This is a genomic window from Kitasatospora sp. NPDC093550 (assembly GCF_044764985.1).
Classification (GTDB): Bacteria; Actinomycetota; Actinomycetes; order Streptomycetales; family Streptomycetaceae; genus Kitasatospora.
Map to the genome: position 1 here is coordinate 229,283 of NZ_JBIWJF010000001.1, position 114,688 is coordinate 343,970.

Here is a 114,688-nt window from a genome sequence, read left to right on the forward strand (position 1 = left end):
CGCCAGCCTGGACGCCTCCGGAGCCCTCCAGCTCCACCCGGCCGTCCACTTCGCCTACCACGGCGCCGCCGCCGGCAGCCCGCGCACCGCGTCGATCGGCTTCGACCTGGGCGCCCACGCCGAGTGGAAGGTCACCGGCGACGTCGCCCGCAACACCGGCGCCGCGCCGATCCGGGTGCCCTTCGCCAAGCTGCAGGCCAGCCCGGTGCTGACCGTCGCCGGCCTGCCCGTGGTCGTCAACCTCGGCCTGACCTGCTACCTGGAGATCAGCGCCGACGGCCAGGTCCACCTGGAGGCGGAGCAGGACGCCACCGGCACCTGGGCCGTGCGCGCCGACTACACCGGCGGCAAGGGCTGGACCCCGGTCACCAACGCCGAGACCAAGGTCAGCCCCGTCCACGTGAAGCTCAACGGCAAGGCCGGCGTGCGGGCCGCGCTCGGCGCCGAGATCAGCGTCGGCCTGTACGACACCGTCGGCGTGGAGACCACCGTCGCCCCCTACCTGAAGGCCCAGGTCGAGGGCTCGCTGACCGCCGACTCCTCCGGCACCCCGCCGCAGGCGCAGGGCAGTTGGTCCCTGCTCGGCGGCGTCGACCTGAACGGCGCGCTCACCGCGCACCTCAAGGTCTTCGGCACCCCGATCATCGAGGGCAAGCTCCCGCTGCCGCCCTTCCACAAGGAGTGGCCGCTGCTCACCGGCTCGGCCACCCTCCCGGCGCCGAAGCCCAGCAAGAGCTGACGCAAGGTCACAACGAGTCCCCTTGACCGTACTTCCGGTCAAGGGGCCTCGTCATGGGTAGGCTCGACCCCGGGTGGAAGGCGGGAAGGGGTGGTGCGATGGGCAGGAGGCAGATCGCCCGCGTCCTGGTCACCGCGATCCTGCTCGTGGGCGGTGCGCTGTCACTGGTCGCGGTGGCCGGGTGGTGGGCGGCCCTGGCGTTCCTCGGACTCTCGGCGGTCGCCGTGCTGTCGCTCTTCGGCGGCCGCGGGTGGAGCTGGAGTGACACCCGGGCCAGGTCCGCGGCGCCCTTGCTCACGCCCTCCGGCGCGCAGGCCGTCGGCATCGGGTCGATCACCGGCGGTGCCGTGGCCGCCGGTGCCGGTGTCGAGCCCGTGCGCAACCGGCAGCGGCACCTGCACGAGTACGCCGAGGACCCGCTCACCCCGGCGGCCGCCGAGACCGTCGCCGACGGGCTGGAACGGCTCTTCCTCCGCCTGGGCCCGCCCTCGCCCACCGCGTCCGGCGGCCCGGACGACCCCGACGGCCCCGACCCCACGCCCCGAGGTGACCACCGGTGAGCACCCCCGAGGAGAGCCGCACCCGACGCCCAACGGCGTTGGAGATCGCCACCCAGTGGGCCCAACTCCCGCCCGAGCACCTGCGGGTGGCCCTGGAGCACCTCGAACTGGAGCTGCAGCGCGAGCACGCCCGCGAGACGGCCCGCGAGCGCCACCAGGCGGGCCTGGACGCGGACCGGATGCGGCAGGAGCAGATGACCGAACGGGCCCGCATCGCGGCGCAGGAGCGCCGGGAGGAGCGCGCGCACCAGCTCTACCTCGGCGGCCTGGTCGCGGGCTTCGTGCTGGCCGCCGGGATGCTCGTCGGCTCGGTGATCGTCGGCCTGGACGGCCGCCAGTGGCTGGCCGGCCTCCTCGCCGGGCCGAGCCTGATCGCCCTCCCGGTCGTCTTCGTCCTGCGCCGCAGCGACCGCCTCGGCACCCGGGGGCGCGCAGCCGCGCCGCCGCCCCCGGAGCGACTGCCGGCCGATCAGGCGGGGTAGCGGCGCACGCTCGCCGATCGGGACGAGCCCGGCGCCGCCGTGCGGGGTCAGGAGCCTCGCTGCTGGGCGCGTCGGGTGAACAGCAGCACGCTGCCGTCCGCAAGGCCGACGGCCCGGAAGGAACCGTTCGGCGAGAAGGCCATGGCGGGGCCCGGTCCGTCATGGCCGGGGAGCTCTCCGACCTGGCGGGTGGCCGGGTCCCACAGCCGGATGACTCCGACGCTTCCACCCGGAACCAGCAGGCCGACGCGTCCGGGGTCAGTGTTTGGTCGGGGCCGCCTTCAGGACGTCCTGGACGCGCTTCTGCAGGCCGGCGGGCAGCCGGCCGTAGTGCCACCGTTCGGCCGTCTGCTGGCCGGACTCGCTCACCACGTGGGTGAGGAATCCGGTGAGGGCGCGCCCGGTCCCGTCGCCGGCCGCGCCGCCGTCGCAGTACACCGCGTAGCCGATCTGGATGAGCGGGTACCCGTCGGTCGTCCCGTAGTTCGGGCTGACCGTCAGGTTGTCGCCGGACCCGGCCACCTGGGCGGAGGCGGCCGCCTTGGTGGCGGCCTGGGGCTCGGGCGTCACGGGGCCGGTGCCGCCGGGCCCGGTGGTGAGCACCGCGGACTTCACCAGGGCGGCGGAGGTCAGCGGGAGGAAGGAGATCGAGAACGGGGTCTTGAGGGTCTGGCCGGCGAGGTCGGTGGTCGGCCGGGTCGGGCCGTGGGTCCCGGTGGGCCAGGTCGCGCTCGGCGGGTACGGCCAGTCCGCGGGCGCGGTCGTGGACAGGTACTGGGTGAGGCCGAGGGTGGTCGACAGGTTCTCGGACGGGGTGAACACGGCGATGTCCTTGTCCGGGAGCGGCCGGCCGGGGTTGAGGTCCGCGATCGCCGGGTCGTTCCAGGTGGTGATCCGCCGGTCGAAGATCCGCGCGATGATCGAGGGGGAGAGGACCAGCCGCTCGACCCCCGGGACGTTGTAGGCCACGGATATCGGTGCGACGTCCACCGGGAGCTTGACCGGGTGGCCGTTGGCGCAGCGCACGCCGAAGGCCTGGTCCGCGGGCGGGAGGCCGAGGACGGAGGCGGCGGCCCGGCCGGTGGTGAAGTCGGTGCCCGCCGTGCCGTAGGAGCTGTCGGGCAGGGCGGAGAGGCTCGCGGAGGCGCAGGACCGGCGGTAGTCGTCGGTCCAGTGCCCGACGAGGGCGGTCTGCTGGTCGTCCGCGCCGATCGCCGCGCTCCCCGCGGGCCCGCAGGCGACGGCGCCGGACCCCGCGTCGGGGCCGTTCGGTCCCAGGGGGTTCGGGTTCTCGTACGTACCCGACGGCCAGGCGTAGACGACCAGGGCCGTCACCGCCGCGACCGTGGCCAGCGTCGCGCCGAGGACGCGCGCGGGCCGAAGGGGCCGCGGGGCATCGGCGGGGGCGTCGCCCGGGGCGTCCGCGACCGTGGGCGGGTGGGTCGGCGTGGAGGCGGGCGGGTCCAGGACGGTGTCCGGCCCCTGCGGCCGCTTCTCCTCCCGGACGGTGTCCGTCCGCTCCGTGCCCGCGAGCCGCCGCAGCAGCTGGTCGACGGTGGGCCGGGCGGCCGGGTCCTTGGCGAGGCAGGCGGTGATCAGGGGCAGCAGCTCGGCCGGCACGCCGGTCAGGTCCGGTTCCTCGTGGACGACCCGGTAGCCGACCGCGTGGGAGGAGTCGCCGCCGAAGGGCCCCCGGCCGGTGGCGGCGAAGACCAGCACCGAGCCGAGCGCGAACATGTCGGTGGCCGGGCCGGCGGTGCCGTCCCGGAACTGCTCGGGCGCCATGAACGGCGGTGTGCCGACGGCGACTCCGGTGCTGGTGAGCTGGGTGCCGTCGAGGGCCCGGGCGATGCCGAAGTCGATCACGCGCGGGCCGTCCTCGGCCAGTAGTACGTTGCCGGGCTTGAGGTCGCGGTGCACCAGTCCGACGCGGTGGATGTCCTGCAGCGCCTCGGCCAGCCCGGCCGCCAGCCGCCGCACCTCGGCGGGGCTGAACGGCCCCTGGGTGGCAACGCGTTGGGCGAGTGAGGGCCCCGGGATGTAGAGGGTGGCGAGCCAGGGGGTCGTCGCGTCGGCGTCGGCGTCGATGACCGGCGCGGTGAACGCGCCGCTGACCAGGCGGGCGGCGGTGACCTCGTGCCGGAAGCGGGCGCGGAACTCGGCGTCCGTGGCCAGTTCCGCGCGGATCACCTTGACCGCCACCTGCCGGCCGGAGAGCGACCGCGCGCGGTACACCACGCCCATCCCGCCCGCGCCGAGCCGGTCCTCCAGCCGGTAGCCGCCGATCTCGCGCGGATCGTTCTCCAGCAGCGCCATGCGCCCGTTCCCCCGTCCTCAGGCGTGCCCCGCTTCGGCGGGTGCTCGCGGGTCAGCCTAGTGCGGTGACCGCAGAGGTTCGCCGGGTTGCCGTCGTCGCGGCGATCGGAGCTAGTCCCCCTTGTCTCCGCATGCCTTCAGAACCTCCGACCTCGACCGTTTTGCCTGACTGTCCCCAGCGTCTTGGGCGGACCAATTCCTCAAGAGGCTGTCCAGGTAGTCCTCAAGGGGAGATTTTATGTCATGGTCAAGCCCTGGGAGAACCAGAGCATCTCTCGCCTGATTGATGACCTGCTGTCGATTTTGATAGGTGGTATAGCCGTTCGGTTCGTACTTGGTAAGTGCACTCTTCATCCATCCGCAGGCCATGTCGTCTGTCACTTGCGATAAGGACCAGAATGCCACCCCCGTCAGAACCGCCATTCCCCCTACCATGGCTATGAACTTGCGGGCCTCCTTTGCCGGAAGGCCGCCCGATCGCCCGGTCGCATCGCTCGCACCGTCCTGGCCTTCGGATGGCCCCCGCTCCTGCTCCGGCGTTCCGCGCGGTTCGGAAGCAGCCACCGGAGCGGCAGGTGCCGGTCTATTGAGCAGCAATTTTTCCACCTGCCGTTGCCGCTCAAGCTCTATGGCTGCTCTCAAGAAGGCTTGGTTATCCTTCTTCGGCAGCAAATCCGGGTGCTCGGCCTGGGGCCCGCCGGGGCTCTGCGAGCCAGGAGCTTCGGCAAGCAGTACCGAAGCTGTTGAAATGCCGAGCCGCCGTTCGGGCTTCTTCTCGAGTAGCAGACGGATGACCGTTCTCAGCGGGTCACGGGCCTTCACCAGCGGTGGAGGCTCATCCATCAACACTGCGGACATGGAGGCCATCGACGTCTCCCTTCGGAACGGGGAGATTCCTTCAACGGCTTGGAAGAGCGTGACTCCGAGGGAGAAGAGGTCGCTGACCGGCAGGTCGGCCCGTCCTCGGATTCGCTCGGGCGCCATGTACTCCGGGGATCCGATGACCGTCCCCGACGCAGTCAGCACCGTATCGCTCTCGTGACGGGCGATCCCGAAGTCGGTCAGAAGGATCCTTCCGTCGGAAGCCATCATGACGTTGGCGGGCTTGACGTCGCGGTGGAGGATACCGGCCCGGTGAGCGGCGTCGAGGGCTTCCAGGAGTGCCCTGGCAACCTTGAGCGCACGGTCACGAGCCAACGGGCCATGCTGCCTCACGTATTCGTCCAACGAACAGCCGTTGACCAGTTGCATCACGATCCACGGCCTGCCGGCATCCACGACGACTTCGTGAACGGTCACGATGTTGGGGTGATCGCGGAGCTTGGCGGCGCTTCGGGCCTCACGCGCGGCGCGTTTGAGGCGCTCGTCGTACTCCTCCTCGAACTGCGCGGGCGGGAGCCAGATCTCCTTGATCGCTACGTCCACGCCCAGACCCTCGTCATGGGCCTTCCAGACGCGCCCGAAGCCGCCTGACCCAAGGCTGGAGACCAGCCGGTACTTCCCCCCGATGAGCTGGCCAGGGCTTGCCTGTTGAGCCATCGTCTCCCCCGGGCTCTCGTGCCGACGAGCAATCGGGTCCGAGCGTACGCAGTGCGTACATGACCGGACCAGATGTCGACCGAACCCGATGAAGATCGAAATGCACCCGCCGACACGATGACCGATGGTCGATCACGGCAGGGGTCATCGTCCTCTTCGAACGGGACCAGGCCCAGGCAGAGCGCCCCCGATCGCCGCTGCACCGCTGCGGTGGGCGTGTGGGCGGAGTGGGAAGTCGGGTGGGCCGACTTCCCACTCCGTTTGTTCACGGTGTGGTGCTGGGACTCGAAGCGGGTTGCGGGGGCTGGTGGTTGTGGTGGGCGTCGCCCGAGGTGAGGGGGAGGAGCCAGGCCAGGAGAGCCAGGAGGAGGGCGAACGGGAGGACGGTGCAGAGGGTGGCGTGGCCCTCGCTATGGCGGGGTTCAGAGGGCATCGGCGGTGTCGGGGGTCGCGAGGGTGTCGGGGGATCCGGGGGCGGCGAGGTCGAGTTCGGCCCAGACGGTCTTGGCGTTGGGGTGCCGGGGGACGGTGCCCCAGCGGTCGCACAGGGCGTCGATGAGGGTCAGGCCACGCCCGGACTGGGCGTTGGGGGTGTGGACGACGGGCAGGACGGGGAGCCGGTCGCCCCTGGGGTCGCTGATCTCGATGCGGAGGGTGGTGCCCCGGCGCACCGTGGTGGTGAGCGCGAGGTGCAGCTCGAACCCGCGCCCCGGAACGCGTCCGTGCGTGATCGCGTTCGCGGCGAGCTCCGCGACGATCAGGAGAGCGGAGTAGTACGGCTCGGTGTGCGTCGAGTTCAGCCCCCAGGTGGTGAGTTGACGTCTGGTGATGCGTCGGCAGATCGCCGCGCCCTTGGGGGTGGCGGCGAGCGTGGTGGTGTGGCTGCGGGGAGCGTCGAGTGGGATTTCGGTCGTCATGGGAGAAAAGCGTGACGGCGCGGACGTACCCTGACCATGCGTCTGGCGAGTACGGAGAGTACTTGTGCGGGCGCGGACAGCTTTAGTCTCGTGGCTCAATCACAGGTGGGGTGGTCGCGATGGGTGCGGCGCGTAACAGCGAGTCGGGCGAGGGCCGGACGGAACTGCCGGAGGACCTGACGGAGGTCTCGGACTTCTTCCGCGCGATCGGGAAGCAGATCAAGCTCCTGCGGGAGCAGGCCGGTCTGTCGCGGAAGGAGCTCGGCGAGTACGTCGGCTACGGGGAGCACCTGATCAGCGCGGTGGAGCGCGGAGTGCGTACCCCGCAGCCGGAGCTGCTGGTGGCCGTGGACAAGGTGCTCAAGGCTGGTGGGCTGCTGGCGGTCGCGAAGGATGACGTGATGAGCGCTCGAAACAAGGCGCGGGTGCGTCATCCAGCCTGGTTTCAGGGCTACGTGGGCGTGGAAGCCATCTGCATCGAACTCCACGACTTCGCGACGCTCGACTTCCATGGGCTTCTTCAGACGGAGGCGCACGCGCGGGCCGTGTATGAGATGCGGCAGCCGATGCTCTCGGAAGAGATGATCGAGATGCGAGTCGCGGCGCGAATGGCTCGTCAAGAGATTCTCACGCAGTGGCCGAGAGCGATCTTCAGTTGGGTGATTGACGAGAGCGTTCTGCGCCGCCCGCTGGGAGGATGGGATGTTCACTCCGAGCAACTGCGACACCTGCTGAAGATCGGAAGCACGCGCGGGATGGTGATTCAGATCCTGCCGTTGGACCGAACCGAGCACGCCGGTATGGCTGGGCCTTTCACTCTCATCACGCCCAAGGGCAAACCTCAGCATGCCTACATTGAGGTGCAGACGAGCAGTAGGCTGATCACCGATCCGGATGAAGTCCGGATCCTGAACGTCAGGTACGGCACCCTCAGGGCGCAGGCTCACACTCCGCAGGAGTCCCTCGCCTTGATCGAGAAGATGCTGGGAGAACGATGAGCGCCGAACTCGTATGGTTCAAGAGCAGCTACAGCGGCAACGAAGGCGGAAACTGCGTCGAGGTCGCCGAGGGCTCCGGTGTCGTCCACGTGCGTGACTCCAAGGACAAGAGCGGCCCTCAGCTGGCCTTCGAGCCGACTGCCTGGCAGGCGTTTGTCGAGTTCGCCGCCACTGCCGAGGTCTGACCGGACCTCCCCTCAACGGCCCACCGTCTATCCGGCGGCGGGCCGTTGGCGTACCGTCAAGAGACATGAATCTCGTCTGGTTCAAGAGCAGCCACAGCACCAATGAAGACGTCGCCTGCGTCGAGGTTGCCTGGCGCAAGAGCAGCTACAGCAGCAACGAAGGCGGCGAGTGCGTCGAGGTCGCCGAGACCACCGCCGCCGTCCTCGTCCGTGACTCCAAGGACGCCTCCGGCCCCCACCTCACCTTCGACCCCGCCGCCTGGCGGGCGTTCGTGTCGTTCGCCGCGAGCGCCGAGGTCTGACCCCGCCTTCCCCTACTCTTCCTCCATGCTCTCTGTGGTGGTGGCCCCTTGGGCGGGCGAGGCGGAGCCGGTGTTCGTCCACAACCCCGACGAACTGCACGACGCCGCGAGCACGATGAAGGTCGCGGTGCTCGCCGCGCTGACCCGTAGCGGTATGAACCTGGACGCCGAGGTCCCCGTCGTCAACCGCTTCGAGTCCGTCGTGGGCGGGGACTTCGGCAACGACCCGGACTACGACAGCGATCCGCTCCCGTGGGAGCTGCTGGGCACCCATGTGCCCCTGCGGCTCCTCGTGGAGCGGATGATCACCCATTCCTCCAACCTGGCCACCAACATCTGTCTGGCCCGCACCACCCCGCAGGCCATCGCCGAGGTCTGGCGACGCGCGGGCGCCACCGACAGCGCGACCCCGCGCGGGATCGAGGACTACGCCGCCCGCGCCGCCGGCGTCCACAACCTGGTCAGCGCCCGCGATCTCGTCCGCCTGCTCCACTCGCTGCGCGACGAGCCGGAGTTGCTGGACCTCCTGGAGTGCAACGAGTTCCGGGTGGACCTCGCCGCCGGTATCCCGCCCGGCGTCCCGATCGCCTTCAAGAACGGCTGGATCCCGGGGGCCCGGCACTGCGTGGGCCTCGTCGCGCCGATGGACTGCCCGCCGTACCTGCTCGCCGTCTGCTACACCGGCCCGCTGGCCACCGGCGCCGACCACGGCGACCCGGCGGGCCGCCTGCTCGCCCGGGTCTCGGCGGCGGTGTGGAAGCGGCGCAAGGAGATCGGCAGGACCGGCACGGCGGCCGTCGAGGGCGCCGCACGTCAAGCGGGTTGACCGCGGTAAACCTCCTCCGTCCTTCCGGTTTCCGGTTCCTCCGTACGGACACGGTTTCGTCTCCATGTGCATGACGATCAATCAAGTGCGGTACACGACTCAGGCATTCTTCTCACGCTTTCGGGGGACGGCTTGGGGGTGAGTCGACGTGTCGTCACGCTTGCGGTTCCTCGCCCGCGCTCTCACGGGGCTCACGGCCGCCCTGGCCTACGTCGCGGCGCACCTGCTGGTCAGCGCCGCCGCAGGCGAGCAGGTGCGCCGGAACCTCACCCTGGCGCTGTGGTTCGGCGGCCCGGCCCTCGTCCTGCTCTGGCCCACCCTGCGGCTGCGCGCCCGCCGCCGGGCGGAGGTCGCGGAACTGGTGCGGACCGTCAGCCAGTTCGTGCCGCCCCGGCTGCCGTGGCAGCGGGCGCTGCGGTTGCTCAACGTCCTCGGTCTGGTGCTGTTCGGGGGCGGGACGGTCGCCGTCGACGCGTCGGAGCGGAACGGCCACAAGATGCCCCTGGAGGCCCAGGCCCTGCTGCTCCTCGCCGGCCTGGCCGCCCTGGTGGCGGGCGTCCTGATCCTTCGCCGCACCCGCCGCTACGCGGCCCGCCCGGCGGCGCGCGCCCTGCTCGACGGCCGCCGACCGGTGCTCTACCTGCGCAGCTTCGGCGACGACGCGAGCGCCGCCGAGGTCGAGGACGGGGCGGACGTCAACCTCCACACCCGGGAGGAGCAGTTCGCCGGCGCCCTGGGGGCCGTCGGCCCCGTGATCGCGGTGGGCCGCCCCGGGGAGCCCATGCCGCAGCTCGGCGCCGCGCGGTTCTACCTGCCGGCCGACGACTGGAAGCCCACCGTGCGGCGGCTGATGGACCTGTCCCAGCTGATCGTCCTGCGCCTCGGGCAGGGGGACGGCCTGTGGTGGGAGGCCGAGCAGGTGCAGACCACCCAACCCCCGGCGAAGCTGGTGCTGTTGCTCCCGCCCGACCCGTCCGAGCTGACCGCCCGGCTGAACGCCCACATCCCGCAGCCGGTACCGCCGGTCGCGCCGGGCGGCGACGGGCACTGGATATCCGCGGCCGTCGTCTTCGACGAGTACTGGCGGCCCCAGGTGTTCCCGGTGGGGCTGCGGCGGGCCGGATGGCGCGGCTGGAGCCAGCGCGCGGCCCTCGGCTCCGTGGACACCCCCACCGCCGAGGTGGCCCGGGCCGTCGGTGCCGCGCTGGCGTCCTCGGGCGGACGCCGCCGGCGGATGGTGCGGCGCATGGTCTGGAGGGCGCGGCTGGCGACCCAGGCCGCCGCCCTGGCGGGCCTCGGGCTGGCCGTCACGCTGGTGCTGGCGGGCTGGCTCGGCTACCGCGTCCTGCAGCTGATCGGAACCTGGTGAACCACCGACCCCTGGGGGAAACGTGAACCATCCGCAGCACGGCACCACGTTCGGGGACGAAGGCGCGGGCGGGAGCGGGGGCGGGAGCGCGGGCGACGCCGGGTACGCGGCGCGGCACCGGGCGCTCACCGGCTGGGGCGCCGCCGCCACGGCGCTCATCCTCCTCACGCTGCTCTACGACGTCCTGCTCACGGTGGGCGACTGGCGCGTCTACCTCGCCGTCGAGCACTACCTCGCGGGGACGGTGACGGAGGAGGAGATCCAGTCCGCCGACGACTTCTCCGCGTTCTTCACGGCCTGGAAGGGCGCGGCGCTGATCGTCGCGGCCGGCCTGGTGTTCCTGGCCTGGCTGTGGCGGGCGCGGCTCAACGCGGAGGCGCTGGGCGGAGCGCGCAGCCAGCGTCGGGCGAGGGGGTGGACGGTCGGCGCCTGGATGGTGCCGGTGGCGAACCTGTGGATCCCGTACCAGGTGGTGACCGACGTCTGGAAGGCCAGCGCACCCCGCCGGGCGAACCCCGGTCCGGTGCTGGCGCTCTGGTGGGGCTGCTGGCTGATCGGCGGCATGGTGGGCCGGGCCTACACGTACCAGGTGATGCAGGAGACGCTCTCCGAGGACGGCCTGCGGCGGGCCGTGTACCTGGGCACCGTCTCCACCGCGCTGGACGTGCTGGCCGGGGTGCTGGTCATCCACGTCGTGCACCGGATCGGCGGCTGGCAGACCCGGCGGGCCGCCGCGGCACCGCGCTGAGCCCGGCCCGTTGAGCCCGGCTCAACTGAGCCAGGCCCGCTGAGCCCGGCCCGCCGCTCCGGCGACGGGCCGACCGGGGAGCGGGAGGTCGGCGGGGCCGGCGTCCCGCTCCCCGACGGGTTCAGAACTGACGCGAGGGCTTCCAGCTGACCACGCCGTTGTACTGCGCGGCGAGCAGGTAGACCGTGGTCGCGTAGGCGACGAGGGAGATGGCGCTGACCACCCGCCCGGTGTTCTCGGCGTCCCAGTAGCCCTGCCAGCCACCGGTCGAGAAGATCGACGTCAGCGAGATCTGGTGGCTCCCCAGCCGACGGGTGGCGAGCTGGCCGTTCGCGCCGTCCGCCATCGCCACGGCGGGCTGCCCGTCCGCCGCGACGCCGGGCAGGACGTCGTGGCCCCACCACCAGTTCTCGCCCCAGGACTGGCGGATGAGGTTCATCTGGCTGTCCGTGCCGCGCCAGGCGAGGACGGTGATGTTGGTCGCCCGGCTGAAGGAGAGCGCGGGGGCGGAGTCACTGCGCGCGTCGGTGACCCGGGTGGGATTGCTCCACTGGCTGCTCGTGCCGTTGAAGAACTGGCTCCAGATCTCGTTGCTGCTGGAGCCGCGGAAGGCCAGGAAGATGCTGTTGTTGGGCAGCGCGGCGACGGTCACCGGGAAGTTGTTGGGCGTGGCCGTTCCGTTGGGGACCTGGTTCCACCACGGCTGGATGTTCGCCAGGTGGTTGGGGCCGGTGGTCGAGACGTCCGTGTAGAAGACGAACCCGTTGGTGCCGGTGTGGAACACCCGGAAGGTCGCGTTGTCGCCGTTCGACCAGCGCCACACCACCGCCGGGTTGGCGTACGTGGTCGCCCGCGGCATCGCGATCACCCGGCCGTGGTTGACGGACAGGTAGATCGCGTTGTCGTAGCCGCGCCAGGTCTGCAGCAGCACCCCGTTGTCGGGGTCGCGCGCCTCGACCATGCCGCCGGCCGTCTGGACGGCGACGTTGTTCTCGATCTCCTCGTTCCAGACGGGCCCCTCGCCGACCTGCGTGGCGAAGGCCGAGGAGTTCGAGAGGAAGAGCACGGACAGGGCCGTCAGCATCGCGACGGCGGCTATCCGCCATCGCTTCAGGGAGAGGTTCACGGGGGCTCCTTGCCGGTCGGTTCTCACGAAGGGACACGCGCGGGTCGCCACGGCAACCCGCTGTGCGTCCCACCGTGCCGCCCGGCCGCACCTCGGCACATCGGCCATCTGACTGCGGGGTCTGCGCGGGGGCGAGGTGCGGTCATATGACTGGCCGGTGCGACGGAGCGGGAAGGAGGAGCGGACGGAAGGAGCGGGGAGGAGCGGGGAGGAGCGGGGAGGAGCTCGGACGAACGAACGCCGGGGCCCCGCGCGGACGACGTCCACGCGGGGCCCCGACGGCCCGTCCTCAGTACGGCTGGACCAGCACGTGCGCCGCGCCCGGGATGCCGACCTTGAGGAGCTCGTCCTCCTCCGGGGTGGTCGGGGTGCCGGTCTCCTGCTTGAGGATCGCGCGGGACAGGCCCTGGACCCACATGGCGCGCGGGCGCCGGCGCTCCTCCCAGGCGGTGAGGGCGGCCGGCACGTCCTCGGCCGCGTCCAGGCTCCGGGCGAGCACCAGCGCGTCCTCGACGGCCATCGCGGCGCCCTGGGCCAGGTGCGGGGTGGAGGCGTGGGCCGCGTCGCCCGCCAGCACGATCCGGCCGACGTGCCAGGGCTCCTCGACGGTGACCTGGGAGATCCGCGAGTGCACCACGGCGGCCGGGTCGGTGACCCGCGCCAGCGCCTCGGCGACCGGACCGCCGAAGCCCGCCAGCCGCTCGTGCAGCTGCTCGTGGGCACGCTCCGGATCCGGGCGGAAGTCCTCGGCCTCGGCGAACACCGCGCCCAGGTACATCAGCTCCTCGCTGATCGGGGTGAGCAGCGCCTTCGCCTCCAGGTTGCCGGTGGACATCACCACGCCCCGGACCTCGGGCGAACGCGGCAGCGTCACGCGCCAGTTGGCGAAGCCGGTGTACTCGGGGGCGTACCGGTCCCCGTACAGGTGCTTGCGCAGCGGGGAGCCGATGCCGTCGAAGCCGACGACCAGGTCGTAGCGGCCGGTGTGCCCGTCGGTGAGGGTGACGTCGACGCCCGCGCCGTCCTCGGTGAGGGAGGCGATGCTGGTGCCGAAGCGGACGGTGGCGCCCGCCTCGACGGCCGCGTCGGCGAGGACGCGGGCCAGCGCGGGGCGCGGGATGCCGTTGTTGGCGGGGGCGTCGCCCATCCGGGGCTGCGGGATCGAGGCGAGGGTGGCGCCGGCCGGATCGCAGATGGTCAGCACCTCCCACGCGAAGCCGGCGGCCAGGCAGTCGTCCAGGACGCCGATCTCCCGCATCACGTGCAGGGCGTTGGACGGCTGGATGATGCCGACGCCGAGGGCCTCCAGCTGCTCGCGCAGCTCGGCGACGTCGACGTGGTGGCCCCGCTTCGCGAGGGCGGTGGCGAGGGTGAGGCCGCCGATGCCGCCGCCGTGGACGAGGACGCGCAGGGGTGTGGTCATGGTGGTGCTCCCAGAGAAGTGCGGTTCAGCCGGGGACGGGTGAGGGCGGGGGACAGGTGAGGGCGGGGGACGGGTGAGGCCGGCCCGAGGGCGGGACGGGGGTGGGGATCCGTCAGCCGGCGGGTGGGGATCCGCCGGCCGGCGGGCGTCAGCCGACGGGGGAGACGGCGGCCAGGTCCATCAGGTGGTCGACCAGGGCGACCAGCAGGTCCCGCCCGAAGGCGCGCTCGCGCACGTCGCCGAGCAGCATCGGGATGTGCGGGTCGAGGTCGAGCGCGGCCCGGATCTCCTCCGGGGTGCGGGTGTTGGTGTTGTGGAAGCAGTTGATCGCGACCACGAACGGGATGCCCCGGCTCTCGAAGAAGTCGATCGAGGCGAAGCTGGTCTCCAGCCGGCGGGTGTCGGCGATGACGATGCCGCCGAGCGCGCCGTTGACCAGGTCGTTCCACATGAACCAGAAACGTTCCTGCCCGGGCGTGCCGAACAGGTAGACGACCAGCTCCGGGTTGACGGTGATCCGGCCGAAGTCCAGCGCGACGGTGGTGGTGTCCTTCTGGTCGACCCCGGACAGGTCGTCCACGCCGACGCTGGCCTGGGTCAGGTACTCCTCGGTGCGCAGCGGGGTGACCTCGCTGACCGAGCCGACCAGGGTGGTCTTGCCGACGCCGAAGCCGCCCGCGATGAGGATCTTGACGGCGGCCGGGGCGGCGGGGGCGGCGGTGAGGCCGTCGCCGTCCGCGGGGTGGGGGGAGTGGGTGGCGGGGTGGGGGGTTGCCATGTTCAGAGTCTCCGGAGTCCTTCGCGTACGGCCGTGAGCAGGCCGAGGTCCACGCCCCCGGCGGCCCGGGCCACCGAGAGCGGCGCCCGGGCCTTCAGCAGGCCCTGGGCGACCAGGTCGCCCAGCAGGATCTTGGTGACCGAGACCGGGAGGTCCAGGCCGGCCGCGACCTCGGCGACGGCCGCCGGGCGGCGGCAGCGGTCGAGGATCATGCGGTGCTCGGGCTGGAGGCCGCGCGCACCGGCGCGGCTGCCCCGCGCCAGGGCCGCGGCGGCGTCCTCCCCGACGGTGGTGAGCACGGTGATGAGGGTGAGGTCGTCCCGCTCGGGGGCGGTCCGGCCGCGGGTGATCGTGTACGGGCGGACCATGCTGCCCGTCCCGTCCTCCGCGTCCTCGTCCTCCAGCTCGCTCCAGTGCGGCACCGCGCCGCGCCGCCAGGGGTCGTCCGGGGTGCCACCCGGGATGCCGGTCGGGGTCCCGGTCGGGGTCCCGGCGGGGGTGCCGGCGTGCCGGGAGTCGTTCCCGTACGGGCCCACCCGGGTCAGCCCCGGTTCCGGGCGGCGAAGACGTCGAAGGACGCCGGGGCGTCGTCCTGGCGGGCCGGGGTGGTGAGCTTCTGGCCGACCTGCTGCACCAGGGTGTGCATCGCGACGGACATCACCTCGGCGTCCACCTCCTGGGAGGCGACCACGGCCAGGTGGGTGCCCTGCGCGGCGGCGATGACGAACAGCCAGCACTCGGCGAGCTCGACGATCACCTGGTGCACCGGGCCGCCGTCGAAGAGCTGCCCGACACCGCGGGCGAGGCTCTGCTGGCCGGTGGCGACGGCGGCCAGGCGCTCGGCGTCGGCCCGCTCGATGCTCCGGGAGTGGCTGACCACGAGACCGTCGTCGGAGAGCAGGACGGCGTTCCTGGTCCCGGGCACCGAGTCGACGAGTCCGTCCAGCAGCCAGTCCAGGTCCTGGTGGGTGGCGATCGTGCGGTTCATGACTGGTCATCCGTTCGTGTGTTTCGGGGATCCGCGGTCGGGAGGGCCCAGGGGGAAGGGCCCGGCGCGGAAGCGGGGGGACCGGAGGATGCGGGAGGAGCCGGGGGAGCGGGGGCGGCCGGGTGGGCGGCGGGCGGGGCCGCGAGGTCGGTGGGGAGATCGGTGGGCGGGGCGGTGGGGAGCTCGGCGGGGGCCCGGTGCTCGCCGCCGCCCTGCGCCGCCCGGGCGGCGCGGGACTGGCGCTGGAACGCGCCGATCGCCGCACCGGCCCGCCGCACCGGCCGGTCGGGGCGCTGGAACGGGCCGGCCGGGGCCGGGGCGCCGCCCTCCTCGGCGGGACGCTCGACCCACTGGGGGCGGGCCGGCGGCGGCACCCGCAGCTCGGCGGCCAGGCTGCGCTGCCGCACCCGCTGCGGCAGCGGCGGCTGCCCGCCCTCGGCCGGGCTGTACGGCACCGAGGTGGGGTACTCCCGGCTGCGGCGCCGCTCGGCCAGCCGGTAGTGGTCGGCGGGGCGGTACTGCTCGTCGGCGTACGGGGCCTCGGCCTCGGTGACCCGGGCGTAGGCGATGTCCGGGTAGGCCGGGGTCTCCTGCGCGGGCGCCGGATCGACGGGGGAGCTGTGCTCGATCGCCTGCTCGGGGCGGTGCGGGTGCTGCGGGTACTGCTCGTTCTGCGGGTACTGCTGGTGCTGCTGGTGCTGCTGGTTCTCGGGGGGCTGCGGGTGCTCGGGGTGCTGCTGGGCGGGGTGCCGGGGCTGGAAGGGCGGCCGGACCGACGCCTCCTGGACGGGCGCCACCGGGTACCCGGCGGCCGGGGCCGGGGCCGGTGTGGGGTACGTGTGCGGGGCCGGTAGGGGCAGCGGTGTCGGCGCGGGCAGCGGGTGCGGGGCCGGTACGGGCTGCGGCGCGGGGTGCGGGGTGGCGTGCGGCGTGGCCTGCGGGGCGAAGTCGCCCTGGGCGAAGGCCTCCACCGGCGCGACCGGCGGCCCGGCCGGCGCCGGGGCGGGCACGTCGTCGGAGGCCGAGCGCACCGCCCGGCGCGAGCGCCGCACCAGCGGGATCGGCTCGGCGGCGGCGGTGCCGGGGACGGCGCCGTCCGGCAGTCCGGTGTCGCCCTCGATGACCAGCTCGTCCGGGACGAGCACGACCACCCGGGTGCCGCCGAAGGCGGACGGGCGGAACTCGATCCGCAGGCCGTGCAGCGAGGCGAGGCGGGCGACCACGTGGAAGCCGAGGCGGATGTCGTCGGCCCGGGCCAGCACGTCGGTGCGCGGCGGGCGGCTCATCAGCTCGTTCGCCGCGTCGTACTGCTCCGGGTCCATGCCGAGGCCGCGGTCCTCGATCTCGATCGCGAGCCCGCGGCCGACCATGGCGGCCCGGACCTCGACCGGCGTGGGCGGCTTGGAGAAGGTGGTGGCGTTCTCCATCAGCTCGGCGAGCACGTGCGCGACCGGGCCGACCGCCCGCTCGGACAGCCACGGGTGACCCTCGACGTCGAGCACGATCCGGCGGTAGTCCTGCACCTCGCCCTGCGCGGCGCGCAGCACGTCCAGCAGCGGGACGGGCTTGCGGAAGCGCCGTTGCGGCTGGCCCCCGGCCATGATCACGAGGTTCTCCTCGTAGCGGCGCAGACGGGCGGTGAGGTGGTCCAGGTCGAACAGGCCCTCCAGGACCTCCGGGTCCTCGTGCTTGCGCTCCAGCTCGTCCAGCTTGCGCAGCTGGCGGCCGATCAGCAGCTGGGTGCGGCGGGCGATGCGCTGCAGCAGCCGCTCGAAGCCGCGGTGCTGCTCGGCCTGGCGGACGGCGGCCGCCAGGGCGGAGGAGCGGGCCAGGTTGAGCGCCTGGCCGAGGCGGTCCAGCTCGTCGTTGCCGGTGCTTCCGCTGTTGCCGCTGTTGCCGGTGCTGCCGTTCGCGTTCCCGTTCGCGTTCCCGTTCTCGCTGCCGTTCTCGTTGCCGTGCGGGCCGGCGGCGATGCCGCGGCTCTCGGCCTCGACGTCCACCTGCTCGCCGCGGCCGAGGCGCTCGACCACCTCGGGCAGGGTGCGCCGCATCTCCTCGGCCTGGGTGTGCAGTTCGTCGATGCGGCGGCGCAGCGCGCGGCTGATCCGCCAGGAGGCGACGACCACCGCGATCACCGTGATCAGACCGATGACGGTGGTCAGCACGACCCGCGTCAGCAGGCTGAGGATCGAGCCCTTGCCGACGTCGACGACACCGCTGGTGCGGGTCTCGATCGCCTTGACCAGCTGCGGGTTGAGCTGGTCCAGGGCCTGGCGCCACTGCTCCTGGGCGGCCGGGAGCCGGACGGTGCCGTTGGCGTCGGCGCCGGTGGGCTTGGTCAGCTGCTGCTCGACGGCGGCCTTGGCCTGCCAGGCCGGGCTGTTCAGCAGGTCGTGCCAGGCGGCCGCCTCGCCGTCCGGGACGTACGGGACGACCTGGACGGTGAGCAGGTGGTCCTGCGCGCCGATCGCCTGCTGGACGGCCTGGTAGTCGGCGCTGCTCAGCCGGCCGGTGGGCCAGCCGCGAGCCAGGACGGCGTCCTCGCGGGCCAGCATCTCCTTCGCCCAGAAGGCGTTGACCAGGGTCTTGGAGATCCAGGTGACCTCGCCGGTGTCCACGTGGCTGAGCGCGGTGAACAGCCGGAGGTCCACCGCGATCAGGTCGGTGTAGTAGGCGAAGACGGTCTGCTGGTCGATCGAGCCGCGGTCCACGGCGGCGCGCTGCTCGGCCAGTTTGCCCATCGACTGGCGGGCCTCGGCGACGGCGGTGCGCACCTCCTCGGGCGCGCTGTCGGCGGTCTCGCCGGACAGGGTCTGGAACTGGCGCACCGCCTCGTCCGTCAACTGACGCTGGCGGCGCAGCTGGTCGGTGTTGCTCCCCGGCCGGGCGAGCGCCTCGGCGCTGAGCCGGCGCTCCTCCTGGAGGTTGTAGTAGACGATGTTCGACGGCTGTCCGGCCTTCTGGGCCAGCAGGCCCTGGTCGGCCAGGCGTTGGAAGTCGAAGACCGTCTCGCCGCTGGTGACGGCCCAGAGGAGGACGAGGGCGAGGCTGGGGACGACGGCCAGGACGAGCAGCGCCGTCCGCAGGGACAGGCGTGGACGCCTGCGGGGGCCCTTCGGCGTCGGGGGCCGCCGATTCGCACGCGCGCGCAGAGCAGTCTCCTTGGGGCTGGCGGCCGGCCGGTGAGGGGCGGGCCGTCCGGGCACGGGCTTTTCTGACGAGGTGATACTAGTCATACCGTGTGATTGGCGTGAAAGCCCGTTCGCTGGCTGAGCGGTGCTTGCGCACATGTCCGACACAATGTCATTCAGCCGTTGACTGTCTGTGTACGGAGCAGGCCCTTCCGGTCTCGCCCGACACAGTGTCAACCGCCCGCACGGCGGGTGGATGGCCACCGTGTGAAAACTGTGTGACGTCGCGCCAGGGGCCTTCCGGTGGGGTGGGTGGGGTGCTTCACCGGACTACACGGGCCGGAGGGCCTGGGGCGTTCAACTCGCCAGAAGACGCGAGCGGGTGGCCTCCAGCTCCGCCGCGAGGACCCGGCCGGCCGCCTCCTCGTCGCCGTCGTGGACGGCGCGGACGAGGGCGGCGTGGGAGTCGTAGCCCTGGTTCGGGTCCTCCGCCCGGATGTCGAACAGGCCGACCAGCGTCACGAGCCGCTCCCGCAGGACGGGGGCGAACTGGGCGAACAGGTCGTTCAGGACGGGGTTGTGGGCGGCGGCCACGACGGCGGTGTGCAGCGCGATGTCGGCGTCCACGAAGGCGGTGTCGTCCGCGTCGCCCGCCGCGCGTCGGGCCGCGAGGGCGGCGTCCAGCGCGGCGAGGTCCGCCTCCGTACGGCGGGTGGCGGCGAGCCGGGCGGCCTGCACCTCGACCATCGTCCGCACCTCGTAGACGTGCGCCAGCTCGGCGCGGTGCAGCCGGGCGGACCAGTCCCCGGCGGGGCGGTCGGCGGTGACGAACACCCCCGACCCCTGACGGCTCTGCACCATCCCCGCCGCGGCGAGGGTGCGCAGCGCCTCCCGGACGGTCGAGCGGCCGACCCCCAGCTCCTTGGCCAGCGCCACCTCGCCCGGCAGCCTGCCGCCCACCGGCCACTGGCCGGCCCGGATCTGCTCCTCGATCAGCGCGGCGGCCTGGGCGGCGAGGGGGGAGGGGCGGAGCGGGGTCATTGGGCTCACCTGTCAGGTTGTCTGAGGACTTGTGTCGTGGTTACCCTACCCGGCATGCAGCCGTGGATCCTCCCCGTGGGGGGCCTTCTTCTTGGTGGCCGCAGCGGGGCGTGACCGGACCGGCACCCCGCTGCGGGGCGCCGTCCTGCCGGTCACCGGTACGCGTCATGAGGAACTCGCATGATCTCCCCGAACTCGTCCATCGAGTCCATCTCGCCGGTCCCGCCGGTCCCGCCGGCCTCACTGGTCTCGTCTGCCTCGCCGGTCTCGCCGGTCTCGTCGGCCGGCCTGGCCTTTCCGACCCTGCGCGCGCCCGGCGGGCCCGTCCCGGCCGGTGCCCCCGCCTGGAACCCGCAGCGCGGTGGCGCCATGCCGTCCCACCGCTACCGCCCGGCCCACGAACGGGTCCACGTCCCCGCGCTGATGCGGCGCTGGCCCGGGCGGCGCATCGAACGGGCGCCGCTGTGGGTACCCGTCGACCTGCGCGACGGCAACCAGGCGCTCGCCGAACCCATGGACCCGGCGCGCAAGCAACGGATGTTCGACCTCTTCCTGGCCATGGGCTTCAAGGAGGTCGAAGTCGGCTACCCCTCCGCCAGCCGCACCGACTTCGACTTCGTCCGCCGACTGGCCACCACCCCCGACGCCGTTCCCGAGGACGTCACCGTCGTCGTCTTCACCGCCGCCCGGGCCGATCTGATCGAGCGCACCTTCGAAGCCGTCGCCGGTCTGCCGAGGGTCGTCGTCCACCTCTACACCGCGACCGCGCCGCTGTGGCGCCGGGTCGTCCTCGGCAAGGAACGGGCCGAACTGCGGGCACTGATCACCGACGCCGCCACCCACATGGCCCGACGGGGGGAGGGCCGGGACGGCCTGCGGTTCCAGTTCTCGCCCGAGGTGTTCAACCTGACCGAACCCGACTACGCCCTGGAGGTGTGCAACGGGCTCACCCGGCTGTGGGACGCGAGCCCCGACCGGCCGGTGATCCACAACCTGCCGGCGACAGTCGAGATCGCCACCCCCAACGTCTACGCCGACCAGATCGAGTACATGGACCGCCACCTGGAACGGCGCGACGCGGTCATCCTCTCCGTCCACCCGCACAACGACCGGGGCACCGGCGTCGCCTGCGCCGAACTCGCCGTCCTGGCCGGCGCCCAGCGCGTGGAGGGCTGCCTGTTCGGCAACGGCGAACGCACCGGCAACGTCGACCTGGTGACCCTCGCGCTCAACCTGCACACCCAGGGCGTCGACCCGATGCTCGACCTCTCCGACATCGACGAGATCCGGCGCACCGTCGAACACTGCAACCGGCTGCCCGTCCACGAACGCCACCCCTACGTCGGCGACCTCGTGCACACCGCCTTCTCCGGCACCCACCAGGACGCCATCAAGAAGGGCTTCGCCCGGCACGCCGCCACTGCCGCCGAACTCGGCCTCCCCGAACGGGAAGCGCCCTGGGCGGTCCCGTACCTGCCGATCGACCCGGCCGACCTCGGACGGGACTACGAGGCGGTCATCCGCGTCAACAGCCAGTCCGGCAAGGGCGGGATCGCCTACCTGCTGCAGACCGAGCACGGGCTGGAGCTGCCGCGCCGCCTGCAGATCGAGTTCGCCCGGATCGTCCAGGACGCGACCGACGACAGCGGCAAGGAGGTGACGGGCGAGGATCTGTACGCGCTCTTCCGGGCGGAGTACCTCGACGAGAGTTCCTCATGGGCCTGGCAGGTGGGCGACGACTGGGCCGAGGTCGACGGCAGGCGCGGCACCGGCGCCGGCCCCCTGGACGCCGTCGCGGCGGCCGTGGGCGTCGAGATCCTCTCCTTCACCGAACACGCCGTCGGCTCCGGCCCGGACGCCGTCGCCTACGTCGAGGCCAGGGTCGACGGCCGCACCGTCTGGGGCGCCGGGCGGGACGCCTCCGTCCTCGCGGCGGGCGTCCGGGCCCTGCTCAGCGCGGCGCGGCGGGGCGGGGCACGGGGCGCGGTCAGCACTGCTCATGACGGAGGGTCATGAGCGGAGCTCATGAGGGGCGCGCCCATGAGCAAGTCTCATGGGGAAGGGGCCTGAGAGGAACTCATGGGGCGCGGTCATGCGCGGGTCTCATGAGGGGCTTGGTCATGAGCGAGTCTCATGGGCTCGCCTCATGAGCGATCCTCATGAGCAAACTTCATAAGCCGACCTCATGAGCGGGCCCCATCAGCAGGCCCCATGAGCAGGACCCATGAGTGGACCTCATGGGGCGAGTGCGGCGATGGTCTCCCGGGCCAGGGCCTGGGCCCGGGCGACCGTCGCCGCGAGGTCGTCGGCCGAACCGCCGGGGGCGGCGAGGAGGGTGCGGACGCGCCGGGCGAAGTCGGCTGGTGCGGCGGGGAGGTGTCCGGCGGTGGCCAGGGCGCCCTTCTCGTTGAGGCACCAGCGGCGGGCGTGCGCGTGCAGGGCCTGCACCAGGATGCCGAAGGCCCGGGAGACGCAGAGCGAGACGTACAGGGTGTCCGCCCGACCGGCGCCCTTCGCGGCGGCGTCGAGCAGGAACCCGGCCTCCCAGGAGGCCGCGATCAGAGCCTCGCGGAGCGGCTCGGGGTAGCCGATGGCGGCCCGCAGGGCCGTCAACTCGCCGGTCGGATCGGCGAGCACCTGCCCGCAGGCCACCTCGCCGGGGTAGCAGGGCGACCAGAAGCCGAGCGGGTGGCCGGCCTGCACGCCCACCTCGTACCGGCCCTCGCGGCAGTCCGCCCACACCCGCTCGACGCGGTCCACGTCCCGCAGGATCCAGTCCACGGCGACCCCGTCCACCCGCAGCCACGCACCGCCGTTCACCCACGGCCCCCAGGCGCCCGGTCCGGCCACCTCCACGCCCGGTCCGGCGAGTGCCCGCAGCGCGTCCAGGTCGAGTGCGCCGCCCCGGTAGTAGACCCCGAGGTCCCAGTCGGAGTCCGCCGTGTGCTCCCCGCGTGCCCGGCTGCCGCCGAGCGTCACGCCCACCACGCCCGGCACACCCGCCAGTTGCTCGGCCATGTCCTCGATGATCTCCCGCATGCAGGGAGTCTGACAGAGCGCCAGCAGGAAGGGGGAGTGGAGGCGGAGGAGGCGTACCCACTCCCCTGCATGATCAACATATAACGCACGGGGGGCCTTGCCGCAAGGCCCCGGTCATGCCGCAGAATCGCCAACTCAAGGCCAGGACCAGCGAAAACGGGAGAGTCACGAAGTGCGTGTGGTGTTGTCGACGTACGGGTCGCGCGGGGACGTCGAGCCGCTGGCAGGGCTGGCGCTGCAGGTGAAGGCCGCGGGCGCCGACGTGCTGGTGTGCGCCCCGCCGGACGAGGAGTTCGCGGCGCGACTGGCCGAGGCCGGGGTGGAGATGGTGCCGGTCGGGGCGTCGGTGCGCTCGCTGGTGAGCGGACCGCCGCCGACGACGGACTTCGCCACACGGGCGACCGTGCTGGTCGAGCAGTTCTACGAGGCGGTGCTCGAGGCGGCCGAGCCGGGCGGCGCCGTGGTCGCGACCGGGCTGTTCCCGGCGGTGGCCGGCGCTCAGGCGGCGGCGGAGAAGCTGGGCGCGCGCTTCGCGTTCGTCGCCCTGCAGCCGACCATGCTGCCCTCCCCGCACCACCCGCCCTTCGAGTACCCGATGCGGCCGTACCCGGCGGGCGTGACCGACAACCGGGAGCTGTGGGAGCACAACATCGAGACGACGAACGCGCTGTTCGGCGGCCCGGTCAACACCCACCGCGCCGCCGTCGGACTGCCGGTCGTCGACAACGTCCGCGACCACGTCTTCACCGAGCGCCCCTGGCTCGCCACCGACCGGACCCTCGGACCGTGGCTGCTCCCGGCCGACCGCGAGGTGGAACACACCGGCGCCTGGATCCTGCCGGACGACCGCCCGCTGCCCGCCGACCTGGAGGCGTTCCTGGCGGCCGGCGAAGCACCGGTCTACGTCGGCTTCGGCAGCATGCCGCTGCGCGACGCGGCCGACGCCGCCCGGGTCGCCGTCGACGCCGTCCGCGCGCAGGGCCGCCGGGTGCTGCTCGGCCGCGGCTGGGCCCAGCTGGCCGAGGTCGACGGGGCGGACGACTGCCTCGCCGTCGGCGAGGTCAACCAGCAGGCACTGTTCCCGCGGGTCGCCGCCGTCGTCCACCACGGCGGCGCCGGCACCACCACCACGGCAGCCCGGGCCGGGGTGCCCCAGGTGCTGGTGCCGCAGATCGTCGACCAGCCCTACTGGGCCGCGCGGGTGGCCGCGTTGGGCATCGGCGTGGCCCACGACGGCCCCACCCCGACCGTCGACACCCTCTCCGCCGCCCTCCGACAGGCCCTCGACCCCGCGACCCGCGAGCGCGCGGCCGCCACCGCGGGCGAGATCCGCACGGACGGCGCGGCACTGGCGGCGGGCCTGCTGCTGGAGGCCGCGGCGCTCTGACGCCGGCCATGCTGACGTCGGCCACGGCGACCGCAGCCGTGCCGACGGTGGCCACGGGACGGGCGTGGGAAGCCGGCGGGGCCGGCTTCCCACGCCCCGGGCGGCTCAGGAAGCCGGCTCGGTGAGGTACTTGGCACCCTCGTCCGGGAGCATGTTGCCCTTCGTGTCGAAGAACTGCCAGGACTTCGCCCGCATCGTCCCCGGGCGGGCCACCACCATGTGCCGGATCGGGGAGTCGCCCACGCTGACCGGCTGCGGCTCGGTGGTCGTGCCGTCCATCCAGGTCACCACCACCCGGCCGACGTCCGGGCCGATCGCGAGCGTCACCACGTCCGCCGGGGGCACGACGCCGTCCTTGGAGCTGCGGCCGAACAGACCGCCGCCGTGTTCCGTGGCCCGGCGCGGGTCGAGCTTGCCCGGGGACGGGGTGACGCCCTCCGCGTCGTGGCCCAGACGCACCCCGTCCACGACGAAGTAGGTGTTGACGACATCGGAGTCCGGGTCCCAGTAGCGGGCCACGAACTCCGGCGTCGGCTTGGCGATGCCGGCGTCGAAGGGCACGCGCTCCTGCCACACCGCCAGTGCCTGCTCGTACGCCCGGTCCTTCGGCGCCGCCGGCCACAGCGCCTGCCAGACCTCCCAGGACTTGCCGTCGGCGACCCCCTGCCCGAGCCGGACCCGGACCGGGGCGAACGGATCACGCGCGGCGGCGGCCGTGGCGGGAGCGGTCGGGGCGGCGGCGAGAGCCGGGGCAGCGGCCGGGACGGCCGCCGGGGCGGACGCCGCCGGGACCGGGCGCAGCTGCGCCAACACCCCGCCCGTCAGGGCCACCACCGAGGCCAGCGCCACCGCGCCCACCACCGTACGGCGGCGGTTGCGCAGCCGGCGGCCGCCCGCCAGGATGTCCGCCACCGGCGCCGGACCCACCCTCGCACCGTCCGCCGCCTCCGCCAGACCGAGGCCGATCCACACGTCCCTGTCCCCGTCCACGCCCGTACCCCCGCTCATACCGCACCTCCGATGTGTGTCGTGTCCTTCAGTCCCACCAGCTCCGTGACCTGCCGCAACCGCGCGATCCCCTTCGCCGCGTGGCTGCGCACCGCGCCCACCGAGCACCCCATGGCCGCCGCGGTCTGGCTGTCGCTCAGGTCCTCCCAGTGCCGCAGCACCACCGCCGTCCGCTGCCGCGGCGGCAGCGTGGCCAACGCGGCCAGCAGCGCCCCGCGCTGGTCGGACCGCGCGAAGCCGTCCTCCAGCCCCACCGCGTCCGGCACCGCGTCCACCAGCAGCTCCGGCGGCCGGCGCCGCCAGCGGCGGGCGTGCTGGTTGACCAGGATCCGCCGCACGTAGGCGTACGGATCGTCCGCCCGCCGTACCTTCGACCAGGCCGCACAAGCCCGCTCCGCGGCGGACTGCACGAGGTCCTCCGCCGCGTACTGCTCCCCGGCCAGCAGGTACGCCGTCCGCACCAGCCGCGGCCAGACCGTGACGATGAACGCCTGGATCTCGTCGTCCTGCGCCCTCTTCGCATCTCCCATGAGCACCTCCTCACCCACCCAGAGCCCACCGCCGGGCAGAACCGCTTACTCCCCTCCGGGGGCCGCCTCCGGGTTGTACGGCCCGGGGGGGCGGCCGCGGTTGACGGGGCGGTGTGTGGGGTGGGCGTTGCAGCTGGGGTGGGCGGAACCGCTTACTCCCCTCCGGGGGCCGCCTCCGGGTTGTACGGCCCGGGGGGCGGCCGCGGTTGACGGGGCGGTGTGTGGGGTGGGCGTTGCAGCTGGGGTGGGCGGAACCGCTTGCTCCCTTCCGAGGGCCGTCTCTTGGGGGTGCCGTGCCGTACAGAAATCCCTTGGGGATCGGGGGGAGGGCGGTTAGGATCCGCGCGATGATCATTTCTCATGATGTTGCAGGTAGTGGCCCCGTCGTCGTTCTGCTGCACTCCGCGGTGTGCGACCGGCGGATGTGGGACCCGCAGTGGCAGCCGTTGCTCGACGCCGGGTACCGGGTGGTGCGGGCGGACTTCCACGGGTTCGGTGAGTCGCCGCTCTCGGAGGCCCCGTACAGCGACTCCCGGGACGTCCTGGCGCTGCTGGACCACCTCGGGATCGAGTCCGCCGCGTTCGTCGGTTCCTCGCACGGTGGCCGGATCGCCCTGACGGTGGCCGCCCTGCGGCCGGAGGCGGTCACCGCCCTGGCGCTGCTGGCGCCGGGCATGCCCGGGCACCAGCCCAGCGAGACGCTGCGGGCGTTCGGCCGTCGCGAGGACGAGCTGGTCGAGGCCGGCGACATCGACGGGGCCGTCGAGCTGAACGTCGAGACCTGGCTGGGCCCGGAGGCGGACGAGGGGACCAGGGCGAGCGTCCGGCGGATGCAGCGGCACGCGTTCGACGTGCAGCTGGAGGCGACGGTCGGCCCGGACAAGGAGGAGGTCGACCTCTCCCTGATCACCGCCCCGACCCTGGCCGTCGGCGGCGCGCACGACGTGCCGGACCACCGGGAGATCGCCGCCCGCCTCGCCACCGTCCTCCCGAACGCCCGGCACGTCGAGCTGCCGTGGGCCGGCCACCTGCCGAGCCTGGAGCGGCCGGAGGAGACGACCGCGCTGCTGCTGGACTTCCTGAAGGAGACCGCGCAGGCGCGCCGGCCGTAGGAGTCCGCTACGCGTAGGAGCGCGGGGGAGTGGGGAGTCGGCCGGTCCGACTTCCCACTCCCCCGCGCATCCGGCGCCCCGGGCGACTATCGGCCGACTGCGCAAAGGCCGGGACTCGAACGCGTGTCGGACGCCATCATGGCGGGGTGCACTTCACCTCGGAGATCAGCTCGGACGGCATCACGCAGCGCGGCTTCTCGCTCGACGGAGTGCCCGGTGTGCTCTGGCAGCTGGACGACCGGCCCCTCGACGGGCGGCCGCTGGTGCTGCTCGGCCACGGTGGCGGCGGGGACAAGCTGGGGGTGGCGGAGCGGGCCCGGCGGTGTGTCGGGCGGTACGGCTTCGCGGCGCTGGCGCTGGACGCGCCCGGGCACGGGGAGCGGCCGCGCACCGCGCAGGACGAGCGGTTCGTCACCGAGGTCGGGGAGCTGCTGGCGGCCCGGCGGCCGATCAGCGCGTGGGTGGCGCGGCACACGGCGGCGCTCGCCGAGCGGGCGGTGCCCGAGTGGGTGGCCGCGCTGGACGCGCTGGACGGGACGCTGGGCGCGGCGGGGGAGCGCCTCGGACCGGTCGGGTTCTGGGGGCTGTCGCTGGGCAGCGTGGTCGGCATCCCGCTGACGGCGGCCGAACCGCGGATCGCCGCCGCGGTGTTCGGGCTGACGGGCCACGCGGCGCAGGCGGAGGCGGCGCAGCGGGTGGGGGTGCCGCTGGAGTTCGTCCTGCAGTGGGACGACGAGCTGGTCCCGCGGGAGGGGGCCCTGGCCCTGTACGGGTCGTTCGGCTCGCGGGAGAAGTCGCTGCACGCCAACCCCGGCGGCCATCTGGAGGTGCCGGACTTCGAGGTGGCGGCTTCGGAGCGGTTCCTGGTCCGGCACTTGGGCGAGGGGCGTGACGACAGGGCCGACAGGGCTTGAGACGACAGGGCTTGAACGGAAGCCGTCATCGATGAGTAAAACTTCGCAAAGAATTTCTCTCTTCAACGAACTCCGCGGCCGCAATATTCAACAAAATGTTGCAGCTCAGCGCCCCTGTCGTGACGCTTCGTCCATTTGACGTAACCCCTTGTGCGCGTTCACCGTTGCAATGCACAGGAGTACGGTTCCCGGGGAATCGTCGGGGGGTTGCTGCCAGCCCTCGCGGCCGTACCGGAAATTGGTGCGAAGCATGGGTCTGGACATGGGTGGGGAGAGCGTCGCCGCGACGGCTCGTCCGAGAACCCTCACGTTGGTCGCCGAAGTCCTGCGCGGCGTCGCGCAGGTCGACTTCATGCCGTCCGTGGTGTGCGGAGTCCTGTTCGTCATCGCACTGTTCGCGGGCGGTCCGGAGTACGGGGTCTACGGACTGCTCGGCAGCGCCGTCTCCACCGCCGTCGCGTACGGGCTGGGGCTCGACCGGAGCGCCGTCGCGGCCGGACTGCACGGGTACAACGGGTGCCTGGTGGCGCTCGGTTGCGCCGTCTTCCTCGGGGCCGGGTACCCGGCCACGGCCTCGGTGGCGGTGCTCGGGTCCGTCGTCGCGGTGGTGGTCACGGCCGGGCTCGGGGCGCTGCTGGAGAAGTGGCGGCTCCCGGCGCTGACCGCGCCGTTCTGCCTGGTCGCGACGGCCGTCACAGTCGCCGCCCCCGGCTTCCCGCGGCTGTGGCGGGGGGCCGACGCGACCGCCGCGCTGCCCGTGGCGGCCGCCGGCGACACCGGGCTGGGCTGGGAGCAGCTCTGGCGCGGGTTCTTCGCCAACATCGGCCAGGTCTTCTTCCTGCCGCAGTGGTACGTCGGCCTGCTGTTCCTGGCCGGCCTGTTCGCGGCGAGCCGCCTCGCGGGCGTGATGGCCGGTGCGGGCAGCGCCACCGGACTGCTCACCGCCTGGGGTCTCGGCGCACCGGCCGAGGCCGTCGAGCAGGGGCTGCTCGGCTACAGCGGCGTGCTGGTGGCCCTCGCGCTGTGCGGGGTGTTCGTCGCCCCGAGCGTCTGGAGCGCGGCCTACGCCCTGCTCGGCGCGGCCGCCGCCACCGTCCTCACCCCGGCGCTGGCCGCGATCTCCGCGCCCTTCGGCGGCCACGCCTTCACCTGGCCGTTCGTCCTGACCACGATGCTGTTCCTGGCCGCGGTACCGGCCGTTCCCCGCCTACGCCGGGTCTGATGTTCCGTCCAACTCCCTTGCATTCCATCGAATCATCGGAAAGGAAGAGTGGTTCCCGTGAATCTCTCGCCGCGTGAGATGGACAAGCTCTACATCTACGTCGTGGCCGATCTGGCCCGCAAACGCCGGGACCGCGGCGTCAAGCTCAACTACAGCGAGGCCTGCGCGCTGATCAGCGAGGCCATCATGGAGGGCGCCCGGGACGGCCGCACCGTCGCCGAGTGCATGGAGATCGGCAAGCAGGTCGTCGGCAGCGCGGACGTCATGCCCGGGGTGCGCGAGATGCTCCCGCTGCTCCAGGTCGAGGCCGCCTTCCTGGACGGCACCAAACTCGTCTCCTGTCACGACCCGGTGGGTGCCTGAGCCATGGCGCGTCCTCAGTCCGCCGGAGTGGCCGCCGGATCGGCCGCCGAAGTGGCTGCGGGAGTGGCCAAGGGAGTGGCCGCAGGGGGCGACGCAGGAAGCCGACGCGCCGCCACCGTGGTGCTGGCCGCCGGGCACGAGAGCCACGGCGGACGGGACCTGGCCGGACTGCTGACGGCACAGGGGAGCACCGCCGCGCCCACGGCCCCCGCCGTCGCCCACGCCGTCGCCCCCGCCGGCCGTCCGCTCGCCGAAGCCGTCCGGTCCGCGCTGGCGGCGGGCGACGGGCCGGTGTGCGTGGTGCCGATGACCCTCGGCCGCGACCCCGGGCTGGTGGCCGACACCGCCCGGACGCTGCGCTGGCTCGCGGCGGAGGCGAGCACGGCGGAGGCGAGCACGGGGGAGGCCCCGGCGGCCCGCGGGCGGCTCGCCCTGACCGCCCCCTTCGGCGCCGCCGAGCACCTCGTCGGCTGGCTGCGCGCCGCCGCCGGCCCCGCCCCCGCCGGCGCGGTGCTGATCACGGCCCCGGCGGCCGGCCCCTTCGAGGACGCCGAACTGTTCCGGATCGCCCGGCTGGTCCGCCAGTACGGCCGGCACCGGTGGGTCGAGGTGGCCTTCGAGGGCGGCGACCCCGACCCGGCCGAGGGCGCCGAGCGCTGCCGCCTGCTCGGCGCGCAGGAGGTGACGGCCGTTCCGGCCTCCTTCGGCCGGGCCCCGCACCACCCGGCCGACCCGGCGGCTCCCGTCCGACCGGACCGCGTACGGGACGGCGGACCGCTGCTGAGGCCGTCCGCGATCGCCGGGGTGATCGCGGCCCGGACGGCGGCGGCACTGCACCTGCTCGGACACGGGGAGGACGGCATCCTGGCCGGCCTCGGCGCGGAGCACGGGCACGGCTACGCGCACAGCCACGGACCCGGCGAAGCACACCACCCCCACCCCCACCCCCACCCCCACCCCCACCCCCACCCCCACCCCCACCCCCACCCCCACCCCCACGCACACCCCCACGCACAAATCCCCCACTGAACCGTCAGAGAGGAAGGCCAGCCATGTCCGGTGGCGCCGCATACCTGTACGGCGAGGACCCGGTGGAGATCAACGCCGGGCGCGCCAAGGCCACCGTCACGGTCAGCAACACCGGGGACCGGGCGATCCAGGTCGGTTCGCACTTCCACTTCTTCGAGGCCAACCGGGCCCTCGACTTCGACCGCAACGCCGCCTTCGGAAAGCACCTGGACATCCCGGCCGGCACCGCCGTCCGCTTCGAGCCCGGCGACACCAGGGACGTCACGCTCACCGAGTTCGGCGGTCACCGCCGACTGGTCGGTTTCAGCAACCTGGTGGACGGCGGCCTCACCGCCCCCGCCACCCGCGCCCGTGCCATCGACCGGGCGATCGCCCGCGGCTTCAAGGGCACCAACCTCGACCTCAAGGAAGACCGGCCCCAGGGCTCCCCCACGGAGACCCTCTCCCCCACGGAGACCCGCCAGGAAGGCGACCACTGATGGCCATCCTCCCCCGCAAGCAGTACACCGACCTGTTCGGCCCCACCGTCGGCGACCGCTTCCACCTCGCCGACACCAACCTCGTGGTCGAGGTCGAACGGGACTTCAACCAGGGCCACTACGGCGACGAGGCCGTCTACGGCGGCGGCAAGGGCATCCGCGACGGCATGGCCCAGGACCCGGCCGCCACCTCCGCCCAGGGCGCGCTCGACCTGGTCATCACCAACGTGGTCGTGATGGACCCGGTGCTCGGCGTCGTCAAGGGCGACATCGGCGTCAAGGACGGCTTCATCACCGCCATCGGCAAGGCCGGCAACCCGCACACCCAGAGCGGGGTGCACCCGCAGCTGGTGATCGGCCCCGGCACCGACGTGATCTCCGGGGAGCACCTGATCGCCACCGCCGGCGGCATCGACACCCACATCCACTTCATCTCGCCGCAGCAGGTGCAGGAGGCGCTCAGCAACGGCATCACCACCCTGATCGGCGGCGGCACCGGCCCCTCCGACGGCAGCAAGGGCACCACCTGCACGCCCGGCCCGTGGAACATCGGCCGGATGTACCAGGCGGTGGAGGACCTGCCGGTCAACGTCGGGCTGCTCGGCAAGGGCAACGGCTCGCTGCCTGGCGCCCTGCGCGAGCAGGTCGAGGCGGGCGTGTGCGGGCTCAAGGTGCACGAGGACTGGGGCAGCACCCCGGCCGCGATCGACAGCGCGCTGGGCGTCGCCGACGAGTACGACGTCCAGGTGGCCATCCACACGGACACCCTCAACGAGTCCGGCTACTTCGAGGACACCCTGTCCGCGATCGACGGCCGCACCATCCACACCTTCCACACCGAGGGCGCGGGCGGCGGCCACGCCCCCGACATCATGCGGATCGCGGGCGAGCCCAACGTCCTGCCGTCCTCCACCAACCCGACGCTGCCCTACACCGTCAACTCGGTCGACGAACTGCTGGACATGGTGATGGTCTGCCACCACCTCAGCCACGACATCCCCGAGGACGTCTCCTTCGCCGACTCCCGGGTGCGCGCCGAGACCATCGCCGCCGAGACCGTGCTGCACGACGAGGGCGTCATCTCGATCTTCTCCTCCGACTCGCAGGCGATGGGCCGCATCGGGGAGACCTTCACCCGTGCCTTCCAGACCGCCCACCACTGCAAGGACCAGCGCGGCAAGCTCAACGGCGACAGCGAACGCCACGACAACGTCCGGGTGCTGCGCTACCTCGCCAAGCTCACCATCAACCCGGCCGTCGCCTCCGGCACCGCCGACCACATCGGCTCGCTGGAGCCCGGCAAGCTCGCCGACATCGTGCTCTGGCCGATCAACTCCTTCGCCGCCAAGCCCAAGATGGTGATCAAGGGCGGCGCGATCAACTGGGCGCTGATGGGCGACCCGAACGCCTCCCTGCCCACCCCGCAACCGGTCTACTACCGCCCGATGTTCGGCGCCCACGGGCGGGCCCGGCAGGCCACCCGGGTGTCCTTCATGTCCCAGGCCGCGGTGGACCTCGGCGTGCCGGCCGACCTCGGGCTGGAGAGCCGGGTGCTGCCGGTGCGGCGGTGCCGGTCGGTGGGCAAGCAGCACATGGTCCGCAACGACGCGCTGCCGAAGATCGCGGTCGACCCGGAGACGTACAAGGTCACCCTGGACGGCGAACCCGCCACCATCGAACCGGCCCGCGAACTGCCGCTCAACCACCTGTTCTACCTCGCGTGAACGGTGCTCTTCGGGTGAGCGCCGAAGCGGACGTGGGGAAGGCCGGTCCGGTCGTCGGGAAGGCCGATGCGAACGTGGGGGAGGGCGGGCCGAACGCCGGGGAGGCCGATCCGCGCACGGGGGAGCGCGGGACGGAAACGGGTGAGCGCGGGCTGGACGCCCTGCTGGTCTGCCTCCAGTTGACCGACTCCGCCTTCCCCAGCGGCTTCTACACCCTCTCGCACGGCCTGGAGGGCTACGCGCAGGCCAAGGCCGTCACCCCCGACACCCTGCCCGGGCTGCTCGCCGACCTGCTGCGGCACGGCGTCGGACCGTCCGACGCCACCGCGCTCGCGCTCGCCCACCGGGCCGCCTCGGCGGGGGACTGGGAGCTGCTCGCCGAGACCGACCGGCGGCTGCACGCCACCAAGCTCAACCGCGAGCTGCGGCTGGCCGCCACCCGGACCGGACGCCAACTCCTGGACATCGCCCGGGAGTCGCTGGGCGGCGAGCCGCTGGAACGGTACGCGGCCCTGGTCGCGGACAAGCGTGCCCCCGGCTGCCAGGCGGTCGCCGCCGGCGTGGCCTACGCCTCGGCGGCCGTCCCCGTCGAACAGGCCGTCACCGGCGACCTGTTCGCCTTCTGCACCAGCTTCGTGGGGGCGGCGCTGCGGCTGCGGCTCACCGACCACCGCAAGGCGCAGGTGGTGCTGCGGGCCGCCGCGCCGGTCATCCGGGAGGTGGTGGCGGCCGCGCTGGAACGGGAGTCGGCGGACCTCGGCGGCTGCGTCCCGGTCGCCGACGCGATGTCCGGACGGCACGAACGGGCCGAGGCCCGGCTGTTCGCGACCTGAACCCGCCCCCGTCGTGCGGGTTCCACGGACAAGTCCATGACCAAGGAGGAGAATTGACCGACAACGTGCTCCGCGTGGGCATCGGCGGGCCGGTGGGCTCCGGCAAGACCGCGCTGATCGAGGCGCTCGTCCCGGTGCTGATCGCGAGCGGCCACCGCCCCGCCGTGATCACCAACGACATCTACACCCAGGAGGACGCCCAGCACGTGCGCCGAGCCTTGGCCGGGGTGCTGGACCCCGAGCGGGTGGTCGGCGTGGAGACCGGCGCCTGCCCGCACACCGCCGTCCGGGACGACCCGACGATGAACCTCGCGGCCGGCGCCGAACTCCTGGAGCGCTTCCCGGACGTCGACACCCTGCTGTTCGAGTCCGGCGGCGACAACCTCACGCTGACCTTCAGCCCGGTGCTGGTGGACCTCTTCCTCTTCGTCCTCGACACCGCCGAGGGCGAGAAGATGCCCCGCAAGCGCGGCCCGGGCATCACCGAGTCGGACCTGCTGGTCATCAACAAGATCGACATCGCCCAGTACGTCCGCACCGACCTCGGCATCATGGAGTCCGACGCCCGCCGGGTCCGTGAGGGCGGGCCGGTGGTGCTCACCAACTGCCTGACGGGGGAGGGGCTGGAGGAGATCGCGGCCTTCCTGGCGACCTTCCGGAAGGTTCCGGCGTGACGGTTCCCGCGTTGCCGGCGGAGGCGGAGGCGGAGGCGGAGGCGGAGGTAGGGGCGGGGGCTGAGGCAGGGGCTGGGGCGCTGCCGAGGGAGGCGCCGCCGGCGGCGGCGATGCACGCGGCGGCGGTGCCCCGGCTCGACCCCCGGCACTACGAGCCGGCCCGCGTCCCGTACCAGGTCCGCCGGTACGCCGGGACGCCCGACACCCTCGCGGTCGGGCGCCCCGGCAAGGTCGGACTGCTGGAGCTGGCCTTCGAACGGATCGGCGGACGCACCGAACTCACCGGCCACTACCAGAAGTCGCCGCTGCAGATCATGCGCCCGCTGCACTTCGACCCGGCCCGTCCCGACCTCGCCGTCACCTTCCTGCTGTCCACCGGCGGCGGCATCCTGCAGGCCGACCGGCTGCGGACGGACGTCCGGTGCGGCGCCGACGCGGCCGTCCACCTCACCACCCAGGCGGCCACCAAGGCCTACCGGATGGAGCACGACTACGCGACCCAGCTGTTCCACCTGACGGCCGGCCCGGGCGCCTACGTCGAGTACCTGCCCGAGCCGGTGATCCCCTTCGTCGACTCCCGCCTCTACCAGCGCACCGTCCTGACCGTCGACCCGGGTGCGACCGTCCTGGCCGGGGAGACCGTGCTCGCCGGCCGTCTGGCGCGCGGCGAGCGCAACGCCTACCGGGTGTTCGCCTCCGACCTCGAAGTGCGCCGGCCCGACGGCGAGTTGGTCGCCCTGGACACGGTACGGCTGGAGCCCTCCAGCACCGCCACCGGAGTCACCGGCCCGGCCGTGCTGGCCGGCCACGACGTGATGTCCAGCCTCTACGTCCTCACCCCGCTCGCCCCGCCCGGGCAGGTCGCGGACACGCTGCACGAGGCGCTGGCCGGCTCCGGCCTGCTCCACGGCGTCAGCGTGCTCCCCCAGGACAGCGGCGCCTGGCTGCGCCTGCTCGGCTCCGACACCCGCGCCTGCGCCGCCGCCCTGCGAACGGCCTGGGACGCGGTGCGGCGGCTGCTGATCGGGGCTCCGGCGCCGGACCTGCGCAAGACCTAGGAAGGGGTGAGCGGCTCGTCCCCCGCCAGGCGGGCGATCTGGCGGTGACTGAGCTCCACCGTGCGCTTCATGTGCCGCAGCAGGAAGGCGAGTTCGTCCTCGCTGTCGTCGGTGAAGACGGCCGCCCAGTCCGCGCCCAGGCTGCGCCACACCGCGCCGAAGCGTTCCAGGGCCTCCGGGAGGACGGCGACCAGGACCCGGCGGCGGTCGGCCTCGTCGCGCCGGCGGGCGACCAGGCCGGCCTTCTCCAGCCGGTCCACCAGCCGGGTGGCGGAGCCGCTGGTGAGCCCGGTCAGCTCGGCGATCCGGCCGGTGGTGACCGGGCCGTCCTCCAGGGTGAGCAGGTTGAGGCACTGGACGTCGGTGGGGTGCATGCCCAGGTGGTCGGCGACGGCCTGGTTGAACAGCACGTAGGAGGCCAGGTAGCGGCGCGAGACCGGCCACAGCTGCGCCATCAGTTCGTCGCGGGTCGTCATGGGGGAAGGGTAACCGGCCGCCCGATAAATAGTTGCGTGACGCAGGGATTGCTGTCTAGGTTGCCTGCATGACGCAGATAACCGGGCTTCCCGCTTCGGCTCCCTCCGAGCTCTCCACGGACTTCCCCGCGGACTCCCGCGCCGACCTCCCAGTCGACCTCCCCGTCGCCGTCACCGGCGCCACCGGCGCCCAGGGCGGCGCCACCGCCCGCGCCCTGCTGCGCGCCGGCCGCCGGGTCCGAGCCCTCACCCGCGACACCACCTCCCCCGCCGCCACCGAACTCGCCGCCCTCGGCGCCGAGGTGGTCCGCGCCGACTTCGACGACCGGGCCTCGCTGACCGCCGCCCTGGACGGCGCGGGCGCGCTGTTCGCGATGTCCACCCCGTTCGGGACCGACCTCGACACCGAGGTCCGGCAGGGCACCGCCCTGCTCGACGCGGCGGCCACCACCGGCGTGCGGCACGTGCTCTTCACTTCCGCCACCAACGCCGACCGCTCCACCGGCATCCCGCACTTCGACACCAAGCAGCGTATCGAACAGCACCTGGCCGGCCTCGACCTGCCCTGGACCGTCATCGGCCCGGCCGCCTTCCTGGACAACTACGCCAACGACTGGACCCTCGAGTCCCTGCGCGAGGGCGTCTTCCACCTCCCGATGCCGCCCGGCGTCCCGATCGCCGTGATCTCCGCCGAGACCATCGGAGCCTTCGCCGCCCACGTCCTCGCCCACCCCGCGGCGTACAGCGGCCGCCGCATCGACATCGCCTCCCAGTGGTGCACCGGTGAGCAGATCGCCGCCGCCATCACCGCCGCCAGCGGACGCCCGATCCGCTGCGAGGAGGTGCCGCTGGCCGTCGTCGAGACCTACTCCGAGGACCTGGCCGCGATGTTCCGCTACTTCCAGGAGCCCGGCCTCGACATCGACACCGACGCCCTGCACGCCGCCCACCCGGACATCGAGTGGCAGTCGCTGGAGAGCTGGGCCGCCGGCCAGGCCTGGGACCTCTGACCCGGTCGGCGAAGAGTCCCGTTCCGCGACGCGACCCGGCCCGGGGGCATGGGGCGTACGGTGTCCGGATGGCCCCGAGGACACCGCGCAGGATCCACGTCGACGGCCGCGACTACCGCTGGGTCGTCCGCTTCCGTGACAGCGAGCACGTGGTGGTGTGCGTCTGGCTCGACATCCCCGGCCCCTCCAGCCCCTCCGGCCGCCCCGGTCCCTCCCGCCGCCCCGGTCGCCCGCTGGAGGTCCTCCGCCGCTTCGACGACCCCTGGCTCCACTACGGCGTCCTGCTGACCGCGCCCGCCGACCGCATCGCCGAGGTCTTCCACCTCGCCCCCGTCACCCCCGCCCTGACCGCCGACCTGGTCCGTGCCGGCCTCGCCGCCGGCTGGCGGCCCGAGGAGCCGGGTGCACCGCAGCGCTTCACCCTGGCGCGCGAGCCGGCCGACCTCACGCCCCTGCGGGAGGAGCGGGCGGAGTGAACGGCGCACGGGCGCCCCGACCCCCACCCGTACGAGCCGGGCCCGTTCGCGCCAACCTGCCCGCGCACCGTCGGCGCAGCTCAGCGGCCCTCCTCGGGCCCGCCCGCCGCAGGCCCGCCGGAGTGTCGGGTGGCCGGTTCCGGGACGGGCGGTCGTGCGTGTGCCGAACACCCACTGCTACATCCGAGGGGCGGGCACGCCGGCGCACCGGGCGCCGGGCCCCGCTCGGGAGGCGCAGTGGCGAACCACGACGACCGGGTCTTCGTCCGGGCACACTTTCGCCGCCGGCCGGCGCCCGGCGGCTCGGCCGGGGCCAAGGGCAGCGGCTGGCTCATCGCCGGGGCGGCCGCGGCGTTCTGGCTCTGGGCGCACTTCGTCGGCTTCTCCGACACCCCGCCCGCCGCGCCGCCGCCCGCCCCGGCCGCGACCACGACCGGGCCCGGCGGCGCGATCGGCGCACCCTGATGGCCGGACGGCCTGGGCGCCCCGGCCGTCCGGCCCGCCCCTCCCGTGTGGTGCGCCGCCCGCGCGGGCCGGGGGAGCGGATCGGCGCGGCCCTGGTGGCGGTCGCGGCGGCGGTGCTCGTCGTCGGCGTGACCCAGGCGCTGCTGCGGTCCTGGGTGTTCCTCGCCGCGGTGGCCGTCGCCTGCCTGCTCTCCGCCGCCCGCGGCCCCGCCCTCGACCGGGCCCGCACCCGTAGGCTCGCCGCCCTGCGGATCCCGCTGGCCACCGTCGACGCCATGGACGACCAGGCCTTCGAGTACGCGCTGCGCGACCTGCTCGTCCGCGACGGCTGGAGCGCGCGCAAGGTCGGGCAGCACGGCGACCAGGCGGCCGACGTCATCGGTCACCACCCGCACCTCGGCCGGATCGTCCTGCAGGCCAAGCACACCAAGGTCGCGGCCAAGGTCGGCGTGCAGGTGATGTACCAGGTGAAGGGCACCGCCGGCCCGGCCCACGGCGCGGACCTGGCGGTCGTGGTCACCAACGGCGGCCTCACCAGGGACGCCATGGCCTGGGGCGACCGCCACGCCGTCCACTGGATGGACCGGGCGAGGCTGGCGGCTTGGGCGGAGGGCGGCGTGCCGCTGGAGGAGGTGCTGCGGCTCAGGAGGCGGAGGTGAGGTGGGCGACGGCCGCGAGACCCGACCGGGCGGCGTCGCGGACGTACTCATCGGGGTCCGCGGCCGCCGCGCGCTCCAGCGCGGCGGAGGTCGCGGGACGGTCGGGCCATTGCCAGGCGAGCATGGTCAGCGCCTGGCGGCGCACACTCCGGCCGGGATCGTCGGCGGCCCGGGCCCGGATGACGGCCTCGGCGTCGTCGGGGACGAGCACCGCGAAGTGGCTGAGCGCCGCGGCCCGGACCGCGTGGTCGGGATCCGCCACGATGCGGTCGCGCAGGACCGGGGCCGTCTCCCGGTGCCAACCCCGGTACTCCGCCAGCAGGTTCAGCGCCTTCAGCCGCACCTGCGAGTTCTCGGCGCCGGTCGCGGTCCGGGTCAGCAACGCCGCGGTCTCGGGGCCCCCGGCGTCCACGGCGGCGAGCCCCTCCAGGGCCCGGCGGCGGGTGTTGGGGCTGCGGTCGTGCGCGGCCCGGTCGCGCAGGACCGACTGGACGGCGGGGTCGTCCGCCCACCAGCGGGCCAGTCCGATGACCGCCATCTCCCGGACACCGTTCTGCAGGTCGCCCACGGCGCGGTCGAGGAACACGGGGAGTGCTCCGGGGTGGGCGGACCACGCCTCGGAGAGCCGCTTGAGGGCGTCGGCCCGCACCGAACCCGTCTCTCCGTCGGCGGCGAGGTCCAGCAGCACGGCCGGATCGCCCGGCTCCTCCCGCCACAGGAGGTGGCGCACCCCCACGATCGCCTTGTCCTCCCCGAACAGTGGCGAGGCGAGGAGCTGCTCGGCATCCGGCAGCAGCGGCAGGACGTCCGGGTGATCGGGCCACCTGGCGACCAGTTCGGCCATCACCTTGGACCGGGACAGATCGGAGAGCGGGTCGGTCGCGAGGGCCAGCAGGGAGGGCACGATGTCGGGGTGGGAGCTCCACCGCCGGGCCAGCGCGGGGATCGCGGAGTGCCGGGTGTCGGCGAACCCGAAGGCGGCGAGGGCGATCGAGGCCTTGATGGACGTGTGGAAGGTGACCGCCACGGCCGTCCTGACACTGCCCGAGGAGAGGAACTGACCCCGCAGGTGGAACCACCGGAGGTAGCGGTCGCGCCCCGTCCAGGCGGAGGTCGCCGCCAGGACCGACAGCGCCGCGAGGAGCGTGTCGGCCCGGAACGCGAAGTCGGTACGCCCCGACAGCCGGGCGATGAGGGCGTCGACCGCGCGGTCGCTCCGGTCGCGCAGCAGCCCGATCTTCCGCACCTCGGCCAAGGAACCGATCGCCAGGACCAGCGAGGCCTCGTCGCCCCGGTCGAGCAGGTGGTCGATCACCCGTCCCGCGTCCGCTTCGCTCAGCTGGTTGACCACCAGCAGCAGCACCTCGTGCCAGGCGGGATCGTCCGCCCGTTCCGCGAAGACCTCCTCGATCAGGCCTTCCGGCGTCCACTCGCGCCGCATCGTGTAGCGGTGGACGATGTCGTCCGCCGCCAGGTGCTCCAGGAACGCCCGGTGCACGAAGCCGTACACCTCGCCGCCGTACCGGGCCAGGATGAAGTTGCGCTCGCGCAGCTGGTCGCGCAGGGCGCGGGCGGCCGTGAGGCACTGGTGGGGCGGGAGGCCGAACTGGGCGAAGTAGTCCCGGAAGACGGCCTCCAGCTCCTCCGCGTGGATGTGGTTGCCCGCGATGCCGCCGGTGCCCTCCTGCATCCGGCGGGCGAGGAGGCGCAGCAGTTCCATGCGCTCGCGGTCGTCGAGGAGGTCGATGGCCTCGGCGGCGCCCGGCTTCAGCGGCGTGCGCAGGTACTTGGTGTCGCGGTCCCAGTGGGCGACGAGGACGCGGACGGCGTGCTCGTAGACGCCCCGGCGGTCCCTGGGCAGGGTCTGGCGCCGACCGATGATGGCGAGGATGGTCAACAGCAGCGGGTTCCCGGCGAGTTCACGGATCGGCCGGGAGGCCTCCACCGCGCCGGTGATGCGTTCGACCAGGCGGGCGGCGAGTTCCGGATCCGCCGGGCAGGCGATCGCGTACCAGCGGCGGGCGAAGTCGGCGATCCGGCCGGGGTCGAGGTCCTGCAGCATGACGTGGGTGAAGCCGGCGCCGCCGAGGGCCGCGCGCTGGTAGCCGATGACCCGGGAGGTGACGACGACCCGCACCCGGTCGTAGCGGGCCGCGAAGGCGGCGATCCGCTCGGCGGTGGCGGCGCGGACCCCCGGGTCGAAGACCTCGTCGAGACCGTCGAAGACGATCACCACCCGGCCCTCGTCGAGGAGTCGGCGCAGCTCGGGCCCGGGGAGGGACATCCCGGCGACGTGGTGGCGGTGGTCCAGGAAGTCCTCGAAGGTGCGCTCGCGCCACTGCCCTTCGGCGTACTGGCGCAGTTCGACCACCAGCGGGACCAGGCCGTCCAGCGGGGCGAGCGGTCCGGCACTCCCGTGGAGGAGGGCGAGGGCCAGGTAACGGGCGAGCGTCGACTTGCCCGAACCGGGGTCGCCGAGCAGGACGACCCGTCGGCCGCGTGACCCGGTCAGGACGGACAGCGCGTCCTCGGTCGGGCGGTCCAGGTAGTCGTCGCGCAGCTGCTCGACGGCGGACTGGGCGAGACCGGGCGGGAGTGCCTCGTCCACGTCCGTGAACTCACCACTGGCGAGCAGCCGTTGGACCAGTTCCCGGGGCAGCTCCACCGGCGGCGGGTCCTCCCGCACCTGCGGGGTGACGAACACCTCGCGCAGCTCCACCACCGGGTGCTCGCCCTGCTCGGAGAGCGGGGTGAGCACCTCCAGGTCCAGCCGGCCGTACGTCTCCCGGACCCTGCGGGCGTACGCGGCGCGGGCGGCGGCCATCGACTCGGCGCTCACCCCCGGCTCGCCGGCACCGCTCGTCAGGTTGATCGTCCCGGCCTGGTAGACGTCGCCGGTGATCGTGCCGACGGAGACGCGGTTGACCGCCGAGACCTCTGGATCCCCACCCATGCCGACCAGGTTAGGCCCTCGGCTGACCCGACCGCTCCACGAACTTCCGTTGCCAGGGCGTCTCGACGGCGTGCCGGCTGTAGTGCTCCCGCACGTAGTCGACCGCCTCCGCGGCCGGGACGCCGTCCAGGACGGCGATGCAGGCGAGCGCGGTACCCGTGCGGCCGCGTCCGCCCGCGCAGGCGAGTTCGACGCGCTCGGTGGCGGCGCGCTCCCAGGCCTCCCGGAAGGCGTCGGCGGCGTCGGCGCGGTCGGCGGGCAGCCGGAAGTCGGGCCAGCGCACCCAGCGGTGCGGCCATCCGACGCCCTGCGGCGGCCGGCCCACCAGGTAGAGACCGAAGGCGGGTTGTGGGCCGGGCGGCAGCGGACGGCTGAGGCCGCGGCCGCGCAGGAGGCGGCCGGAGGGCAGTCGCAGGAGGCCGGGGGTGGTGGGGTCCCAGGTGTCCGGCTGGTGCGCGGGGTCGGTGGTGTCGCCGGGGTCTGCGGGGTCGGTGGGGTCGGTGGGGTCGGTCATGTCGCCTCTCTCCACGGGGAGTTGTCAGAAACCGGGGTGCCCGACGAGCCGCAGGCTGCGCCGCCAGAGCTCGGCGCGGGCCTGCGGGTCGTAGGCCTGGGCGTCGGCCCTGGCCTCGCGGGTCCGGTCGTAGTAGCGGCCGGTGACCCCGGCGAGGGCGGGGTCGGTGACCAGCCGGTGAGTGGCGGCGACGCCGTCCTCCAGGCTGTCGACGTGGTGCCCGAGCTCGCGCAGCACCATCTTGGTGGGCATGAACGTCGCCGGGTGGAGGCTGTTGACGGTGACCTCGGCGGCCGGCAGGCGTGCGGCGAGCTCGAACCCGGTGGTGATCTGGGCGAGTTTGCTCCGGCAGTAGGCGCGGATGCCGTCGTAGTCCCGCTCCAGCATGAGGTCGTCGAAGTCGACGGCCTGCTGTCCGGCGGAGGCGACGTTCACGATCCGGGCCGGGGCGGAGGCGCGCAGCAGGGGCAGGAGTTCGAGCGCGAGCAGGAACCCGGCCAAGTGGTTCACGGCGAACCGGAGTTCGTACCCGTCGACGCTGGTGCGGCGGGTGCGGCCGTCGGGTTCGCCGGAGCCGATGCCGGCGTTGTTGACCAGCACGTCCAACCGGTCGGTGACGGTGCGGACCTCGGCCGCCAGGGCGCGCACCCGGGCCAGGTCGGCCAGGTCGGCGAGCAGGGTGGCGGGGCGGTCGACGCCGTGTGCGGCGCGGAGCTCCTCGGCCGTACGGTCGAGCCGCTGCCGGTCGCGGCCGTGCAGGAGGAGGGTGTGGCCCTCGGCGGCGAGCCGGTGGGCGAGGGCGCGGCCGAGGCCGTCGGTGGCGCCGGTGATGAGGATCGTCCGGGGCGGGGTCATCGGGGCTCCTGTCGCGTCGGGTGGTGTCGAGGTGTCTCAGGCTCCGTCGCGGGTCAGCACGCCGAGCAGTTCCTCGACGAGCCGGTCGTCGAACTCCTGGCCGGTGGCGAGCAGTCGGTACCAGACGACGCCGAAGACGAGGTCGATGGCGGTGCCGACGGACAGGCCGGGCGGTAGTTCGCCGCGCAGCCGGGCGCGGTCGAGCAGGGTGCCGAGCGCCTCGCGGCGGGGCTGCAGGAAGGAGGCGCGGAACCGCTCGCCGAAGGCCGGGTCGACCTGGGCCTCCGCCATCAGGGCGCGCAGTCCGGCGGCGACCTCGGGGCGGCGGCCGAGCGCCATGCTGGCGCGCAGGAACGCCCGCAGATCGGCGGGGTGGCTGCCGGTGTCGGGGACGGGCACGTACAGGTCGGCCTTGGTGGCGAGCGCGTCCAGCAGCACGTCGGCCTTGCCGGGCCACCAGCGGTAGATGGTCTGCTTCCCGGTGCCCGAGCGGGTCGCGATCCCCTCGATGGTCAGGGCCGCGTAGCCGACCTCGCCGAGGAGCTGGAAGGCGGCGGTCAGGATCGCCAGCCGGCTCTCCTCGCTGCGCCTGCGGCCGGGGCGGGGGGATTCTGCTCGTTGCTCGGTCACGGCTGCCACGCTACCGTAATTCGAGACGAGACGTCGCGGTTCGAAATTGTGGGGCCGGCGTGAGGGCCCGTCATGGGCACTCCCACGTGGGCGGTTCGGCGCGGGCACTCCCACGCGGGCACTCCCACGTGCGCACTCCGACGTGGGCGGTTCGGCGTCGACGGTTTCGTCATGACACATCGGCATCGAGGTTCGACACAGGCTCCGGCACCGGGCCGGAAGTCCGTCATCGGGGAGATGAGAGCTCGTGAACAAGCACACCGCACTGGTCGTCGGCGGAACCTCCGGCATCGGGCTGGCCACCGCTCGCCGACTGCAGCGGCTCGGAGCGGACGTCCATGTCGTCGGTCGCGACGCGGCGAAGCTGGCGGCCCTGGCCGAATCCGACCCGGAGCTCACCGGCCACCGGGCCGACGGCGGCGAGCGGGCCGAGATCGCCGCGGTCGTCGAGGCGGTCGGGCGGCCCGGGGGGATCGACTGGCTGGTCGTCGCGCTCAGCGGCAGCGAGGGGCCCGGACCGATCGCCGACCTGGACCTGGACGTGCTGCGCCGCGCGTTCGACGCCAAGTTCTGGGGACACATCACCACCGTCCAGGCCGCCCTGCCGCACCTCGCGCCCACCGGATCGATCACCCTGATCGGCGCGACCACCGCCCGGTCCGGCATCCCGGGGACGGCCGGCATCGCGGCGATCAACGGCGCCGTTGAGGCCCTGGTCAAGCCGCTGGCGGCGGAGCTGGCGCCGGTCCGGGTCAACGGCGTCTCGCCGGGACTGGTGGACACGCCCTGGTGGAGCGGACTGCCCGAGGAGGCACGACGGGCCTACTTCGCCCAGGCCGCCGAGCGGCTGCCGGCCCGGCGGATCGCCACCGCCGAGGACATCGCCGAGGTCGTGGTGCTGGCCGCGACCAATGCGAACCTCACCGGCACCGTCATCGAGGCGGACGGCGGGGCGCGGCTGGTCAGCCTGGGCTGAGCGGCCCGGGCGGCGGATGGCGGATGGCGGGCGACGGGACGGGGCGGCCGGTGGCGCCGGGCCACGGGTGGCGCCGCGCGACGGGCGCGGGCTCAGGACGCCACGCGCAGGCCCATCGCCCCGCCCGGCATCCCGGCGCGGTGTGCCAGGGCCGCCGCCTCGCCGCGCGAGGCCACGCCCAACTTGGCCAGGATGTTGGCGACGTGGAACTTCACCGTCGACTCGCTGATGTGCAGCTCCGCCGCGATGTCCCGGTTGCGGCGGCCCCGGGCGAGCTGGTCGAGCACCTCCAGCTCCCGTGGCTGGAGGCCGTCCAGGGGGTCGGTGGCGAGGGCGGGCTCGGGGAGGGTGAGCGGCAGGTCGACCGTCACCGTCGTGCCCCAGCCGGAGACGGCCTCGACCGCGCAGCGGCCGCCGAGGGCGGCGACGCGATCGGCGGTGCGGTGGACGGTGAGCGCGTCGACGGCCAGCACGCCGAGGCCGTCGCCGCGCACTACCGCCCGCAGCGCGTCGTCCCGGGTGAACTGCCAACTCACGTGCAGCCGGGACGGCTTCTCCTGCTCCAGCATCAGCAGCACGGCCGCCCGGACGGCGTCGCGGACGGTGTGCGCGGCGTCCGCCGGCACGCTCCGGCCGGCCTCGGCCGGGGGCGCCGCGTCCAGCCGGACCCGGGTGTGGCGCAGCAGCGGGCGCAGCTCCCGGACGAGACGGGCGAAGGCGGCGTCGGCCGGCTCCTCGCTGAGCGTACGGTCCAGCTCGGCGCCGCGGCGCGGGTCGAGCAGGGCGGTGACGGCCAGCTCGGTGGCGCTGCGGCGCGCGGTCGCGTCGTCCAGGTCGGTCGAGCGCAGCGGCGCCAGGATCGCGCTCAGCGCCGCGCTGTGGGTGCCGGTGAACTCGGCGATCGCCCGGGCGCGGGCGTTGGCCGAGGCGCGGGAGGCCGCGGCGTACTTGGGTCCGGCGTCGGTGGCGCGGTGGTCGGAGTGGGCGACGACCAGCTCCCACAGCTGCTGCAGGACGGCGAGCGCACCGGGCGCCACCGGGTCGGCGTTCTCCCGGACGAGCACCAGCACGGCACCGTTGCCGGTCTGTGCGGTGCCGCCGACCGGTGCGGTGCCGGGGGTGCTGTCGTCGTCGGGGCCGGTGGTGGAGCCGGTGCCGTCGCTGGGGTCGGTGCTGTTGTCGGATTCGTTGCTGCCGACGGGGTCGGTGCTGCGGGCCGGGTCGGCCGCGACGACCACCACCGGCCGGGTACGGCCCGCGAGTTCGGCCTCGCCCTGCCAGGGCCGGCCGGCCGCGGTGGTCGCGGTGGTGCGCTCGGCCAGCCGGGACAGCTCCAGGCCGCTGACCCCCTCGGTCAGCTCGGGCAGGCCGTGGGCGTGGGTGGGGGAGTGGGTGCAGACGCCGCTGAGCTGGGCGACCGCCACGTGCGGGACGAGCGTGTGGAGCGTCCGGGAGAGGTGGATCAGGAGCTCCGGCCGCGGTGTGCGCAGCACCTCGACGGCCCGCGCCAGGGCGTCCTGCGGTCGGCCCCAGGACTCCCGCCACCTCTCGTCCGTGCCGCCCGTGCCGTTCGCGCCGCTCGTCCTGCTCACGCCGCTCGTCCCGTCCACGCCGTCCGCACCATCCATGTCGTCGAGCCTAGTCCGGACGCGACCGGATCCGCCTGGCCGTTCGGACAGGTCGGACTGGCCGAACGGCAGGGTCCCCGACCACGGCCCCCGGACCAGGATGGGACCCGTCGGAGGAGCCAACTCCACCCCAGTCCAAGGAGATTCCATGACCAAGGCGATCGCCTTCCACGAGTACGGCGACGCGGACGTGCTGCGTCCGATCGACCTCGAACTGCCCGTCCCCGGGCCCGGCCAGGTGCGGGTGGCGGTCCGTACGGTCGGCGTCAACCCGATCGACCACAAGGTGCGCAGCGGCGCCATGGTCGAGCTCTTCCCGGTCACCTTCCCGGCCGTGCCCGGCTACGAGGTCGCCGGCGTGGTGGAGGCCGTCGGCGAGGGCGTGAGCGGCTACGCACCCGGCGACGAGGTGTTCGGCGCCGTGATGGGCGGCGGCTACGCCGAACACGTGCTGGTGCCCGTCGCCGCGCTCGGCCACAAGCCGGCCTCGCTCGGCTGGGAGGAGGCCGCGGCACTCCCGGTCGCCGCCGAGACCGCCGAGCGGGCCCTGGGCGTCCTCGGCGTCCGGTCCGGCGAGACCCTGCTGGTGCACGGCGCGGCGGGCGGGGTCGGCACCGTGCTGCTGCAGTTCGCCCGGGCCCGCGGGATCACCGTGATCGGCACCGCGAGCGAGGCCAACCACGACCACCTGCGCGAGCTCGGCGCCGTCCCGGTCACGTACGGCGAGGGCCTCGCCGAGAGGGTGCGGGCGGCCGCGCCCGGCGGGGTGGACCGGGCGCTGGACGCGGCCGGACAGGGCGGGGTGCTGCCGCTCTCCATCGAGCTCACCGGCAGCACGGACCGGGTCCTGACCATCGCCGACTTCGTGGGCGCGCAGAAGTACGGCGTCCGCATCACCGCCGGCGCTGACACCGAACACGAGCACCAGCGCGCCTTCGCCACCGCGCTGGCCCTGCACGAGGCCGGCACCCTCCGACTGCCGCTGCACCGGGTGTTCCCGCTCGCGGAGGCGGCCGAGGCCCAGCGGCTCAGCGAGCACGGCCACCTGCGCGGCAAGATCGTGCTCACGGTCTGATCCGTGACCGGCGGCGCCCGCGCCGGCCGGCACCGGGCCGCTCGCCGGCGCCCCACTGCAACGGCCGTGGCCCGTAGGGTCGTTGCGGCGACTGTCGGTGCGCCCGCGGTGCGTCTTGCGGGCGCGCCGTCCGGTCGACGCGCCCACCGGTGGTCGGCGGCGGGAGACCGGCCTGCGGCCCGCCCGGTCGGTAGAGTCGCGCCATGGTGACGGAGAACGTGGCGGTAAGCGCCGCGGCCGGGCGGCTGGCCGGTCGGTCCTGTGTGGTGACGGGTGCGGCGAGCGGCATCGGACGGGCCGTCGCCGAACGGTTCGTCCGCGAGGGCGCGGCGGTGGTCGCCACCGACATCGACGCCGCCGGGCTGGACCGGCTGGCCACCCGATTCCCGGGCGCCGTCAGCACGGTGGTCGGCGACGTGGCCGACGACGGGGACGCCCGGCGGATGGTCGAGGCCGCCGTGGACCGGTCCGGCCGCCTGGACGTCCTGGTGGCCAACGCCGGGGTGATCCCGCTGATGGAGATCACCGAGGCCACCGCCGAGCAGTGGGACCAGGTGATGGCCGTGGACGGCCGCGGCATGTTCCTCACCTGCAAGTACGCGATCCAGGCGATGACCGCCCAGGAGCGGCCGGGCGGATCCGTCGTCTGCCTCTCCTCCATCTCCGGCGAGGCCGGCCAGCGCGGCCAGGCGGTGTACGGGCCCGCCAAGTTCGTGGCCTCCGGCCTCACCAAGCACCTCGCCGTCGAGTGGGCCGACCGCGGCATCCGGGTCAACGCCGTCGCCCCCGGCACCATCACCACCGAACGCGTCGCCCGCCTGCGTGACGAACCGGGCGGCCCCGAGTACCTCGCGGCGATCGAGAAGCTCCACCCGATGGGCCGCCTCGGCGACCCGGCCGAGGTCGCCGCCGCCGTCCTCTTCCTGGCCTCCGACGACGCCTCCTTCATCACCGGCGTCGTCCTGCCGGTCGACGGCGGGTACCTGGCGCAGTAGCGCGCGGGCGGCCGGGGAGGTGCGGCCCCGGGGGCGGACGCGCGGTCCGGGAGGCGGAGCCGCTCGCGGACCCGGCGAAAACCGGGTGACCCGCGCTGACGCCGTCCCTACGCTCGCTCCCATGAACGTCAAGGCGCAGCTGCTGAACGTGGTCGACGTGGAAGCGACCTGCTGGGACGGGCAGCCGCCGCCCGGCCAGGTGAGCGAGATCATCGAGATCGGGCTCACCGTCGTCGATCTGCGCGCGGGCGAGCGCCTCGCCAAGCACCGCCTGCTGGTCCGCCCGGCCCGTTCGGAGGTCAGCCCGTTCTGCACCGAGCTGACCGGGCTGACCCAGGCCGAGGTGGACGGCGGCCTCTCCTTCGCCGAGGCCTGCCGGGCGCTGGCCGCCGAGCACCGGACGGGCGCGCTGCCGTGGGCCAGTTGGGGCGACTACGACCGCAACCAGTTCACCCGCCAATGCCGCCAGACCGGCACCGCGTACCCCTTCGGCGAGCGCCACACCAATGCGAAGGTCGCCTTCACCGCCTCCTACGGCCTGCGACGACGCCCCGGCATGGCGCAGGCCCTGACGGTGGCCGGCCTCCCGTTGGAGGGCCGCCACCACCGCGGCGACGACGACGCGTGGAACATCGCGGCCCTGGTCCTGGACCTGGCCGAGCGCGGGGACTGGCCACGGGCGGGGCGCGCCTGAGAACAGCTGCTCCTGGGCGGGCCGTTCCCGCCTGGGCTGTTCCCGCGCGGGCTGTTGCTGGGCGGGCTGTTGCTGGGCGGGCTGGGCCTGGGTCACCCCGCGCGCTGCGCTCCTACGAGGAAGGGCCTGCTCGCCCCGGAGCGCCGCCCCAGCGGCTACCGCGGGTACGGCGAGCGGGACGCGGGCACCGTCCACGGCATCCGCACCCTCCTCGCGGCGGGGCTCAACAGCGCCGCGATCGCCGCGATCCTGCCCGGCCTGCCACTCCCGGGCGCCGCCCACCCGGACCGACCTGCCCCGAGCTGCTCGCGGGCCCCGCCCGGGAACGCGCCCGGACCGCCCGGAAGATGGAGGAACTCGCCACAGCCCGTGCCCTGGTGGACACCCTCATAGGCGCGGACGCGCCGAGCGAGCTGATCCGCGCCCCTCGGCCCCCCGGCCGGCTGCCCGATCGGCTGCCTGCTCGGTCGCCCGACGGGCTGCCCGGCCCGCGGTCCGAGCAGCCGGAGCGGGCCGTGCGGAAACCCGGTGGCGCGCCTTCCCGGCCCGTGCTGGAGTGAGCGGATGGATCATGACGAGGTACTCGCCCTGTTCGACGACCGGGTCCGGCGCAACGCGCACGCCGACGGCCCCGGTGCCCGCGTCGAGCACGACGGCGCCGTGGTACGGCACGTGGGCGCGGAGGACGACTGGAACGGCGTGCTCTGGTCCGATCTGGACGAGGCCGGGGCGGACGCCGCGATCGCGGCACAGGTGCGCCACTTCACCGGGCTGGGCCTGGAGTTCGAATGGAAGGTCTACTCCCACGACCGCCCCGCGGACCTCGGCGACCGGCTGCTGGCGGCCGGGTTCGAGGCCGAACCGGACGAGGCGCTGATGATCGCCCGGATCGCCGACCTGCCCACCGAGGTGGTCCTGCCCGAGGGCGTCCGACTGCACCCGGTGACCGACGAGGCCGGGGTGGACCTGATGGCGGAGGCCCACCAGCAGGCGTTCGGCACCGACTCGGCGCGGCTGCGCGGACGGTTGCTCGACCACCTCCGGCACGGCACCGACACGGTCCGGATGGTCGTCGCCCTGGCCGGCGACCGCCCGGTGTCGGCGGCCCGGATCGAACTGAACCCCGGCACCGGCTTCGCCGGCCTGTGGGGCGGCGGCACCGCCCCCGACTGGCGCGGCCGGGGCATCTACCGCGCCCTCGTCGCCCACCGCGCCCGCGTCGCCGCCGACCTCGGCTACCAGTACCTGCAGGTCGACGCGAGCGACGACAGCCGCCCCATCCTCCAGCGCCTCGGCTTCGCCCGGCTGAGCACGACGACGCCGTACGTGTACCGGCCCGGGGCCTGAGGCGCGGAGCCCGGGGCCTGACGGTCCCGGGCGGGGCCGTCAGGCCTTCGCCGGGTCCTCGCCGGGCCGGCCCGGCTCCCGCTCCCGCGCCAACTCCCGTGCCTTCTCGCGTTCCTGCTCCTCCAGCTCGTGCGGGGCGATGCCGGTGCCGGGCGGCCAGCGGTGGCCGGCCTCGTGCAAGCCCTGCAAGGCCATGAGGTCATTGCTCACCATCATCTGGGCCAGCCGGGCCGCCTCGGCGACCACGGCGGGCCAGCCCGGTGCGTCCAGGTAGACCTCGTCCGGGGCGTCGGCGCCGACCGCGTCCTGCACCAGGTCGTAGGCGGCCCCGAGACGCGCCATCAGCTCGACCTCCTCCTCGGTGCGCAGACTGAGTCCCAGCCAGGGAGCGGGCTCCCGCGCATCGCAGAAATCGTCGAAGAGCACGTGCACGACGTGGTCGAGGTCCTCGAGCCTCCCCGGGTCGAGCCACTCCTCCCGCTGCCAGGACGGGCTGGCCAGGGCCACCACCGCGGGGACGATGTGCAGGCGGTAGTACGGGAAGGCGATGCCGTGATCGATCACGCCCCGAGGGTACTCGGCGCGTGATCATCGGGGCAGACCTCTTCTGCTCGGGGGTGCTCCTCACCGGGTGATCGTGAGCCGCTCCGGGAGCGGCTCCCCGGGCTCGCCGGAGAAGACCACCTCGCCCCGGTGCAGCACGTGCACCGCCGCCGCCCCGGCGAGGGTGCGCGGCAGCGACTGCGCCGTGAGCACGACCGTACGGCCGTCGGCGGCGCCCGCGAGCAGGTGGGCGTGCAGCCGGGCGGCGACGGCGGGGGCCAGGCCGCGCTCGGGCTCGTCGAGCAGGAGGAGGCCGGGCCTCGCCGCCAACGCCCGTCCGATGGCGACCAGTTGCCGCTGACCGCCGGAGAGGCTGCCCGCCCGGCGGAGCAGCAGCGCGGCCAACTCCGGGAAGAGATCCAGCACTTCGCTCCGACCGGGGCCGCCGATGGCCAGATTCTCGGCGACGGTCAGCGATCCGAACACCCCGCGTTCGGCGGGGACCAGGGCCAGCCCCCGCCGTACCCGCCGGTGCACCGACAGCCCGCCGATGTCCCGGCCCCGCCAGAGCACCTGCCCGCCCGACAGCGGCACCACCCCGGCGAGGGCGTGCAGCGCGCTCGTCCGTCCGGCGCCGTTGCGGCCGAGCAGGACGGTGACGGCGGCGGAGGGGAAGGCGAGGTCGACCCCGTGCAGCGCCTCCAGCGGGCCGTACCGGACCCGGGCGGCGCGGAGGGCGGCTTCGACGGGCATCAGCGCACCGTCCCCCAGGCCCGGGTGACCCGGGGGTCGGCGAGGACGGCGGCGGTCGGGCCGCCGGCGACCATCCGGCCCTCGGCCATGGCGTAGACGGTGTCGGCGAGTTCGGCGACCAGCTCGGCGTCGTGCTCGACCAGCAGCAGTGCCATGCCGCGCTCGGCGAGGCCGCGCAGCACGGACACCAGGCGGGCGGTCTGCGCCGCGTCGAGCCCGGCCGCCGGCTCGTCCAGCAGCAGCACCCGGGGCTCGCCCGCCAGCGCCCGCGCCAGCTCGACCAGCCGCAGGACGCCGGTCGGCTGCGCCCCGGCGGGCTCGGCGGCGAGGTCCTGCAGCCCGAACAGGCGCAGCGCCCGGGCCGTCCGCTCCGCCACGGCCCGGGCCTCCACCCGGCCGCTCCGGCCGGACGGCCCGGGCGGCTGCTCGGCACCCACCCGGACGTTGTCGGCCACCGAGAGCGTGGGGAAGACGGCGATCTGCTGGAACGTCCGTGCCAGTCCGAGCCGCACCCGACGGTGCGCGGGCAGCCCGGTGACGTCCCGGCCGCCCAGCACCACCCGCCCGGCGTCCGGGCGGACCGTCCCGGCGAGGCAGTCGAACAGCGTGCTCTTGCCCGCCCCGTTCGGCCCGACCAAGGCCGTGATCCGCCCCGGCCGCGCCACCAGGTCCACCCCGCCGACGGCTTCGATCCCGCCGTACCGCCGGACGATGCCGCGGGCGGTGAGCCGGGCGGCGGGCCGGTCATGAGAGTTGCTCATGGGGGCTGCCCTCCGGTGTGACGGTCGCGATCCGGGTCGGGGAGGGTGCGGAGGGTGGTGGGGACGCCTCGGGCGGTGGGGACGGAGGGCGGGCATGAGCGTTGTTCATGGGAGGCCTCCATGAGAGTCGCTCATGTCGGGGCGGTGATGAGAGTCGCTCATGGGAGGGCGATGAGAGTTGCTCATGGGTCTGCGCCCGGCGACCGGTGAGCCGCCATGAGAGTTGCTCATGTGGGCTGTCGCCCGCAGGGCCATGAGCGTCACTCATGACGCCCCACCCGCCGGTCGGTGTCCTGCCATGAGAGTTGCTCATGACGGCGCCCCGTCCTCTCTCTCCAGCCGCGCCGCGATCACCGCCCGGACCCGGCGCCCCGCCGGACTGAGGCGCGAGGGTGGGAGCGGTGGGAGTGGCGGGGGAGGGCCGGGGCGGGGAAGGCGGAGGGCGGCGAGGCCGCCGGGGAGGCGGCCGATGGCGCCGGCGAGGACACCGACGGCGACGGCGGAGACACCGGCGACGGTGCCCGCGTCGAGGCCGATCAGGAGCGCCGCGGCCAGAACGGCGCCGAGGGCGCTGTCGGCACCGGCGACGACCACGGCGGCGAACCAGAGGAGTCCGCGGACCGGATCGAAGGCGGCGGGGTCGAAGGCGCGTCCGGCGAGGCCCATCAGCCCGCCGCCGAGGGCGGCCAGGGCCGCGCCCGCGACGAAGGCGAAGAGCTTGAGGCCCGGGACGTCCACCCCCGCCGCGACCGCGCCCGGTTCGTGGTCCCGCATGGCCGTCAGGGCGCGGCCGAGGCGGCCCCGGTGCAGGGCGCGGACCGCGAGCAGGCCGAGGCCGAGGAGCAGCAGTTCGGCGAGGTAGAAGGCGCGGTCGCCGGCCAGGAAGCCCGGGCGGTCGAGGAGGAGCCCGGTGGTGGCGTACGGCTGCTGGAAGACGAAGCGGCTCATCGCCGTCCCCACCGCGAAGGTGACCAGGGCGAGGGCGAGCCCGCGGCGGCGGATCGCGGGCCACCCGGTGAGCAGGCCGAGCGGGGCGGTGACGAGGACGGCGATCAGCAGCGAGGGCGCGGCGGGCAGCGGCGGGAGACCGGGGCCGCGGCCGGACATCAGCAGTGCGGTGCCGAGCGCGCCGAGGCCCGCGTACCCGGCCTGGCCGAGCGAGATCTGCCCGCCGTAGCCGGTGACCACGACGATCGAGAGGAGGACGAGCGCCAGCGCGGGGACGAGCAGGGCGCTGCGCAGGTCGTTGCCCCGGAAGCCGAGCGGCAGCAGGAGCAGCACCAGGCAGACCGCCCCCGCCAGCCGTCCGCCCCCACCCTGCGGACGTCCCCCGATCTCCGGACGTCCCCCACCGTCCGCACGGCCGGTGCCTCGCGCACGACCGACGTCTCGCGTACGGCCGGTGCCTCGCGTACGGCCGACGGCCAGCGGCGCGGCCTCGGCCCGTTCCCCGCTGATGCGCGGCCCCGCCAGCAGGGCGGTGGCCAGCAGCGCGACCACGAACAGGTTGGACTGCACCGCCTCGACCAGCGGCAGCAGTTGCCCGGACGGACGCAGCCGGGTGAGTTCGGCCTGCGCGATGCCGAGGCCGAGTCCGGTGGCGACGGCGACCGGGATGCTGCGCAGCCGGGCGGCGACCGCGACCGCCATGGTCTCCATCACCAGCAGCGGCAGCCCGTACGGATCGAGCAGCAGGTACGGGGCGAGGGTGATGCCGACGAGGCCGGCGGTGAAGGTGCCGAAGGCCCAGCCGGCGGCGGAGACCCGGTCGGCGTCGACCCCGGTGAGGGCGGCGAGGCGTCGGTCGTCGACGACGGCGCGCAGCCGGAGGCCGAAACGGGTCCACCGGGTGGTGGCGAGGACGGTGAGGCCGAGGACGAGGATGGCGGCGAGCTGGGCGACGGTGTCGGGCCGCAGCCGGTGCCCGCCGGGCAGGTGGATCGGGGCGCCGCCGAGCGGGGAGGGCGCGCCGGCCAGCGGCGCCGCGCCCCACAGCAGCACGGTCACCCCGATGAGCAGCACGAACACGCCGAGCCCGGCGACCATGGTCTCGGCCGGTCCGGCGCCGCGCCGTTGCAGCGGGCGGTAGACCAGGACGTCGAGCAGCACGCCCAGCGCGGGGGCGACGACCAGCAGGCAGCAGGCGACGGCGGGCCAGACCGGCCAGTGCCGGACCACCACGAGGTCGCGCAGCAGGTAGGCGACGGCCATGGCCTGGGCGCCCTGGGCGATGTTGAGCACCCCGGTGGCGCGGTGGCAGACGACCAGCCCGATGCCGCTGAGCGCGGCGGCGCTGCCGACGGTGAGCCCGGCGAGGGCGAGGTCGACGGTGAGGCCGAAGGAGTCGGGCGCGGCGGCGAGCGGGGCTGCGGTGAGCAGGGTGGCGGCGGGCACGGGCGGTCAGCCGGTGGGCGGGGCGGGTTCGCCCGGACGGGTGGCGGGGGAGGGGCCCGCCGGGGGCGGCGAGCAGAGCGGGCAGGGCGTCAGGCCCCGGGCCCGTACGGTGTCCGCGTCCACCGGACCGGCCCGCGCCTTGCCGGTGATCAGCGGGCAGTCCGGGCGGTGGTAGCGGGTGCCCTCGGGGACGGCCAGCCACCCCTCGACCCGCGGGCCGCCCGGCTCCGGCGCGCCCCGGTCGGCCTCGGACGGCTTTCCCGGCGGCTCCCCCGGTGGCTCCCCCTCCGGTTCGACCAGCAGCGTGTACAGCCGTTGCACCCGCTGGTCCGTCAGGTCCGGGCGCACCGGCGGGGACGGCGGCCGGAGGGCGACCAGGAGGACCCCGGCCACGATCAGCGCCGCGCCCGGGACGGTGGAGGAGGCCAGATAGGGGATCTGCTGCTCGACGAAGCGCTCTCCGGAGACCCCGTACCAGCCGAGCACGCTCAGCACGGCCCCGACGGCGACGAGCAGCCAGCCGGCCCACTCCCGCGCACCACGAGCCGCCCCGCCCCGGAACGCCCCGCCCCGGAACGCCCCGCCCCGGAACACACCGCCCTGGAACGCGCCACGAACCGCCCCGGCCCGGAAGGAGGAACGCTTTGGGGCGTTACGGGTGATTTCTGGGTCAGATTGCGATTCGTCCATGGATCCGCCTTCATGGTGTCACTTGAGACGTTTCCAGGATCGGCCTGGAACAGCATCCGGGACACCGTGCGACCGGCCCGGGCGGCGCAGTCGAGAGGGAACACCATGCACGTGACGCGAAGCGGCACCCCCACGGGCGGACGCCGGGCCCAGCGGACGGCGAGCGCGCTGCTCGTCCTGGTACTGGCGGGCACGGCGGCCGCGTGCAGCAGCGGCAAGTCCAGCTCTTCGGCCTCTTCCCCGGCGAGCGCGAGCGCGAGCAGTAGCCCGACCGCCGGCGCGACCGTCAGCCCCAGCCCGAGCGCAGGGGCGACCGCGAGCGGCACCGCCCCCGCCGATCCGGTGGCCGCCAAGACGGAGATCACCGCCAACTGGGAGAAGTTCTTCGCCCCCGACACCCCGATCCCCGACAAGGCCAAGCTGCTCCAGGGCGGCGACGAGCTGCTCCCGGTGCTGCAGGGGTTCTCGCAGGACCCGCGGGTCGGCCAGGTGCAGGCGAAGGTCTCCGACGTCGCGTTCACGGACGCGTCCGACGCGACCGTCACCTACTCGCTGTCGCTCCAGGGCACCGTGGTCGAGCCGAGCGCGTCGGGCCAGTCCGTCCTGGAGAACGGCACCTGGAAGGTGTCCCGCTCGACCCTGTGCGGTCTGCTGACCCAGGCCGGTGGCGCCAGCGGCACCCCGATCCCCGGATGCAGCTGACCACCCGCTCGCGCTGCCGGGCCGTCGTCGCGTTCGCGCGGCGGCGGCCCGGTCGCGTCGTGGCGGCGGTGCTCGCGGTCCTCCCGCTCCTCGTGCCGGTGGCCGGCTGCGGCACCCGGCTGCCCGACGACGCCTTCACCGCCCGCGCCACCCGTACCCCCGGAACGACCGGAACGACCGGCACCGGCGGAACGGCCAGCACCGGCGGAACCACCGGAACCACCGGAACCACCGGGAGCACCGGGAGCACCAACCCCGCCTCCGACACCGGCGTGACCCCCGGCGAGATCAGGATCGGCATCGTCACCTCCCTCACCAGCCCGGTCGGCAGCGAGGTGTTCAGCGGCCCCCGGTACGGCGCCCAGGCCTTCTTCCAGGCCCTGAACGACCGCGGCGGCCTGCACGGGCGCACCGTCCGGGTGGTGACCTGCGACGACGGCGGCAGCGGCGTCGGCAACCAGGACTGCGTGCACCGGCTGATCGACCAGGCGCACGTCTTCGCCTTCGTCAGTGGCAGCGTCCTCGACTACGCGGGCGCCCCGTACGTGAGCGGCAAGGCGGTGCCGGACGTCGGCGGCCAGCCGATCGGCACGGCCTACGACCGCTGGCCGCACCTGTACGGGATCTACGGCAGCGGCGCCCCGCGCGACGGCCGGTCGGTCGGCTGGAACGGGACGCTCTACCAGAGCACCGAGGTGTTCCGTTTCTTCAAGCAGCGCCTGGGCGCGACCAGCGCCGCCGTCGTCGCGTACAACCAGGCCGACTCGGCCCGCTACGCCGGGCAGCTGAAGTCGGGGCTGGAGGCGGAGGGCTACCGGGTGCTGCTCCAGACGGTGGACTTCGCGCTGCCGAACTTCCAGGCGGTGGCCGCGGCCGTGCGCGCCGACGGCTCGCAGCTGCTGTTCGACGCCATGGACACCCGGGGCAACGCGGCGCTCTGCCGGGCGCTGGACGAGTCCGGGGTGACGGTCGCGGCGAAGGTGACCAACGTGCAGAACTGGTCGGAGTCGGTGCGCGGCGACTACCAGTCCTCGCCGAACTGCCGCAACGCGCTCTGGGCGACCTCGTCGAGCCTGAACTACGAGGACGAGCAGTACCCGGAGGTGCGCGACTTCCGGACCGCGATGGCCCGCTACTACCCGGACCGGGCCGGGCTGCTGTCCGCCTGGGAGCTGGAGGGCTGGGCCGGCGCGCAGTGGCTGACCGACGCGCTGGACTCCTGCGGCGGCGCGCCGACCCGCTCCTGCGTCGAGGCGTTCATGAACCGGGCCGAGCCCTATGACGCGCACGGCCTGATCCTGCCCGCCTCCTTCGTCCCGCAGCCGCCGCCGACCGGCCCGACCCGCGCCTGCCTGAACGCCGCCCGCTGGCAGGACTCGGCACAGGGCGGCAAGGGCGGCTGGGTCACCCAGGTGCCGTCGATGACGACGAACTGCTTCGACGTGCCGCAGCTGCCCTACAAGCCGTAGCCGGAACGCTCGTCCCCGGGGCACTCGTCCCCGGGACGACTCGTAGCCGGGACCGTCACTCCGGGAGCCGTTCGACCAGGACCATGGCCGCGTCGTCGTCCAGCCGGCCGCCGACGTGGGCGAGCAGGTCGTGGCGCAGGCGGTTCAGCAGGGCGGCGGGGCGGTCGGCGCGCCAGGCGGTGAGGCGTTCGGTGAGCGGGTAGAAGCGGCGCTGGGCGTCCCGGGCCTCGATGACGCCGTCGGTGTAGATCAGCAGCCGGTCGCCGGGGCGGAACGGGAAGGTCTCCACCTCGTACCGCACCGGCGCGAGCTCGCCGAGGCCCAGGGGAGGGGCGGGGTGACGGGCGGCCAGGGTGGTGATGCCCTCGGGGCGCAGCAGCAGCGGGGGCGGGTGGCCGCAGTCGATCAGACGCACCGGCGAGCCGTCGTCGGGAATGTCGAGCAGCACAGCGGTGATGAAGGACTCCCCGGCTTCGCCGGTCTCCTCGGGCACCTCCTCGGGCGGGAGGCGGGGAAAGGCGAGCGATGACGGCCCGGAGAGGCCGGAGCGCCCGGGGAGGCCCGGACGTCCGGGCAGCCGGGACTGCCGCGCCTGGCGGGACTGCTCGGCGAGCTGGGCGAAGTCCCAGCTGACGCTGCCGTCCAGGTAGGCGGCCAGGTCGGGCAGCTCGGCGTGCAGGTGGGCGGCGGCGCGGAAGGCGCCGAGCAGCAGGGCCGCGTCGCCCAGCGAGGACAGGCCCTTGCCGCGCACGTCCCCGACCAGCAGCCGGGTTCCGGTGGCGGTGCGGGCGGCCGCGTACAGGTCGCCGCCGACCTGGGCCTCGTCGTCGGCGGCCAGGTAGACCGAGGCCAGGTGCAGCGGACCGATCCGCTCCGGCAGGGGGCGCAGCAGGACCCGCTGGGCGGCTTCGGACACCGACCGGACCCGGGCCAGCTCGCGTTCGTGCCGCTCGCGCAGCACCCGCAGGCCGATGATCAGCACGGAGACGACGAACTGCGCGGCCAGCTGGCTCTCGATGTTGGCGCTGGTCAGGCTGTCGCGGACGGCGCCGATGACCGCCAGCGCGGCGAACGCGATCAGGGCGACGGTGGCGGTGGCCCGGGGCCCGGCGAAGGAGGCGGTGAGCGCGGGGGCGACGATCAGCAGCGGACCGAGGTGGATGTCGGGCGGGGACACGAGGTCGATCACGGTGATCAGCACGATCAGCGCGAGCGTCAACGCCGTCAGCACCCGGCCGTCGGGTCGCCAGGCGCGGCGGCGGCCGGGGGGATGCGGCGGGTGAGCCGGGTACGGCGCATCGGGACGCTGCCGGAGGGGCACCTCTCCTCTGTACACCGTGGGGGCGGCGGGGCGCACCCCGAGACCGGACCCCCGCCGGTCGTCCGTCCGGGTCAGCCCTCTTCGCCGTAGCGGGCCAGGTAGGCGGCGAAGCGGGCGACGTCCTCGTCGGACCAGTCGGTGAAGCGCGCGGTGAAGGCCAGGCGGCGCTGTTCGTTGGCGTCCCGCAGCAGGGTCAGTCCGGCCTCGGTGGCGCGCAGGATCTGGCCGCGCTGGTCGTCCGGGTCGGCCTCGCGGGCCAGCAGCCCGAGTTTCTCCAGGGCGGTGACCTGGCGGCTGACGGTGGACTTGTCGAGCATGAAGTGCGCGGCCACGTCGGCGGCCCGGCAGCCGCCGCGCTCGGTGATCAGGTCGAGGATGCTGTACGTGACCAGGGAGAGGTCGGGGTGCAGCTGGGAGGCCTTGTGCCGGGCACGGCGGGCGAAGGCGGTCAGCTCGCGCTGGATGGTGTCGATGGACGACTGGCGGCCGGGCACGGCGTTCCTACCTCCTCGATATTTGTTGCACTATACAACGGATTCGCCCGGAGTCCCGCGCTGCTCCGGGGCCGGTGGCTCCGGTGGCTCCGATGCCGCCGGTGCGCCTCCGGCAGCCCGCGTGCCTCCTGGGAGCTGCGTGGTCCGAGCGGCCTGCCAGGCCCGCGCGGCGGCGATCCGGCGGGTCGCACTCGGGTGAGTGGCGAACAGTAGCTCAAGCAGCCTCGGCGGGTCGACATCGGACACGTTCGCCAGAGCAAGTCTGCGCTGCATGGCCACGAACTGCTCGGCGTCACCGGTCAGTTCGAGTGCGTGCCGGTCCGCCCTGGCCTCGATCCGGCGGCTCACCGCGCACTGGGCCGGCCCCGACAGCGCACCCAGCAGCGCCGCGAGCGCCGCCAGCAGCGGCAGCGCCCGGGGGTCCGCCGCGTCCGTCGCCCCGGCGGCGTCCAGCAGCGGCCGCCAGGTGCCCAGCAGGCCGAGCACGGCCACCGCGACGGCCGCCCCGACCGCGCCCAGCGCCGTACCGACCGGCACGTCCCGGTGCTTCACGTGGCCCAGCTCGTGCGCGACCACCAGCTCCACCTCGCGCGGCTCGGCCGTGGTCAGCAGCGTGTCGTACGCGACGATCCGGCGGGTCGCGCCGAACCCGGAGACGTACGCGTTGAGCGCCGTCGTCCGGCGGGAGGCGTCCGCCACCAGGACGTCCCGCACCCGGACACCGTCCCGCTCGGCCAGCTCCAGCAGCGCGCCGCGCAGCGGGCCCGGCTCCATCGGGGTGAAGCGGTTGAACACCGGTTCGATCAGCAGCGGGTGGAGGAAGGAGAGGGCGACCGTGAGCAGCGCGGCCGCGCCCGCCGCCGGCAGCCACCAGCGCTGCGGCGACCGGGCGGTCAGCGCGAACAGTCCGAGGGCGAGCGGGAGGACGAGGACGAGGGTGAGCGCGAGGCCGCGCAGTGCGTCCAGCGCCCAGCCGGCCCAGCCCTGCGTCACCAGCCCGAACCGGGCCCGGACGGTCCGCACCCCGGCCCCGAACGGCAGCTGCAGCACCTGGCCGAGGACCACCAGGGCCGCCGCGCCGGCCAGGACGTCGGCGGTGCGGGAGCCGCCGAGCCGGTCGCCGGTGGCGGTGACCAGGGCGGCGCCGGCCGGGGTGAGGCCGAGCACCAGGGTCAGCGCCAGGCCCGCCAGCCGGCCGCCGAGCGCCCAGGGCAGCTGGGCGCGGCGCAGTTCGCGGCCCCGGGCGCGCTCGGCGGGGGTGAAGTCGGGGGCGGGGCCGGGGGTGAAGTCGGGCGTCGGGCCGGGGGTGGAGCCAGGCGTCGGGCCGGCGGCCGGGTCGGCGATCGGGGCGCGGCTCGGGTCCGGGGTGGGCCGGGGGTCCGGGGTGGTGTCCATGGGCGGGATGCGGTTCCTCCGGTCGGGCGGCTCTTCCGGTCGGGTGCGGCGGTCCAGCATGGCGTACCCGGACGGGTGGTGCGCACTCCTCCGCGGGAGCCGCTCACTCCTCCGTGCCTCTCCCGGGTGGGGGCGTTCACTCCTCCGTGGCGCCGGTGGCGCCGTGGACACCGGCGCGCAGCAGCTGGTGGCCGAGGTCCACCAGGGCCCGGCCGACGGCGAACTCGTCGCCGACCTGCGGGGCCGGGGTGTCGCGCGGGTTGCGGCGGGAGCGGGCGTCGCTGTGCAGCACGGTGCCGTCCGCGTCCAGGACGGCGTGTACCCGGGTGGTGTCGCGGTCCTCGACCACGTGCAGGCTGAGCTGCCAGTCCTTGGTGCGGACGGTCCCTTCCGCCGCCCCGCCCTCCCCGGCCGCCGGTGCCGTCGCCGAGGCATCCGCCGTCGCCGCCTTCCCCGGCGCTACGGTGGCCGCCCCGTCCGAACGGACGATCACCACCGGACAGCTCCCGTGCACCGCGCAGCGGGCGCTGACCGAGCCGAGCAGCGTGCGGGCGAAGGTGCCGCGGCCGCGACTGCCCAGCACCAGAAGATCGGCGCCCTCGGCCGCCTCCAGCAGTACCTCGGCGGCATGGCCGAGCACCAGGCTCTCCCGGACCTCCACCCGGCGCTCCGGGCCGAGGACCTCGTTGATCTCCGCGCTCAGCGTGCGGCGGGCGGTCCGCTCGAACCCGTCGTCCACCATCGGCGCGAACCAGCCGTACAGCGACGGGTACTCCCAGGCCGCCACCGCGTGCACCGTCGCCCCGGTCAGAGTGGCCTGTCCGACCGCCCAGCGCAGGGCGGCCTCGGACGGGCCGGAGCCGTCGATGCCGACCACGATCCGGCGTTCCGGGGCGCGGCCTTCCGGGGCGAGGCGTTCCGGGGCGCGGTGTTCGGGGGCGGGTGAGGGCCCGCCGCCGCCCGGCTCGCCACCCGGCGACCCACCCGGCGACCCACCCGGTTCCCCACCCGGCCCACCGACCGGCCCACCGACCGGCCCACCGACCGGCCCACCGACCGGCCCGCCGCCCGCGTTGCTGCTCATCACGTCACACCTCCGGACCTCCCGGACCTGCGGACCTCTGGTGCGGGACCGCTTTCCCCCGCTTTCCTCCGCTTCCCTCCGAGGGACCGGACCGGTTCACTCCGCGCACCGCCGCACCTCCCGTACCACCACGCTGCGCGCCCTCCCGGCCGCGGCGCCAGGGACACGGTGGCCCGCCCGGGCGGGGCGATTGGGACGGGCGGGCCAGGGGTGGATCCGCCGGTGCCCTTTTGTGGCCGGAACGTTGCGGGTCCGGGCTCAAATGGTGGTGATTCGGTGGCGTAGGCTGACCGCTCTTGCTTCGTCCTCGGGGGGAACCACTCATGCGCCGTGCCGCGGCCGCCGTCGCGCTGTTCGTCGGGCTGACCGCCGTCGCCGCCTGCGGGCCGGACGACCCCGATCCGGCCCCGGCCGGTGCCGCGGCCGCCCCGAAGTCCGCCGACCCGACCCCGGGCGCCCCGGCCTCCGGCACCGCCCCCTCCGGCGCGGCCCCGAGCAAGAACGCCGCACCCCGGCCCGACGGCACCATCACCGTCGCCTTCGCCGGGGACGTCCACTTCGAGGGCCGCACCGAGGCCCGGCTGGCCGTCCAGCCGCCGGAGCCGGCACTCGGCCCGATCTCCCGGACCCTGGCCGACGCCGACCTGTCCGTCCTCAACCTGGAGACCGCGATCACCAGGCGCGGCGCCCCGGAGCCCAAGACCTACACCTTCCGCACCTCGCCCAAGGCGCTCTCGGTGCTCAAGGACTCGGGCGTCGACGTCGTCTCGATGGCCAACAACCACGCCGTGGACTTCGGCTCCGACGGTCTGGCCGACACCCTGGCCGCCAAGGACTCCTCCCCGATCCCGGTGGTCGGCGTCGGCCACAACGCCAAGGAGGCGTACGCGCCGTACGTCACCACCGTGCGCGGGGTGAAGGTCGCGGTGGTCGCCGCCAGCCAGGTCGAGGACATCACCAACCAGAAGTGGCGGGCCGGCGCGAACAAGCCGGGCATAGCCTCCGCCCTGGACGTCTCGGCGCTGGTCAAGGCGGTGGAGACGGCCAAGCAGCAGGCCCCGGTGGTGCTCGTCTACCTGCACTGGGGCGAGGAGGGCAAGGCCTGCCCGACCTCGGCGCAGACCGCCGTCGCCAAGAAGCTGGCCACCGCCGGCGCCACCGCCGTGGTCGGCACCCACGCGCACACCATGGTCGGCTCGGGCATGCTCGGCAACACCTACGTCGGCTACGGCTTCGGCAACTTCCTCTGGTACGGCACCTCCAACTACGCGAACTCCAACGAGACCGGCGTCACCACCCTCACGCTCACCGCCGACGGCAAGGTGACGGGCGAGTCCTTCGCCCCGGCGACCATCGACGACAAGGGCATCCCGGAGCCGGTCACCGGTGCCGCCGCCGAGGCCGCGCTCAAGCGCCGCGACGGCCTGCGGGGCTGCACGGGACTCTCGCCGGCACCGCAGGCCCCGGCCCCGTCGCACTGAGCCGCAGCTCCCTCACGCCGAGAGGCGGCCTCGTCGCGCCGAGCGCGTGCGGAACTGATGACCGATCGGCTCGCGCCGCACACCGTCGGTGCCCCGTCGGTGCGGGGCAGGGGCCGGGCACCTTGACGCGGAAGGTCGCGACGGCTTCGACTGGATCCACCACCGCCCGGCGCAGCAGGAGCCCCGCCGCGCGGTCGGGCCGACACGGGTGGAGGCAGCGCGATGATCGAGGCGGAACTCAAGGCGCGGGTCCGCGACCCCGGCGCCCTGCTGCGCCGGCTGGAAGCCGCCCACGGCCCCGGTCGGCCCGAGGTCTACCGCGACACCTACTACGACCTGCCCGACGGCAGCCTCCTCGGCGGCGACCGCGAACTGCGCATCCGTGAGATCACCTCCCACGACGGGACCCGCCGCACCCTGCTCACCCACAAGGCCCCCCGCGTCGACGACGCCTCCGGCTCCAAGCCCGAGCACGAGACCGCCGTCGCGGACGCCGAGGCCACCGACGCCATCCTCCGCGGCCTCGGGTACCGCGCCCGGCTCGCCTACCGCAAACACTGCCGCAGCTACGCCTGGGACCGGAACGGCCGCCGCTTCCTCGCCACCCTCGTCCGGGTGCCGCAGCTGGCGGGGGTGTTCCTGGAGGTGGAGACGGCGGCCGAGGACACGGCCGACCTGGCACCGGCGCTCGCCGCCGTGCGCGCGGCGCTGGGTGAACTCGGCATCGACGGCGAGGACCTGACGAGCGAGCTGTACACGGACGCCGTCCTGCGGGCGGGTGGCGCGGACGGTCGCGAGTAGTCGACGCGACGGAAGGGCGGAGGCGCGGAGGTCGGCGGGGCCGACGAGACGGATCGTTCTGTCTCCTCAGTGCGCGCCGGTCGCCGGATGTCCGAACTGACGCTCGCACAGGCTCTCGGCGTAGGCGAACAACTGTGTTAGGTTAGGCTTGCCTAATCTTGCTGGTCGGAGGGGATGTCCTGTGCAGCAGCAGTCCGAATTCGCCGGTGCCGTCGCGGTGGTCACCGGGGCCGGGCAGGGCATCGGCGCCGCCGTCGTCCGGGCGCTGGTGGCCGAGGGAGCCGTCGTCGCGGCGGTGGACCGCAACGCCGGTTCGCTGGACGCGTTGGTGGCGGAGCTCCCGGCCGTCCGGCCGTACGTGCTGGACGTGTCCGACGGCCAAGCCGTGAACGGCGTCGTCGAGTTGATCGAACGACAGCTCGGGCCGATCGCCGTACTCGCGAACGTCGCGGGCATCCTGCGCACCGCGCCGGTCGTCGAACTCACCGACGCCGACTGGGCGGACACCTTCGCCGTCAACACCACCGGGGTGTTCCACGTCAGTCGCGCGGTCGGGCGGCGGATGGCCCGGCGCGGACGCGGGGCCGTCGTGACCGTCGGATCCAACGCCGCCGGGGTGCCGCGAGCCGGAATGGCCGCCTACGCGGCGTCCAAGGCGGCGGCCACCATGTTCACCCGCTGCCTGGGGCTGGAGCTCGCGCGGTCCGGGGTGCGGTGCAACGTGGTGTCGCCCGGATCGACCGACACCGAGATGCAGCGCGCGCTGTGGGGCGAGGACACCGCGGCGGCCGAACAGCGGGTGATCGAGGGAGACTTGGCCGCCTGGCGGGTCGGCATCCCGCTCGGGCGGATCGCCGCGCCCGCCGACATCGCGGAGGCCGTGGTGTTCCTGGCCTCCGAGCGCGCACGACACATCACCATGCACGACCTGTACGTCGACGGCGGCGCGACCCTGCGCGCCTGATCCGCCGCCTGAGCCCCCTAGCCCCCTGAGCTCCCCCGAGTCGCCTGATCCGCCTGATCCGCCTGATCCGCCTGATCCGCCTGATCCGCCTGATCCGCCTGATCCGCCTGATCCGCCTGATCCGCCTGATCCGCCCGTTCGGCGCGCCGTTTCGGGCCGCCGGCGGCCCCGCGCATCCGCCGTCCGACTCCCCGCCGTAGACCGGCGCCCCCCGTAGACCCGTCCCAGACTGGAGAATCCACCGTGACCACGGTGCCCCACGCCCCGGCGGCCCCCACCGCGGGCGGCCCCGACCACGCCGTCATCGGCGCGGCCAGCGGACTGCTCGGCCAGTACCGGGCCGCCGCCGACGAGACCTTCTTCGCCTCGCCGACCCGCACCCTGCTCACCTCCGGTGTGCACGCCCGGGTGCCCCAGGACGGGCGGCCGCTGCCCGTACGGGTCGCCGCGACGCTGGCCGCCGCCGACGCCGCCGGGGTCGAACGACCCCTGGTGGTCGGCGCGGTGGCCTTCGACCGGGACGGCCGGGCCGAGCTCGCCGTGCCCGAGCGGGTCCGAACGGCCGGGGCGCTGCGCGACGATCCGCTGATCGCGCTGCCCGCGCCGCCGGCCGAGCGGATCGACTGGCGGATCCGGCAGGTGCCCGAGCCGCAGGCGTACGGCGCCGGTGTCGCGGCGGCCGTCGAGCGGCTGCGCGGTGGGGAGTTGAGCAAGGTGGTGCTGGCCCGGACGCTCGAGCTGGACGCCGCCGAACCGCTCGACCTGCCCGCCATCCTCCAGCGGCTGGCCCGCCGGGATCCGGGCGGCTACAGCTTCGCCGTCCCGGCGGGCGGCGGCCGCACCCTGATCGGGGCCAGCCCCGAACTCCTGCTCTCCCGGCGGGGAACGGCCGTGCTGGCCAACCCGCTGGCCGGCTCGGTACCGCGCAGCGAGGACCTGGGCGAGGACGTCCGCCGCGCCGCCGCGCTGCTGGAGTCTCCCAAGGACCTGCACGAGCACGCCGTCGTGGTGGACGCCATCCGCGAGGCGCTGGCGCCGTACTGCCGCGGCCTGGAGGTGCCCGAACGGCCCACTCTGGTCCGGACGGCGGCGATGTGGCACCTGGCCACCACGATCAGCGGCGAGCTGGCCGACCCGGCGGTCTCCGCCCTGGAGCTGGCCTGCGCGCTGCACCCGACACCGGCCGTCTGCGGCACCCCGACGGACGCGGCGCGCCGGGTGATCGGCGAGGTCGAACCCTTCGACCGGGGCCTCTACACCGGGATGGTCGGCTGGGGCGACGCGGCCGGCGACGGCGAGTGGGTGGTCACCATCAGATGCGCGGAGGCGGACGAGCGCACCCTGCGGGTGTACGCGGGTGCGGGCGTGGTCGACCGGTCCCGGCCGGAGGACGAACTCGCCGAGACCAGCGCCAAGTTCCGCACCTTCCTGGACGCCGCGGGGGTGTCCCGGTGACGGCGCCCGCCCCCGGGACGGTCCCGGACGGATTCACCCCGTACCCCGCCGAGTTCGCCGAGCGCTACCGGGCCGCCGGGTACTGGCGCGGCGAGACCTTCGGACGGATGCTGCGCGAGCGCGCCGCCGCGCACGGCGAGCGGATCGCCGTCGTCGACCCCGGAGGCCACTCGGTGGCCGCGACGGAACGGCGCTGGACGTACGCCGAACTGGACCGCCGGGCCGACCGGATGGCCGCCGGGCTGCTCGCCCGGGGGATCGGTGCCGGGGACCGCGTGGTCGTCCAACTTCCCAACGCCGCCGAGTTCTTCGAGGTGGTCTTCGCACTGTTCCGGATCGGGGCGCTGCCGGTCTTCGCGCTGCCCGCGCACCGGTACACCGAGATCGGCCACTTCTGCTCCTTCACGGGCGCGGCGGCGTACGTCGTGCCGGGCCTCGACGGCGGCTTCGACTACCGCGAACTCGCTTCCCGGGTCCGGGCGGAGAACCCCGGACTGCGGCTGGTGCTGGTGGCCGGCGAGGACGCGGGCGAGCACGTCCGGCTGGCGGACGTGCCCTGCGACGGGCCCGGGCCCGCGCGCGAACCCGAGCCCGGGGACGTCGCCTTCCTGCAGCTCTCGGGCGGCAGCACCGGCGTGCCGAAACTGATCCCGCGCACCCACGACGACTACATCTACTCGCTGCGCGGCTCGGTCGAGCTGTGCGCGCTGGACGCGGACGGCGTGTACCTGTGCGTGCTGCCCGCCGCCCACAACTTCCCGCTCAGCTCGCCCGGTTCGCTCGGCGCGCTGTACGCGGGCGGCCGGGTGGTGCTCTGCCCGCAGCCCAGCCCGGAGACCGCCTTCCCGCTGATCGAGCGGGAGGGCGTGACCATCACCGGACTGGTGCCGCCGCTCGCGCTGCTCTGGCTGGACGCCGCCGAGCGCGGCGCCACCGGCTACGAGAGCCTGCGGGTGCTGCTGGTCGGCGGCGCCAAGTTCAGCACGGAGGCGGCCCGTAGGGTGCGGCCGGTGCTGGGCTGCACCCTCCAGCAGGTGTTCGGGATGGCCGAGGGCCTGGTCAACTACACCCGGCTGGACGACCCGGAGGAGCTGATCACCACCACCCAGGGCCGTCCGATCTCCCCGGACGACGAGGTCCGCGTGGTCGACGACCAGGACCGCGACCTGCCCGACGGCACCACCGGCCACCTGCTGACGCGCGGCCCGTACACCATCCGCGGCTACTGGAACGCCCCGGAGCACAACGCCGACTCCTTCACGGCGGACGGCTTCTACCGCACCGGGGACCTGGTCCGGCGGACCCCGACCGGCCACCTGGTGGTCGAGGGGCGGGCCAAGGACCAGATCAACCGGGGCGGTGAGAAGGTCGCCGCCGAGGAGATCGAGAACCACCTGCTCGCGCACCCCGCCGTGCACGACGCGGCGGTGGTGTCGATGCCCGACCCGTACCTCGGCGAGCGGACCTGCGCGTACGTCGTGCTCCGCGCCGAGCACCGCGAACAGCCGCCGAAGGGCGTCGAGTTGAAGCGGTTCGTGCGGCAGCGCGGGCTGGCCGACTACAAGGTGCCGGACCGGATCGAGTTCGTCGAGGCCTTCCCCGCCACCGGCATCGGCAAGGTCAGCAAGAAGGACCTGCGCGCCGCCGTCCAGGCCTCCCTGAAGGCCAGTTGAACCCCCCGTCTACCGAAGGAACGACCACCGTGGGCCTGCCCCGCATTCCCTCCTATCCGCTGCCCGCCGCCGAGGAGCTGCCCGCCAACCGGGTCGCCTGGTCGGTGGACCCGGCGCGCGCCGTCCTGCTGGTGCACGACCTGCAGAACCACTTCCTGGGCGCGTTCGACGCCGAGGCCGCCCCGGTGCCCGAACTCCTCGACCACGTCGCCGGCTTGGCCAAGGCGGCCGGCGCCGCCGGCGTCCCGGTCGTGTACTCGGCGCAGCCGGGCGGCCAGAGCCCGGCCGAGCGCGGACTGCAGCAGGACTTCTGGGGCCCCGGCATCCCGGACGACCCGCACGCCACCGCGATCGCCGACGCCGTCGCGCGGGACGCGGGCGACACGCTGCTGACCAAGTGGAAGTACAGCGCCTTCGTGCGCACCGAGCTGGAGCGGCTGCTGCGCGAGCAGGGCCGGGACCAGCTGGTGATCACCGGTGTGTACGCGCACATCGGCGTGCAGGCCACCGCCTGCGACGCCTGGATGCGGGACGTCCAGGCCTTCGTGGTGGCCGACGCGGTCGCCGACTTCGGGCCCGAGGAGCACCGCGCGGCCCTGGCCTGGGTGGCCGGACGCTGCGGGGTGGTCACCACGACGGCGGCGGTGCGCGCGGTGCTCGACGGGGCGGCGGGCGGGGCTTCCGGCGGGGACGGAGCGTTGGGCGGGGCTGCCGGCGGGGCTCCTGGCGGGGCTTCCGGCGGGGCGACGGACACGGGCGAGGTGGACGGGAAGTGACGGGCGTGGGCTTCACGGTGGAGCGGATCCGGGCCGAGGTCGCCGACCTGCTCGGCGAGGACCCGGCGGACATCCCACTGGACGAGAACCTGGTCGACTGGGGGCTGGACTCCATCCGGCTGATGACGCTCGCCGAGCGCTGGCGGGCGGAGGGCGCCGAGGTGTCCTTCGTCCGGCTGGCGGAGCGTCCGGCGCTGGAGGCCTGGGCCGAGCTGCTGGGCGCGGCCTGATGGAGGCGATCGTCCGGGTGCCCGCCCGGGGTGCTGCCCCGCGGGAGACAGCCGATGCTGCCATCGGATCGCCGTGGGAGGGGGCCGCGGTGCCGGCGCCGGTGGACGTGCCGAGCGCGGCGCCTTCGCTGCCCCGGCGCACGGTCACGTACCCGGCGACCACCCTGATCGGGCCGGTCGAGGCGCAGGCGGCGCGGACCCCGGACGCGCCGGCGCTGGTGCTCGCGGGCCGGGAGACCGTCGACTACCGGGAGTTGAACGCCTCGGCCAACCGTCTGGCGCGTGCCCTGACCGCCCGTGGGGCCGGGCCCGGCACGGTGGTCGGCCTGGCGGGCTTCCGGAAGCCGGCCGAGCTGCTGACGGCCCTGCTGGCGGTGGTGAAGTCGGGGGCGGCGTACCTGCCGCTGGACCCGGCGGACCTCCCCGGGCGGCGGGAGCGACTGCTCGCCGAGAACGACCCGGTGTGCGTGCTGGGGGAGGGCGCGCCGGGGGCACTCACCGGTCCGGAGACGGACGGCGAGCTGCCCACGGACCCGCCGAGGGCGCTCACCCCGCAGCACCTGCTCTGCGTCGGGTACGGCCCGGGCGGGCGCCCGGCCGCCGTCCGGCTCACCCATGCCGAGGCGGACCGCCGGGTGCGCGAACTGCAGGCGGAGCACCCGCTCGGCCCGGGTGACCGGGTGCTGCAACTGGGACTTCCGCTCTGGGAGTTCCTCTGGCCGCTGCGGACCGGCGCCGCCGTGGTGCTCGCGGACCCGCGGCGGGAGGGGGAGCTCGGGGCGCTGGTCCGGGAGCTGGGCGTGACGGCGGTGCGGGTGGCTCCGGCGGCATTGCCGGGCGGATGACGGGGGGCGGCGGCGAACAGGATTCAGATGACAACGTTCAGCGAACAGATGATGAAATCTGTCATCTGAAATCTGTTCGCTGAAAGTCGTCGACTGTCACTTGTTCGCTGTCAGTCGTCAGCCGTCACTCGTTCGCCGTCATCCGTCCACCGTCCTCCGTCGGCCGCCGCCAGGTCCGCCGCCGTCCAGGCCATCGCCACCGCGCCGTCCAGCACCGCCCGCTCCGCCTCCGGGCCCAGCGCCGCCTCGGCGAACGCCGCCTCGTGCGGGGCGCAGGCGCCGCCGGTGATGTCCAGGACCGGATGGATCGAGGGCACCACGTGCGACACGTTCCCCATGTCCGTACAGGCGAAGGGCCCGCGCTCGACCGGCTCCGGTCGACCGAGCGCCGCCGCGTTGGCCCGCCACAGGGTCAGCAGCCCCGGATCGGAGCGCATGTCCAGGTAGTCCGGCTCCGGTCGGGCCAGTTCCACCTCGCAGCCCGTGGCGAGCGCCCCGGCGCGGAAGCAGTCCTCGACCCGGGCGCGCAGCTCCGCGAGGTCCTCGGCCGCCGAGGCCCGGATCTCGTACTCGGCGCTCGCGCTGTCGGGGATCAGGTTCGGTGCCGTCCCGGCGCCCGTGGTGATGCCGTGCACCCGCCAGTGCGGCGGGAGTTGCTGGCGCAGCAGTCCGATCGCGACCTGGGCGACGGTGAGCGCGTCGGCGGCGTTGCGGCCCTCGTGGGGGTTGAGGCTCGGGTGGGCGGCGCGCCCGGTGTAGCGGACGGACAGTGTGCCGAGCGCGAAGGAGCGGAAGTCGGCGACCTCGACCGGGCAGGGGTGGACCATCATCGCCGCGTCCACCCCGGCGAAGGCCCCGGCGTCCAGCAGCAGCGCCTTGCCCGCCCCGCGCTCCTCGGCCGGTGCGCCGATCACCCGTACGGTGAGCCCGAGTTGTGCGACATGCGGGGCGAGGCCGAGCGCCGCGCCGAGGCCGGCGGCGGCGATCAGGTTGTGTCCGCAGGCGTGTCCGAGGCCGGGCAGGGCGTCGTACTCGCACACCAGGGCGACGGTGACCGGCCCGCTGCCGAGGGTCGCGCTGAACGCGGTGGCCAGGCCGTGGGCGGGCGCGGTGACGGAGTAGCCGTGCTCGCGCAGCAGTTCGGCGCACCAGGCGGCCGCGCGGTGCTCCTCGAAGGCGGTCTCGGGGTGGGCGTGGATGCGGCGGCTGAGCGCGAGCAGTTCCGTGCGGTGCGCGTGGACGCGGTCGCGGACGGCCTGCTTGGTCGCGGACAGGGGCATGGCTGGCGTCTCCGGGGTGTCAGGGCCGGTCCCTTCCGGGGCCGTTGACCAGTTCCTATGAAGTTAGATTAGGCTAACCTAAGTAAGCCGTTCCGGATCCCCGAGGAGCTCTCCGAACCATGCCCGCCGCCGAGACCCAGACTGGCGACATCCCGACCGGCGACATCCCGGCCGTCGAGGCCCCGACCGGTGAGACCCCGACTGGCGACAGCCTGACCGGTGAGGCCCCGACCGGCGCACGCCCCGAAGGCGACATCCCGCTGCTCGCCGCGCAGGCCGCCATCTGGTACGCCCAGACGCTCGAACCCGCGAGCCCGGTCTACAACACCGGCGACGCCGTCGAGATCGCCGGCCCGCTCGACGAGGAGCGGTTCGAGCGGGCGCTGCGGCAGGCCGTGGCGGAGGCGCAGGCGCTCGGTGCGGTCGTCGTCACCGGTCCGGACGGCGCGCCCCGGCAGCGGCTGAGGCCCGACCGCGCGTGGCCGCTGCACCGCCTGGACCTCCGTGCCGAGCCCGCCTCCCAGGCCGGGGCGAAGGCCGAGGCCGAGGCCTGGATGCGCGCCGACCTCGCCCGTCCGGCCGACCTCGCCGAGGGCCCGCTGTTCACCCACGCGCTCATCCGGCTCACCGACGAACGGTGGATCTGGTACCGGCGGATCCACCATCTCGCCGTCGACGCCTACGCGTTGACCCTCCTCGGCGAGCGGGTCGCCGCGCTGTACCGCGCCCACTCCACCGGCACCGAGCCGACCCCGAACCCGTTCGCCGACCTCGCCGAGGCCGCCGCCGAGGAGGCCGCCTACCGCGAGGGCGAGGAGTACCGGGCCGACCGCGCCCACTGGTCCGCCCGGATGGCCGGCGCCGACACCCCGGCGACCCTGCCGGCCACCCCGGCAGCCGCCCCCAGCACTCCGGGTACCCCCGCCGCCCCGGCCGCCGCCCCCGCCGCCCCAGGGGCTCCCACCGCCCCGGGAGCCCCCGTCCGCGAAGCCCGCCCGGCCCCGCTGCGCCTCACCGCCGACCTCCCCGCCGGCACCCGCGACCGCCTGGAGCGCGCCGCCGACGCCGTCCGCGCCACCTGGGCCGAACTGCTCCTCGCCGCCACCGCCGGCTACCTGCACCGGCTGTCCGGCAGTCCGGACGTCGTCCTCGGCCTGCCGCTCGCCAACCGCCGCGGCCCGGTCGCCCTGCGCACCCCCGTCGCCACCGCCAACGTGCTGCCGCTGCGCCTGGCCGTCCACCCCGCCGACAGCGCCGAGGCGCTGCTGCGCCGGGTGGTCCGCGAGCTGCGCGCCGTGCGCCGCCACCAGCGCTACCCGCTGGAGGACCTGCGCCGCGACCTCGGCCGCACCGGCGACCGCCGCGCCCTGTTCGGCCCGATGGTCAACATCAAGGCCTTCGAGGGCGACCTCGACCTGGCCGGCCTGCCCGGCACCGTCCGCAACCTCGCCGCCGGACCGGTCGACGACCTCGCCCTGAACGTCTCGCCCGGCCCGGAGGGCGCGCTGCGCCTGGTCATCGACGCCGACCCGACCCGCTACGGCGCCGCCTCCCTCGCCGCCCACCGCGACGGCCTGCTGCGCTACCTCGACGCCCTCGCCGAGCTGCTGCTCACCGCCCCGACGACGCCGATCGCCCGGATCGAGCTGCTCGACGCGGACGGCCTGCGCCAGGCCACCGCCGGTCGTACCGAACCGCCGGTCGAGCGGACGGTGCCCGAGCTGTTCGCCGCCCAGGCCGCCCGCACCCCGCAGGCCGTCGCCGTCCGCTGCGGCACGAGCGCCCTGACGTACGGGCAGCTCGACACCGCCGCGAACCGCCTCGCCCACCGGCTGACCGCGCTCGGCGTACGGGACGGCGCGCCGGTCGCCATCGCCCTGCCGCGCGGCCTGGACACGCCGGTCGCGATGCTCGCCGTCCTCAAGGCCGGTGGCGCCTGCGTCTCCCTCGACCTCACCCACCCCGGGCAGCGGCTCGCCGCCGTCCTGGCCGACGCCCGCCCGGTCTGCGCGATCGGCACCCCCGACGCCCTCGCCGGCCTCGCCGCACTCGACCTGCCCGCCGACGTGCCCGCAGGCCTGCTCGCCGACCTGCCCGCCCTGCAGCCAGGCGCGGCCGGGGGCGATGACGAGACCGAAGGCGAGGACACCGCCGAGGACGAGCCGCTGACCGCCCCGCCCGCGCCGCAACTCCACCACGCCGCGTACGTGTTGCACACCTCCGGCTCCACCGGCCGTCCCAAGGGCGTCGTGGTCACCCACGCCTCGCTGGCCAACCTGCACGCCGGCCTCGCCGAGGACCACATCGCCCCCGCCGTCCGGCGCACCGGCCGCGAGCGCCTGCGCGTCGCCCACAGCGCCTCGTTCGCCTTCGACGCCTCCTGGGACCCGGTGCTCTGGATGGTCCACGGCCACGAACTGCACCTGCTGGACGACGCCACCTACCGTGACCCGGCTGCTCTGGCCGCCCACCTCGACCGCGAGCGCATCGACTACCTCGACCTCACCCCCTCCTACCTCGAAGTCCTCATCGCCGAGGGGATCCTGGACGAGGGCCGGCACCGCCCGTCGGTCCTCGTGGTCGGTGGCGAGGCCACCCCGCCCGCCCTGTGGCGGCGCCTGACCGCCGTCCCCGGTCTGCACCCGGTCGACCTCTACGGACCGACCGAGACCACCGTCGACGCCTACGCCTGGACCCCGGGTCCGGACGGTGCCCCGGTCGGCCGGGTGGTGCGCGGCTCCCGCGCCTACGTCCTGGACGGCTCGCTGCGCCCCGTGCCCGACGGCGTGACCGGCGAACTGTACGTCGCCGGCGCCTGCTTGGCCCGCGGCTACCTCGGCCGCCCCGACCTCACCGCCGAACGCTTCGTCGCCGACCCCTTCGGCCCGCCCGGCAGCCGGATGTACCGCACCGGCGACCTCGCCCGCCGCCACCCGTGGGGGTCCCCCCGGTCGGAGGCCGGGGGAGGCACCCTGGAGTTCCTCGGCCGCGCCGACGACCAGGTGAAGATCCGCGGCTTCCGGGTCGAGCCCGGCGAGACCGCCGCGGTGCTGGCCGAACTGCCCGGCGTGGCCCAGGCCGTGGTGATCGCCCGCCCCGGTCCGCAGGGCACCCGACTGCTCGGCTACGCCGTCCCCGCGCCCGGCGGCACCCCGGACCCGGAGGCGCTGCGCGACGCGCTCGCCGCCCGGTTGCCCGCGCACATGGTCCCGGCGGCCGTGCTGCTGCTGGACGCCCTGCCACGCACCGCCCACGACAAGCTCGACCACCGCGCCCTGCCCGAGCCGGCCGCCACCGCCGAGGGGGCCGCCGCGGCCACGCCCCGGGAGGAGCTGGTCTGCGGGCTGTTCGCCGACGTCCTCGGCCTGCCGCGGGCACCCGGCCGGGACGCCTCCTTCTTCGACCTCGGCGGTCACTCGCTGCTCGCCGGCCGGCTGGCCGCCCGCCTGCGCCAGACCTTCGCCGCCCCGGTCGGGTTCGCCGACGTGTTCCGCCACCCGACCCCGGCCGGCCTCGCCCGCCTGCTCGACGGACTGCGCGACGGGCTGCGCGACGGCCCGCTCGACCGCGCGGAGGCCGCCGACGCCGACGCGGCCGCAAGCCCCGAACGCCCCGCCCCGGACCCCGCCCCCGCCCTCGTGCCCGTCCCGCGCACCGAGCGGATGCCGCTCTCGCCCGCCCAGCGCGGCCTCTGGTTCCTGCACCGCCTCGAAGGCCCCAGCCCCACCTACAACATCCCGCTCGCCCTCACCCTCACCGGCCCGCTCGACCGGCCCGCCCTCGCCCTCGCCCTCGGCGACCTCGTCGCCCGCCACGAGGTCCTGCGCACCGTCTACGGCGAGGAGCCGGACGGCACGCCGTACCAGCGGATCCTGCCCGCCGGGCCGATCGAACTGCACCAGGGTTCGGGAGAGTTGACCGAGACCGTCCGCCACGCCTTCGACCTGACCACCGAACCGCCGCTGCGAGCCACGCTGTTCTCCGCCGGCCCGGACCGGCACACGCTGCTCCTGCTGCTGCACCACATCGCGGGCGACGGTGCCTCCACCACCCCCCTGGTCCGCGACCTGGCCGCCGCCTACACCGCCCGGCTCGCCGGCCGCGCGCCCGAACTGCCCGCGCTTCCGCTCCAGTTCGCCGACCACGCGGCCCGGCAGTACCGGCGCCTCGGCACCGCGGACGCGCCCACCCCGCTCGCCCTCCGGCAGGCGGAGTACTGGCGCACCACGCTCGCCGGGCTGCCCGACCAGCTGGAGCTGCCCACCGACCGCCCCCGCCCGGCCGTCGCGGGCCACCGGGGTGCCACCGTGCCCTTCGCCCTCGACGCCACCGCCCACAGCGCCCTCGCCGAACTCGCCCGGGCCGCCGGCGGCACCGTCTTCATGGCCGTCCAGGCCGGCCTCGCCGCGTTGCTCACCCGGCACGGCTGCGGCACCGACATCCCCGTCGGCACCCCGGTGGCCGGGCGCGAGGACGAGGAAACCGCCGCGCTGGTGGGCTACTTCGTCAACTCGGTGGTCGTGCGCATCGACACGTCCCCCCGCTCCGCCGGGGACTCCCCCGCGGGCGAGCCGACCTTCCGCGAGCTGCTGGCCCGGGTGCGCGCCGCCGTCCTCGGCGCCCACGAACACGCCGACCTGCCCTTCGACCGCCTGGTCGAGGAGCTCAACCCGGCCCGCTCGCTCGCCCGGCACCCGCTGTTCCAGGTGATGCTCGCCTGGCAGAGCCGCCCGGACGAGCCCCTCGCGCTGGGCGGCGGCCTCACCGCCGAGATCACCGCCGTCCCCAGCGGCACCGCCAAGTTCGACCTCACCCTCAACGCGGGCGAACTGCCCGGTGGCGGCATCGGCGGCTTCCTGGAGTACCGCACCGACCTCTTCGACGCCGCCACCGTGGCGGCGCTCGCCGAACGCCTGGCCCGGCTGCTCACCGCCGCCGCCACCGCCCCCGACACCCCGATCGGGCGGCTCCCGCTGATCGGCGAGGAGGAGCGGCGCCGGGCCCTGGTCGCGTGGAACACCGCGACCCCGGTGCCCGGCCCGTCCGCCACGACCGCCGCCGAGTCCGCCACCCTGCCCGAGCTGTTCCGGGCCGGCGCCGAGTCCGCCACCCTGCCCGAGCTGTTCCAGACCGCCGCCGAGGCCAACCCGCACGCCATCGCCGTCAGTTACCAGGGCGCGCAGCTCGACTACACCGAGCTCGCCGCCCGCGCCGACCGCTTGGCCCGCCTGCTGACCGCCGGCGGCATCGGCCCCGGCACCACCGTCGCCCTCGCCCTGCCGCGCTCGCTCGAACTCGTCGTCGCCCTGCTGGCGGTGACCAAGTCCGGCGCCGCCTACCTGCCGCTCGATCCCGACTACCCGGCCGACCGCCTCGCCTACATGCTCGCCGACGCCGCCCCCGCCGCCCTGCTCACCGACCGTGCCACCGCGACCCGGCTGCCCGCCCACGAGGTGCCCCGGATCCTCGTCGACGGACCGGAGGCCGAACGCTACCCGGCCGTCCCGCTCGCCCCGCACGAGCGCACCCGCCCGCTGCGGGCCGAGGACACCGCGTACGTCATCTACACCTCAGGCTCCACCGGCCGCCCCAAGGGCGTGCCCGTCACCCACCGCAACGTGGTCCGGCTGTTCACCGCCACCGACCACTGGTTCGGCTTCGGCGCCGAGGACGTCTGGACGCTCTTCCACTCCTACGCCTTCGACTTCTCCGTCTGGGAGCTGTGGGGCGCCCTGCTGCACGGCGGCCGGCTGGTCGTCGTCCCGCACCTGGTCAGCCGCGACCCGGCCGCCTTCCTCGAGCTGCTCGCCCGCGAGCGCGTCACCGTGCTCAACCAGACGCCCTCCGCGTTCTACCAGCTCAGCGCCGCCGACCGGGACCGCCCCGGCAGCGATCTCGCCCTGCGCTACGTGGTGTTCGGCGGCGAGGCGCTCGAACTCGGCCGGCTGGACGACTGGTACTCCCGGCACGCCGAGGGCGCGCCGACCCTGGTCAACATGTACGGCATCACCGAGACCACGGTGCACGTCTCGTACGTCGCCCTCGACCGGGCGAGCGCCGCCGCCGGGAGTAGCAGCACCATCGGCGTCAACATCCCCGACCTGCGGGTCTACGTGCTCGACCAGCACCTGCAGCCCGTCCCGCCCGGCGTCACCGGCGAGATGTACGTGGCCGGGGCGGGTCTCGCCCGCGGCTACCTCGGCAGGCCCGGACTCACCGCCACCCGCTTCGTCGCCGACCCGTACGCCGGACTGTTCGGCGAACGCGGCACCCGGATGTACCGCTCCGGCGACCTCGCCCGGCGCCGCGCCGACGGCGTCCTGGAGTACTTCGGCCGCGCCGACCAGCAGGTCAAGCTGCGCGGCTTCCGGATCGAACTCGGCGAGATCGAGGCCGTGTTGGCGGCCCACCCGGCCGTCGCCGACGCGGCGGTGATCGTCCGCGAGGACGCGCCCGGCGACAAGCGACTGGTCGGCTACGCCGTGGCCGGCGCTGCCGCTGCCGCTGCCGCAGCAGCAGTACCAGTACCAGTAGCAGCAGCAGCCGACGGCGACGGCGACGGCGGAGGCAGCTCCGCCGGGCGCCCCGCGAGCGTCACGCCCGAGGAACTCCGTGCCCACGCCGCCGCCGAACTGCCCGTCCACATGGTGCCGTCCGCCGTCGTCCTGCTGGACCGCCTGCCGCTGACCGCCAACGGCAAGCTGGACCGCCGGGCCCTGCCCGCCCCCGAGGCGCCCGCCGGCGGTGCCGGCCGCCCGCCGCGCACCCCGCGCGAGCAGCAGCTCTGCGCACTGTTCGGCGAGGTCCTGGGCGTGGCTGAGGTCGGCGTGGAGGACGACTTCTTCGCCCTCGGCGGGCACTCGCTGCTGGTCGTGCGCCTCGCCGGGCGGATCCGCGAGGTGCTCGGACTGGAGGTCGGCATCGGCACGCTCTTCCAGGCGCCCACCGTGGCCGCCCTCGATGCGGCACTCGCGGCCGGAGCGGAGGACACCGACGCCCTGGACGTGCTGCTCCCGCTGCGGCCCGCGGCCCCCGGACGGCAGCGCCCGCTGTTCGCCGTCCACCCGGCCGGCGGCCTCAGCTGGTGCTACACCGGGCTGATCCGCCACCTGCCCGGGGACGTGCCGATCTACGGCCTGCAGGCCCAGGGAGTCGGCGCGGCCACCGCCGCCGAGCCGCTGCCCGGCACCCTGGAGGAGCTGGCCGCGCACTACGCCGACCGGCTGCGCGAGGTCCAGCCCGAGGGGCCGTACCGGCTGCTCGGCTGGTCCACCGGCGGAATCATCGCCCACGCGCTCGCGGTCCGGCTCCAGGAGCTCGGCCAGGAGGTCGAGTTGCTCGCCATCCTGGACGCCTACCCGGCCGAGGGCTTCCGCGAGCTGCCCGTCCCCGACCAGGCCGAGGCCCTGGAGGCGCTGCTCACCATGGGCGGCTTCGGACCGGCCGACCTCGCCGGGCGGCCGCTCGAAATCGACGCCGTCACCGAGCTGTTGCGCCGCGAGGGCAGCCCGCTCGCCGGACTCGACGACGCCACGGTGGCCGCGCTCAACCGGATCTACCTCAACACCAACCACCTGGTGCGCGGCTACGACCACCGCCGCTTCGAGGGCGACGTGCTGTTCTTCCGCGCCACCGTCGACACCGTCGACGACGCCCTGGTGCCCGCGCTGTGGACCCCGTACGTGTCCGGCCGGATCGCCGACACCGACGTGGCCTGCTCCCACAAGGACATGACCCTGCCCGCCCCGATCGCGCACATCGCGAGCGTGATCGCCGACCACCTGACGACGACCGACGATGGAGAGGACCACCGATGAGTGACGCCCCCGCCAACCCCTTCGACGCCGACGGCGAGTTCCTCGCCCTCGTCAACCCCGAGGGACAGCACTCGCTGTGGCCCGCCTTCGCCGCCGTCCCGGCCGGCTGGGACGTCGCCCACGGCCCGTGCGGCCGGGCGGCCGCGCTGGAGTGGATCAGCGCGCACTGGACCGCCCTGTGACCCCTCCCGAGGCCCCCGACGCCCAGGCCGCCGCCGCCCCAGCACCTGCCGCCGCGGTCCCGGACGCCAAGGTCCCGGACACCCAGGTCCCGGACACCCAGGTCCCGGACGCCCAGGCCCCGGCGCGCCCCCTGCTCGCGGGGCGCGCCGCGGTGGTGGTCGTCTACACGGCCGCGATGTGCATGAACGGCCTGGACTCGACCATCGTCAACCCCGCGCTGTTCGGCATCGCCGAGGACTTCGGCCGGCCGGTCCCGGCGGCCAACGCCGTGGAGACCGCCTTCCTGGTCGGCCTCGCCCTCGGCCTGCCGGTGGCGGGCTGGCTCGGCGACCGGTACGGCGTCAAGCGGGTCTTCCTCGGCGCGCTGAGCGCCTTCACCCTCGCCTCCGCGCTGTGCGCCGCCGCACCCGGCCTCGGCCCGCTGGCGGCCGCGCGCGCCGTCCAGGGCGTGGCGGGCGGACTGCTCACCCCGGTCGGGATGACCCTGCTGTTCCGGGCCTTCGCCCCGCACGAGCGGGCCGGCCTGGGCCGGATCCTGATCGTCCCGACCGCCCTGATGCCCGCCCTCGGGCCGCCGCTCGGCGGCTTCCTCACCGAACACCTCTCCTGGCACTGGCTGTTCCTGGTGAACCTGCCGATCGGGGCGGCCGCCGTCACGCTCGGGCTGCTCGGCCTGCGCGGCGCGGAGGAACCCCCGGCCGGCCGCTTCGACACCACCGGATTCCTGCTCGCCACCCCCGGACTCGGCCTGCTGACCTACGCCCTCGGCTTCGGCCCGGCGCACGGCTGGTCCTCCCCGGGCGTGGCGCTCGCCGGTGTCGCCGGCCTGAGCCTGCTGGGCGCCGCCGTCCGGCACCAACTCCGCGCCGAAGAACCGCTGGTGGACCTACGGCTGCTCGCCGACCGGACCTTCGGGGCGGCGAGCTGGGCGGCCCTGCTCACCTCGGCCGGACTGATGGGCGCGCTGTTCGCCCTGCCGCTGCTCTACCAGGCCGCGCTCGGCGCCTCGGCCCTCGACGCCGGACTGAGCGTCTTCCCGGAGGCGATCGGCCTGATGGCCGCCTCCCAGGTGGTGGACCGCCTGCTGCCCCGTCTCGGACCGCGCCGCCTCGCCCTGCCCGGCCTGCTGCTCGCCGCCGCGGTCCTCGCCGCACTCGGCTACGCGGAGAACCCGTGGCTGGTCCGGGCCCTGATGTTCGGCGTCGGCCTCATCCTGGGCACCGCCGTCCTCACCGTCCAGATCACCGGCTTCGCCGACGTCCCCCCACCCGCGATGGGCCGCGCGATGGGCCTGTTCACCATCCTGCGCACCCTCGGCGGCGCCCTCGGCATCGCCGCCACCGCCGCCCTCGTCGCCGCCCTCCCCACCGACTCCGGCACCACCCCCTACCGCCTCGCCCTCCTCCTCACCGCCGCCCTGGTCGCCGCCGCCACCCTCCTCGCCGCCCGCCTCCCCACCAGCCCCCCGGCCCCGCCCCCGGAGGACTGACCACCTTGCGGATCCCTCCTCCGCTGCCCAGGCTGCCGTAGGGTGGTCGGAGCACCGGAGGAGTCCCCGTATGAACCCTGTCACTACCGCCTGCTCGAAGAGGCGCGGCGCAGCCTCCCGGACGGCTTCAAGGCCGAGCTGTCGGGCGAGCTGATCGTCCTGCAGGCACCGCCCGGGCCGATCCACCAGCTCAACCTTGCGATCGTCCAGCGCCAGTTCGAGGCGCACTGCCCGGCCGGCTACTTCCCGACCGGGAACAGCGACCTCTCCTCGCCGGAGGTCGGTTCCGTCCGGAATCCCGACCTCACGTACCTGCCCGAGGACGTGATCGAGCTGGGCCGGGAGATCCCCGCCGAACTGGCGTTGATCGCGGTCGAGATCGTCTCGCCCTCCAATCCCGACAACGACTGGACCGGAAAGGTCCGCGACTACCCGCGAATGGGCTTCCCGCTCTACCTGATCGTGGATCCGCGGCAGAAGACCGTGACGCTGTTCTCCGAGCCGAACCGCGACCGCTACCACACCCGGACGGAACGGGAGTTCGGCGAGACCATCCGCATCCCCGAGCCGTTCGGCTTCGAGCTGGACCTGACCCGGCTGGTGCCCTACCGGGACTGAGCCGGGCCCGCCTTCGCCGGGCGGGCCTCGGTGGCCGGCGGCGCGGGCCGGTCCGCGCTATCTCGTCCCCGCGGGTGCGGCCGTCGAGGCCGGCGTTCCGAGCAGGTGGGCGAGTCCGTCGGCCAGGCCGCCGCGCCAGCAGGCGTAGTCGTGGCCGCCGTTGAACTCGCGGTAGGCGAGGTCGTAGCCGCGCGCCCGCAGGACGTCCCGCAGGTGGCGGTTCTGGGTGAGCAGCATCCACTCCTGCAGTCCGACCTCCACGTAGAAGCGGGCCGCGCGCTGTTTGCCGGTGGCGAACCGCCGGGTCAGCCATTCGCTGCCCTCGTCGAACTCGGTCTCGTCGGGCCACCAGAAGGAGCCGGACTGGCAGAGCGCGTTGCCGAAGCGTTCGGGGCGCCGGTAGGCGGCGTAGGCGGCGGTGAGGCCGCCCGCGCTCTGGCCCGCGACGACGGTGCGGGCCGGGTCGGCGGTCGCGCCGAACTCCTGTGCGGCCCAGGGGAGGAGACGGTCGGCGAGGAGGTCGACGAAGGCCGGGTTGCAGCTGAGGTCGTCGGGCCGTCGGGGGCCCATGGTGTGGACGAGCAGGGCCACGGTGGGCGGGATCGCGCCGTCGGCGGTGAGGTTGTCCAGGGTGTCGCCGACGGACAGCACCTCGCCCCACATCTCGCCGTCGAGCAGCACCGCCACCGGGTACGGGCCGGAGCCGGTCTCGTGCCCCGCCGGGAGGTGGACGTCCACCCGCCGTCCGGCGACGGCGTGCGGCACCGTCCGGCCGCGCGGCACGCCCTCCCGCCGCCGGACGTACGGCTGCGCGGGCGCCTCCGGCAGGCTGAGCACCGAGGAGGGGTGGCGGCCGTCGCGGGCGGGCAGCCGGGGTTCGGTGTCGTAGGGGTCGGGGCGGGCGTGGTCGAGGACGCGCACCCAGTCGGGGCGGCTGGTGCCGGGGGCCTCGCCGCGGAACGGGTAGAGCTGGTACGAGGCCCGGTGGTCGGCGCGCAGCCGGTAGGTGATCGACCACCCGCCGTCGGCCTGACGTTCCATCAGGTTCCTTGTCAGGTCGCCGGAGTGGCGATCCTTGTCGGTCACGGTGTGCAGCAGGGCGAGGACGCCGTCGCACTCCTCGCCGTGGTGGGTGAGGGTGACCAGGCGGTAGGCGGGGTCGTCGGGGTCGGGGGCGACGACGGGAGGGGTGTCGGGGGTTTCCACGGGGGTTTCCACGGGGGTTTCCACAGCGATGACTCCAAGGGTCTTCACGGGGTGCTGCCCTTGCGGCCGAGCAGCACCCAGAGCAGGAAGGGACCGCCCAGGACGGTGGTGACGATGCCGACGGGGATCTCGACCCCGCCGATCAGCACCCGTCCGAGGGTGTCCGCGAGGACGACGAGCAGGGCGCCGGTCAGCGCCGAGCCCAGGACCGGTACGCGTGCGGGTCCGGCCAGGCGTGCGGCGATCACGGGCGCGGCCAGCGCCACGAAGCCGACCGGCCCGCAGACGCCGACCGCCAGTCCGGCGAGCGCGACCGCCAGCAGCAGACCGGCGAGCCGGACCCGGCCGGGGTCGACACCCAGGGCGGAGGCGACGTCGTCGTCGAAGCGCAGCACCGCCAGCCGCCGGGCGACTCCCAGGGCGAGCGGCACCAGCGCGGCCAGCCCGATCAGGACGGGCGTGGCGACGGCGTGGTCCCGCCCGTTGAGGCTGCCGGAGGTCCAGACGTACAGCGAGCCCGCCGAGTTGAGCGAGCGGCGGGCCAGCGCGACCTGGATGACCGCGGAGGCGAGCGCGGACATCGCGAGGCCGACCACCAGCACCCGGTAGCCGCGGGCGCCGAGCCCGCCGGAGACGAGGGTGACGACCAGCACGGCGGCGAGCGCGCCGAGCGGCCCGGCCCACCAGGCGCCGAAGGTGCCGGAGGCGGTGGCGGAGATCAGCACGGCGGCGGTCGCGCCGTCGTTGACGCCGAGCAGTTCGGGCGTGGCGAGCCGGTTGCGGGCGAGGGTCTGGGTGAGGCAGCCGGCCAGGCCGAGCGCGGCTCCGGCGGCGAGCCCGGCGACGATCCGGCCGAGCCGGAACCTCTGCACCAGCAGCACGTCGAGGCGCTCGCCGTAGCCGAACACGGCCCGGAAGGTGCGGCCGAGGTCGAGTTCGCTCTGCCCGGCGTGCGCGGAGACCACGACGGCGGCGAGCAGCGCGGCGGCCAGGCCGAGGGAGGCGATCAGGGCCCGCCGGGGCAGCAGCAGCGACCAGGCGCCGTACCGCAGCGCCAGGTCGGGCTCGGGGGTGGCTGGTTCGGCGCGCCGTGCGGGTGGGGCGGAGGCCTCGGCGGGGTCGGTCAGGGCGAGGCCGGCGGAGCGCCGGGAGCGGACGATCGCGATCAGCGCGGGGGCGCCGACCAGGGCGACGATCACCGACACCGGCGCCTCGAAGGGCCGGGCGACCACCCTGGCCAGGACGTCGGCGCCGGTCAGCACGGCGGCGCCGAACAGGCCGGCGAGCAGGGTGAGTCGTCCGACCCGGGGGCCGGCGACGGCCCGGGCGAGGAAGCCCGCGAGCAGGCCGAGGAAGGAGATCGGGCCGGACAGGGCGACGGCCGAGGCGGTCAGCAGGGTGACGGCGAAGGCGACGGCGGCCCGGGTGGCGCCGGGCCGGTGGCCGAGGCCGCGGGCGAGGTCGTCGCCGAGGGCGAGCGCCGTCAGCGGCCGGGTGGTGAGCAGGGCGAGCAGGAAGCCGGCACCGAGCACGGGGGCGAGCCGGCCCAGGGTGGCCCAGCCCTCCACCCCGGACAGTGAGCCGAGCACCCAGACCCGGTAACGGTCGTACGCCTCAGGAGAGTTGACGATCAGCACGCCGGTGAGGCCGCCGAAGGTCGCGCCGACGGCGGAGCCGCCGAGCACCAGCCGCATCGGCGACCCCCCGCCCCGGCTGCCCGCGATCAGCAGTACCAGGGTGCTGGCGAGCACCGCGCCGCCGAAGGCGAAGGCGAGGTACCCGTACGAGGTCTGCACGCCGAGGACGGCGATGCCGAGGACGACGCCCAGGGAGGCGCCGGCGTTGACGCCGAGCAGGCCGGTCTCGGCGAGCGGATTGCGGGTGACGGACTGCAGTTGGGCCCCGGCGACGCCGAGCGCGGCGCCGACCAGCAGGGCGGTGAGGGTGCGGGGGAGTCGCAGGTCGCCGACGACCAGGGCGAGTCGGCCGTCGGCGCGGGCGCCGTCGCGGTTCAGCAGGTAGTCCAGCACCCGTCCGGGGCCGACCTCGCCGGCGCCGACGGACAGCGAGAGCGCGGCCAGCGCGAGCAGCAGGGCCACGGCCCCGAGGGCGACCGGCCAGGTGGGCCGCCCGGGCGCGGACCGGCGCGGCTCCCGTCCTGGTGGCGGAGCGTCCGGCGCGGGGGCGGGGGACGCTTCGTGGACGCCCGCTTGCGACAATGTCATAAGGTAAGGCTAACCTAATGGCCGAGCCGTCCCGTGGGGAACCCCCGCTGCGCACCGCGCGGCGGCCCCGTGCCGCCGCACTGCCCCGACGTCGCTCAACTCCCGTACCACCGTTGCCCGGAGGCACCCATGCCGTTCGCCCGTCGCCCGCTCAGCCCCGTCCGCCGCCGTGCGGCCCAGGCGCTGGCCGTCACCGGGGCGGCCGCCCTCCTGCTCACCGGCTGCGGCTCCTCCGGCTCCTCCTCGTCCGCCTCCTCCCCGGCGGTGGACGCGGCGGCCGGCGGCAACGGCGGGGCCGACGGCGGCGCCGGCGGCAAGCGGACCGTCAAGGACGCCACCGGCAAGGCGGTCGAGGTCCCGGCCGAGCCCAAGCGGATCGTCACCCTCACCCAGGAGGACCTCGACGCGGTGCTCGCCCTCGGCGTCAAGCCGGCCGGCATCACCAACGGACAGGGCCTCAACGAGCCGCCCGCGTACCTGAAGGACAAGGTCCAGGGCGTGCCGGTGGTCGGCAACCTGCTGCAGCCGGTGATGGACAAGGTCATCGCCGCCAAGCCCGACCTCATCCTGGCCGGCGACATGCAGGACGAGCAGATGCTCAAGCAGTTGCGCGAGATCACCCCGGCGACGCTGGTCACCATGGCGCCCACCGACGACTGGAAGCTCGCCTTCCGGGGCATCGGCAACGCCGTCAACAAGCTCGACACCGCCAACAAGGTGATCGGCGACTACGAGACCAAGGCGTCCAAGGCCGGCGGCGAGCTCACCGGGAACAAGGGCGCCGCCGTCTCCATCGTCCGCTGGAACCCCACCGGCCCCAGCTGGATGGAGAAGAAGCAGTTCGCGAGCGGCGTCGCCCTCGACATGGGCCTCACCCGCCCGGCCGCCCAGGACAAGGACGGCAACGCCCACAGCCCGGCGCTCAGCCTGGAGAAGCTCACCGAGATCGACGGCGACTGGCTGTTCCTGTCCACCCTCACCGACGACGGCAGGTCCGCGCTCAAGGACGTCCAGTCCAAGCCCGCCTACCAGGAGCTGAACGCGGTGAAGAACAACCACGTCGTCACCGTGGACGGCTCGGTCTGGTCCACCCGGGGCGGCCCGCTCGCGGCCGACGTCGTCATCGGCGACCTCGCCAAGGCCCTCGGCGGCAACTGAGCGCGCGCCGGATCCGGGGGAGCAGCGATGGAGTTGACGATCGAGGGGCTCACCGCCGGCTACGGCCCGGGGCGCCCGGTGCTCGGCGGGATCGACCTCACCGTCCCGGCCGGGCAGGTGGTGGCGGTGGTCGGGCCGAACGGCTGCGGCAAGTCCACCCTGCTGCGGGCCGTCGCCCGGCTGCACCGGCCCGACGGCGGGCGCGTCCTGGTCGGCGGAGAGGACGTGTGGCGGCTGCGCCCGCGCCAGGCCGCGCACCGGATCGCCCTGCTGCCGCAGAGCCCGCAGGCGCCCGAGGCGGTCACCGTCGCCGGGCTCGTCCGCTACGGCCGCCACCCGCACCAGGGCCTGTTCCGGCAGTGGTCGCCGGACGACGAGCGGCTGACCGCCGAGGCGCTGCGCGCCACCGGCGTCGAGGGGCTCGCCGACCGCCGGCTGGACCGGCTCTCCGGCGGCCAGCGCCAACGGTGCTGGCTCGCCATGGTGCTGGCCCAGGACACCCCCGTCGTCCTGCTGGACGAGCCGACCAGCGCGCTCGACCTCGGGCACGCGGTGGAGGTGCTGGAGCTGGTCCGCCAGGTCGCGGTGGGCGGGCGGACGGTGGTCATGGTGCTGCACGACCTGGCGGCGGCCGCCCGCTACGCGGACCTGCTGGTCGCCCTGCGGGACGGCGCGGTGGTGGCCTGCGGGCCGCCGCGCGCGGTGGTGGACGCGCCGCTGGTGCGAGCGCTGTACGACATCGACAGCCATGTCCTGGCGGCGCCGGGCGACGGCGCCCCGGTCATCGTGCCCCGGGCGCCGGTGGCGGCCCGGCCATCGGTGGTGGCCCGGTCATCGGTGGTGTGAGGGGCGCCGGTGGTGTGACGGCGGGGCGGCGGGGCGGCCGGCGGCGGGTGTGGTGTCCTGGGGGCCACTCCCGCCGCCCACGGAGAGGCCTCCGGTGCACCGTCCCCGCCCCGTCGCCCTGTCGCTGGCCGTCCGGCTGCTGGCCGCCCTGGTCGGCGTCGCCGGCTGCTCGTCCGCGCCCGGGCCCGCGCGGGAGGCGGGTCACGGATCCGCGCAGGCGGCGGGGCCGGTGGTGCGCGCCACCGTCGCGGACGGGCTGGCGGTGCCGTGGGGCGTGGCCGTGCTGCCCGGCGGCGACCTGCTGGTCTCGGAGCGGGACACCGCGCGGATCGTCCGGGTCGCCGCGGCCGTCGCAACCGGCGGGTCGGGCGGGTCGGGCGGGTCCGTCGCGGCCGGTGCGGCCGGTGCGACGGGCGGGGCCGGCGGGACGAAGACCGAGGTGGGCCTCGTCCCCGGTGTGACGGCCGGCGGTGAGGGCGGTCTGCTCGGCCTCGCGCTCTCTCCCTCCTTCGAAGACGACCACCTGGTGTACGCCTACCTCAGCACCGCCGAGGACAACCGGATCGCCCGGTTCACGTACGACTCCGCCCGGCCGTCCGGTTCCCGACTCGGGATCCCTTCCGTGCTGTTGAGCGGGATCCCGCGCGGACCGCGGCACAACGGCGGCCGGATCGCCTTCGGCCCGGACGGCCTGCTCTACGCGGCCACCGGCGACGGCGGCACCGCCGACATCGCCCAGGACAAGGGCTCCTTGGGCGGCAAGGTGCTCCGGCTCACGGCCGACGGCGCCCCCGCCCCGGGCAACCCCTTCCCCGGCTCGCCGGTCTACTCGTACGGCCACCGCAACGTGCAGGGCCTCGCCTGGGACGCCGAATCCCGGCTCTGGGCCTGCGAGTTCGGCGCGGACACCTGGGACGAGCTCAACCTGATCCGGCCCGGCGGCAACTACGGCTGGCCGGTCGTCGAAGGCATCGGCCACCGGCCCGGGTACCTCGACCCCGTCGCCCAGTGGAAGCCCGCCGAGGCGTCCCCGAGCGGGCTCGCGTACGCCGACGGCGCCCTGTGGATGGCCGCCCTGCGCGGCACCCGGCTCTGGCGCGTCCCGGTCGAGGGGGACCACCTCGCCGGCAGCCCGCAGCCGTACCTGGAGGGCGCCTACGGGCGGCTGCGCACGGTCGTCGCCGACCGGGACGGCACGCTGCTGCTCGCCACCGGCAACACGGACGGCCGCGGTGATCCGCGTCCGGGCGACGACCGCGTCCTCCGGCTCACCCTCCCCGGCCCGACGGCGGGGTGACCGCGCACGCCGACCCGGCCCGGCCCGACGCCGTTCGGTCCGCGCCCGGTTCCGGGACCGCGCTCCGCTCCCGACCCGCAGCCCGACCGGCCTAGTTCACCTGTTCGAGGGGTTTGGGGGCCGTAGGACTCCGTCCACCGCCCCCCGGCCTCCTCGTTGTCAGAGGGCCTCGCTACGTTCCTCGCATCGCTGGTCAGCAGGCCGGCGGGAGGTGGTTCCCGGGTGGTTCCCCGGTGGGAGGAGTACGGCCGTGGCATGGGTGGAGACGGGCGCGGGCGGGTACCGCGTCGCGCTCGACGGGGAGGGCAGGGTGGTGTGCCGCAACGCGGCGGGTCGCGAGCTCAAGTCCGTTCCGTCGAAGCTCGGTGACGACCCGGTGGTCGTCCAGCTCAAGCAGCTCGCCGAGTGGCTGGCCGCGCACGAGCGCGGCTGCCAGGACGACGTCGAGCGCTGGATGGTGCGCTCGCTGCCGGTGCCCGCCGCGGTGATCACCGCCGTCTGGCCGGACGAGGCCTGGCAGGCCGTGCTGCGCGACCTGGTGGTCACCGCCTCGGACGGTTCGGTGGCCGGCTTCCTGCGCGGGGCGGACGCCGAGCGCGGCCTCGGCCTGGTGGACCTGGACGGCGACACCGTCCGTCTCACCGACGGCGAGGTCCTGATACCCCACCCGGTCCTCCTGGAGGACCTCGACGAGCTGCGCGAGTTCGCCGTCGAACTCGGCGTCTCCCAGCGCCTCCAGCAGCTCTACCGCGAGGTCTGGCACCGGCCGGCCGAGCTGCCCGGCGGCACCGAGGTCACCACCTACGCCGGCGGCCGCTACCGCGAGCTGCGCGAGCTGGTGGGCCGCTGCAACCGGCTCGGCTGCCGGGTCCGCGGCGGCTCCGCCGTCCTGCCGGTCACCGAGGGCGGGCGCACGGTCGAGGCCCGGGTCTGGGTCGGCGACTACTACGAGTACGACGCGTGCGAGACCGGCGCGCTCAGCTGGGCGGGCCCCGACGGCCGGGCCCTGCCGCTCACCGAGGTCGGACCGGTCGCCTGGTCCGAGGGCATGCGGATGGCCGCCGCCCTGTACGCCGGCCGCACGCACGAAGGGGAGGACGCCGCATGACCGCCACCGGCTCGAACACCAGCACCGGCAGCACCGCCACCACCGGCACCACCGGCACCGCCACCACCGCCACGCCCGAGGCCCTGCTCGACGCCGGCGCCGTGCTGCCGGCCGGCACCGTGCCCGGAGCAGGCCGCCCCGACAGCGCCGCCGACGTGCTCACCGCCCGCGGCTACACCCACCCCGCGCTCGACGGCCGCCGGATCGTCCGGCTGGTCCCCGGCGCGCTCGGCCGGGCCGAGGACCTCGCCCTCGACTTCCTGGGCCTGGCGCCCGAGCAGGAGCCCGTCGAGGTCGGCGAGGTCCGCCAGGAGGCGCTCGGCTTCCCCGCCTGGGCGCTGGTCCACGACCCGGCCAACGGCCACCACGCGCTCGCCCTGGTCAAGGAGATGGAGCGGCTCGCCCGCCAGGCCACCTCCAAGCCGGGCGCCGCCAAGGACGGCTTCGACGCGCTCGCCGCCCGCCTCGGCCGCGCCGTCCCGCACTTCCTGCCCACCTTCTGCGAGGAGGTCGGCCGGATCTTCCTCGGCCACGGCAACCAGACCTACGCCGCCGCCTGGTTCGGCAAGGCCCGCGAGGCCGAGCGCACCCACGGCCTGACGGTGGACGAGGAGCGGCTGCGCGCCGTCTTCCTGGAGTTCGCCCTGGCCGGGGCGCTCACCGTCAAGTCCCTGCGCCAGTACGTCAAGGAGCTCGCCCAGCGGCTCGACCCGCTGACCGCCTGGCAGCGCTTCCGCCAGCTGTGCACCGAGCGCTCCGCGGCCGGCATGGCCCCGTACGCCGGGGTCGCCGAGGACGCCCGCGCGCTGATCCGGGCAGCCGGGCTGGACCGCACCGAGCACGAACAGGCCCTGCTCGCCGAGCTGTTGGACTCCCCGGCGGTCAACCGGGCGCCCGCCGCGTTCTGGAAGTCCTGGCACGGCGCGCTGGTCGAGCTGGGCAAGCGCGACGCGGGCGTCCGGCAGCGCCTGCTGGAACTGCTGCCCGACCCGGCCTCCGCCGGCTCCGACTCCGCCCCGCAGGACGCCGCCTGGCTGGCGGTGCTCGCCGAGACCGGCGCCGACACCCTGCTCACCGGCCCCCGCGCCGAGGGCGCCGAGCCCGCCGCAGCCTGGCTCCAGCGCTGGTGCCACCACCTCGGCCGCGGCTGGCGCACCCGGCCGAGCTGCCCGGCCACCCTCGCCCTGGCCGGCCGGATGGTCGAACGGCTGCGCGCCGACGCCGTTCCGGTGGACCTCTTCACCGGGATCCGTGCCAGCCACACCCGGATCGACCTGCTGGACCTCCTGCTCAGCGCGGGCGTGCCGGTGGCCGACCCGCCGGCCGGCCTCGGCTTCGACCTGCGCGACTGGATCGGACAGTGCGGCCCCGACAGCCCCGCCCTCGCCGCCGTGGCCGCCGACGCCCGCTACCGGCCGCTGCTGCGCCAGGCCACCCCTGCCGCCTGGGAGACGGCCGTGCAGAACCGGGCGGCCGTCCTGCCGCTGCTGAACGAGCTGTTCGCGGAGTGGGCCGAGGCCCGTGCGCAGGAGGTCACGGCCGCCCGCGGCCTGGCCGGCGCCGCCGACCTGGTCCGCTCGCTGACCCAGCACCGCACCGCCATCCGCGCGGTCGCCCCGGCCGCCGCCGAGCGGATCGCCGCGCTCGACGTCACCGGCCTGCTCGCCCGCGCCCTCGGCGCCGGCATCCTGGACGAACTCGGCTGGCCCGCCCTGGAGGAGGCGCTCGACAAGCTCGCCGACCCGCCCGCCGCCGACGCCCTCCCGGTGACCGCCCCCGGCCTGCGCGGTCGGGGCCTGAGCGGCCTGGTCGTCGAGGACGCCTGGCCGCACCTGATCCTCTCCCGCCTCGACCGGGCCGTCGTGGTCGGCCCGCAGGGCATCCTGCTGGAGCACACCCTGCGCGTGCCCAAGCTCACGGAGAACTGGAACCGGCCCCGGCTGCGCCTGGTCGACGGCGAACTCCTCGTCGTCTGGTACGAGGACAACAAGCAGACGGCGTACTGGTCCGGCCGCCCCGGCGAGACCTTCGAACTCGAAGGCCGCACCATCGCCGGCTACCACTACGGCGACCGGTTCCCGGACGAGCCCTCCCTCCCGCTGCCCGGCGGCGGCCGCACCACCGGCGAGCGCCCGCTGCACCCCGGCGACACCCGGATGCCGCACGAACACCGCGTCCTCGGCGACGGCACCGGCTACTGGACGCTGCGCCACGGCCCGGAGGGCCCCGTCCTGCGCGAACTCGACCCGGCCACCGGCACCCTGGGCCGCGCCGCCGAGCCGCCCGTGATCGCCGCCACCGCCGAGGCCGGCCGCCTCGCCGAGGGCAGCACCCGGCTGCTGCCGCTGCAGCCCGGCCTGGAGCAGACCCCGCTCGGCACCGACGGCACCGTGCTCGGCCACTGGGTCCGCACCGACCCCGGCCGCGCCGTCACCACCTTCACGGCCGACGGGCAGCGCATCGTCCTGCCGCTGAACGGACGGCGCGAGCCCGACACCGTCCCCGTGGGCCGGCTCGCCCTGCCCGGCGGGGCGGCCCCGGTGGTCAGCCGCTCGGGCGGCCGGCACCTCGCGCTCAACCTGCCCGACATCGCCGCCGGCGCCGACCGCACCACCGACCTGCGCGCCTGCGGGTCCGGCGAACTCTCCGCCGCCGGCACCGTGCTCGTCCCGCCGTACGACCACTGGCACTCCCTGCGGCCCCGCGACGAGGCCGGATCGCGCGTGCTGCGCGGCGTGACGGCCGAGCAGGCCGCCCGTCTGATCGACCTCGCCTGGCCCGTCGACGCCGAACCCGTCCCGGAGGACGAGCAGCGCTGGCTGACGGTCCAGGGCGTCCGGCGCCCGCTCGCCCAGCGCGGCGAGGCCCGCAACACCCTGCCCGTCGAGGCGGTCGGTACCGCCCTGCCCGGGATCACCCACCCGCTGCTGCTCGCCGGCGTCGCCGGGCTCGCCCGCGCCGCCGCCGACCTGCTGGACCGGGTCGCCCGGTTCCTCCCGCAGCCGGAGGCCGAGCGCCCCGGCAAGGCGGAGGCCGCCGAGTGGCGCCCCCAGCACGGCCGGGACGACGAACTGCGCGACGCCGTCCGCAAGGTCCTGCCCGGGATCGGCGGCTTCGGCAACACCTGGGGCAGCTCCGAGCGCTTCTGGGTGCTCAACAACCTGCGCACCGTCACCGCCGCGCTGGCCGCCCCGCCCGCCGCGCGCGGCGAGGGCTGGCACTCCCCGGCGAGCCTCACCCTGCTCGGCGGCGACGCCCACCACGGCTGGCTGCACCTGCTCGGCCGGGTCGACGTGCTGGCGCACGCCGTGGCCGCCCCGCTCACCGGGTCGGCCCACCGCTCCACGCTGACGCTCCTCCTCACCGAGCTCACCAAGGGCCGGCTCGCCGACCGCGGCGCCACCCTGCGCGAGATCGTCCTCGCCGAGCCCGCCGAGAACGCCAAGCAGGCCCGGGGTGACGGCCCGGCCACCCACCGCCAGGGCGAGGTGCTGCGCCACGGCGACCGCACCGTCGTCATCCTCGGCCACCGGCGTCAGTTCGACGACGGCACGGTGCACTGGCTCGCCGTCGACCACGACCCGAGCGGGGAGTTCGGCCCCGTCGCGCACTTCACCACCGTCGAGGAGCGCGGCACCGAGGAGCGGGTCTCCGCCGCCTGGGTCGCCAAGTTCTGTCGGGTCGTCGCGATCCACCGGCCCCTCCCGTGGGACCCGGCTCGAGCCGCCGCCTTCTCCGAACTCACCGGCATCGGCACCGCCCGCGCGACGCTGCTGCTCAGCCCGCCCTCCGGCCTCCTCGACTGGGGCGCCGCCGAGCTGCCCGCGGAGTACGGCCTCAAGCCCGCCCAGGTCCAGGCCGCCCAGTACTGGCTGCGCGGACACGACCACGACGGTGTGGCCGAGGTCTGGAGCGCCCTGCTCACCGCCGACCCCAAGACGATGTGGACCGAGGGCCCCGACCTCGCCGCCGGCGCCGAGGCCTGGATCCGGCGCTTCGGACGGCTCGTCACCCTGCCCGACGAGGCCCACGCCACCGTCCAGGGCGTCTCCATCGCCACCATCGAGGCGGTGCTCAACCCGGCCCACACCCCGTGGCTCACCCGCACCACCGCCTTCCGGATCCGGCAGGACAGCCAGGGCACCCCCCGGTTGGTCGCCGACGACGTCAGCGCCCTGCCCGACTCGGGCGGGCTCTCCCAGGCCGTCGACGCCATCCGCTGGCTCGCCTACCACCTGCCCGCCGACAGTCCGCTGCGCGCGCTGCTGCCCCGGGCCGCCACCGCGCTGCGCGAGCGGCTCGCCGACCCGGAGCTGCTGCTCGACTACGACCTCCTCGGCACCAGCAGGAACACCCCGCTGGCCCCCGTGCTGCGCACCCACTTCGGTCTGCCCGCCGAGGGCGGCGCCGACCCGGACGGCATGGTCCGCTGCGGTCCGGCCCTCGTCCTCACCCCGAGCCACGAGGCGTACGAGCGGGTCTGGCTGCGGCCGGCCGCCCTCACCGGTCCGGACGACCCGCTGCTCGACCTGATCGGCGGGCTGGCCAGCACCTACTGGTTCGGTCCCGAGCGGGCCGCCATCGCGTCCGTGCTGCGCGGCGAGCCGGAGCGCCTGGCCGCCTCCGCCGCCGCGGTGCCGGCCGCGGCGACGGCCGCGGCGACGGCGGGGAGCGGCAGTGGCGGCACCGGCTCCGGCACCGCCTGGCTGCAGAACCCGCAGCTGTCCGTCCCCGAGCTGGTCGCCGAGGTGTCCCGCACCCACGGCCTCGGCGAGGACGCGGCCGCGCTCTACCTCCAGCTGCTCGCCCTGCCCGACCCCACCGACCGCAACGTCGCCCGCTGGACGGGCTGGAAGCCCGCCCGGCTCAAGCGGGCCCGCGCCGAACTCGCCGCCACCGACCTGGTGCTGGAGGCCAAGCGGTCCCGGGCCGGCCGCGGACTCTTCCTGCCCGGCGGCTGGCAGGAGGCCAAGGCCCCGGCCCTGCCGGCCGAGACCTGGAAGGCCGCCCTGTACGAACTGCCCACCCACCGGCCGGTGCTGGCGCAGCTGCCCGTCCCCGAGCTGTTCGCCCGGGCCTGGCAGCGCACCCTCGACGGCGACACCCCCGGTTACGAAGAGCTCCAGACCAGCAAGCGCAGGAAGGCCCGCCGATGAGCACCACCACCGCCCCCGGAACCGCCGAGCGACAGATCGTCCCGCCCGAGGAGAAGTACGCCGCCGAACTGGAGTTCCTGGCCGCGCACGACAGCGGCCCGCGCCCGCCCGGCTGGCGCCTCACCCCGCGCGCCGTGGTCACCTTCGTGATGGGCAGCGGCGGCGAGAAGCTCAAGGCCGGACGCAGGAGCCTGACCATCGAGCCCAAGTTCGTCGGCGAGCGCGCCCTGGTCGAGCGCTGCGTGGTGACCCTCGCCGGGGAGCGCGGCCTGCTGCTCGTCGGCGAGCCCGGCACCGCCAAGTCGATGCTCTCCGAACTGCTCGCCGCCGCCGTCTGCGGCACCAGCGCGCTCACCGTCCAGGGCACCGCCGGCACCACCGAGGACCAGCTCAAGTACGGCTGGAACTACGCCCTGCTTCTCGCCAAGGGCCCCAGCCGCGAGGCCCTCGTCCCCTCCCCGGTGCTCACCGCGATGACCACCGGGGCGGTCGCCCGGGTCGAGGAGGTGACCCGCTGCCTGCCCGAGGTGCAGGACGCCCTGGTCTCGCTGCTCTCCGAACGGCGCATCGCCGTCCCCGAGTTGGCGGGCAGCCCGGACGGGCAGCTGCACGCCGCGGCCGGCTTCACCCTGATCGCCACCGCCAACCTGCGGGACAAGGGCGTCAGCGAGATGTCCGCGGCCCTCAAGCGGCGGTTCAACTTCGAGACGGTCGGCCCGATCGGCAGCCTCGCCGCCGAGGTCGAGCTGGTCCGCCGCCAGTCCACCGTCGCCGTCGCCCGGGCCGGCGCGGCCTACGCGGTCGACGACGCCGTCCTGGAGGCCCTGGTCACCGCCTTCCGCGACCTGCGCAGCGGCCGCTCCACCGAGGGCTGGGACGTCGAGCGCCCGTCCACCGTGATGAGCACCGCCGAGGCGGTCTCCGTCGCCACCGCCCTCGGTGTCACCGCCGCCTACCTGCCCGACGGCGGCGACCTGCTCGGCCGCCTCCCCGGCCAGCTCCTCGGCGTGGTCCGCAAGGACGACCCGGCCGACGCGGCCCGGCTGCTCGGCTACTGGGACGGCCCGGTCCGCCGCCGCGCCGAACAGGGCGGCGCGACCTGGCGCACCCTGTGGGACCTCCGCTCGGCGCTGGAGGCCTGAGCCGATGAGCAGCGCGGAGACTCCCGTCCCGGACGACGCGGACCGGACGGTCCGGACCGAGGCCGACCGGCTGGCCGCCTCCGGCGCCGGCCGCCCCGGGCCCTACCTGATCGGCGTGCGCCACCACGCGCCGTCCCTCAGCGCGGTCGTCCCCGCGCTGCTCGACGCCGCCCGGCCCGAGGCGGTGCTGGTCGAACTGCCCGCCGAGTTCCAGCCCTGGCTCGGCTGGCTCGCCGACGAGGCGACCGAAGCCCCGGTCGCCCTCGCGGCCGCCCCCGCCGGGCCCGAGGAGGCGGGCGGGCCCGCCTTCTACCCGTTCGCCGACTTCTCCCCGGAGCTCGCCGCCCTGCGGTGGGCCCGGCGCAACGGCGTGGAGGTCGTCGCCTGCGACCTCCCGCTCGCCCGGCGCACCGCCCGCTCCGGGGAGGGCGGGCCCCCCGGCGGCGCCCAGGAGACCCCCGGCGGCGACCCGAACGCCCCCGGCCTCGCCGACGCCCTGCGCCACCGCCTCACCGGCCGCGACTCCGACGAGGACCTGTGGGACCGGCTGGTCGAGACCGCCGCCCCCGGCTCCACCCCGGAAGCCGTCCGGCGCGCCGCCCTGCTCGTCGGCTGGGCCCTGCGCCGCGACGCCGAGACCGGCCCCGGCGTCGACCCGTACGACCTGCGCCGCGAGGCCTGGATGCGCGCCCGCATCCGGGCCGCCGCGGCCGGCGGGCGCCGGATCGCCGCCGTGATCGGCGCCTTCCACGCCCCCGCCCTGCTGGACGGGCCGATCGCCGCCGAGGAACCGCCCCGACCGGACGACCCCGGGCACGTCCTGTCCCTGATCCCGTACACCTACCCGCTGCTCGACGCCCGCTCCGGCTACCCGGCCGGCATCCGCGACCCGGAGTGGCAGCACACCGTCCTCGACGCCGGTGGCGACCCCGAGCGGATCGCCGGGGCGCTCACCACCACCGCCGTCCGGATCTGCGCCGCCCTGCGCACCCAGGACCACCCGAGCGGCCCGGCCGACGCCCGCGAGATCGTCCGCCTGGCCGGCGACCTCGCCCGACTGCGCGGCCACGCCGCCCCCGGTCGCGGTGAACTCGTCGAGGCGGTGCAGACCGTCCTCGCGCAGGGCGAACCCCTCGGCCGCGGCCGGGCCGTCGCCCGCGCCCTCGAACAGGTCCTGATCGGCACCCGCACCGGCCGCCCGACCCCCGCCGCCCCGCGCAGCGGACTCGCCCCCGCCGTCGAGGGCCTCCTCGCCGACCTCGGCCTCCCCGGCCCCGCCGACCCCGGCCCGCGCGACGTGCGCCTCGACCCCCTGCGCAGCCCGCTCGACCGCCGCCGCGAGATCCTCCTCCACCGCCTCACCGCCTGCGACGTCCCCTACGCCGACCCGGTCGCCACCACCGGCGCGGGCGGCACCGAAACCCTCGGCACCCGCTGGCAGCTCCACTGGACGCCCGCCACCGCCGCCATGCTCACCGTCGCGGGCACCCGGGGCGTCACCCCGGCCCAGGCCGCCGAAGGCGCCCTGCGCGCCCGTCTCACCGCCGACCCCACCCCTCGCGAGATCATCGACGGCCTCACCGCCGCCGCCTCCTGCGCGCTCCCCGCGCTCACCGAGACCCGCCTCACCCACCTCACCACCGTCCTCCCCACCACCGCCACCCTCCCCGAACTCCTGGACGCCCTCGCCCTGCTCGACCGCCTCACCGCAGGCCACTTCCCGGGCCACACCCCGGCAGAGGAGGAGCCGCCCGCCGCCTCCCCCACCTCCGGCGCCGACTCCCTCACCTCCTCAGCCCCCTCTTCCTCCCGCTCCTCCGCCGAATCCGCCGCTTCCGGCGGGACTTTGGCCGAGGCGGGGGAGGTACTGACGGTCGCCGCGGTGCGGCAGTTGGAGGGGTTGGGCGGGTCGGACGATCCGGCGGACGCGCGGGCGCTGGTGGAGTTGGTGCGGCGGGCGGACCGGCTGGGCGGGGTGCGGCTGGCATACGTGCTGGCCGAACTCGCCGAGCAGGGGAGCCCGTTGGTGCGGGGCGCGGCCGGTGCCGTGCGGGTGCTGCTCGGGCAGGAGCCGGCCGGTGCGCTGGGCGGTCGGGCCGCGTCCTGGGTGGACGGGGCCACCGGGCCGCAGGCGCGGCACGCGCTCGGGCGGTCGCTGGTGGGCCTGTTGACGGCTGCGGAGGGGCTGTTCGACTCCGCGCCGGAGGCGCTCGCACCGGTGCTGGAGCGGGTCACCTCGCTGCCCGACAGCGCCTTCCTGGACCGGCTGCCCGCGTTGCGCGGCGGTTTCGACACGCTCAGCCCCGCCGCCCGCGACCGGCTGCTGGCCCTGGTCGAGGAGCAACTGGGCGCCCGGCTCACCGCGTTGCCCGAGGAGGCCGGCCCCGCCGTGGTGGCCGGCTGGGTGCGCGCGGACCTCGCGGCCCGCGCCGCGCTGGCCCGCCGCGGCCTGCTCCCGGCGGAGGCGGATGCCCCTCGCAGCACGCCGGGGCCGACGCCGACGCCCGCGCCGCAGTCCGCTCCCGCGCAGTCCGCTCCCGCGCAGACCGGCGAGGCCCGGCACGCCCTCACCCCCGCCGAGCGCTGGCGGCTGCTCCTCGGCCGCCCCGGCAGCGGCGGCCTGAGCGGCCGCAGCTCTCGACTTGCCACCGCCCTGGACGAGTTGTACGGCACCGGTCACGGCGAGGGCTCCGGCCCCGGCCTGGAGAGCCGGGGCAACCGGGGCGGCCGCGAGGCCCCCTACCCCGGGGTGCGGGAGTGGGCCGAGGACCTGGAGTCGCTGTTCGGTCCGGGCCTGCGGGAGGAGGTGCTGGCCGCCGCGGTCGCGCGGGGCCGCAACGACGTCCTGGAGGCGATCGACCCGTCCGCCGTCCGTCCCTCGGTCGACCTGCTGCGCACCGTCCTGGAGCACGCGGGCGGCCTGCCCGAGGCCCGGGTGGCGCGGCTGCGCCCGCTGGTGCGGCGCCTGGTGGACGAGCTGTCCCGGGAGCTGGCGACCAGGCTGCGCCCGGCGCTGACCGGGATCGCCGTGCCGCGGCCGTCGCGCCGTCCGGGCGGCGGGCTGGACCTGGACCGGACCATCCGGGCCAACCTGGCCACCGCCCGTCCCACGCCGGAGGGCGGCACGCTGGTCGTGCCGGAGCGCCCGGTGTTCCGGACGAGGGCGCGGCAGGCCAACGACTGGCGGTTGATCCTGGTGGTGGACGTCTCCGGGTCGATGGAGGCCTCCACGGTCTGGGCCGCGCTGACGGCTTCGATCCTGGCCGGGGTGCCGTCGCTGAGCACCCACTTCGTGGCCTTCTCCACCGAGGTCGTGGACCTCACCGAGCGGGTGGAGGACCCGCTGAGCCTGCTGCTGGAGGTGCGGATCGGCGGCGGCACCAGCATCGCGGGCGGTCTGCGCTACGCGCGGGAGCTGGTGACGGTGCCGTCCCGCACGCTGGTCGCGGTGGTCAGCGACTTCGAGGAGGGCGGGCCGGTCTCCGGGCTACTGGCCCAGACCAGGGCACTGGTGGACTCCGGCGTGCACGTGCTCGGCTGCGCGGCGCTGGACGACACCGGGACGGCCCGCTATTCGAAGGCGGTCGCGGGCCAGTTGGTCGCGGCCGGCATGCCCGTGGCGGCGTTGAGCCCGCTGGAACTGGCCCGCTGGGTGGGGGAGAAGGTGCGATGAGTGTGACGGGGCGGACGAACGACTGGCCTGCTGTGCGGCCGGAGGTGGTCGCCGAGGTGGTGGCCGGGCTGAGCACCCGGCTGCAGAAGCGGCTGGACGGCGCGGCGGCGAAGCTGGCGGACCGTCCGGTGGTCCGCGACGGCGACGAGTGGCGGGTGGAGGTGGACGAGGAGACGGTGCTCGTCCTGCACGCCCCGGGCGCGGTGGTCGCCGACCAGGCGGACGTCCGCTGCGGCTGCCTGTTGGCCCCGGCCTGCGTGCACCGGGCCGCTGCCGTCACCCTCTGCCCGATCGCCGAGGCGGCCGAACCGCTGACCGAGCCGACCGAGCTGACCGAGACGGCGGGGCCGACCGAGACGGCCGAGCCGACCGAGCTGGCCGAGCTGGCCGAGACGGCCGGGCCGACCGAGACGGCCGAACCGGGTTCAGCGGCAACGACCACAGCGCCGACCGACACGGCGGCACCGACCGCCCCCGCCGACCCGACCGCCCCCGCGGAGCCGCCCGTACCGCAGGTGCCCCTCACCGCCGCCGAGCTCGCTGCGGCCCGGCACCTCCATCGGGCCGCGGCCGCCGTCCTCGCCGCCGGGGTGGGCGGCGCGGGCGCGGTGGCCCAGGCGGAGCTGCTGCGGGCCGCCCACCGGGCCCGGCTCGTGGGCCTGCACCGCCCGGCCGCGGCGGGCGTCGCGGTGGCGACCAGGGTCCGGGCGGCCCGGTCCGGCGCGCCCGACCACCGGTTGGCGGACCTGGTGGCCGGACTGCGGGAGCTGCTCGGCCTCACCACCGCGCTGACGGCCGGCACCGGCCCGGTCGCCGAGCTGCGCGGCACCGCGCGCCAGACCTACCGGGAGGAGGGCGGTCTGCGCCTCTACGGGCTGTTCGCCGAGCCGGTGCTGACGGCGACCCACGCGGGCGCCGTCAGCTGGGCGGTGGACACCACCGGGCGCCTCAGCACGATCGCCGAGGTCATGCCGCACGCGGACGCGGGGGCGGCCGCCCCGCAGGCGGTCGGGGCGGGCGACCGGACGGTCCGGCTGGGCGACGCGGCACTCAGCCACCGGGAGTTCAGCCGCGCCGGGCTGGCCGTCCAGGGCGCGACCAGGTCCGCCTCCGGGCGGCTGGGCGCGGGCGCCGCCGTCCGGGCGGTCCGGGCGGCGGGCGCGGCGTGGGCGGCGGAGCCGGCGGCCCGGTTGTGGTCGGTCCCGGCGGCCGTCCAGGTGGAGCGGGCGCTGGCGGCGCTGGACCAGCCGTACGAGAGCCGACCGGCCGGGAGCGATCTGCTGTTCCTGGACGTGACGCTGCTCGGCACCGCCCCCGACGGGCCGGGCGGGGCGCCGCAGTTGCTGGCACGGTGTGCGGAGGACGGCCCGGTGGTCGTCCTGCGGCCGGCGCTCGAACACCCCGAGCTGCCCTTCCGGGCGAACCTCGCACTGCTCGCCACCGCGCCCGGGCTGCGGCTGCGGGTGGTCGGCCGACTGGAGCGCGCCGACCGTCCGGAGCTGCGACTGCTCGCGATCGGCGCGCCCCCGGAGGCCCCGGACCCGCTCGTCCTCCCCGCCGACCGTGCGGGCCGGGTCAACCTCGGCCTCGAACGCCTGCAGGCGGCCGACCTCCAGGCGGCCGACCTCCGGACCACCGACCTCCGGACCACCGACCTCGGGACCCCCGCTCTCGTGGCCCCGGCCGAGGGTGCCGAGCCGCCGGCTGGGAGGCAGCCGGGGCTCCCCGCGCCCTCCGGCCCGCCGGTCCATGTGCTCGGCCGGCGGGTGGAGCAGACGGTCACCACCGGCCGGCACGGGCTAGCCCCGAGCCGGGCCACGGCGGCGGCCGACCGGGCTCTGCTGCGCGCCGCCGGGCTGTCCACCGCCGCCGAGCTCCTGGACGGCTTGCGGGCCGCCGCGGCGAACCAGCGGCGCGACGTCTTCGGCCGGATCGTCGCGGACGACCACGACGCCTTCGCCACCGCCTGGTTGGCGGCCGCCTGGTACACCGAGGACCTGGCCACGGCGCTCTGCTCGGCGGCCTGGACCGGGGAGGGGTGAACCACGGAACGAACTGGTTGCAAGGACCGGTAGTCCGCGCCGACTGGCATACTGACGGGAGGGAGGCACCCGACACCTGGCACAGCGGCGCGGACGCGCAGCAGGGCCCGCGGTGCCGCAGCGCAGCGGAAAGGACGGCGCGTCATGGGGATCCGGGACGACGCGGCCGAGATCCGGGCCCGCGGCTGGCGCACGCTCGCCGCGCTGCACGGGATGATCGACGCCGCGCTGGAGAAGGCGCTGCAGGCCGAGTTCAAGCTGTCGGTGGTCGAGTACACGGTGCTGGAGGCGCTCTCGCGCCAGGACGGCTGGCACATGCGGATGCAGCAGCTGGCCCGCGCGGCGGCGCTGAGCAGCAGCGCGACCACCCGGCTGGTCAGCCGCCTGGAGGACCGTGCCCTGCTGAGCCGCTACCTCTGCGCGGACGACCGGCGCGGCATCTACACGGAGCTGACGCCCCAGGGCCGCGACCTGCTGGCGGCCGCCCGTCCGGTGCACGACGCCGCGCTGGAGGAGGTCCTGGCCCGGGCCACCGAGGTCCCGGAGCTGGCCCCGCTGGTCGACTCGCTCGCCGAGCTCGACCCGGCGCACGCCTGAACCGGCAGCCGACGCTGCCTCGGCTCCCGACGCCGCCTGGGCGCCCGGGGCTCCCGAGGCTCGCGGAGGCTGCCGGGCGGCCCCCAGCGGCCCACGCCGTCCAGCTGCCCAGCCGTCCAGCCGTTCGGCCGCCCAGCCGTCCGGCGACCCTCAGCGCCGCCCGGCGGCCAGGGCGTTGCGGTGCACCTGGTCGAGCAGGGCGAGCAGCAGTTCCTTGCTGGACGCCCGCTCCCGGACGTCGCACAGCACGACCGGGACCTCCGGCCCGAGGTCGAGGGCGCGGCGGACCTCCTCGGGGGTGGCCTCGCGGCGGCCGTGGAAGCAGTTGACCCCGATCGCGAACGGGATGCCGCGCTGCTCGAAGAAGTCCACGGCGGCGAAGCTGGATTCGAGCCGCCGGGTGTCGGCGAGGATGATCGCCCCGAGGGCGCCGAGCGCGAGGTCGTCCCACATGAACCAGAACCGGAACTGCCCGGGCGTACCGAACAGGTAGAGCACCAGGTCCTCGCGGACGGTGATCCGCCCGAAGTCCATGGCCACCGTGGTGGTGGACTTGTCCTGGACGCCGTCGAGGCTGTCGACCCCGATGCTGGCGCGGGTCATCCGTTCCTCGGTCTGCAGCGGTTCGATCTCGCTGACGGAGCCGACCATGGTGGTCTTCCCGACGCCGAAGCCACCGGCGACGAGGATCTTGACCGCGCCCGGCACCAGACTCTGGGTCGTCAATTCGGGTCTCCTGGGAGTGTGCTGGGAGAACGGTGGGCCCGACCGGTGCGGCCGTGGCCGCCGCGGGAGGGGCGCCCCCGTCGGTCGCCGAGAGAAGCGCCGACGGGGACGGGAGCGCGGAACGCCCTTCCGTCGGACGTCCGTCCGAGGTCCGTCAGGCGTCGGTCAGAGCCGTCTGACGCCCTCGATCACGGCCTGGATCAGGGAGATGTCCGGTGCCTCGGCGAGCTGGACCGGGGCGCGGGTGAGGATCAGCCGGGCCTCGGCGAGGTCGTCCAGCAGCACCTTGACCACGCTGACGGGCAGGTCGAGGGTGGCCGCGATCTCGGCCACGGCCAGCGGGCGTTCGCGGCACAGGTCGATGATCGCGGCCGGTTCGGGCGCTAACCGGGTGGTGTCGGTGCGCGGGTCTGCGGTGACCACCAGGGTGATCAGCGCGAACCCGTCACGGACCGGGCCGGTGCGCCCGTTGGTGATCGCGTAAGGGCGGACCAGGTGGCCGGCGTCCTTGTCGTAGAACCAGCCCTCGTCGGCGTCGGCGGTGGTCACGCACCGCCACCCGCGCCGGCCTGGCCGGCGTCGCTGCGCGGCGCCGCGGTGAGGTACTGGCCGACCTGCTTGACCAGCATGTTGATCTCGTAGGCCATCAGCCCGGCGTCCACCTGCTCGCTGGTGAGGACGGCGAGCCGGGCGCCCTGCCCGGCGGTGGTGACGAACAGGAACAGCTGGTCCATCTCGACCACGGTCTGCCGGACCCGCCCGCCGTTGAAGCGGTGTCCGGCGCCTCGGGCCAGGCTCTGCAGGCCGGAGGCGACGGCGGACAGGTGCTCGGCGTCGGCCCGGTCGAGGCCCTGGGACGTGCCGACCAGCAGGCCGTCCTCCGAGAGGACGATGGCGTGCCGGGTCTCGGGGACCCGCGCGACCAGCTGGTCCAGCAGCCAGTTGAGGTCGCGCTGGGTTTCGGTGTGCTGCGTCATCACTGCTGTTCCTTGGCTTCCTGAGCGGCGGAAGGTGCGGCCGGGGTGTGGGGGGCGGGCGCGGACGAGGCCGGGGTGCCCGGTTCGGTGCCGGCCGCGCGGGCGGTCCGGGTGCCGCGCTGGATGGCGGCCATGGTGGCGCGGGAGCGCTGCGGCGAGGGGTCCTCGGCGGCGGCGTCGGCACCGCCGTACCGGGGGGCGACCGGGGCGACCGGGGCGACCGGGGCGGCCGGGGCCGTCGGCGCGGACGGGCCGGACGGCGGCAGCAGGGCGCCGCCGGGCGCGTGGGCCTCGCGGAGCTGCTCGGCGAGGCTGGCGTTGCGGACCCGCTGCGGCAGGACCCGCGGCGTCCGCAGTTCGCCGTCCGGGCCGCGTTCCACGTGGTCCTCCTGCGGGCGGTCGTGGGTGGGCGCGGTGCGGTCGGCGGGGACGCCGTCGAAGGGCGCCGCGGCCGGGTCGGCCGGAAGGTCCGAGCCGTGGCGGCCGGCCAGCCGTCCGTCCGTCAGCCGTCCGTCCGTCAGCGGTCCGTCCGTCAGCCGTCCGCCGGTGGCCAGGCCGTCCTCCGCCGCCAGGCCGTCCGTCACACCGTCGGCCACACCGTCGGCCACACCGTCCGGCAGGTCGTACGGGCGCGGCAGGGCGGGCCGGGGAACGACCACGGCACCGGGCAGTCCGGGGATCTCGGCGCCGACGGCCAGGCCACCGTTCGCGGGCGCCGCGGCGCCTCCGTCCGCCGGCACGCCGTCCACCAGGAGGCCGTCCGCCGAGCGATGTCCGAGGAGCTCACCGGCGATCACCCCGCCGTCGCCCGGGACGGGCGCGGTGGTCCCCACCGGAGCGCCCTGTCCGTCAGCGGCCCCGGCCCCGGTCCCGTCAGCGGCTCCGGTCCCGTCAGCGGTCCCGGCCGGCCCCGCCGGGCCGTTGCCCAGCAGCCCGCTGAGCACACCCGCGAGCGCACCCGACAGCTCCTCGTCGACCTCCCCGAGGTCCCCGTCCGCCGTCGGCGGGGCCTCCGGCACCGGGGTGCGGGTGACCCGCGCGCCGGAGGGCAGCCCGGGCACGGCGGCCGGCTGCTCGGGCTGCTCCAGCAGCACCGAGGGCACCAGCACCACGGCGCGGGTGCCGCCGTACGGGGAGGGCCGCAGGGTGACCTGGATGTCGTGCCGGGCGGCCAGTCGCGCGACGACGAACAGGCCGAGGCGCAGGTCGTCGCCGAGCGCGGAGACGTCCAGCTCGGGCGGGTTGGCCAGGTACTCGTTCAGCCGCTCGTACTCGTCCTCGGTCATGCCGAGGCCGCGGTCCTCGACCTCGACCGCCAGGCCCTTGGGCACCTCCTGCGCGGAGACCTGCACCTGGGTGTAGGGCGGGGAGAAGGTGGTGCCGTTCTCGATCAGCTCGGCGATCAGGTGGATGACGTCGGCGACGGCCTGTCCGCTGAGCGAGGCCCGGGGCACGCCCTGGACGACGACGCGGGCGTAGTTCTCGGTCTCGGAGACGGCGCTGCGCAGCACGTTGACCACGGGCACGGCGTTGCGCCAGCGGCGGGCGGGCAGCGCGCCGCCGAGGATGACCAGGTTCTCGGCGTTGCGCCGCATCCGGGTGGCCAGGTGGTCGACCGCGAACAGCTCGCGCAGCAGTTCGGGTTCCTCGTGCTCGCGCTCCAGCGCGTCCAGCATGCTGATCTGGCGGTGGATCAGGATCTGGGTGCGGCGGGCGATGTTGAGGAAGACCTTCTTCGTCCCCTCGCGGCCCTGGGCCTGGTGGACGATGGCGGCGACGGCGGCCTGGCGGACGGCGGCGAGGCCGTCGGCGGTCTGCTGGACCTCGTCGCCGATCCGGCGGGAGGGCGCCCAGGCGGGCGGCGTGGGCACCGGCTCCCCGGCGCGCAGCCGCCCGACCACGTCGGGGATCTCCTGCTGGGCGAGGGCGAGGGTGTCGGTGCGCAGTCCGGACAGCCGGCCGGACAGGGTCCGGGCGGCCCGGACGCCGCGGATCAGGCTGAACAGCAGCACCACGGCGACGACGACGCTGCCGACCAGCACCGCGGTGCGGTTCCCGGCGTCGCGCAGCAGGTAGGCGGCGTACCCCCAGGCGGCTGCGAGGCCGAGGCTGGGGACCAGCGCGAGGGCGAGGAGGGAGTTGCGGAGGGAGCCGGACCGGCCGGCGCGGTGGCCCGTGCGGGGGGCCGATATGCCTGGCATCTGATTCCTTGTTGCAGGGCCGAGTTGCAGGCCGGGTCGCGGGTCCGAACGGCGGGTCGGCCCGTACGTCCCGGGCGGGCTTCGGGGCACCGAGGCCGGGGTCGCCGGACGGGGTGACGCGGTGTCACCGTCCGGGCGGAGTACTGCCACGGCCGCCGACGGCAGGAAACCTATCAGTCCCAGGTGGCCTTATCGCAACATCAACTGACGATATGTGAACGGTTGATGACCCGGACCGGTCAGCCGGGCGAAAGCGTTCGACGACGGATCGCCGCAGCTCAGCGCCCTTGTCGCGACATGCGGACGGCTCTCCGGGAGGCGGGGTGCGCCGCTCGGAGAGCCGTCAGGAACAGGTCAAGCGATCGTATGCTGAATGATCGGGCGTCCGGAGGTCAGCTCGCCGCGGCGATCGGCACCACGCGGCCGCCCCGCTCGTCCCGGCCCTCGGCCTCCAGCTGGGTCAGCTCGGTCCACGCCCAGCTCGCCAGGTCGGCCAGCTCGGCCGACCACTGCTTGCCGTAGGTGCCCGAGGCCACCTGGCCGAGGCGCAGTCGCTGGACGTCCGAGGTGCCGGCCGGGGCGTAGATGTGGGTGGCGTCGCGCAGGTAGCGGATGATGTTGAACTCCTCCTGGGTGCCGCGGGCGGCCAGGATCTCCATCGCGCTGCGCGCCGAGTCCATCGCGTACTCGGTGTTGACGAGCTTCGCGTTCATCAGCTCCGCGTCGCAGGGCTTGCCGTGGTCCAGCAGGTGCGAGGCGTGGTAGGCGGCCAGCTTGGCGGTCATCAGCCTGGACTGCATCTCGCCCAGCTTCAGCGCGACGCTGTTCAGCTGGTTGAGCGGCTTGCCGTAGAGCACCCGCTCCTCGGCGTAGCGCACGACGTCCTCGACGATCGCGACGTGGATGCCGAGCGCGACGGCACCGAGGTTCAGGCGGCCGTACAGGGTGGAGGAGGAGTAGGCGACGTCCAGGCCCTGGCCCTCCTCGCCGAGCCGGTTGCCGGCCGGGACGCGGCAGTCCTCGAAGACCAACTCGCCGAAGCTGAAGCCGTGCAGGCCGCCCTGCGTCCCGAGCTCGCCGGTCCGGAAGCCGGGGCGGTCGCTCTCGACCAGGAAGGCCGAGAGGCCCGAGCTGCCCTTGCCGGTGCGGAAGACCACGCCGTGCACGTCACCGATGTGGGAGTTGCCGACGAACCACTTGCGGCCGTTGAGCACGTACTCGTCGCCCTCGCGGCGGGCGGTACCGGCCATGCCGAGCACGTGGCCGCCGGACTCGGGCTCGGTCACCGCGATGGTCGGCAGGGACTCGCCCGAGGCGAACCTGGGAAGCCACTTGCGCCGTTGGGCGTCCGAGCCGAAGTGGATCACCTTGGCGACGCCGAGCTGCGAGGCCTGCGCCATGGCGCCCATCGCACCGCTGACGCGGGCCAGCTCCTCCACGATGACGGTCTTGGCCAGGTGGCCCAGGCCCAGGCCGCCGAACTCCTTGGGGATGGTCACACCTATCCAGCCCCGCCGTGCTATCTCCCTCGAGAGTTCGAACTCGACCTCGCGGTCGGCCTCCATTCTGGCGACCTGCGGACGTACCTCCTTCTCCGCGAACTCACGGACCTCCGCCCGGAGGCTCTCGTGCCGCTCGTCGGTGAAGTAGTCCATGGCCATGGTTGTTCCTCTCGCCTCAGTGGGTGTCGTGCCTCCGTTCACGCCGTCGATGCCGCTCCGGCCGCTCCCCGGGAAACGGGTGGGGGTGTGGAGGTGGGCGACCCGATCGCTCCGGTGCCATCGGTGCATGCGGACTCTGGCGCGGTCTTCCCGAGGGAGAGGGAATACCGTCCGTGTCTCCGGCAGGGCTCATTGTCATATGTGAACACCCCCGTCACTGTGAGTGGATCTTGGATTGGCGGGATTCGGCTCGTCACGGCCATCCCCGGGTTTCGCTCCGCCGCGGGCAGGGAAATGATCTTCCCCCTCCTGGAGGCCCGGCTGAGCGGCCGTTCACATGCGGCTTTGACTGTCCATCAGCAACGTCGGTGGCCGGTACCGGTAGCACCGAACGGCCCGGATGTCTGATTACATGTGCGCCATGACTGATGTGATGAGCACTCAAGGCCAGTTCCCGGGTGCCGCCGGGGACTCCGACCGGACCCGCAGGCTGCGCAGCCTGGGTCTCAACGAACCCTCCGCGGACGAGGCCTTCGACCGCTTCGCGCACCTGGCAGCCAGCATCACCCGCGCTCCCATCGCGATGGTCAACTTCATCAACGACGAGCGCCAGATGTTCCGGGGGCTCTACATTCCGCCAAACTCGTCCGACGTCGCGGCCGAGGAAGGCGCTTCGTGGGCGGACCGGGGCATCGCCTTCGACCTCCCGACCCGGCAGATGCCGCTGAGCCACGGCTTCTGCCCGCACGTGGTCGCCCAGCGCTCGCCCCTCGCGCTGGACGACATCCTCGCCTACCCCCGGTTCGCCGGTAACCCCGTCGTGGACGAACTCGGTGTCCGGGCCTACCTCGGAGCCCCGCTCGTCGACGACACCAACACCGTCATCGGCACCGTCTGCGTCCTCGACCGGGAACCCCGGCAGTGGGGGCGCGAGCGGCTGCGCGACATCCAGCACCTCGCCGAGGCGCTGCTCTCCGAGATCCGGCTGCGCGACAACCTCCTCGCCCAGCAGCAGGAGATGTTCGCCGCCTTCGACGGCTCCCCGTTCCCCATCATGCTCACCGACGGCCCCGGCCAGGAGATCCGCTACGCCAACGCCCAGCACGCCGACACCTTCGGCGCCCCGGTGGCGTACGGCTCGATCGGGCAGGCCTACCCGCAGCTCGGCGTGGCCGGCCTCCAGCAGGCCGTCTCCGAGGCGTACCGCACCGGCCGCGTCACCGTCCTCAACGACGTCCGGGTGCAGTCGAACCGCCCCGAGGCCCAGCGGATCCAGCAGATCTTCAGCTTCACCTGCACCCCGCTGCGGACCGCGCGCACCGGCCAGGTCAACGGTGTCCTCACCGTCGGCATGGACGTCACCGCGCAGTCCCGCACGGAGGAGGAGCTCGGCACGCTGGCCGCCCTGCTGGTCGACCGGCTGCAGCAGAACGGCACCGCCACCGCGACCGGCCGCCCGGGCGTCCCCGGCGGGACCGGACTCGTCCTGCCGGGCTGAACCGCCGACCGGCCGCCCGTGCACGGCACCGCCGTTCACGACCACCCCGCCCGCAACGCCGCACCACCCGTACGGCTCGTCCTGTTCGTCCTGTTCGTACGGTCCGTTCGGCCCGTATTACCCGCATTGCTCGCACCGACCGCACCACCTGAACCACCCGTACCGCTCACCGTCGTGGCGGGGCGCCTCTCACCCCCGAGGAGAGGCTCCCCGCCACGAGGCCTTTCCGGGGCCGGACGGGCAGCCCGGGAGAACGCTCCGGCAGCGGAAGGTCTGCGGAAGGGCAACGGAGGGGCAACGGAAGCCCTGCGGAGGGGCAGTGGAAGGGAAGCGGAAGGTCAGCGCAACGGCAGTGGAGGGGCAGTGGTCCGGCCATGGTCCGGCAGGCTCCCCGGCCGAGCGGGTGAACCGTCCGCCGCCCGCGCCCCGGCCGGGCCCCTCCGCCGGGCAGCGGTGGTAGGCATGGGCCGCATGGACTGGTTCGCCGCCCCCGACTACTGGCTGAGCCGGCTGATCGTCCAACGCCTGCTCGCCGCCCTCTACCTGACCGGATTCCTCAACGCCGCCGCGCAGTTCCGCGCCCTCATCGGCGCTGACGGCATGCTGCCGGTGCCCCGCTTCACCGCCCGCGTCCCGTTCCGCCGCTCGCCCGGCCTGTTCCACCTCCACTACAGCGACCGCTTCTTCGCCACCGTCGCCTGGAGCGGGGCCGCCCTGGCCGCCGGAGTGACGGCCGGGCTCGGCGACGCCGTCCCGCTCTGGGCCTCCATCCCGCTCTGGGCGGTGCTCTGGGTCCTCTACCTCTCCATCGTCAACGTCGGGCAGACCTGGTACTCCTTCGGCTGGGAGTCCCTGCTGCTCGAAGCCGGCTTCCTCGCCGCCTTCCTGGGCAACGCCGACACGGCCCCGCCCACCCTCGTGCTGTGGCTGATGCGCTGGCTGGTCTTCCGGGTCGAGTTCGGCGCCGGACTGATCAAACTGCGCGGCGACAGCTGCTGGCGCGACCTGACCTGCCTGCGCTACCACCACGAGACCCAGCCGATGCCGGGGCCGCTCAGCTGGTTCTTCCACCACCTGCCCGACCCACTGCACCGGGTCGAGGTCGCCGCCAACCACGTCGTCCAACTCGTCGTACCGGTCGGCCTGCTACTCCCGCAGCCCGTCGCGAGCTACGCCGCCTGCGCCGTCATCGCCACCCAGCTGTGGCTGATCGCCTCCGGCAACTTCGCCTGGCTCAACTGGCTCACCATCACCCTCGCCGTCGCCGCCGTCGAACCCGCCCGCCTCGGCCTGCCCGTCCACGCCCGCCGCTATCCCGGCAGCCCGGTCTGGTACGAAGCACTGGTGATCGCGCTGGCCGCGGCCGTCGCCGTCCTCAGCTACTGGCCGGTGCGGAACATGGTCTCCCGCGGCCAGGTCATGAACCGCTCCTTCAACCGGCTCCACCTCGTCAACACCTACGGCGCCTTCGGCAGCGTCAACCGCCTCCGCCAGGAGGTCGTGATCGAGGGCACCGACGAGGCCGTCCTCACCCCGCGGACGGTCTGGCGCGAGTACGGCTTCAAGGGCAAACCGGGCGACGTGCGCCGCCTGCCGCGCCAGTACGCCCCCTACCACCTGCGGCTCGACTGGCTGATGTGGTTCGCCGGCATCTCACCCGGCTACGCCGGCCCCTGGTTCCTGCCCTTCGTCGCCCGGCTGCTGGCCGGCGACCCGGCCACGCTGCGCCTGCTGCGCCACAACCCCTTCCCGGACGCCCCGCCGACCCACGTCCGGGCGACCCTCTACCTCTACCGGTTCACCGGTTGGCGCGAACTGCGGGAAACCGGCGCGTGGTGGCACCGCACCGCGCTGAACGAGTACCTGGCGCCGGTCGACCTGGCCGCCCTCGGTCGGGCCGGGTACCGACCACCCCTCGGCCGACCGCGCCGAGGCGTCCGCGAGGTCCCGCTGGAGCGGCCCCGACGGCCCGTCCGCCGTCCCGGCCCGTCCACCGGTCGGCGCACGGAGCACCCGTCCGGACCAGCGCCGGACCACCCGGGAGGGTCCCCCGAGTAGCGGCCAGGCGGGCGGTACGGCACACGACACCGGCCCGTCGGGGCGGTGGGTGCGTGCAAGGCTCGAACGGGCACCCGTATTCTGGGCCTCCACAACCGGCAGCCCGACCGCGCGCCCCCTCGCCCCGCCCCAGGGGCACCTCCGCGCACCCGGTCCGCCGCCCCCTCGCCGTCAGCCCCGCCGCCGTCGCCCAGAACCGGACCTCACATGACAGTGCTTCACTCGCGCAACGCCGACGCAGCCGACCCGGCGGACGTCGCCGACGCCGCAGACGTCAAGGACCCCCAGGACGCCGCCGCGGAGCCCGACCTCCGCGAGGACCTCGGCCGCTACGCCGACCTCGGGGCCTTCACGCTCACCGCCGACACCCACGCCTGGTACGCGGCCGTCGACACCGTCGCCACCCCGGAGGACGCCCGCGCCGCCTCCACCGCGCTCGCCGAACTGCGCGGCCGCGACCTGCAGCAGACCTGGGAGGCCGTCACCGCGCTGGCCGCCGAGGTCAAACTGGACGAACCCGACACCGTCGCCAAGACCGCGCTGCTGGTCGAGATGCTCCAGCGGGTGCACCGCACCTCCGCCACCCTCACCCCCGCCGCGTACGACGCCGACCTCGGCGCCCTCGCCGCCGCCACCGCCGACAGCGCCTGGCGCCGCGAGAACGGCGTCAAGCTCTCCTGGCTGCGCGGCCGCTCGCTGCGCAAGCAGGCCACCGCCCTCGCCACCGACCGCCGCGTCCGCCGCGAGGACCTGCACGAGGCCCTCGCCTCCGCCGAGATCGAGCGCCGCGCCTGGGCCGCCCTCGCCCCGGCCGGCACCCTCCCGGTCGCGCCCTCCGACGGCGCCCTGGTCGACCGCACCGCCCAGGCCTTCGAGGCCATCACCACCGGCCTGCGCGACCTCGCCCGGCTGCTGCCCGACCACGACCTCGACGGTCTGGCCTTCGGCGAACTGATCGACCTGGTGGAGCGGCTCGCCGCCGACGAGGGCACCCTCTACCGCCTCCCCACCATCCGCGGCCTGCGCGCCACCCTGGAGGAGGCCGGCCTCGGCGAACTGCTCGCCGAACTCACCGCCGCCAAGGCCGACCGCCGCGCTGCCGAGGCCGCGTACGCGGCCCGCCAGGCACTGGCGGGCGGGCAGCGCGACGGCCTGGCGGAGTCGGCCGTCGTCGAGGAGACGGCGGTCGAGGCGTCGGACGTTCCGGCGTCGGAGGTCTCGGAGACGGATGCTTCGGAGACGGATGCTTCGGGGGCGGACGTTTCGGAGTCGGAGACCGAGGTGTCGGACGTCGAGGCGTCGGATGCCGAGGCCGCGGCGCGTCAGGCGCTGGCCGGCGGACAGCGGGACGGGCTCGTGGAGGAGGCCCCGGTTTCGGTGACCGCTCCGCTCGAGGAGGTCGAGGCGGTCGAGGCCGTCGCCGCCATCGAGGTGGCGGTCGAGGAGGCCGTCGCGCCCGAGGTCGACGTCGAGGCCGAGGTGGAGACCGAAGCTGAGGTCGAGGTCGAGGTTGAGGTGGAGCCGGCCCCGGAGGCTGACACCGACACCGTCACCGACGCCGTGACCGCCGAGGTCGAGCCGGCTGTGCTGGAGGAGCTGGCGGAGGAGGAGACCCCGGCCGACGTGGTCTCCCTCCCGGCTCCCTCCCCGGCCGCCGACGACCTGGTCGCCGCCGCGACCGCCGCTCTGGCCGAGGCCGCAGCGGCGGACGAGGCCGTGGCGGAGGAGGCCTCCCCGGTCGTCGAGGCCGAGGAGCCCACCGCCGAGGCGGAGGCGTCCGAGGAGCCGGTGGCCGAGGTCGTCGAGCCCGTGGCCGAGGTCGAGGTCGAGGTCGAGGTCGTCGAGCCGGCCGACGAGGCGGTCGTGGCGGAGACTCCTGCCGTCGAGGAGTCCGCTGACGTCGAGCCCGTGGCCGAGCCCGTGGCCGAGGAGCTCGTGGCCGAGCCCGTCGTCGAGGAGCCGGTGGCTGAGGTCGTGGCCGAGGAGCCTGCCGTCGAGCCGGTGGCTGGGGCTGCTGTCGAGGAGCCGTCCGTCGAGGTCGTCGATGGCGTCGAGCCGGTGGCCGAGGCCGTCGTCGAGGAGCCGGCCGTCGAGGCCGAGGTTGACGCCGCAGCGGCGGAGGAGTCCGCGGTCGAGCCCGAGGCCGTCGTGGACCAGCCCGCCGCCGAGCTTGAGCCCGAGGTCGAGCCCGCTGCCGAGCCTGAGCCCGAGGCCGCCGAGGAGGTCGCCGCTGAGCCGGTGGCCGCTGATGACGCCTCCGGCCGTCCCGCGAAGCCGGACTTCACGCCCGGTCGTCCCGTGACCGCCTACTCGGCCGACGAGCTGCTCGCCGTCGTGCGGTGGGTGGACGGCGACGGGGTCGAGCGGAGCGAGGAGGAACTGCTGCGGGCGGCCATGAAGGAGCTGGGCTTCGCCCGTCTCGGCCCCCGGATCAAGGAGGCGCTGGGCGCCGCCGTCACCGCCGCCCGCGGCTGACCGGGGACACGCCGCCGGAGCTACGGGGCCCGGGACGCGATCGTGCGTCCCGGGCCCCGTCGCGTTCCGGGGCTCGGGTCAGCCGGCCTTGTTCCAGGGCTGGCCGGCCATCAGCGCCTTCACGTTGGCGACGTACGAGGGGTTGGGGATGACCAGGCTGCCGACGACCTCGCCGGTGGTCGGGTCGGTGACGGCGTTGTAGTGCACGTTGCCCGCGCCCGCGTTGTACGCGGCGATGACCAGGTCGAGCAGCGGGGTCTTGCCGGTGGCCGGGTCGGGGGAGAGGTCGTACGTACCGCCGAAGGAGGAGTCGCCGTAGTAGGCGACGAGCCAGTCCAGCAGCTGGGTGCCGAGCTGGACGTTCCCGGCGAGCGTGGTGGCGTCCGAGGTGGTGCCGTACTTGCCGTTCATCCAGCTGATGGTGTTCGGCATGACCTGCATGGTGCCGATGCCGCCGTCGCAGGCGAGGATGCCGGACTGCCAGCCGCTCTCCTGCCAGGCGATCGCCTTGACCAGGTTGACGGGCAGCGGCGGGAGCCGGTCGGTGCCACCGTTGCTCAGCTTGAGCGCGCGGGCCTGGCCGGCGGCGGTGGTGAGGGCTGCGGCGACGGCTTCCTTGGGCTCGTCCGGCCGGGGCCTGCTGGGCTTGCAGCCGCTCTCCAACGGGGGTACGTGCGGGGACGGCGGGGCGGGCGGCGGCGGGGGCGCGACCGGGCCGGGCTTGGCGGTCGGCACCGGGGCCGCGATGACGGGCTTGGCGACCGGCGGCTGGGTGGTGATCCCGGCGGGCAGGTTGCCGCCGCCGGCCTTGGCGGCGGTGCCCGGCGGCGTGCTCGGCGCGGCCTTCCCGGACTTGCCCGCGCCGGCGCCCGGACTCTGCGAGGCACCGGGGCCCGCGGTCGTGCTCGCGCCCGTCCCCGCACTCGGGCCCGTGCTCGGCGGGGCGGTCGGGCCGGGGGCGTCGCTCGCGGACGGGCTCGCGCCGGTGGTCCCGGTGGCCGTGGCGCTCGCCGCCACCGGGGTGCCGGCCGCGCCGGCGTCCTGGTGCTTGCCGTCGGCGTGCTGGGTGCCGCAGCCCGCCAGGACGGCGGTGGACACGGCCGCGGCCGACACCAGGACCAGTGTCCGCCGTGTGGTGCTGAATCTCATCGGTGGTTCCCCCCGCTCGTCACCGGGCCGTCCCGGTGAGTGGCGGTCATCCTACGAGGCGCCGTCACGGCCCCGGACGAACGGGTGGCCGAGCGCCTGCCGCAGGACGGCGGGTGCCGTGACGAGGGACGGTCCGTACCAGGTCAGGTGCCGTCCGCTGACCAGGGCGACCGGTGTGCCCGGGAACGCGTCCGGGCCGTCCTCGGCGGTGAAGCGGTACGGCTCGTCCGGCAGGAGGACCAACTCGGGCCGAAGGGCGATCAGTTCCGGCAGGGGGACGGCCGGGTAGCGCTCGGGGTGGTCGGCGTGCACGAGCCGGAGGCCCAGGCGCTGCAGCAGGTCCCCGGCGAAGGTGTCGCGGCCGAGGACCATCCAGGGACGGCGCCAGATCGGCACGATCGTCGTGGGGCCGTCGGCCTCCCGGTCCGCCGGGCCGGCCGTGCCGCTCGTCCCGGGCGTGCCGCTCGTTCCGCTCATCCGGGTCGTTCCGCTCGTTCCTTCGCGGATGACCGGCGCCCAGGCCGCCTCCGCCTCGTCCAGCCAGGCGGGGCGCGGCAGTCGGCAGGCCACGGTCAGCAGCCGGTCCAGCGAGCGGAAGGCGTCGTCCAGGGTGCGGACGTCGGTGACCCAGACCGGGACGCCGGCCGCCCGCAGCGCGTCCAGGTCGGGGCGCCGGTTCTCC

95 protein-coding genes and 1 pseudogene (2 of these 96 cut by a window edge) are annotated in these 114,688 nt (G+C 74.8%); 58 read left to right on the plus strand and 38 right to left on the minus strand.

All coding sequences use genetic code 11. The annotated features are described in order from the left end of the window. The 3 genes from ACIRD3_RS00945 to ACIRD3_RS00955 all read left to right on the plus strand — a co-directional run. Positions 1-739: the end of a hypothetical protein gene (locus ACIRD3_RS00945; RefSeq protein ID WP_402209574.1), read on the plus strand. 839 nt of this gene lie to the left of the window's left edge; 739 of the gene's 1,578 nt are visible here — the last part of the coding sequence; its start codon lies off the left edge, out of view; the stop codon is at positions 737-739. A gap of 98 nt (positions 740-837) precedes the next feature. Then, positions 838-1,299, plus strand: a complete 462-nt coding sequence (locus tag ACIRD3_RS00950; protein ID WP_402209575.1) for a hypothetical protein — start codon at positions 838-840, stop codon at positions 1,297-1,299. After that, complete coding sequence (locus tag ACIRD3_RS00955; RefSeq protein ID WP_402209578.1) at positions 1,296-1,781, plus strand: hypothetical protein; 486 nt, start codon at positions 1,296-1,298, stop codon at positions 1,779-1,781. Before ACIRD3_RS00950 ends, ACIRD3_RS00955 begins: the two co-directional genes overlap by 4 nt. Before the next feature lie 258 nt (positions 1,782-2,039). Here ACIRD3_RS00955 and ACIRD3_RS00960 read toward each other — a convergent pair whose 3' ends face one another. The 3 genes from ACIRD3_RS00960 to ACIRD3_RS00970 all read right to left on the minus strand — a co-directional run bounded on the left by ACIRD3_RS00960 (position 2,040) and on the right by ACIRD3_RS00970 (position 6,553). After that, positions 2,040-4,097, minus strand: a complete 2,058-nt coding sequence (locus tag ACIRD3_RS00960) for a protein kinase (RefSeq protein ID WP_402209580.1) — start codon at positions 4,095-4,097, stop codon at positions 2,040-2,042. A gap of 111 nt (positions 4,098-4,208) precedes the next feature. Continuing rightward, positions 4,209-5,636, minus strand: a complete 1,428-nt coding sequence (locus ACIRD3_RS00965; protein WP_402209582.1) for a serine/threonine-protein kinase — start codon at positions 5,634-5,636, stop codon at positions 4,209-4,211. Between the two features lie 422 nt (positions 5,637-6,058). Further along, positions 6,059-6,553 carry an ATP-binding protein gene (locus ACIRD3_RS00970; protein ID WP_402209585.1) on the minus strand — a complete coding sequence of 165 codons (495 nt, stop codon included), beginning with the start codon at positions 6,551-6,553 and terminating at the stop codon, positions 6,059-6,061. A 119-nt stretch (positions 6,554-6,672) separates the two neighbouring features. Between ACIRD3_RS00970 and ACIRD3_RS00975 the strand changes: the two genes are divergently transcribed. The 6 genes from ACIRD3_RS00975 to ACIRD3_RS01000 all read left to right on the plus strand — a co-directional run bounded on the left by ACIRD3_RS00975 (position 6,673) and on the right by ACIRD3_RS01000 (position 10,981). Continuing rightward, entirely contained in the window at positions 6,673-7,551 is an 879-nt protein-coding gene (locus tag ACIRD3_RS00975) for a Scr1 family TA system antitoxin-like transcriptional regulator (protein WP_402210727.1), read from the plus strand. Then, complete coding sequence (locus ACIRD3_RS00980) at positions 7,548-7,736, plus strand: DUF397 domain-containing protein (RefSeq protein ID WP_402209588.1); 189 nt, start codon at positions 7,548-7,550, stop codon at positions 7,734-7,736. Before ACIRD3_RS00975 ends, ACIRD3_RS00980 begins: the two co-directional genes overlap by 4 nt. Positions 7,737-7,801: 65 nt before the next feature. Further along, positions 7,802-8,038 carry a DUF397 domain-containing protein gene (locus tag ACIRD3_RS00985; RefSeq protein WP_402209590.1) on the plus strand — a complete coding sequence of 79 codons (237 nt, stop codon included), beginning with the start codon at positions 7,802-7,804 and terminating at the stop codon, positions 8,036-8,038. Between the two features lie 25 nt (positions 8,039-8,063). Beyond that, the gene (locus ACIRD3_RS00990) at positions 8,064-8,864 is read left to right on the plus strand and encodes a serine hydrolase (RefSeq protein ID WP_402209593.1); all 801 of its coding nucleotides are present in this window, start codon (positions 8,064-8,066) and stop codon (positions 8,862-8,864) included. A gap of 148 nt (positions 8,865-9,012) precedes the next feature. Continuing rightward, positions 9,013-10,233, plus strand: coding sequence for a transferase (locus tag ACIRD3_RS00995; protein ID WP_402209596.1), 1,221 nt, complete (start codon positions 9,013-9,015; stop codon positions 10,231-10,233). 22 nt (positions 10,234-10,255) lie between these two features. Then, on the plus strand, positions 10,256-10,981 hold the full coding sequence (locus tag ACIRD3_RS01000; RefSeq protein WP_402209598.1) for a DUF4328 domain-containing protein: 726 nt from the start codon (positions 10,256-10,258) through the stop codon (positions 10,979-10,981). A gap of 121 nt (positions 10,982-11,102) precedes the next feature. Here the strand turns inward: ACIRD3_RS01000 and ACIRD3_RS01005 are convergent, their stop codons facing one another. The 7 genes from ACIRD3_RS01005 to ACIRD3_RS01035 form a co-directional block, all read right to left on the minus strand. Next, entirely contained in the window at positions 11,103-12,107 is a 1,005-nt protein-coding gene (locus ACIRD3_RS01005; protein ID WP_402209601.1) for a hypothetical protein, read from the minus strand. Positions 12,108-12,396: 289 nt separating this feature from the next. Next, a complete protein-coding gene (locus ACIRD3_RS01010) occupies positions 12,397-13,530 on the minus strand; it encodes an FAD-dependent monooxygenase (RefSeq protein ID WP_402209604.1) in 1,134 nt (377 codons plus the stop codon). A 148-nt stretch (positions 13,531-13,678) separates the two neighbouring features. Next, complete coding sequence (locus ACIRD3_RS01015) at positions 13,679-14,308, minus strand: GTP-binding protein (protein ID WP_402209606.1); 630 nt, start codon at positions 14,306-14,308, stop codon at positions 13,679-13,681. Positions 14,309-14,310: 2 nt separating this feature from the next. Next, entirely contained in the window at positions 14,311-14,676 is a 366-nt protein-coding gene (locus tag ACIRD3_RS01020; RefSeq protein ID WP_402210730.1) for a DUF742 domain-containing protein, read from the minus strand. A 173-nt stretch (positions 14,677-14,849) separates the two neighbouring features. Further along, the gene (locus ACIRD3_RS01025; RefSeq protein ID WP_402209608.1) at positions 14,850-15,296 is read right to left on the minus strand and encodes a roadblock/LC7 domain-containing protein; all 447 of its coding nucleotides are present in this window, start codon (positions 15,294-15,296) and stop codon (positions 14,850-14,852) included. Beyond that, positions 15,293-18,502 (minus strand): nitrate- and nitrite sensing domain-containing protein, encoded by a 3,210-nt coding sequence (locus tag ACIRD3_RS01030; RefSeq protein ID WP_402209611.1) that lies wholly within the window; start codon positions 18,500-18,502, stop codon positions 15,293-15,295. The genes ACIRD3_RS01025 and ACIRD3_RS01030 overlap by 4 nt, the downstream gene beginning before the upstream one ends. A 282-nt stretch (positions 18,503-18,784) precedes the next feature. Then, positions 18,785-19,468 (minus strand): FadR/GntR family transcriptional regulator, encoded by a 684-nt coding sequence (locus tag ACIRD3_RS01035; RefSeq protein ID WP_402209614.1) that lies wholly within the window; start codon positions 19,466-19,468, stop codon positions 18,785-18,787. A gap of 180 nt (positions 19,469-19,648) precedes the next feature. Here ACIRD3_RS01035 and ACIRD3_RS01040 point away from each other — a divergent pair, with 180 nt between their 5' ends. Beyond that, a complete protein-coding gene (locus ACIRD3_RS01040; RefSeq protein ID WP_402209617.1) occupies positions 19,649-21,484 on the plus strand; it encodes a 2-isopropylmalate synthase in 1,836 nt (611 codons plus the stop codon). Positions 21,485-21,703: 219 nt separating this feature from the next. Here ACIRD3_RS01040 and ACIRD3_RS01045 read toward each other — a convergent pair whose 3' ends face one another. Further along, complete coding sequence (locus ACIRD3_RS01045) at positions 21,704-22,507, minus strand: nucleotidyltransferase domain-containing protein (RefSeq protein WP_402209620.1); 804 nt, start codon at positions 22,505-22,507, stop codon at positions 21,704-21,706. Positions 22,508-22,679: 172 nt separating this feature from the next. Here ACIRD3_RS01045 and ACIRD3_RS01050 point away from each other — a divergent pair, with 172 nt between their 5' ends. Beyond that, positions 22,680-23,894 (plus strand): glycosyltransferase, encoded by a 1,215-nt coding sequence (locus tag ACIRD3_RS01050; RefSeq protein ID WP_402209622.1) that lies wholly within the window; start codon positions 22,680-22,682, stop codon positions 23,892-23,894. A 105-nt stretch (positions 23,895-23,999) separates the two neighbouring features. Here the strand turns inward: ACIRD3_RS01050 and ACIRD3_RS01055 are convergent, their stop codons facing one another. Both ACIRD3_RS01055 and ACIRD3_RS01060 read right to left on the minus strand, forming a co-directional pair. After that, positions 24,000-24,902, minus strand: coding sequence for a hypothetical protein (locus ACIRD3_RS01055; protein ID WP_402209625.1), 903 nt, complete (start codon positions 24,900-24,902; stop codon positions 24,000-24,002). Next, positions 24,899-25,432: a SigE family RNA polymerase sigma factor gene (locus ACIRD3_RS01060; protein WP_402209627.1), complete on the minus strand. Its 534-nt coding sequence runs from the start codon at positions 25,430-25,432 to the stop codon at positions 24,899-24,901. Before ACIRD3_RS01060 ends, ACIRD3_RS01055 begins: the two co-directional genes overlap by 4 nt. Positions 25,433-25,779: 347 nt before the next feature. Between ACIRD3_RS01060 and ACIRD3_RS01065 the strand changes: the two genes are divergently transcribed. From ACIRD3_RS01065 to ACIRD3_RS01110, 10 genes are all read left to right on the plus strand, one after another. After that, positions 25,780-26,544 (plus strand): alpha/beta fold hydrolase, encoded by a 765-nt coding sequence (locus tag ACIRD3_RS01065; protein ID WP_402209630.1) that lies wholly within the window; start codon positions 25,780-25,782, stop codon positions 26,542-26,544. Positions 26,545-26,690: 146 nt separating this feature from the next. After that, the gene (locus tag ACIRD3_RS01070; protein WP_402209633.1) at positions 26,691-27,458 is read left to right on the plus strand and encodes an alpha/beta hydrolase; all 768 of its coding nucleotides are present in this window, start codon (positions 26,691-26,693) and stop codon (positions 27,456-27,458) included. Between the two features lie 250 nt (positions 27,459-27,708). After that, positions 27,709-28,680 (plus strand): urea transporter, encoded by a 972-nt coding sequence (locus tag ACIRD3_RS01075; protein WP_402209636.1) that lies wholly within the window; start codon positions 27,709-27,711, stop codon positions 28,678-28,680. Positions 28,681-28,737: 57 nt separating this feature from the next. After that, on the plus strand, positions 28,738-29,043 hold the full coding sequence (locus ACIRD3_RS01080; protein ID WP_350739600.1) for an urease subunit gamma: 306 nt from the start codon (positions 28,738-28,740) through the stop codon (positions 29,041-29,043). Positions 29,044-29,046: 3 nt separating this feature from the next. Then, on the plus strand, positions 29,047-30,072 hold the full coding sequence (locus ACIRD3_RS01085; RefSeq protein WP_402209639.1) for a cobalamin biosynthesis protein CbiX: 1,026 nt from the start codon (positions 29,047-29,049) through the stop codon (positions 30,070-30,072). 23 nt (positions 30,073-30,095) lie between these two features. Then, on the plus strand, positions 30,096-30,551 hold the full coding sequence (locus ACIRD3_RS01090) for an urease subunit beta (protein WP_402209642.1): 456 nt from the start codon (positions 30,096-30,098) through the stop codon (positions 30,549-30,551). Beyond that, positions 30,551-32,275 carry an urease subunit alpha gene (gene ureC, locus ACIRD3_RS01095; RefSeq protein WP_402209645.1) on the plus strand — a complete coding sequence of 575 codons (1,725 nt, stop codon included), beginning with the start codon at positions 30,551-30,553 and terminating at the stop codon, positions 32,273-32,275. The genes ACIRD3_RS01090 and ureC overlap by 1 nt, the downstream gene beginning before the upstream one ends. Positions 32,276-32,427: 152 nt before the next feature. Continuing rightward, positions 32,428-33,108, plus strand: a complete 681-nt coding sequence (locus ACIRD3_RS01100) for an urease accessory protein UreF (protein WP_402210733.1) — start codon at positions 32,428-32,430, stop codon at positions 33,106-33,108. A 53-nt stretch (positions 33,109-33,161) separates the two neighbouring features. Further along, complete coding sequence (gene ureG, locus ACIRD3_RS01105) at positions 33,162-33,782, plus strand: urease accessory protein UreG (RefSeq protein WP_402209648.1); 621 nt, start codon at positions 33,162-33,164, stop codon at positions 33,780-33,782. 110 nt (positions 33,783-33,892) lie between these two features. Then, complete coding sequence (locus ACIRD3_RS01110; protein ID WP_402210736.1) at positions 33,893-34,840, plus strand: urease accessory protein UreD; 948 nt, start codon at positions 33,893-33,895, stop codon at positions 34,838-34,840. Here the strand turns inward: ACIRD3_RS01110 and ACIRD3_RS01115 are convergent. After that, positions 34,837-35,316: a MarR family winged helix-turn-helix transcriptional regulator gene (locus ACIRD3_RS01115; RefSeq protein WP_402209650.1), complete on the minus strand. Its 480-nt coding sequence runs from the start codon at positions 35,314-35,316 to the stop codon at positions 34,837-34,839. The genes ACIRD3_RS01110 and ACIRD3_RS01115 overlap by 4 nt on opposite strands. Positions 35,317-35,384: 68 nt before the next feature. Here ACIRD3_RS01115 and ACIRD3_RS01120 point away from each other — a divergent pair, with 68 nt between their 5' ends. From ACIRD3_RS01120 to ACIRD3_RS01135, 4 genes are all read left to right on the plus strand, one after another. Then, a complete protein-coding gene (locus ACIRD3_RS01120; RefSeq protein ID WP_402209653.1) occupies positions 35,385-36,326 on the plus strand; it encodes an NmrA/HSCARG family protein in 942 nt (313 codons plus the stop codon). Between the two features lie 68 nt (positions 36,327-36,394). After that, positions 36,395-36,802: a hypothetical protein gene (locus tag ACIRD3_RS01125; RefSeq protein WP_402209656.1), complete on the plus strand. Its 408-nt coding sequence runs from the start codon at positions 36,395-36,397 to the stop codon at positions 36,800-36,802. 237 nt (positions 36,803-37,039) lie between these two features. Beyond that, positions 37,040-37,267, plus strand: coding sequence for a hypothetical protein (locus tag ACIRD3_RS01130; protein WP_402209659.1), 228 nt, complete (start codon positions 37,040-37,042; stop codon positions 37,265-37,267). Beyond that, positions 37,267-37,926 carry a restriction endonuclease gene (locus ACIRD3_RS01135; protein ID WP_402209662.1) on the plus strand — a complete coding sequence of 220 codons (660 nt, stop codon included), beginning with the start codon at positions 37,267-37,269 and terminating at the stop codon, positions 37,924-37,926. The genes ACIRD3_RS01130 and ACIRD3_RS01135 overlap by 1 nt, the downstream gene beginning before the upstream one ends. On the opposite strand, the gene ACIRD3_RS01140 is transcribed toward ACIRD3_RS01135, so the two are convergent. From ACIRD3_RS01140 to ACIRD3_RS01155, 4 genes are read right to left on the minus strand one after another with little or no spacing between them, the layout of a single operon-like run. Next, positions 37,910-40,879, minus strand: coding sequence for an NACHT domain-containing protein (locus tag ACIRD3_RS01140; RefSeq protein WP_402209665.1), 2,970 nt, complete (start codon positions 40,877-40,879; stop codon positions 37,910-37,912). The two genes, ACIRD3_RS01135 and ACIRD3_RS01140, sit on opposite strands and share 17 nt — an antisense overlap. A 10-nt stretch (positions 40,880-40,889) precedes the next feature. Beyond that, on the minus strand, positions 40,890-41,393 hold the full coding sequence (locus tag ACIRD3_RS01145) for a protein phosphatase (RefSeq protein ID WP_402209667.1): 504 nt from the start codon (positions 41,391-41,393) through the stop codon (positions 40,890-40,892). Between the two features lie 24 nt (positions 41,394-41,417). Then, entirely contained in the window at positions 41,418-42,248 is an 831-nt protein-coding gene (locus tag ACIRD3_RS01150) for an SDR family NAD(P)-dependent oxidoreductase (RefSeq protein ID WP_402209669.1), read from the minus strand. A 36-nt stretch (positions 42,249-42,284) separates the two neighbouring features. Continuing rightward, on the minus strand, positions 42,285-42,878 hold the full coding sequence (locus tag ACIRD3_RS01155; protein ID WP_402209672.1) for a TetR/AcrR family transcriptional regulator: 594 nt from the start codon (positions 42,876-42,878) through the stop codon (positions 42,285-42,287). Between the two features lie 247 nt (positions 42,879-43,125). Between ACIRD3_RS01155 and ACIRD3_RS01160 the strand changes: the two genes are divergently transcribed. Continuing rightward, positions 43,126-43,854, plus strand: coding sequence for an SDR family oxidoreductase (locus ACIRD3_RS01160; protein WP_402209675.1), 729 nt, complete (start codon positions 43,126-43,128; stop codon positions 43,852-43,854). Positions 43,855-43,946: 92 nt separating this feature from the next. Here the strand turns inward: ACIRD3_RS01160 and ACIRD3_RS01165 are convergent, their stop codons facing one another. After that, the gene (locus tag ACIRD3_RS01165) at positions 43,947-45,482 is read right to left on the minus strand and encodes a LuxR C-terminal-related transcriptional regulator (RefSeq protein ID WP_402209678.1); all 1,536 of its coding nucleotides are present in this window, start codon (positions 45,480-45,482) and stop codon (positions 43,947-43,949) included. Positions 45,483-45,630: 148 nt separating this feature from the next. Between ACIRD3_RS01165 and ACIRD3_RS01170 the strand changes: the two genes are divergently transcribed. The 5 genes from ACIRD3_RS01170 (at position 45,631) to ACIRD3_RS01190 (ending at position 49,593) form a co-directional block, all read left to right on the plus strand. Next, positions 45,631-46,557 carry an NADP-dependent oxidoreductase gene (locus tag ACIRD3_RS01170; RefSeq protein WP_402209681.1) on the plus strand — a complete coding sequence of 309 codons (927 nt, stop codon included), beginning with the start codon at positions 45,631-45,633 and terminating at the stop codon, positions 46,555-46,557. A 203-nt stretch (positions 46,558-46,760) separates the two neighbouring features. Then, the gene (locus tag ACIRD3_RS01175; protein ID WP_402209683.1) at positions 46,761-47,552 is read left to right on the plus strand and encodes an SDR family NAD(P)-dependent oxidoreductase; all 792 of its coding nucleotides are present in this window, start codon (positions 46,761-46,763) and stop codon (positions 47,550-47,552) included. 121 nt (positions 47,553-47,673) lie between these two features. Next, a complete protein-coding gene (locus ACIRD3_RS01180; protein ID WP_402209686.1) occupies positions 47,674-48,246 on the plus strand; it encodes an exonuclease domain-containing protein in 573 nt (190 codons plus the stop codon). A 69-nt stretch (positions 48,247-48,315) separates the two neighbouring features. Beyond that, the gene (locus ACIRD3_RS01185; RefSeq protein WP_402210738.1) at positions 48,316-48,639 is read left to right on the plus strand and encodes a MerR family transcriptional regulator; all 324 of its coding nucleotides are present in this window, start codon (positions 48,316-48,318) and stop codon (positions 48,637-48,639) included. 171 nt (positions 48,640-48,810) lie between these two features. Further along, entirely contained in the window at positions 48,811-49,593 is a 783-nt protein-coding gene (locus ACIRD3_RS01190) for a GNAT family N-acetyltransferase (RefSeq protein ID WP_402209689.1), read from the plus strand. Positions 49,594-49,632: 39 nt separating this feature from the next. Here ACIRD3_RS01190 and ACIRD3_RS01195 read toward each other — a convergent pair whose 3' ends face one another. The 5 genes from ACIRD3_RS01195 to ACIRD3_RS01215 form a co-directional block, all read right to left on the minus strand. Continuing rightward, positions 49,633-50,157: a hypothetical protein gene (locus ACIRD3_RS01195; RefSeq protein ID WP_402209691.1), complete on the minus strand. Its 525-nt coding sequence runs from the start codon at positions 50,155-50,157 to the stop codon at positions 49,633-49,635. A 60-nt stretch (positions 50,158-50,217) separates the two neighbouring features. Further along, the gene (locus ACIRD3_RS01200; protein WP_402209694.1) at positions 50,218-50,889 is read right to left on the minus strand and encodes an ABC transporter ATP-binding protein; all 672 of its coding nucleotides are present in this window, start codon (positions 50,887-50,889) and stop codon (positions 50,218-50,220) included. Then, the gene (locus ACIRD3_RS01205; protein ID WP_402209697.1) at positions 50,889-51,650 is read right to left on the minus strand and encodes an ABC transporter ATP-binding protein; all 762 of its coding nucleotides are present in this window, start codon (positions 51,648-51,650) and stop codon (positions 50,889-50,891) included. Before ACIRD3_RS01205 ends, ACIRD3_RS01200 begins: the two co-directional genes overlap by 1 nt. Before the next feature lie 309 nt (positions 51,651-51,959). Further along, positions 51,960-54,044: an ABC transporter permease gene (locus tag ACIRD3_RS01210; RefSeq protein ID WP_402209700.1), complete on the minus strand. Its 2,085-nt coding sequence runs from the start codon at positions 54,042-54,044 to the stop codon at positions 51,960-51,962. 6 nt (positions 54,045-54,050) lie between these two features. Continuing rightward, complete coding sequence (locus tag ACIRD3_RS01215) at positions 54,051-54,638, minus strand: hypothetical protein (protein ID WP_402209703.1); 588 nt, start codon at positions 54,636-54,638, stop codon at positions 54,051-54,053. 201 nt (positions 54,639-54,839) lie between these two features. On the opposite strand from ACIRD3_RS01215, the gene ACIRD3_RS01220 reads away from it, so the two are divergent. Both ACIRD3_RS01220 and ACIRD3_RS01225 read left to right on the plus strand, forming a co-directional pair. Further along, positions 54,840-55,436 (plus strand): hypothetical protein, encoded by a 597-nt coding sequence (locus tag ACIRD3_RS01220; protein ID WP_402209706.1) that lies wholly within the window; start codon positions 54,840-54,842, stop codon positions 55,434-55,436. Further along, the gene (locus ACIRD3_RS01225; RefSeq protein ID WP_402209709.1) at positions 55,427-56,905 is read left to right on the plus strand and encodes an ABC transporter substrate-binding protein; all 1,479 of its coding nucleotides are present in this window, start codon (positions 55,427-55,429) and stop codon (positions 56,903-56,905) included. Before ACIRD3_RS01220 ends, ACIRD3_RS01225 begins: the two co-directional genes overlap by 10 nt. A gap of 55 nt (positions 56,906-56,960) precedes the next feature. Here the strand turns inward: ACIRD3_RS01225 and ACIRD3_RS01230 are convergent, their stop codons facing one another. The 4 genes from ACIRD3_RS01230 to ACIRD3_RS01245 form a co-directional block, all read right to left on the minus strand. Further along, on the minus strand, positions 56,961-58,136 hold the full coding sequence (locus ACIRD3_RS01230) for a PP2C family protein-serine/threonine phosphatase (protein ID WP_402209712.1): 1,176 nt from the start codon (positions 58,134-58,136) through the stop codon (positions 56,961-56,963). Positions 58,137-58,297: 161 nt separating this feature from the next. Beyond that, the gene (locus tag ACIRD3_RS01235) at positions 58,298-58,720 is read right to left on the minus strand and encodes a MarR family winged helix-turn-helix transcriptional regulator (RefSeq protein ID WP_402209714.1); all 423 of its coding nucleotides are present in this window, start codon (positions 58,718-58,720) and stop codon (positions 58,298-58,300) included. Positions 58,721-58,750: 30 nt separating this feature from the next. Next, on the minus strand, positions 58,751-60,115 hold the full coding sequence (locus ACIRD3_RS01240; protein WP_402209716.1) for a M48 family metalloprotease: 1,365 nt from the start codon (positions 60,113-60,115) through the stop codon (positions 58,751-58,753). 136 nt (positions 60,116-60,251) lie between these two features. Then, positions 60,252-61,199 carry a universal stress protein gene (locus ACIRD3_RS01245; protein ID WP_402209718.1) on the minus strand — a complete coding sequence of 316 codons (948 nt, stop codon included), beginning with the start codon at positions 61,197-61,199 and terminating at the stop codon, positions 60,252-60,254. Between ACIRD3_RS01245 and ACIRD3_RS01250 the strand changes: the two are divergent. From ACIRD3_RS01250 to ACIRD3_RS01290, 9 genes and pseudogenes are all read left to right on the plus strand, one after another. Continuing rightward, positions 61,131-61,484, plus strand: a pseudogene (locus tag ACIRD3_RS01250) (hypothetical protein); the annotation flags it as partial. The gene ACIRD3_RS01245 and the pseudogene ACIRD3_RS01250 overlap by 69 nt on opposite strands. A 38-nt stretch (positions 61,485-61,522) precedes the next feature. Further along, on the plus strand, positions 61,523-62,680 hold the full coding sequence (locus ACIRD3_RS01255; RefSeq protein ID WP_402209721.1) for a CapA family protein: 1,158 nt from the start codon (positions 61,523-61,525) through the stop codon (positions 62,678-62,680). Positions 62,681-62,902: 222 nt separating this feature from the next. After that, positions 62,903-63,481 (plus strand): class IV adenylate cyclase, encoded by a 579-nt coding sequence (locus ACIRD3_RS01260; RefSeq protein ID WP_402209723.1) that lies wholly within the window; start codon positions 62,903-62,905, stop codon positions 63,479-63,481. 181 nt (positions 63,482-63,662) lie between these two features. Further along, positions 63,663-64,445, plus strand: coding sequence for a 2,3-dihydro-2,3-dihydroxybenzoate dehydrogenase (locus ACIRD3_RS01265; protein ID WP_402209726.1), 783 nt, complete (start codon positions 63,663-63,665; stop codon positions 64,443-64,445). 243 nt (positions 64,446-64,688) lie between these two features. Next, positions 64,689-65,900 carry an isochorismate synthase DhbC gene (gene dhbC, locus ACIRD3_RS01270; protein WP_402209729.1) on the plus strand — a complete coding sequence of 404 codons (1,212 nt, stop codon included), beginning with the start codon at positions 64,689-64,691 and terminating at the stop codon, positions 65,898-65,900. Then, complete coding sequence (locus ACIRD3_RS01275) at positions 65,897-67,573, plus strand: (2,3-dihydroxybenzoyl)adenylate synthase (RefSeq protein ID WP_402209731.1); 1,677 nt, start codon at positions 65,897-65,899, stop codon at positions 67,571-67,573. The genes dhbC and ACIRD3_RS01275 overlap by 4 nt, the downstream gene beginning before the upstream one ends. 29 nt (positions 67,574-67,602) lie before the next feature. Continuing rightward, the gene (locus ACIRD3_RS01280; RefSeq protein ID WP_402209733.1) at positions 67,603-68,349 is read left to right on the plus strand and encodes an isochorismatase family protein; all 747 of its coding nucleotides are present in this window, start codon (positions 67,603-67,605) and stop codon (positions 68,347-68,349) included. Then, a complete protein-coding gene (locus ACIRD3_RS01285) occupies positions 68,346-68,579 on the plus strand; it encodes a phosphopantetheine-binding protein (RefSeq protein WP_402209736.1) in 234 nt (77 codons plus the stop codon). The genes ACIRD3_RS01280 and ACIRD3_RS01285 overlap by 4 nt, the downstream gene beginning before the upstream one ends. 89 nt (positions 68,580-68,668) lie before the next feature. After that, positions 68,669-69,424, plus strand: a complete 756-nt coding sequence (locus tag ACIRD3_RS01290) for an AMP-binding protein (RefSeq protein WP_402209738.1) — start codon at positions 68,669-68,671, stop codon at positions 69,422-69,424. Between the two features lie 110 nt (positions 69,425-69,534). Here the strand turns inward: ACIRD3_RS01290 and ACIRD3_RS01295 are convergent, their stop codons facing one another. Then, complete coding sequence (locus ACIRD3_RS01295; protein ID WP_402209741.1) at positions 69,535-70,704, minus strand: M20 family metallopeptidase; 1,170 nt, start codon at positions 70,702-70,704, stop codon at positions 69,535-69,537. A 119-nt stretch (positions 70,705-70,823) separates the two neighbouring features. Between ACIRD3_RS01295 and ACIRD3_RS01300 the strand changes: the two genes are divergently transcribed. The 4 genes from ACIRD3_RS01300 to ACIRD3_RS01315 all read left to right on the plus strand — a co-directional run bounded on the left by ACIRD3_RS01300 (position 70,824) and on the right by ACIRD3_RS01315 (position 80,811). Further along, entirely contained in the window at positions 70,824-78,521 is a 7,698-nt protein-coding gene (locus ACIRD3_RS01300; RefSeq protein ID WP_402209744.1) for an amino acid adenylation domain-containing protein, read from the plus strand. After that, complete coding sequence (locus ACIRD3_RS01305) at positions 78,518-78,703, plus strand: MbtH family protein (protein ID WP_402209747.1); 186 nt, start codon at positions 78,518-78,520, stop codon at positions 78,701-78,703. The genes ACIRD3_RS01300 and ACIRD3_RS01305 overlap by 4 nt, the downstream gene beginning before the upstream one ends. A gap of 131 nt (positions 78,704-78,834) precedes the next feature. After that, positions 78,835-80,193, plus strand: a complete 1,359-nt coding sequence (locus ACIRD3_RS01310) for a DHA2 family efflux MFS transporter permease subunit (RefSeq protein ID WP_402210741.1) — start codon at positions 78,835-78,837, stop codon at positions 80,191-80,193. Between the two features lie 42 nt (positions 80,194-80,235). Continuing rightward, a complete protein-coding gene (locus tag ACIRD3_RS01315) occupies positions 80,236-80,811 on the plus strand; it encodes a Uma2 family endonuclease (protein WP_402209750.1) in 576 nt (191 codons plus the stop codon). A 57-nt stretch (positions 80,812-80,868) separates the two neighbouring features. Here the strand turns inward: ACIRD3_RS01315 and fes are convergent, their stop codons facing one another. Next, positions 80,869-82,017: an enterochelin esterase gene (fes, locus tag ACIRD3_RS01320; RefSeq protein WP_402209753.1), complete on the minus strand. Its 1,149-nt coding sequence runs from the start codon at positions 82,015-82,017 to the stop codon at positions 80,869-80,871. Between the two features lie 44 nt (positions 82,018-82,061). Next, positions 82,062-84,242, minus strand: coding sequence for a Fe(3+)-hydroxamate ABC transporter permease FhuB (gene fhuB, locus ACIRD3_RS01325; RefSeq protein ID WP_402209755.1), 2,181 nt, complete (start codon positions 84,240-84,242; stop codon positions 82,062-82,064). 129 nt (positions 84,243-84,371) lie between these two features. Between fhuB and ACIRD3_RS01330 the strand changes: the two genes are divergently transcribed. From ACIRD3_RS01330 to ACIRD3_RS01370, 9 genes are all read left to right on the plus strand, one after another. Then, entirely contained in the window at positions 84,372-85,400 is a 1,029-nt protein-coding gene (locus ACIRD3_RS01330) for an ABC transporter substrate-binding protein (protein WP_402209758.1), read from the plus strand. Between the two features lie 27 nt (positions 85,401-85,427). Then, entirely contained in the window at positions 85,428-86,246 is an 819-nt protein-coding gene (locus ACIRD3_RS01335) for an ABC transporter ATP-binding protein (protein ID WP_402209761.1), read from the plus strand. A 94-nt stretch (positions 86,247-86,340) separates the two neighbouring features. Beyond that, positions 86,341-87,543 carry a PQQ-dependent sugar dehydrogenase gene (locus ACIRD3_RS01340; protein WP_402209763.1) on the plus strand — a complete coding sequence of 401 codons (1,203 nt, stop codon included), beginning with the start codon at positions 86,341-86,343 and terminating at the stop codon, positions 87,541-87,543. Positions 87,544-87,793: 250 nt separating this feature from the next. After that, positions 87,794-88,651 (plus strand): DUF4132 domain-containing protein, encoded by an 858-nt coding sequence (locus ACIRD3_RS01345; RefSeq protein ID WP_402209766.1) that lies wholly within the window; start codon positions 87,794-87,796, stop codon positions 88,649-88,651. Beyond that, positions 88,648-93,807: a hypothetical protein gene (locus ACIRD3_RS01350; protein WP_402209769.1), complete on the plus strand. Its 5,160-nt coding sequence runs from the start codon at positions 88,648-88,650 to the stop codon at positions 93,805-93,807. The genes ACIRD3_RS01345 and ACIRD3_RS01350 overlap by 4 nt, the downstream gene beginning before the upstream one ends. Beyond that, a complete protein-coding gene (locus ACIRD3_RS01355) occupies positions 93,804-94,949 on the plus strand; it encodes an AAA family ATPase (RefSeq protein WP_402209772.1) in 1,146 nt (381 codons plus the stop codon). Before ACIRD3_RS01350 ends, ACIRD3_RS01355 begins: the two co-directional genes overlap by 4 nt. Before the next feature lie 4 nt (positions 94,950-94,953). After that, the gene (locus ACIRD3_RS01360; protein WP_402209775.1) at positions 94,954-98,622 is read left to right on the plus strand and encodes a DUF5682 family protein; all 3,669 of its coding nucleotides are present in this window, start codon (positions 94,954-94,956) and stop codon (positions 98,620-98,622) included. Continuing rightward, entirely contained in the window at positions 98,619-100,664 is a 2,046-nt protein-coding gene (locus ACIRD3_RS01365; protein WP_402209778.1) for a hypothetical protein, read from the plus strand. The genes ACIRD3_RS01360 and ACIRD3_RS01365 overlap by 4 nt, the downstream gene beginning before the upstream one ends. A 144-nt stretch (positions 100,665-100,808) precedes the next feature. Continuing rightward, the gene (locus ACIRD3_RS01370) at positions 100,809-101,261 is read left to right on the plus strand and encodes a MarR family winged helix-turn-helix transcriptional regulator (protein WP_402209781.1); all 453 of its coding nucleotides are present in this window, start codon (positions 100,809-100,811) and stop codon (positions 101,259-101,261) included. Between the two features lie 150 nt (positions 101,262-101,411). On the opposite strand, the gene ACIRD3_RS01375 is transcribed toward ACIRD3_RS01370, so the two are convergent. From ACIRD3_RS01375 to ACIRD3_RS01395, 5 genes are all read right to left on the minus strand, one after another. Continuing rightward, entirely contained in the window at positions 101,412-101,987 is a 576-nt protein-coding gene (locus ACIRD3_RS01375) for a GTP-binding protein (RefSeq protein WP_402209784.1), read from the minus strand. A 165-nt stretch (positions 101,988-102,152) separates the two neighbouring features. After that, positions 102,153-102,536, minus strand: coding sequence for a DUF742 domain-containing protein (locus ACIRD3_RS01380; protein WP_402209787.1), 384 nt, complete (start codon positions 102,534-102,536; stop codon positions 102,153-102,155). Continuing rightward, entirely contained in the window at positions 102,533-102,964 is a 432-nt protein-coding gene (locus tag ACIRD3_RS01385) for a roadblock/LC7 domain-containing protein (RefSeq protein WP_402209789.1), read from the minus strand. The genes ACIRD3_RS01380 and ACIRD3_RS01385 overlap by 4 nt, the downstream gene beginning before the upstream one ends. Further along, complete coding sequence (locus tag ACIRD3_RS01390) at positions 102,964-105,165, minus strand: sensor histidine kinase (protein ID WP_402209792.1); 2,202 nt, start codon at positions 105,163-105,165, stop codon at positions 102,964-102,966. The genes ACIRD3_RS01385 and ACIRD3_RS01390 overlap by 1 nt, the downstream gene beginning before the upstream one ends. A 392-nt stretch (positions 105,166-105,557) precedes the next feature. Continuing rightward, the gene (locus ACIRD3_RS01395) at positions 105,558-106,820 is read right to left on the minus strand and encodes an acyl-CoA dehydrogenase family protein (RefSeq protein ID WP_402210742.1); all 1,263 of its coding nucleotides are present in this window, start codon (positions 106,818-106,820) and stop codon (positions 105,558-105,560) included. Between the two features lie 427 nt (positions 106,821-107,247). Between ACIRD3_RS01395 and ACIRD3_RS01400 the strand changes: the two genes are divergently transcribed. From ACIRD3_RS01400 to ACIRD3_RS01410, 3 genes are all read left to right on the plus strand, one after another. After that, positions 107,248-108,324: a GAF domain-containing protein gene (locus ACIRD3_RS01400; protein WP_402209795.1), complete on the plus strand. Its 1,077-nt coding sequence runs from the start codon at positions 107,248-107,250 to the stop codon at positions 108,322-108,324. Positions 108,325-108,795: 471 nt separating this feature from the next. Beyond that, entirely contained in the window at positions 108,796-110,382 is a 1,587-nt protein-coding gene (locus tag ACIRD3_RS01405) for a lipase maturation factor family protein (RefSeq protein ID WP_402210745.1), read from the plus strand. Positions 110,383-110,589: 207 nt separating this feature from the next. Next, positions 110,590-112,857, plus strand: coding sequence for a hypothetical protein (locus tag ACIRD3_RS01410; protein ID WP_402209798.1), 2,268 nt, complete (start codon positions 110,590-110,592; stop codon positions 112,855-112,857). Between the two features lie 78 nt (positions 112,858-112,935). Here ACIRD3_RS01410 and ACIRD3_RS01415 read toward each other — a convergent pair whose 3' ends face one another. Both ACIRD3_RS01415 and ACIRD3_RS01420 read right to left on the minus strand, forming a co-directional pair. Further along, complete coding sequence (locus ACIRD3_RS01415; RefSeq protein WP_402209800.1) at positions 112,936-114,006, minus strand: transglycosylase SLT domain-containing protein; 1,071 nt, start codon at positions 114,004-114,006, stop codon at positions 112,936-112,938. A gap of 51 nt (positions 114,007-114,057) precedes the next feature. Further along, on the minus strand, positions 114,058-114,688 hold the 3' portion of the coding sequence (locus tag ACIRD3_RS01420; RefSeq protein WP_402209803.1) for a helical backbone metal receptor. Its footprint extends 257 nt past the window's final position; the window shows 631 of its 888 coding nt (coding positions 258-888); its start codon lies off the right edge, out of view — the gene reads right to left on this strand; the stop codon is at positions 114,058-114,060.

Coding starts and splice junctions, on each gene's coding strand:
- ACIRD3_RS00950 (WP_402209575.1), top strand. CDS start 838: ATGGGCAGGAGGCAGATCGCCCGCGTCCTGGTCACCGCGATCCTGCTC.
- ACIRD3_RS00960 (WP_402209580.1), bottom strand. CDS start 4,097: ATGGCGCTGCTGGAGAACGATCCGCGCGAGATCGGCGGCTACCGGCTG.
- ACIRD3_RS00965 (WP_402209582.1), bottom strand. CDS start 5,636: ATGGCTCAACAGGCAAGCCCTGGCCAGCTCATCGGGGGGAAGTACCGG.
- ACIRD3_RS00970 (WP_402209585.1), bottom strand. CDS start 6,553: ATGACGACCGAAATCCCACTCGACGCTCCCCGCAGCCACACCACCACG.
- ACIRD3_RS00975 (WP_402210727.1), top strand. CDS start 6,673: ATGGGTGCGGCGCGTAACAGCGAGTCGGGCGAGGGCCGGACGGAACTG.
- ACIRD3_RS00980 (WP_402209588.1), top strand. CDS start 7,548: ATGAGCGCCGAACTCGTATGGTTCAAGAGCAGCTACAGCGGCAACGAA.
- ACIRD3_RS00985 (WP_402209590.1), top strand. CDS start 7,802: ATGAATCTCGTCTGGTTCAAGAGCAGCCACAGCACCAATGAAGACGTC.
- ACIRD3_RS00990 (WP_402209593.1), top strand. CDS start 8,064: ATGCTCTCTGTGGTGGTGGCCCCTTGGGCGGGCGAGGCGGAGCCGGTG.
- ACIRD3_RS01010 (WP_402209604.1), bottom strand. CDS start 13,530: ATGACCACACCCCTGCGCGTCCTCGTCCACGGCGGCGGCATCGGCGGC.
- ACIRD3_RS01015 (WP_402209606.1), bottom strand. CDS start 14,308: ATGGCAACCCCCCACCCCGCCACCCACTCCCCCCACCCCGCGGACGGC.
- ACIRD3_RS01020 (WP_402210730.1), bottom strand. CDS start 14,676: ATGGTCCGCCCGTACACGATCACCCGCGGCCGGACCGCCCCCGAGCGG.
- ACIRD3_RS01025 (WP_402209608.1), bottom strand. CDS start 15,296: ATGAACCGCACGATCGCCACCCACCAGGACCTGGACTGGCTGCTGGAC.
- ACIRD3_RS01035 (WP_402209614.1), bottom strand. CDS start 19,468: ATGACCCCGCTCCGCCCCTCCCCCCTCGCCGCCCAGGCCGCCGCGCTG.
- ACIRD3_RS01040 (WP_402209617.1), top strand. CDS start 19,649: ATGATCTCCCCGAACTCGTCCATCGAGTCCATCTCGCCGGTCCCGCCG.
- ACIRD3_RS01045 (WP_402209620.1), bottom strand. CDS start 22,507: ATGCGGGAGATCATCGAGGACATGGCCGAGCAACTGGCGGGTGTGCCG.
- ACIRD3_RS01055 (WP_402209625.1), bottom strand. CDS start 24,902: ATGAGCGGGGGTACGGGCGTGGACGGGGACAGGGACGTGTGGATCGGC.
- ACIRD3_RS01060 (WP_402209627.1), bottom strand. CDS start 25,432: ATGGGAGATGCGAAGAGGGCGCAGGACGACGAGATCCAGGCGTTCATC.
- ACIRD3_RS01065 (WP_402209630.1), top strand. CDS start 25,780: ATGATCATTTCTCATGATGTTGCAGGTAGTGGCCCCGTCGTCGTTCTG.
- ACIRD3_RS01075 (WP_402209636.1), top strand. CDS start 27,709: ATGGGTCTGGACATGGGTGGGGAGAGCGTCGCCGCGACGGCTCGTCCG.
- ACIRD3_RS01085 (WP_402209639.1), top strand. CDS start 29,047: ATGGCGCGTCCTCAGTCCGCCGGAGTGGCCGCCGGATCGGCCGCCGAA.
- ACIRD3_RS01090 (WP_402209642.1), top strand. CDS start 30,096: ATGTCCGGTGGCGCCGCATACCTGTACGGCGAGGACCCGGTGGAGATC.
- ureC (WP_402209645.1), top strand. CDS start 30,551: ATGGCCATCCTCCCCCGCAAGCAGTACACCGACCTGTTCGGCCCCACC.
- ACIRD3_RS01110 (WP_402210736.1), top strand. CDS start 33,893: ATGCACGCGGCGGCGGTGCCCCGGCTCGACCCCCGGCACTACGAGCCG.
- ACIRD3_RS01115 (WP_402209650.1), bottom strand. CDS start 35,316: ATGACGACCCGCGACGAACTGATGGCGCAGCTGTGGCCGGTCTCGCGC.
- ACIRD3_RS01120 (WP_402209653.1), top strand. CDS start 35,385: ATGACGCAGATAACCGGGCTTCCCGCTTCGGCTCCCTCCGAGCTCTCC.
- ACIRD3_RS01125 (WP_402209656.1), top strand. CDS start 36,395: ATGGCCCCGAGGACACCGCGCAGGATCCACGTCGACGGCCGCGACTAC.
- ACIRD3_RS01135 (WP_402209662.1), top strand. CDS start 37,267: ATGGCCGGACGGCCTGGGCGCCCCGGCCGTCCGGCCCGCCCCTCCCGT.
- ACIRD3_RS01140 (WP_402209665.1), bottom strand. CDS start 40,879: ATGGGTGGGGATCCAGAGGTCTCGGCGGTCAACCGCGTCTCCGTCGGC.
- ACIRD3_RS01145 (WP_402209667.1), bottom strand. CDS start 41,393: ATGACCGACCCCACCGACCCCACCGACCCCGCAGACCCCGGCGACACC.
- ACIRD3_RS01150 (WP_402209669.1), bottom strand. CDS start 42,248: ATGACCCCGCCCCGGACGATCCTCATCACCGGCGCCACCGACGGCCTC.
- ACIRD3_RS01165 (WP_402209678.1), bottom strand. CDS start 45,482: ATGGATGGTGCGGACGGCGTGGACGGGACGAGCGGCGTGAGCAGGACG.
- ACIRD3_RS01170 (WP_402209681.1), top strand. CDS start 45,631: ATGACCAAGGCGATCGCCTTCCACGAGTACGGCGACGCGGACGTGCTG.
- ACIRD3_RS01175 (WP_402209683.1), top strand. CDS start 46,761: ATGGTGACGGAGAACGTGGCGGTAAGCGCCGCGGCCGGGCGGCTGGCC.
- ACIRD3_RS01180 (WP_402209686.1), top strand. CDS start 47,674: ATGAACGTCAAGGCGCAGCTGCTGAACGTGGTCGACGTGGAAGCGACC.
- ACIRD3_RS01190 (WP_402209689.1), top strand. CDS start 48,811: ATGGATCATGACGAGGTACTCGCCCTGTTCGACGACCGGGTCCGGCGC.
- ACIRD3_RS01200 (WP_402209694.1), bottom strand. CDS start 50,889: ATGCCCGTCGAAGCCGCCCTCCGCGCCGCCCGGGTCCGGTACGGCCCG.
- ACIRD3_RS01205 (WP_402209697.1), bottom strand. CDS start 51,650: ATGAGCAACTCTCATGACCGGCCCGCCGCCCGGCTCACCGCCCGCGGC.
- ACIRD3_RS01220 (WP_402209706.1), top strand. CDS start 54,840: ATGCACGTGACGCGAAGCGGCACCCCCACGGGCGGACGCCGGGCCCAG.
- ACIRD3_RS01225 (WP_402209709.1), top strand. CDS start 55,427: ATGCAGCTGACCACCCGCTCGCGCTGCCGGGCCGTCGTCGCGTTCGCG.
- ACIRD3_RS01240 (WP_402209716.1), bottom strand. CDS start 60,115: ATGGACACCACCCCGGACCCCCGGCCCACCCCGGACCCGAGCCGCGCC.
- ACIRD3_RS01245 (WP_402209718.1), bottom strand. CDS start 61,199: ATGAGCAGCAACGCGGGCGGCGGGCCGGTCGGTGGGCCGGTCGGTGGG.
- ACIRD3_RS01255 (WP_402209721.1), top strand. CDS start 61,523: ATGCGCCGTGCCGCGGCCGCCGTCGCGCTGTTCGTCGGGCTGACCGCC.
- ACIRD3_RS01260 (WP_402209723.1), top strand. CDS start 62,903: ATGATCGAGGCGGAACTCAAGGCGCGGGTCCGCGACCCCGGCGCCCTG.
- ACIRD3_RS01295 (WP_402209741.1), bottom strand. CDS start 70,704: ATGCCCCTGTCCGCGACCAAGCAGGCCGTCCGCGACCGCGTCCACGCG.
- ACIRD3_RS01300 (WP_402209744.1), top strand. CDS start 70,824: ATGCCCGCCGCCGAGACCCAGACTGGCGACATCCCGACCGGCGACATC.
- ACIRD3_RS01305 (WP_402209747.1), top strand. CDS start 78,518: ATGAGTGACGCCCCCGCCAACCCCTTCGACGCCGACGGCGAGTTCCTC.
- fhuB (WP_402209755.1), bottom strand. CDS start 84,242: ATGACATTGTCGCAAGCGGGCGTCCACGAAGCGTCCCCCGCCCCCGCG.
- ACIRD3_RS01330 (WP_402209758.1), top strand. CDS start 84,372: ATGCCGTTCGCCCGTCGCCCGCTCAGCCCCGTCCGCCGCCGTGCGGCC.
- ACIRD3_RS01335 (WP_402209761.1), top strand. CDS start 85,428: ATGGAGTTGACGATCGAGGGGCTCACCGCCGGCTACGGCCCGGGGCGC.
- ACIRD3_RS01350 (WP_402209769.1), top strand. CDS start 88,648: ATGACCGCCACCGGCTCGAACACCAGCACCGGCAGCACCGCCACCACC.
- ACIRD3_RS01355 (WP_402209772.1), top strand. CDS start 93,804: ATGAGCACCACCACCGCCCCCGGAACCGCCGAGCGACAGATCGTCCCG.
- ACIRD3_RS01360 (WP_402209775.1), top strand. CDS start 94,954: ATGAGCAGCGCGGAGACTCCCGTCCCGGACGACGCGGACCGGACGGTC.
- ACIRD3_RS01365 (WP_402209778.1), top strand. CDS start 98,619: ATGAGTGTGACGGGGCGGACGAACGACTGGCCTGCTGTGCGGCCGGAG.
- ACIRD3_RS01370 (WP_402209781.1), top strand. CDS start 100,809: ATGGGGATCCGGGACGACGCGGCCGAGATCCGGGCCCGCGGCTGGCGC.
- ACIRD3_RS01385 (WP_402209789.1), bottom strand. CDS start 102,964: ATGACGCAGCACACCGAAACCCAGCGCGACCTCAACTGGCTGCTGGAC.
- ACIRD3_RS01390 (WP_402209792.1), bottom strand. CDS start 105,165: ATGCCAGGCATATCGGCCCCCCGCACGGGCCACCGCGCCGGCCGGTCC.
- ACIRD3_RS01395 (WP_402210742.1), bottom strand. CDS start 106,820: ATGGACTACTTCACCGACGAGCGGCACGAGAGCCTCCGGGCGGAGGTC.
- ACIRD3_RS01400 (WP_402209795.1), top strand. CDS start 107,248: ATGACTGATGTGATGAGCACTCAAGGCCAGTTCCCGGGTGCCGCCGGG.
- ACIRD3_RS01405 (WP_402210745.1), top strand. CDS start 108,796: ATGGACTGGTTCGCCGCCCCCGACTACTGGCTGAGCCGGCTGATCGTC.
- ACIRD3_RS01410 (WP_402209798.1), top strand. CDS start 110,590: ATGACAGTGCTTCACTCGCGCAACGCCGACGCAGCCGACCCGGCGGAC.
- ACIRD3_RS01415 (WP_402209800.1), bottom strand. CDS start 114,006: ATGAGATTCAGCACCACACGGCGGACACTGGTCCTGGTGTCGGCCGCG.